This is a genomic window from Acidovorax bellezanensis, assembly GCF_025421555.1.
Lineage (GTDB): Bacteria > Pseudomonadota > Gammaproteobacteria > Burkholderiales > Burkholderiaceae_C > Comamonas > Comamonas bellezanensis.
The window spans coordinates 55,647-169,572 of record NZ_JAODYH010000005.1 but is presented as its reverse complement, the minus strand read 5'-3'; the positions used below and the strand labels follow the sequence as shown (position 1 = coordinate 169,572).

The window sequence follows — 113,926 nt, the reverse complement described above, 5'->3', positions numbered from 1 at the left end:
GCGTGGAGTCTTCGCCGAAATAGCCCAGCAGGCGCTGGCGGCGGCAATCGGTGGCTTCGGCCAGCGCGAGCAGCGCGTCGAGCTTGCCGCGCATCACCTGCTTGAAGGTTTCCTCGGCCGGGCTTTCGTCGATCATGCGCCGCTGGTTGACCACGTCGTTGAGGCCGTAGGCCATCCAGGCGTGGGCTGGCAGACCGTCGCGGCCCGCGCGGCCGGTTTCCTGGTAGTAGCCTTCGATGTTCTTGGGCATGTCGACATGGGCCACGAAGCGCACGTCGGGCTTGTCTATGCCCATGCCGAAAGCGATGGTCGCGCACATCACGATGCCTTCCTCGCGCAGGAAGCGGTCCTGGTGGCGCTGGCGCGTTTCCACGGGCAGGCCTGCGTGGTAGGGCAGGGCCGAGAGGCCGGCGTTCTGCAGCGTCTGGGCCAGCTCCTCGACGCGCTTGCGCGACTGGCAATAGACCACGCCCGCGTCGCCCTGGTGCTCGGTCTGGATGAAGCGCTGCAGCTGGGCCGTGGCGTCTTTCTTCTCGACGATGGTGTAGCGGATGTTGGGGCGGTCGAAGCTGCTGACGAACTGGCCGGCTTCTTCCAGTTGCAGGCGCTCGACGATGTCGGCGCGCGTGAGCGCATCGGCCGTGGCCGTGAGGGCGATGCGCGGCACGCCGGCATAGCGTTCGTGCAGCACCGTGAGCGCACGGTATTCGGGCCGGAAATCATGGCCCCACTGGCTCACGCAATGCGCTTCGTCGATGGCGAACATCGACAGCTGGCCGGCTTCGTACAGGCCATCGAGCAGGCCCAGAAAACGCGGCGTGTTGAGCCGCTCGGGCGCGGCGTACAGCAAGGTGATGTCGCCGGTCTGCATGCGCAGCTCGACTTCCTGCGTCTGCTCGTACGACAGCGTGGAGTTGAGAAAAGCCGCGTCCACGCCGGCTTCGTGCAGCGCACCCACCTGGTCGTGCATCAGCGCGATCAGTGGCGAGACCACGATGGTCACGCCCAGCCCCTGCTGCTGGCGCACGATGGCCGGCACCTGGTAGCACAGGCTCTTGCCCCCGCCCGTGGGCATCAGCACCAGCGCGTCGCCGCCGGCAATCACATGGCTGACGATCGCCGCCTGCGGGCCACGGAACTGGTCGTAGCCAAAAACTTCTTGCAATACGGACTGCGCGGTGGACAAGCGAAAACTCTCGAAAAGATGGCTGAAAGCGACCATCCATCCTGGTTCAAACGCATGCGTGCAACCGGAGATGGCAGGGGCCAGGGAAGTGCTTATTGTGCGCTCCCCTCAATACACCAGGGGTTGGCGCGGGCCTTCCTACAATGCTCTCTTACGTCTGTTGCTGCTGGACCCATGTCCCCACCCTCTTCTGCTCCCCTGGCCGACGGCCTGCGGCTGTTCGGTCCGGCCGACGATCCGCCCATCCCGCTGGACGCTGGCGCGTTGCTGCTGCCCGGCTGGGCCGCGGCCGAGGCCACGCGCTGGGTGCAGTGCGTGCAGGCCGTGGTGGCCCAGGCGCCGTGGCGCGTGATGCGCACGCCCGGCGGCGCCAGCATGTCGGTGGCCACCAGCAATTGCGGCGACTGGGGCTGGGTGTCGGATGCCAGCGGCTACGCCTACCGCGCCACCGATCCGCTCAGCGGCCAGCCCTGGCCGGCCATGCCCGGCTGGCTCAGCGACCAGGCCGGTGCGGCGGCCGCCGCCGCGGGCTACCCGGGCTTTGTGCCCGATGCCTGCCTGATCAACCGCTACGCGCCCGGCGCCAGGATGTCGCTGCACCGCGACGCGGACGAGCGCGACGCCAGCGCGCCCATCGTCTCCATCTCGCTGGGCCTGCCGGCGACTTTCCTCTGGGGCGGCCTGCAGCGCAGCGACCGCGTGCGCCGCATGCAGCTCGAACATGGCGACGTGCTGGTCTGGGGCGGCGCGTCGCGCATGACCTTCCACGGTGTCAGTCCGCTCAAGGACGGTCTCCACCCACTGCTCGGTTCCGAGCGCTGGAACCTCACGTTTCGCATGGCGCGAGCGCTGTACATGGCCCCCACGCTTGCTCGCTTCGCGTAGCCGCTGCCCCCCGAGGGGGGCCGTCCGCCGCCTTGGGGCGGCCCGGCGGCGGCGGATTCGCCTCGGCGGTTGAGGGAAAGCCGCGGCCAGCGACGGGACAGCATCCAATTTCCTACAATCGGCGGCATGAGCCTGCCCCACTACACCCGCGCCAAAGACCTGCCCGCCACCCTTGCCCGCCGCATCGCCATCCTCGATGGCGCCATGGGCACCATGATCCAGCGTTTCAAGCTGGGCGAAGCGCAGTACCGTGGCGCAGGCTATACGGGGCCCGATGCCGTGGGCGACCGCTTTGCGGATCTGCCGCGCGACGTCAAGGGCAACAATGAATTGCTGAGCCTGACCCGCCCCGACGTGATCCGCGACATCCACGAACGCTACCTGGCCGCGGGCGCCGACCTGATCGAAACCAATACCTTTGGCGCCACCACCGTGGCCCAGGACGACTACCTGCTGGGCCATCTGGCGCGCGAAATGAACCTGCGCTCGGCCCAACTGGCGCGCGCGGCCTGCGACAAGTACAGCACGCCCGACCATCCGCGCTATGTGGCCGGTGCCCTGGGCCCCACGCCCAAGACGGCCAGCATCAGCCCCGACGTCAACGACCCGGGTGCACGCAACGTCGACTTCGAGACGCTGCGCCGCGCCTACCTCGAGCAGACGCTGGCGCTGATCGAAGGCGGCGCCGACGTGATCCTGGTCGAAACCATTTTCGACACGCTCAACGCCAAGGCCGCGCTGTTCGCCGTGGACGAAGCGTTCGAGCAGAGCGGCGAATGCCTGCCCATCCTGATCAGCGGCACGGTCACCGACGCCTCGGGCCGCATCCTGAGCGGCCAGACCGTGACGGCTTTCTGGCACAGCGTGCGCCACGCGAACCCGCTGGCCATCGGCCTGAACTGCGCGCTGGGCGCGGCGCTGATGCGCCCCTACATCCAGGAGCTGCACAAGGCCGCGCCCGACACCTTCATCAGCTGCTACCCCAATGCTGGCCTGCCCAACCCGATGAGCGACACCGGCTTTGACGAAACGCCCGAAGTCACCAGCCGCCTGGTGCACGAGTTCGCGGCCGAAGGCCTGGTCAACATCCTCGGCGGCTGCTGTGGCACGACGCCCGAGCACATCGGCGCGATTGCCCAGGCCGTGCGGACCACGCCTACGCGGCCGTTGTTCTACCCGGCCCAGGCTTGAAATGGAGCACCCCCTGAGCGGCTGCGCCGCTTCCCCCTCTCAACCTGCGGTGGAGGGGGACGGCAGCCTCGGTGCGGGGCGGCCCTTCCTCGCTGCCTCTGAGCTGGGCCACGCCAGTTTCATGGGCCGTGGGTGGTGCAAGCGCCATGGATAACTGCAGCGCTGGGCCATGAATTTGCCCTTGCCGCCGGCTGGGGGGCCGTCTACCGTATCCCCTGTGTTGCCCGCAGCCGCAGCGGCGCCCGTGGCGGCGGCGCCGGCAGTGGTCCCCGCGCTGCCGGTCACGCCTGCGTTGAGCCTGTCGGCCCAGGCGCAGCAGGCCTTGCGCTTGCAGGTTTTCCAGACGCTGATCGCCCAGCTCGTGACCCAGGTCCAGTCGGGTCCGCAGGCGGCCGCGCCCCAGTGGCCGACCGCAGGCGTGGCCCCGGCCTTGCGGGCCATGCTCGCGGCCCTGCTGGAGCAGGCCACGGCCAGCTTGCCGCGGCCCCAGCAACTGGTGTCGGTGCAGGCCTGGCCCAAGGCCTTGCTGAATGTGCTGTTGACCAACCCGGCCACGGCCGCAGCCCCCTTGGCGGGTACGGGCACAGGTGCCGCAGCCGTTGGGGCCGAGGCCGCGCCGCGTCCGATCTTGCCGCCGTTGCAGAACTGGCTGGTGCAGCAAGGCGTGGTGCAGACGCCGCAAGGCGAGCGCAGTTTTTCATTGAGTTTGCAGGTGCCCCAGGCCTGGGCCCAGCTGCAGGCCGCCACGGCCCTGCCGGCCGCGCCTTTCACCCCGGGGGCCGGCGCGGGCTTGGCACGGCTGCAACTGCCGTTTGCGGCGTCGCCGCAGCAGCTCGAATCGGGCACGCTGGCGCTGGTGATGCAGGGCACAGGCCCGGCGGGAGAGAAGCTGTTGACCAGCGCGCTGCTGCGCCTGGACTTCCAGCCCTTGCCTTCCGCGGTGCAGAGCGCGCAGACGGCCTGGACGGGCTTGTTGCCCGGCGGTGCAGCAGTCGCTCAGGCCGCGCAGGCGGCCCAGCAGGGCCAGGCGGCGCTGCAGGCCAAGAACGATCCCTGGCTGCAGATGGCGGCCTTGCAGGCCAGCGGGCAGCAGCCGCGCGAAGACCAGCGCCTGCCCGAACGCCGCACCGGCCTGTGCACGCAACTGGGTTGCCCTTACCGTGGCAAGGCCAGCTGTGCCCAGCCGTTCTGTGCCGAAATGAACCGCGTCTGGGCGTCCGTGCGCATAGGTCCGACGGGGACCTGATTGCGCGCGCCACCGCGGCGCGGATTTAGCTGTGTTCCACCTGCGGGGTGCCGACCGTGACGACCGGATCGGCATTGAAATTGGACGAGTCGCCGAAGTCGGTGGCTGGCGGCGCGTCGGGGGTGTTCGCGAGAGTGCTCTCGACCTGATTTGCCGGCACATCGGCGGTGTCCACTTCGGTTTCCCGCGGCAATGGGGAAGTGGTGTGCAGCACCAGCGTATCCGAGGGGGGCACTTGTGGAAGGTCGCCCGGCGATGCGACAAGCTTGGTGTCGGCGGACGTTGGCGTATCGGTGCCAGTCGTTGGAAGGGCCTTGAATTGCGGTTGATCGTTGCACATGCCTTGTGCTCCGTCCTCGGTTTCCTGTGGCTGCTGAGCCTGTTGTTTTTCGTTGTAGCGCTTCGCTACCCGGCCTACTTCGGCGTTGATCTTTTGCTTGATAGAAGCTTTGAACTCGTTGTAGCCGTGCAGTGCGGTGATCTTGTTGATGAATTTTTTCATGGTGTTCAAAAGTGGAATAGTTTGAAAAGACATAATAGTTATATGCTATCGATGTCATTGAGTCTATAGGATTACTTCCTTTCGAACTGACAGTGAAAAAACTACGACTGCTATTTCTCCGCCCCCGCATCTGCCTGAAGACGCTGCGCCAGCACAGGAGTTCTGCCGCGCAAAAAAATCGGGCCCGCGGTTCGGTATGAACCACGGGCCCGTGGGCATCAGCCCCCTGCGGCGCAGCGCAAGGGGAGCACGCAGATTAAGGGTACAAACCGCGCATTTCGCGCGCATGCAGGATGCGCTGGCAGGCGATGATGAAGGTCGCGGTGCGCAGGCTGACCTTGTGGTCCTGGGCCACCTGCCAGACGCCGGCAAAAGCGTCCTGCATGATGCGCACCAGGCGGGCATTGATTTCGTCTTCGCTCCAGAAGAAGCTGGAGAAATCCTGCACCCATTCGAAGTAGCTCACGGTGACGCCGCCGGCATTGGCGATCACGTCGGGCAGCACCAGCACGCCGTTGTTGTGCAGGATGTCGTCGGCTTCGGGCGTGGTCGGGCCGTTGGCGCCTTCGATGACCATCTTGGCCTTGATCTGGCCGGCGTTGGCCAGGTGGATCTGGCCTTCGAGCGCGGCGGGGATCAGGATGTCGCAATTGACGCCCCAGAACTCGTCCTTGGCCATCACGTCGGCACCGGCGAAACCGCCCACGCCGCCGCTGAGCTGCACGTGGCGCAGCAGCGCCGGCACATCGATACCCAGATCGTTGTGGATGGTGCCGCTGTGGTCCTGCACGGCCACCAGCTTGGCGCCGGCTTCGCAGAACAGCTTGGCGGCGGTGCCGCCGACATTGCCGAAGCCTTGCACGGCCAGGCGCGCGCCTTCAATGCGCAAGCCGGTGTGGCGTGCCGCTTCGACGCCGACGGTGAACACGCCGCGGCCCGTGGCTTCGCGCCGGCCCAGCGAGCCGCCCAGGTCCACGGGCTTGCCCGTGACCACACCCGTGGCCGTGGAGCCGGTGTTCATGGAGTAGGTGTCCATCATCCAGGCCATGATCTGCTCGTTCGTGTTGACGTCGGGAGCAGGGATGTCCTTGTTGGGGCCGATGATGATGCCGATTTCGCTGGTGTAGCGTCGTGTGAGGCGTTCGAGTTCACCCTTGGACAGCGTCTTGGGATCGACGCGGACGCCACCCTTGGCACCGCCGTAGGGCACGTTCACGGCCGCGTTCTTGATCGACATCCAGGCCGACAAGGCCATCACTTCGGACAGCGTCACGTCCTGGTGAAAACGCACGCCGCCCTTGCCTGGGCCGCGGCTGGTGTTGTGCTGTACGCGGTAGCCTTCGAAGTGGGCGATGGTGCCGTTGTCCAGTTCGATGGGTACGTCAACGATCAGCGCGCGTTTGGGGCGCTTGAGCGTTTCGACCCAGCGGGCCAGGTGGCCCAGATAGGGCGTGACGCGGTCGATTTGCTGCAGGTAAATGCCCCAGGGGCCGAGCTTGTCGGCTTGCAGGTAGGAGGGCAGGGCATGGACCGGCAGAGGGCTGGTCGAAGGGGATGCAGGAGTGTTTTGCATGGAATATTCCAAAGCGTTTGAAGCGGTGGTCAACAAATGGATGACCGTTTTTCAGCTTATTCCTGCCGGCGCAGCTTGTCCAACGCCGCTTGCTTTGCTTGCTATGTTTTTTACGCATAACCATGCTTCTTCCTGCGGGATGGCCTGCGCCAGGGTGCATTTTTCTGCGCAAAATGCTGCATCTCGTTGCATTTTTTCTGCCAAGGAAGTCCATGTCCGTACAAGCTGTTTCCGCAACCCTGGTGCAGGCGCGCCAGCAGGCCCGCCTGGCCGATGCCCTGCCACTGGCCACGAGTCTGGCCAGTCCTGGCGAAGCCTATGCCGTGCAGCAGGCCGTGGCCCGGCAACTGGGCTGGTTTGCGGATGCCGCGCCCCGGGCCTGGAAGTCGGGCGGGGCGGCGCGCGGCGCGGTGCTGACCCATGCGCCGCTGCCGCCGGCCGGCGTCTGGCCCAGCCCGGCGAACGCGGGTGCCTGGCCTTTGCATACCCGCGGCATCGAGGCTGAAATCGCGCTGCGCCTGGGCCAGGACGTCACGTCCGAGCAGGCGCAGCAGTTGGTCGCGGGCGAGGCCGCGCACCTGGTCGACGCCATGGCCGTGAGCATCGAAGTGGTGGAGTCGCGCTGGCTGCAGCAGTTCGCGGCCCCGCCGCTGCTGACCATGGCCGACCAGCTGTGCCATGGCGCGCTGGTGGTGGGTGAATGGCAGGCCTGCGATCTGTCGCGCTCCGCGCCCGACTGGCGCCAGCAGGTCTGCCGTCTGCGCATGGGCGCAGGCGAGACCAGTGTGCATACCGGCACCCATTCGCTGGGCGACCCGGCCTGGCTGCTGGCCGACTGGCTGCGCCATGCGACGGCGCAATGGGGCACGGTGCCCGCGGGAACCCTGGTCACCACGGGCAGCTGGGCGGGACTGGCCCGGGCCCAGGCCGGCGAGCTGGTGCATGTCAGCTTCGACGGCATTGGCGAGGTCTGGCTGCAGCTGTAAGACCTTGGCTCGGCGTCGAAAGACCGGCCAATTTATGATCGAAGGCTGACCAGATCAGGGCACGGCTATCTGCTGTGCCATGGATTGCACAAACAGCTGCGCACCCAGGCCCATGGGGCGCTGCTTGGACCAGACCACATCGACCCACAGGCGCACGCCGTTGCTGAGGTTGGAAAACGGCATTTCCACCAGCGTACCCGCTTGAATCCGCGGCTCGACCAACGAGCGCGGCTGCCAGCCCCAGCCCAGTCCGGCTTCGATCAAGCCCAGCGCGGCCAAGTGGTTGTCGGTACGCCAGATGTGGCGCGCATAAACGAAGCGCGCATCGGTCTGGCCCAGGTCGCGGCTCGCGACCACGATCTGGCGTGTTGTTTTCAAATGTTCTTCGCTCAACGACAGGGCGGGCAAAGCCTGGCCGGTCGGCTGCTGCGTGGCCGCCTGCGCCCGCGCGGCTTCGAGCACGGGGTGGCTGGGCGCCATGACGGCGATCAGCGTGTCGCTGCCGACTTCCTGAAAGCCTTCGCGGCCGTCGAGGCTGGGGCGCTCGAATACCAGTGCCAGCTGCGCGCGGCCGGTGTGCAGCATGGCCAGCGCGTCCTCCTGGGGCGCGGCCAGCACTTCGACTTCCAGCAATGGATGGGCCTGGGCCAGGGCGGCCAGCGCGGCCGTCCAACGCGAAGCCAATAGCTCGGGCGCGATGGCGATGCTCAGCCGTTGCTCCAGCCCCTGGGTCAGTGCCAGCGCCTGGCCGTTGAGCTGCTGCAGCTGAGCGGCGAGCAGGCGGGCCTGGGGCTCCAGCGCACGCGCGCTGGCCGTGGGTTGCGGCTCGCGCCCCGTGCGGTCGAAAAGATGGAGTTGCAGCTCAGCCTCGAGGTGGGCGATGGCCATGCTGACGGCCGAAGGCACGCGCGACAGCGCGCGTGCCGCAGCAGAGAAAGAACCGTGATCGAGCACGGCAAGGAATACGTGAACGTTGTCGGAGGAAAAAGCCATGGCTTGATCTATCAAAAAAACTGAAATAACTTAAATCTAAATATCAAATAAATATAAATGAACTCTATGCCTTTGACGATTTCTTCTTCCAAATTGCGGCTCCAAGGGCCATGGCGCCGCGTGGTCTATGTCTCGCTGTACGAACTGTTTGCCGTGATGGCGACTTCCTTCGGCCTCTCGGCCATGACGGGCGAGAGCGCGGCCCACTCCAGCCTCATCGCCATGGTGACGGCGGCCATCGCCGTGGCCTGGAACGTGATCTGGAACCACTTGTTCGAGCGCTGGGAAGCACGCCAGGCCCAGCGCGGGCGCAGCGTGTGGCGGCGCATCGCCCATGCACTGGGCATGGAAGGCGGCCTGGTGCTGATCCTCGTGCCCTTGTTCGCCTGGTGGTTCGAAGTCAGCCTGTGGCAGGCCTTCATCATGGACCTGTGGCTGCTGCTGTTCTTCCTGGGCTATACCTTCGTCTTCAACTGGACTTTTGACCGCATTTTCGGCCTGCCGGCATCGGCCCAGCTGCAAGCGGTGCAGGTCACGGCCTGAGCAAGCTATCTGTCAGTAAAACTGAAACAACCTAACTTTTAGTGTCAGATAAATCCATATACATTCGCAGCATGTCTACGATTGTTTCCTCTTCCAAATTCCAGCTGCAAGGGCCTTGGCGCCGCGTGGTCTATGTCGGTCTCTTCGAGCTGCTGGCCATTGTGGCGACCTCTTTCGGCCTCGCGGCCATGACGGGCGAAAGCGCCGCCCATTCGAGCTTCATCGCCGTCGTGACTTCGGCCATCGCCGTGGGCTGGAACGTGGTCTGGAACGGCCTGTTCGAGCGCTGGGAAGCGCGCCAGGCCCAGCGCGGGCGCAGCGTGTGGCGACGCATCGCCCATGCGCTGGGCATGGAGGGCGGCCTGGTGGTGATGCTGGTGCCGCTGTTCGCCTGGTGGTTCAAGGTGAGTCTGTGGCAGGCCTTCCTCATGGATGTGGGGCTGCTGCTGTTCTTCCTGGTCTACACCTTCGTCTTCAACTGGGCGTTCGACCAGATCTTCGGCCTGCCGGCCTCGGCGCAAGTGGTCAGAGACACCCCCTGAGCGGCTTACGCCGCTCCCCCCTCTCATCCTTCGGTGGAGGGGGGCGGCAGCCTCGCTGCGCGACGGCGCTTGCTCGCTGCCCCCTTGCTGGGCCGCGCCAGTTGCATGGGGTGCGGCCGGCGCGAGCGCCATCCACTGACCGGACGAACCCATTCAGGGTACAAAACGGTAGCCAATGCCGGCTTCGGTGACCAGGTGTCGCGGCATGGACGGGTTGTGCTCGATCTTCTTGCGCAGGTTGGCCATGTGCACGCGCACGTAGTGCGTGTCTTCGGCGTGGCCCGGTCCCCACACGGTCTTGAGCAATTGCTGGTGGGTGATCACGCGATCGGGCTGTGAGGCCAGATGGGTCAGCAGCTTGTATTCGATGGGCGTCAGGTGCAAGGCCTGGCCCGCGCGCTCCACGTTGCGGCGCACCAGGTCTATGCACACTTCCCCGAACAGAATCTGCGGCACGCCGCCTTCGCCCTGTTGCAAATGCCGGCGCAGCTGGGCGCGCACGCGCGCCATCAATTCCCCCGCGCCAAACGGCTTGACCAGGTAGTCGTCGGCGCCTGCATCGAGGGCCGCGATCTTGTCGGCTTCGGCGCTGCGCGCCGACAGCACGATCACCGGCATCGAGGACCATTGGCGCAGGTCGCGGATCAGGTCCACGCCATCGCCATCCGGCAGGCCCAGGTCCAGCACCACCAGGTCGGGGCGGCGCGTGCCGGCTTCTATCAGCCCGCGCTGCAGCGTGTCGGCCTCATGCACGGTGTGGCCTTCGGCGCTGAGCGTCAGGCGGACAAAGCGGCGGATATCCGCCTCGTCTTCCACGATGAGGATGTGTCGGCCAGGAGCATTCATGCGGGTTCTCGGGGTTCGGTGCCGTCGTCAGTGGGCGGCTCGCCGCGCGGCAGCACCATGGCAAAGCGTGCGCCGCAGGTCTGACCGTCCTGGATCCGATTTTCGCCGTAAATACGCCCGCCATGGGCCAGCACAATGGCGCGACAGATGGCCAGTCCCAGGCCTACACCCGGGGTGGCGCTTTCGCGCTGGCCGCGCTCGAATTTCTCGAAAATCCGCTCTTCGCGTCCGTTGGGCAGACCGGGGCCGTGGTCGTCCACGGTGATCAGCACGTCGTTGCTGCGCGCTTGCGCGCCGATGACGATGGCGCTGCCCGGGGGCGTGAATTTCGCGGCATTTTCCAGCAGGTTGACCAGCACCCGCTCCATCAGCACGGCATCGAGGTGCAGCAGCGGCAGGTCATGCGGCAGGGCCGTGCGGATGTCGCGCCCCGCGAGCGACGGTGCGCAGGCGGCCAGCGCGCTGCCCACGACTTCTTCCAGCGGCTGCCAGGCGCGGTGCAACTGCACCACGCCCGATTGCAGCCGCGCCATGTCCAGCAGCTTGTTCACCAGGGCATTCATGCGCAGGGCCGAGGCCTTGATGGCTTCGGTCACTTCGCGCTGCGCGTCACTGAGCGCGGGCGGGGTCAGGTCCAGCGTTTCGGCCAGGCCGACCAGCGAGGCCAGCGGCGTGCGCAGATCGTGGGAAATGGTCGACAGCAGGGAGTTGCGCAGGCGCTCGGATTCGATCTGCACCGTGCTGACCCGCGCGACGTCGATGTAGTGGATGCGCTCCAGCGAGATCGCCAGCAGGGAGGCGCAGGTGTCGAGCAGGCGGCGCTGCTCGGGGCCCCAGGGCCGGGTGTCGCTGGGCTGCAGCGCCAGCACGCCGCGCAGGCGCATGGGGGCCTTGAGCGGCACCACCAGGCAGGGGCTCGAGGGCAGGGTATGGGTGCCATGGCCGGCCGCTTCGCCGCGGTCGTAAGCCCATTGCGCCACGCCCATGTCCACCGCCGCGCGCCCGCCGGGCAGGGCTTGCAGGTGGTCGTTGTCGTCGGCCGCCAGCAGCGTGGACTGCGCGCCGAATTCGGCCAGCAGAAAGCGTGCGCCTATGGCGGCCACCTGCTCGGGCAGCAGGGCGGCAGAAAGGTCGCGTGACATGTCGTAGAGGCTGCGCACCCGGTGCTCGCGCTGGGTGGCGGCTTCGGCCTGCACTTTGAGACCCGCCGTCAGCTGGCCCACGACCAGGGCCACGACCAGCATCACGCTGAACGTCAGCAGGTATTGCACATCGCTGACGGCGAAGGAAAAGCGCGGCACGACGAAGTAGAAATCAAACAGCCCGACGCCTAGAAATGCCGCGAGCACGGCCGGGCCGCGCCCGAAATACAGTCCCACGCCGACCACCACCAGCAGGTACAGCAGGACGATGTTGCTCAGCTCCAGCAGCTCGTTGAGCGGTGCGGCCAGAACGGTCATGGCCAAGCAGGCCAGTACGGCGGCGGCATAGCCCTGCCAGGGCCACGTTGGCGTCTGTCCGGCATGGGGCGGGGGCGTGGGTGCCGCGGCGCGCGTGGCGGCCGGCAGCGCCACCTGCAGCACGTCCAGGTCGTCGGCGGCGTGCGCGATGCGTTCGGTCAGCGACTGCTGCCAGAACCAGCGCGGGCGGGCGCGCCGGCCCAGCACCAGTCGCGCCAGGTTGTTTTCGCGCGCATAGCGCACCAGGGCCGTCGCCGCATCGGGCGCGGACAGCGTGGCCGTGGTCGCGCCCAGTTCCTGGGCCAGCTTGAGCACGCGCAAGGCGTGGTCGTAGCGCGCGGCGGGAAGCTGCAGCGTCGCCGGCGTTTCCACATGCACCGCATGCCAGGGCACGCTCAGCTGGGCCGCGAGCCGCGCGCAGGTGCGCACCACTTTTTCGGCGTGCGCACCCGGGCCTATGCAGGCCAGCAGGGCTTCGCGATTGGCCCAGATCGGCTGGATGGCGCCGGCCCGGCGGTAGGCGCGCATTTCGTCGTCCACGCGGTCGGCGGTGCGGCGCAAGGCAAGCTCGCGCAGTGCCAGCAGATTGCCTTTGCGGAAGAAATGACCGGCCGCGCGCTCGGCCTGTGGGCGCAGATAGACCTTGCCTTCCTTGAGGCGCGTGAGCAGTTCGTCGGGCGGCAGGTCCACGACCACCACTTCGTCGGCGTTGTCGAACAGGTGATCGGGAACGGTCTCCCAGACCCGTATGCCGGTGATGCCGCTGACGATGTCGTTGAGGCTTTCGAGGTGCTGGACGTTCATGGTCGTCCAGACATCCAGGCCGGTGTCCAGCAGCTCCTCGACATCCTGCCAGCGCTTGGGGTGGCGCGAGCCGGCGACGTTGCTGTGCGCCAGCTCGTCCACCAGTATCAGCGCGCCAGGATGCTGGGCGCCGAAGGCCAGCGCGGCGTCGAGGTCGAACTCGGGCAGCATGCGGTCCTTGTAGGGCAGCATGCGCGGCGGCAGTTGCGCCAGTTCGCGCGCCATGGCTTCGGTGTCCGCGCGGCCGTGGGTCTCGACCACGCCCACGATCAGCGCCGTGCCCTGCTCCTGGGCGGCTTGCGCCGCCATCAGCATGGCGCAGGTCTTGCCCACGCCGGCCGAAGCGCCAAAGAAAATCTTCAAGCGCCCGCGCCGCGCCTGGGCTTCCTGCGCGCGCATGCGCGCCAGCAGCGCGTCGGGGTCGGGGCGCACGGAATCGCCGGGAATCAACATGGGGCTCGCCCTTTTCGCGGAGGTGTCAAGACTGGATTATCACGGCCGGGTGGCGGGCTGGGCCAGCTGGTCCAGCGCGAGGTTGAGCGGCAACACATGCACCCGTGGCTCGCCCAGAAAACCCATCCAGGGCGTTTCGGTATGGCGTTCGACCAGGGCCTGGACCTGTGCCTGCGGCAGGCCGCGGGCGCGGGCCACGCGGGCCACCTGGTAGTCGGCGCCCGCGCGGCTGATGTCGGGGTCCAGCCCGCTGCTCGAGGCCGTGACCAGGTCCACGGGCACGGGCGCGGTATTGCCCGGATCGGCCGCGCGCAGGGCCGCGATCCGCGCCTGCACCGCGTCGGCCAGCGCCGGGTGGGACGGACCCAGGTTGGAGCCGCCCGAGGCCGCGGCGTTGTAGGCCATGGGGGCGGTGGCCGAAGGCCGGCCCCAGAAGTGCTTGGGATCGGTGAACGACTGGCCGATCAGCGTCGAGCCCATGACCTGGCCGCCACGGACCACCAGGCTGCCCTGGGCCTCGTGCGGAAACACCGCCTGGGCCAGGCCGGTGACGGCCAGGGGGTAGAGCAGGCCGCAGGCCAGCGAGAGCACGGCGAACAGCGTCAGCGCCGGGCGCAGGATGCTGCCTGTGGGCGCTGGCGTGGCCGGCTGGGGAGAGGAAGAAGAATTCACCATGGGATGCTCCGATTGCAGTGGGACTTCAGGCCAGGCCGAGCGCGGCGATGGCCATGTCGATGAGCTTGATGCCGATGAAGGGGACGATCACGCCGCCCAGGCCGTAGAGGGCCAGGTTGCGGCGCAGCAGCGCGGCGGCGCCGACGGCGCGGTAGCGCACGCCCTTGAGCGCCAGCGGGATCAGGAAGACGATGATCAGCGCGTTGAAGACCACCGCCGAGAGGATGGCCGAGGCCGGGCTGGTCAGCTGCATCACGTTGAGCGCGGACAGCTGGGGGTAGGTGCTGACGAAGGCCGCGGGCACGATGGCGAAATACTTGGCCAGGTCGTTGGCGATGCTGAACGTGGTGAGAGACCCGCGCGTCATCAGCATCTGCTTGCCGGTTTCCACGATCTCGATGAGCTTGGTCGGGTTGCTGTCCAGGTCCACCATGTTGCCGGCCTCCTTGGCGGCCTGGGTGCCGGAGTTCATGGCCACGGCCACGTCGGCCTGGGCCAGCGCGGGAGCGTCGTTGGTGCCGTCGCCCGTCATGGCCACCAGCCGGCCCGCGGCCTGGTGGGAGCGGATCAGCGCGAGCTTGTCCTCGGGCGTGGCTTCGGCCAGGAAGTCGTCGACCCCGGCTTCGGCGGCGATGGCGGCGGCCGTGAGGCGGTTGTCCCCGGTCACCATCACGGTCTTGATGCCCATGCGGCGCAGCTCGGCAAAGCGCTCCTTGATGCCGCCCTTGACCACGTCCTTGAGCTCGACCACGCCCAGCACGCGCACACCGTCCGCGACCACCAGCGGCGTGCTGCCGCGGCGCGCGACTTCTTCGACAGACTTTTGCAGGGCTGAAGGAAAGCTGCCGCCCAGGGCCGCGACATGCTTGCGGATGGCATCCGCCGCGCCCTTGCGCAACTGGCGTCCGCCGTCCAGGTCCACGCCGCTCATGCGGGTCTGGGCCGTGAAGTGCACGAACTGCGCGCCCAGGGCGGCGACGTCGCGTTCGCGCAGATTGAACAACTGCTTGGCCAGCACCACGATGCTGCGGCCTTCGGGCGTTTCGTCGGCCAGCGAGGCCAGTTGCGCGGCGTCGGCCAGCTCGGCCTGCGTCACGCCGGGCGCGGGAATGAAGGCGCTGGCCTGGCGGTTGCCCAGCGTGATGGTGCCGGTCTTGTCCAGCAGCAGCACGTCCACGTCGCCCGCGGCTTCCACCGCGCGGCCCGAGGTGGCGATCACGTTGGCCTGCATCATGCGGCTCATGCCGGCCACGCCGATGGCGCTGAGCAGGCCGGCGATGGTGGTCGGGATCAGGCACACCAGCAGCGCGACCAGCACCACCAGGCCCACGGGCTCGCCGCTGCCATTGGCCGCGACGCTGAACACCGAGAACGGCAGCAGCGTCACCACCACGCCCAGGAACACCAGGGTCAGTGCCACCAGCAGGATGGTCAGCGCGATCTCGTTGGGCGTTTTCTGCCGTTTGGCGTTCTCGACCATGGCAATCATGCGGTCGACAAACGTCTCGCCGGGATTGACCGAAACGCGCGCCACCAGCCAGTCGGACAGCACGCGGGTGCCGCCGGTGATGGCCGAGAAATCGCCGCCGGATTCGCGGATCACGGGCGCCGATTCGCCGGTGATGGCGCTCTCGTCGACCGAGGCCACGCCGTCGATGACTTCAGCGTCGGCCGGCACGATGTCGCCGGCCTCGATCAGCACCACATCGCCCTTGCGCAGCAGGTCGGCTTCCAGGGGCAGCCAGGCCAGCGGGTCCTGCGACGAGTTGCGCTCATAGCTGCCGCGCAGCTTCTTGGCCCAGGTCTGCTTCTTGAGGCTGCGCAGCGCCGCGGCCTGCGCCTGGCTGCGGCCTTCGGCCAGGGCTTCGGCGAAGTTGGCGAACAGCACGGTGAACCACAGCCACAGGGTCACGGCCGCCGTGAATTCCTGGGGCTGGGCAATGGCCAGCGCCGTGGTGAACAGGCTGCCCACGTAGACGACGAACATCACGGGGTTGCGCCATTGCACGCGCGGGTCGAGTTTGGCGAAGGCCGCGATCAGGGCGGGCTTGACCAGCGCCGGATCGAAGAGGTGGAGGGTGGGGCGGCTCATGGCAGGCTCCTGGTGGACTGCCACAGCAGCAAATGTTCGGAAATCGGGCCCAGGGCCAGCGCGGGCACGTAGTTCAGCAGGCCGACCAGCAGCACCGTGCCCATCAGCAGCGCGACAAACAGCGGGCCGTGCGTGGGCAGCGTGCCCTCGGTGACCGCCAGGCGTTTCTTGGCCGCGAGCGCACCGGCCAGGGCCAGCACCGGAACGATGACGCCGAAGCGTCCGAACCACATGGACAGGCCCAGCAGCGTGTTGTAGAAGGGCGTGTTGGCCGACAGGCCGGCGAAGGCGCTGCCGTTGTTGTTGGCCGCCGAGGTCAGTGCGTACAGCACTTCGGAGAAGCCGTGCGGACCCGGGTTCAGAATGCCGGCGCGGCCGGCTTCGCTCATCACGGCCGTGGCCGTGCCCAGCAGCACCAGCAGCGGCGTGACCAGGATGGCGATCGCCACCAGCTTCATCTCGCGGGCCTCGATCTTCTTGCCCAGGTACTCGGGCGTGCGGCCTATCATCAGGCCGGCGATGAACACCGCCAGCAGGGCGAACACCAGCATCGAGTACAGGCCCGTGCCTACGCCGCCGAAGACCACTTCGCCCAGCTGCATCAGCACCAGCGGCACCATGCCGCCCAGCGGCGTATAGCTGTCGTGCATGCTGTTGACGGCGCCGCAGCTGGCCGCCGTGGTCACAACGGCAAACAGCGTGCTGGCGTTGATGCCGAAACGTGCCTCCTTGCCTTCCATGTTGCCGCCGGATTGCGTGCTGCTGGCGATCTGGTCCACACCCAGCGCGGTGAGCGCCGGGTTGCCCTGTTGCTCGGCCAGTGTGGCCGGTATGGCGAAGGCCACGAACAGCAGCGTCATGGCCGCCAGAATCGCCAAGCCCTGGCGCGCGTCACCGACCTGTCGGCCGAACACGAAGCACAGCGCCGCGGGGATCAGAAAGATCGCCAGCATCTGCAGGAAGTTGCTCAGCGGCGTCGGGTTTTCGTAGGGGTGGGACGAGTTGGCATTGAAGAAGCCGCCGCCATTCGTGCCCAGCAGCTTGATGGCCTGCTGCGAGGCGACCGGCCCCATGGCCAGGGTCTGGGTGGCGCTGCTGGCCTGCTCCATCAGGGGCTGGCCCGTGGCGTCGAGCAGCGGCTGGCCTTGCGGATCCAGACGGGGCGCCTGCCATTGCTGGGACTCCAGCGTCTGCGCTTGCACATAGGGCGACAGGTTCTGGATCACGCCCTGGCTGGCAAACGCCAGCGCGAACACCAGCGACAAGGGCAGCAGCACCCACAGCGTGACCCGCGTGAGGTCGACCCAGACATTGCCTATGACCTTGGAGGAGTGGCGCGCAAAGCCGCGCACCAGTGCCAGCAGGACCACGATGCCCGTGGCCGCCGACAGGAAGTTCTGCACCGTGAGCGCCAGCATCTGCACCAGATAGCCCATGGTGGATTCGCCGCCATAGCCCTGCCAGTTGGTGTTGGCGACAAAGCTGATGGCGGTGTTGAACGCCGAGTCCGGCGAGACCGCGCCAAAGCCCTGGGGGTTGAGCGGCAGGGCGCTCTGCAGCCGCTGCAGTGCGTAGACCGCGATCAGCCCCAGGCCGTTGAAGACCAGCAGGCCCAGGGTGTAGCGCAGCCAGCCGGTTTCCTCCTCGGGGCGCACGCCAGCCAGCCGCCACAGCGGGGCTTCCAGTCGCCGGCCCAGCGCGAAGCGGCCATCGACCACGGCCTCCATCGCACGCGCCAATGGCCAGGCCAGGCCCAGCAGCACGACCAGGAAGGCCGTCAGTTGTATCCATGCGCCGTTGGTCATGAAAAGTCCTCCGGGTGCAGCAGCACTGCTACGAGGTAGACCAGCAGGCCCGCGGCCAGGATGGCGGCCAGAATGCTCCAGCCGCTCATGATTGGGCCTCTGGAGCCAGCAGGCGCGCGCACGCTTGCGCCAGCCCATACGCGACGAGCCAGATCAGCCCGCCGAGCGCGATAAAAACGAAGTCCATGGATTCCTCCCGTTGACATGGCCCCATGCTAGGCAGGGGGGTATCAAGTCATCGACAAGAAGGACCCGGCAGGTATCAAGAAAGCATCAAGACGGAGCCGATTTCAGGGCGTGTCGGCCGCGGGCGCTTCGTAGGCCAGCTCCAGCCGGTAGGCCAGGCCGAGGAACAGCGACTGGGCCAGCGCCAGCGTGCTGGTCAGCGAGCGAAAGCCGAAAGTGGCGCCGTCCTGCGCGACCAGCACCACGCTGGCCTGGGCTGCCAGCGGGCTCAGCTGGCTGTCGGTGATGGCCAGCAGCTTCGCGCCCCGGGCCACGGCCGCCTGGGCCAGATCCAGCGTTTCCTGGGCATAGGGCGCGAACGAAATCGCCAGCATCACATCGCCCGGGCGCAGCGCGCGCAGCTCCAGCTGCTGCATCGCGCCCAGGCCGTTGAGCCAGTGCACGGCCTTGCCCGTGTGCTGCAGTGCGTAGGCCAGATAGGCGCCGACCGGGAACGCGCGCCGGGACGCCGCCAGCCAGATCGCGGGCGCCTGCACCATCAGGTCCACGCCGGCTTCGAAGCGGTCGTCTGGCAGCTGGCGCTGCAAGGCCTGCAGGCTGTCCACGCTGCGCGCGATCACTTCGCGCGCCAGCTGGCCCGCGGCCAGGGTCTGGGCGCCGGGCACGATCAGGTCGCGGATGCGCTCCTGGTAGCCGCGATTGGGCGCGAGCTGGCGTTCGGCGTCGGCGCGGAACAGCGCCTGCAACTCGGAGTAGCCCGAAAAGCCGAAATGCTTGGCAAAGCGCACCACGGCCGACGGCTGCACGCCACAGGCTTCGGCCGTGGTCTGCACGCCGTCGAGCACCAGCCGGTCGCGGTGCATTTCCACATGGCGTGCAATGGCCTTGAGCTGGCGGCTCAGACCGTCGAACTGCGCTTGCACTTCCACCAGAAAGGCCTGGGTATCCACAAACCCCGCAGGGGATGCAGGAACCGCTGGTTCTTCCTGTGGCTTTATTCTATTTTTCATAAATTTAGAAAATATTTTCTATATCGGATTATCATCCGTTCGCGAAGATTATCCGGTGGGGCCTGCGCGCTGCCGGTGTGACCAACAAGGAAACCATGAGCACGCTGTCTTTCCCCGCCGACCGTCCTTTCGATGTGGCCTGCCTCGGCCGCCTGGCCGTCGACCTCTACGCCCAGCAAATCGGCTGCAGCCTCGAGGCGGCGAGCAGTTTTTCCAAGTACCTCGGCGGATCGTCCGCGAACATCGCTTTCGGCACGGCCCGCCTGGGCATGCGATCGGCCATGATCTCGCGCGTGGGCAACGAGCAGAACGGCCGCTTCCTCCGCACCACGCTGCAGCGCGAAGGCTGTGACGTGAGCCAGGTGAAGGTCGACGCCGAACGCCTCACGGCCATGGTGCTGCTGGGCATCAAGGACCAGGATACGTTCCCGCTGCTGTTTGCGCGCGAGAACTGCGCCGACATGGCGCTTTGCGCCGACGACATCCACGAAGACTTCCTGGCCCAGTGTCGCAGCCTGGTGATCACCGGCACCCATCTGAGCACGCCTGGCGTGCTCGCCGCGAGCCGCAAGGCGCTGGAAATCGGCGGCCGCCACGGCCTGGTGCGCGTGCTCGACATCGACTACCGCCCCGTGCTGTGGGGCCTCACGGGCAAGGGCGACGGCGAGACCCGCTATATCGGCAACGACCAGGTCAGCGCGCACCTGCAGCAGCAGCTGGGCCTGTTCGAGCTGATCATAGGCACGGAAGAGGAATGGATGATCGCGGGCGGCGCCGAAGGCGACCTGATGGCCAGCCTGCGGCGCGCCCGCGAATGCACGGCGGCGGTGTTCGTCGTCAAGCGCGGCCCGCTGGGCTGCTCGATCATCGACGGCGCGATTCCCGCGGCCATAGACGACGCGCTGACCGTGCTGGGTGAACGTATCGAAGTGCTCAACGTGCTGGGCGCGGGCGACGCGTTCGCCTCGGGCCTGATGGCCGGTCTGCTGCGCGGCAAGTCGTTCGCCGATTCCGCGGCCATGGCCAACGCCTGCGGCGCCATCGTGGTCTCGCGCCACGGCTGCGCGCCCGCCATGCCCACGCCGGCCGAACTCGCGCACTGGTTCTCGGGCCGGCGTCATGTGCGTCCCGACCAGGACCCGCAACTGGCCCATCTGCACCGCGTGACGGCCGCGCGCCCGGCCTGGCCCGAGCTGTGCGTGCTGGCCTATGACCACCGCTCGCAATTCGAGGACCTGGCCGACCAGGCCGGCGTCGACCGCGCGCGCCTGCCCGGCCTCAAGCGCCTGATCAACCGCGTTGTCGAGGACGTCGAGAACGACCCGGGCTGCAAGGGCCGCATGGGCGTGCTGATCGACGGTCGCATCGGCGAAGCCGCGCTGCACGACGCCACCGGCCGTGGCTGGTGGGTGGGCCGGCCCATCGAGCGTCCGGGCTCGCGCCCGCTGCGTTTCGACGGCACGCATTCGCTGGCTTCGCAGCTGCAGCACTGGCCGCGCGAGCAGACCGTCAAATGCCTGGTGTTCTACCACCCGCAGGACTCGGCCGCGCTGCGCGCCGAGCAGGAAGAGTGGCTGCAGCAGGTCTGGGAAGCGACGCGCGCCAGCGGCCATGAGCTGCTGCTGGAAGTGATTCCGCCCAAGGAGCAGATCGCGGCCGGCGACAGCGGCGAATGCGTGGTGCAGACCATTGAACGTTTCTACGACCTGGGCTTCAAGCCCGAGTGGTGGAAGGTCGGCGCGATGTCGCGCGCCCAGTGGCTGGCGCTGGAAGCGCTGGTGCAGGAGCGCGATCCCTACTGCCGCGGCGCGGTGATCCTCGGGCTGTCGCAGCCCGTGGACCAACTGATCGCGGCATTCGCCCAGGCACCGGCTTCGCTGGTCAAGGGTTTCATGATCGGCCGCAGCGTCTGGTCGGCGCCGGCCCTGGCCTGGCTGCGCGGCGAGATCGACGACGCAGGCCTGCATGCCCAGGTCGCGGCCAATTTCCGCGCGCTGATCGCGGGCTGGCGCGCGAGCCGCACGCCGGCCGGCGCGGAACAAGGCGCAGTGCGCGCAGGAGCCATGGCATGAGTCTTCTCGTCAAGGCCCAGCCGGGCCGCATCGTCACCGACATCACGCCCGCGTCGGCGGGCTGGCGCCACATCAGTTTCAAGGTGCTGCGCCTGCGGGCCGGCGAGGAAGAGGCGCTGCACACCGGCGGGCTCGAGCTGTGCCTCACGGTGCTCGCGGGCAGCGTCGATGTACGCGTGGGCGGCGTGCTGTACAGCGCGCTGGGCAACCGCGCCTCGGTGTTCGAGGAGCGCGCGCCCGCGGCGCTGTACGTGCCGCCGGGCCGCGGCGTGCACATCAGCGCCTCGGCCGAGGCCGAAGTCGCGCTGAGCCTTGCGCCCGCCAAGGGCCTGCTGCCCGAGCGCGTGATCGCGCCCGAACAGATGAAGCGCAGCGTGCGCGGCAAGGGCAGCAACACGCGCTTTGTCTGCGACATCCTGCCGGAATCCGAGCCCGCCGAAAGCCTGCTCGTGGTCGAAGTGATCACGCCCGCGGGCAACTCGTCGAGCTATCCCCCGCACAAGCACGACAGCAGCGATCCGGCCCAGCCGAACGCCGAGACCGTGCTCGAGGAAACCTACTACCACCAGATCAATCCGCAGCAGGGCTTTGCCTTCCAGCGCGTCTACACCGACGACCGCTCGCTGGACGAAACCATGGCCGTCGAGCACCGCGACACGGTGATGGTGCCGCGCGGCTACCACCCCTGCGTGGCGCCGCACGGCTACGACCTGTACTACCTCAACACCATGGCCGGACCGGAGCGCCGCTGGGCATTCCGCAACGATCCTGCGCATGAATGGATGCTAGGAATGTGAAGCACCCCCTGAGCCGCTGCGCGGCATGGGCCGCCCCGTCTTCCCCCTCTCATCCTTCGGTGGAGGGGGGCGCCCGGCTAGGGGCGGCAGCGTCGCTGCGGGGCGGCCCTTGCTCGCTGCCCCTACGCTGGGGCATGCCAATTCGATAGACGGATAGCTGGACCAACCCGCAGGGGCGGGAAAAAAACATAAACCAAGGAGACAAGACATGCAAAAACGGCAATTCATCGCAGTACTCGGCGCGGCCCTGATGACCACGGGCATGGCGCAGGCCCAGACGGCTTTTCCGGCCCAGCAGGCCGTCAAATGGGTCGTGCCCTATGCCCCGGGCGGCACCACCGACGTGATCGCGCGCAACCTCGCGATCGGCATGTCCAAGGAGCTGGGCCAGACCGTGGTGGTGGAGAACAAGCCCGGCGCGGCGACCATCATCGGCGCCACGCAAATCGTGCGCTCGCCCGCCGATGGCTATACCGTGGGTACGGCCGATTCGGGCACGCTGGCCTTCAACCCGGCCATGTACCGCAGCCTCAGCTACGACGCGCAAAAGGACTTCAGCTTCATCGGCGGCCTGGGCCGCATGCCGCTGGTGCTGGCCGTGCACCCCGACTTTCCGGCAAAGAACATGCGCGAGTTCCTGGCCCATGTGCGCAGCCATCCGGGCCAGGTGACTTCGGGCTCGTCGGGCCCGGGCTCGCCGCTGCATGTGGCGCTGGAGCTGTTCAAGCAGCGCACCGGCAGCAACCTGCTGCACGTGCCCTACAAGGGCTCGGCGCCCGCGCTGCAGGACTTGATGGCCGGCCAGGTGCAGACCATGTTCGTCGATCTGCCGCCCAGCCTGTCGATGATCAAGGCCGGCAAGCTGCGCGTGCTGGCCGTGGCCACGCCGCTGCGCATGGCCATCCTGCCCGATGTGCCGACCATGGCCGAGGCCGGCGTGCCCGGCTTCGAGGCCTATGCCTGGCAGGGCTTCGTCGGCCCGGCCAAGCTGCCCGCGCCCGTGGTGCAGCGGCTCAACAAGGATTTGAACGCGGCCCTGGCCCAGCCTGCGCTGCGCGCCAAGTTCGAGGAGATCGGCATCCAGCCCATGGCCATGACGCCGCGTGAGTTCGGCGACTTCGTGCGCAGCGAGCAAAAGCTGTGGAGCGAAGTCATCCGCTCGGCCGGCATCCAGCTGGACTGACGCGCTGCCGAGAAGAAGAGGAAAGAGACATGACCCATTCCATGCACCGCCGCGGCTTCGGCCGCCATCTGGCCGCCCTGGCTGCCGCTTCCAGCCTGCCCGCCTGGGCGCAAACCGCGTCCTATCCCCAGCGCCCCGTCGAACTGATCGTGCCGTTTGCGGCCGGAGGCGGCACCGACGTGCTGGCACGCGCCATGGGCGAAACCATGCGCAAGCATTTTCCGCAGAGCGTGATCGTGATGAACCGCGCGGGGGCGAGCGGCGCCGTCGGCTGGTCCGAGCTCGCGGCCGCCAAGCCCGATGGCTACAAGCTGGCCATCATCACCGTGGAAATGACCATGATTCCGCACATGGGCGTGACCAAGATCACTTCGGACGACGTGCAGCCGATTGCGCGCCTGAACGCCGACCCGGCAGCGATTGCCGTGCGCGCGGATTCGCCGTTCAAGACCGTGGAAGATTTTCTCGCCGCGGCGAAGAAGAACCCGGGCGGCGTGCGCATAGGCAATGCCGGCCCGGGCTCGCTGGGCCATCTGGCGGCGGCGGCGCTCGAAGACAAGGCCGGCGTGCAATTCAACCACCTGCCTTACCGCGGCGCCAATCCGGCCGTGCTGGATCTGCTGGGCGGCCACATCGAAGCCGTGGCGGTGACGCCGGTGGAAGTCGCGACCTACGTGGCCGCGGGCAAGATCCGGGCCCTGGCCATCATGGGCGACAAGCGCATCCAGGCGGGCTGGGAGCAGGTGCCCACGCTCAAGGAGCGCGGCATCGACCTGGTGATCGGCGGCTGGCGCGGTCTGGCGGCGCCGAAGAACACGCCGCCCGAAATCATCCAGCAGCTGCGCACCGTCATGGCGCGCACGCTGCAGGAGCCCGAGCTGCGCGCCACCATGGCCAAGCAGAACATGGGCGAAGGCTATCTGGACCAGCCGGCCTTCCTCGAAGTGATTGCGCGCGACAACGCAACGTTCAAGCAGCTGGTGAACAAGCTGGGTATCAAAGCCTGAACATGTAGGCACCCCCTGAGCCGCTTCCGCGGCTTCCCCCTCGAGGGGGACGGCACCTTCGCTGCGGGGCGGCCCTTGCTCGGTGCCCCTGAGTTGGGGCACGCCAGTTTCAAAGGCTGTTTGAGGTGGGTGCGCCTGGCGCAAATCCCTTTGCGAACTCCGCGCGCAGCCACTCCACGAACACCGCCACGGCGCGCGGCACATGGGCTGAATAGGGGCGCATGGCGTAGATCGTCGGGCTGAACGCGCCCACGGGGCGCCACTGCGGCAGCACCTGCACCAGCTGGCCCGAGGCGAGCGCCGCCTGGGCGCTGAAATCGGGCACCAGCGCAATCCCCAGGCCGGCGATGGCCGCGTCGCGCAGGGCTTCGCTGTTGTTGGCCACCAACGGGCCGCTGACGGGCACGGTGGTGCTGGCGCGTGCGCCCCGGCCCAGGCGTTGCAAGGTCCAGGCCGCGGCTTCGTGGCCGCGTGGGTAGTGCAGGCAGCGGTGCTGGCGCAGGTCCTCGGGGGTGCTGGGCGTGGGGCCGTGGCGCTCCAGGTAGGCCTGGCTCGCGACCAGCAATGAATGGCTGCTGCACAGCGCCCAGGCCACATGGTTGTCGGGCGGCGTGCTGGTGTGGCGTATGGCCAGGTCCAGGCCGTCCTGCGACAGCGGGCGCAACTGGTCGGACAGATCGAGTTCGAGCTGGATGTCGGGGTAGCGGTCGAGAAAATCCGGCAGCCGCGGCACCAGGTGCTGGCGCGCCAGCGCCACGGGCGCCGTGACGCGCAGGCTGCCGCGTGGCGCATCGGCCAGGTCGCGCACCTGGGAAAAGCTGCCGGCAATCTGGGCAAAGGCGTCGCGCGTGTCCTGCACCAGGTGGCGGCCCGCGTCGGTCAGCAGCATGGAGCGCGTGGTGCGCCGCACCAGCGGCACGCCGGCCGCGCGCTCCAGCCCCGCGATGTGCTGGCTCACCGCAGCCTTGCTCACGCCCAGGCGCGCGGCCGCGGCCGTGAAGCTGCCCTGCTGCTCCAGCACCACCAGCCACCAGAGGTGCGACCAGAGCTGTTCGGTTTTCAGTGCATCGTTGGAATTCATGGCGCCATTGTTCACTAATTTAAACAATCAATTCATCCCAGAGGACTGGGCAGCGCGCAGGGCCTTGCCTACACTTTGGCCATTGTTCACCGACGACCCAAGGATTCCTTCCATGAACGCAGCCATCTCCACGGCCTCCATCGCCCACTTCATCCACGGCCAGCGCGTGGCCGGCAACAGCCTGCGCACGCAGCCTGTGACCAACCCCGCAACCGGTGCCGTGACCGGTGCCGTGGCGCTGGCCAACCGCGCTGATGTGGATGCCGCCGTGGCCTCGGCCGCTGCCGCCTTTCCCGCCTGGGCCGATACGCCGCCGATCCGCCGGGCCCGCGTGATGTTCAAGTTCCTGGAGCTGGTCAACCAGCACAAGGACGAACTCGCGCACGCCATCACCGCCGAGCACGGCAAGGTGTTCACCGACGCCCAGGGCGAAGTCGCACGCGGCATCGACATCATCGAATTCGCCTGCGGCATTCCCCAGCTGCTCAAGGGTGACTTCACCGAACAGGTGTCGACGGGCATGGACAACTGGACGCTGCGCCAGCCCCTGGGCGTCGTGGCCGGCATCACGCCGTTCAACTTCCCGGTGATGGTGCCGATGTGGATGTTCCCGGTGGCGATCGCCGCGGGCAATACTTTCGTGCTCAAGCCCAGCCCCACCGACCCGACCGCGTCGCTGATGATGGCCGAGCTGCTGAAGAAGGCCGGCCTGCCCGACGGCGTGTTCAACGTGGTCCAGGGCGACAAGGAAGCCGTGGACGCGCTGATCGAGCACCCCGACGTCAAGGCTGTGAGCTTCGTCGGCTCCACGCCCATCGCCAACTACATCTACGAAACCGGCGCCCGTCTGGGCAAGCGCGTGCAGGCCCTGGGCGGTGCCAAGAACCACATGGTGGTCATGCCCGATGCCGACATCGACCAGGTGGTCGACGCGCTGATCGGCGCGGGCTACGGCTCGGCCGGCGAGCGCTGCATGGCGATCAGCGTGGCCGTGCTGGTCGGCGACGTGGCCGACAAGGTCGTGGCCAAGCTGGTCGAGCGCACGAAGACGCTCAAGGTGCTCGATGGCGAGAACCTGGACGCCGAAATGGGCCCCATCGTGTCGCGTGCGGCGCTGGAACGCATTGCCGGCTACATCGCTTCCGGCGAGCAGGAAGGCGCGCACCTGCTGGTCGACGGCCGGGGCTTCGACGGTGCCAAGGCGGGCGCGGGCTGCGACCAGGGCTTCTGGCTGGGCGGCACGCTGTTCGACCATGTGACGCCCGAGATGCGCATCTACAAGGAAGAGATCTTCGGTCCGGTGCTGGCCTGCGTGCGCGTGCCCGACTTCGTCCAGGCCGTGGACCTGGTCAACGCCCATGAGTTCGGCAACGGCGTGGCCTGTTTCACACGCGACGGCAACGTGGCGCGCGAGTTCGGCCGCCGCATCCAGGTGGGCATGGTCGGCATCAACGTGCCGATTCCCGTGCCCATGGCCTGGCAGGGTTTTGGCGGCTGGAAGAAGAGCCTGTTCGGCGACATGCATGCCTACGGCGAGGAAGGCGTGCGCTTCTACACCAAGCAAAAGAGCATCATGCAGCGCTGGCCCGAAAGCATAGGCAAGGGCGCTGAATTCGTCATGCCGACAGCGAAGTAAAACACCTGCGCAAGGGGCATGGGTGCAAGCGGCGCGCGGCACCGTTAAAATGCCCGCCTGACCCCAAGGAGCGTTGCAGCGACGGGGCCGGCCCTTGGGCCGGTCTTGTCGTCAGGCTTGGTGTCCTCTTTCCCGCAACGACGCTCACCTGATTGCCCTAGTTTTGAGCAGGTGAGCTGTATGTCGTCTGAAGTTTCTCTTCCCCCCATGCGTCTGTCGGGCCTCGAGCCCGTGTTTGTCGGAGAGGACACGCTGTTCGTCAATATCGGCGAGCGCACCAATGTCACCGGCTCCAAGGCCTTTGCGCGCCTGATCCTCAACGGCCAGTTCGAGGATGCGCTGGCCGTCGCGCGCCAGCAGGTGGAAAACGGCGCCCAGGTGATCGACGTCAACATGGACGAAGCCATGCTCGACAGCCAGGCGGCGATGGTGCGTTTCCTGAACCTGATCGCCTCCGAGCCCGACATCGCCCGCGTGCCCATCATGGTCGACTCGTCCAAGTGGGCCGTGATCGAAGCCGGCCTGCGCTGCATCCAGGGCAAGGGCATCGTCAACTCCATCTCGATGAAAGAGGGCGTGGAGCAGTTCAAGCAGCAGGCCAAGCTGGTCAAGCGCTACGGCGCCGCCGCCGTGGTCATGGCGTTTGACGAAAAAGGCCAGGCCGATACCTTCGCGCGCAAGACCGAGATCTGCGAGCGCGCCTACCGCATCCTGGTCGACGAAGTCGGTTTCCCGCCCGAAGACATCATTTTCGATCCCAACATCTTTGCCGTGGCGACCGGCATCGAAGAGCACAACAACTACGCCGTCGACTTCATCGAAGCCGTGCGCTGGATCAAGCAGAACCTGCCCGGTGCCAAGGTCTCGGGCGGCGTGTCCAACGTGTCCTTCTCCTTCCGCGGCAACGATCCGGTGCGCGAAGCCATACACACCGTGTTCCTGTACCACGCCATCCAGGCGGGCATGGACATGGGCATCGTCAACGCCGGCATGGTCGGCGTCTATGACGACATCGAGCCCATCCTGCGCGAGCGCGTCGAGGACGTGGTGCTCAACCGTCGCCCCGACGCCGGCGAGCGCCTGGTGGAGATCGCCGAAACCGCGCGCAGCGGCGCCAAGGACGAAAGCAAGCGCCTCGAATGGCGCGGCACGCCCGACCACCCCGTGACCGTGGCCCAGCGCCTGGCGCATTCGCTGGTGCACGGCATCACCGACTTCATCACCGTCGACACCGAAGAGGCCTACCAGGAAGTGCTGGCGCGCGGCGGCCGTCCGCTGCACGTGATCGAAGGCCCGCTGATGGCCGGCATGAACGTGGTCGGCGACCTGTTCGGCGCGGGCAAGATGTTCCTGCCCCAGGTGGTCAAGTCGGCGCGCGTGATGAAGCAGGCCGTGGCCCACCTCGTGCCCTACATCGAGGAAGAGAAACGCCAGCAGCAGGCCGCGGGCCAGGACGTTCGCTCCAAGGGCAAGATCGTCATCGCCACCGTCAAGGGCGACGTGCACGACATCGGCAAGAACATCGTCACCGTGGTCTTGCAGTGCAACAACTTCGAAGTGGTCAACATGGGCGTGATGGTGCCCTGCCATGAAATCCTGGCCAAGGCCAAGGAAGAGGGCGCGGACATCATCGGCCTGTCGGGCCTGATCACGCCCAGCCTCGAGGAGATGCAGTACGTGGCCGGCGAAATGCAGAAGGACCCGTACTTCCGCGACCGCCAGATGCCGCTGCTGATCGGCGGCGCGACCTGCTCGCGCGTGCACACGGCGGTGAAGATCGCGCCCAAGTACGACGGCCCGGTGATCTACGTGCCCGACGCTTCGCGCAGCGTGGGCGTGGCGCAAAGCCTGCTGGGCGACGGTCTGCAGGAGTACCTGGACACGCTGCAAGCCGACTACGACAAGGTGCGCCAGCAGCATGCCAACCGCAAGCAGGTGCCGATGTGGCCGCTGGCCAAGGTGCGCGCCAATGCCGCCAAGCTCGATTTCACGCGCGTGCCGGCTGCGCCCCGGGCGCTGGGCCGGCGCGTGTTCAGGAACTTCGATCTGAACGAGATCGCGCGTTTCATTGACTGGGGCCCGTTCTTCCAGACCTGGGATCTGGCCGGCCCCTATCCGGCGATTCTCAACGACGCCATCGTCGGCGAGGAAGCGCGCAAGGTCATGGCCGACGGCCAGGCCATGCTGCAGAAGATCATCAGCGGACGCTGGCTCTCGGCCAACGGCGTGATCGGCTTGTACCCGGCCAACAGCGTAGGCGACGACATCGAGTTCTACACCGACGACAGCCGCAGCGAAGTGCTGCTGACCTGGTATGGCATGCGCCAGCAGACCGAAAAGCAGGCCGTGGACGGCGTGATGCGCCCCAGCCGCTGCCTGTCGGACTTCGTCGCGCCCAAGGACAGCGGCATCAAGGATTACGCGGGTCTGTTCGCCGTCACGGCGGGCCTGGGCATGGAGAAGAAGGAGCAGGAGTTCATCGACCAGCTCGACGACTACTCGGGCATTTTGTTCAAGTCACTGGCCGACCGACTGGCCGAGGCTTTTGCCGAGTGCCTGCACCTGCGCGTGCGCACCGACCTCTGGGGCTATGCGCCGGGTGAAGCCTTGAGCAACGCCGAGCTGATCAAGGAAAAGTACCTGGGCATACGCCCCGCGCCAGGCTACCCGGCCTGCCCCGACCACAGCGCCAAGATCGCGCTGTTCGAGACGCTGCAGTGTCCCGACATCGGCATGACCCTGACCGAAAGCCTGGCGATGATGCCCGCATCCAGCGTCAGCGGCTTCTACCTGGGCCACCCCGATGCGGCCTACTTCAACGTGGGCCAGATCGGCGACGATCAGTTGATCGACATGGCCAAGCGCCGGGGTATGGACGAAGCCGAGTTGCGCAGTCTGCTGGCGCCGAATCTGGCCTGATCCGGCCGCGCTCTGCGCCAAGCCCCGCCTATGGCTTGGCGTAGCACGCCTTCAGGCCCTGAAAATCGTAGAAAGACTGGGTTCCGCTCAGCTTGGCCCGGTCGCATTCCGTCTTGAAATCCGCCTCTTTCTCGTTGAAGAGCAACTTCACGATCAGGCGACCGGCGCTGTTTTGATAAACATCCCATTGCATGTTTGACGCCATGGGACTCACCACTTCTCCGCGCCAGGAATTGCCGGCATAGCTGTAGAGCGTGGAGAGCGGCTGCTGATCGGACATGCCTTTGAGTTGCAGCAGTGAAACCAGGGGGATGACCGTCTCCGCATGGGCGAAACGCAATTTCGCCGCATGACGGTAGTCGCCCTTGGCAATCGCATCCACTTCCGCGAAGAAGTCATCGGCCAGCAGCTGCGCCATGGCGAAGGTGACTTTCCCTTTCTCGGCGATACCCGGACCTTTCTTGTAGAAATTCACTGCGTCGTTCAGTCCGGCAAACACGGCGGCCTGGCTCGCAGGCATGTACGGGATGAAATCCACGGCGATCTCATTGCGCAAGGCCGGCGCGATGGCGTACAGGTCGTAGATGGCGTGCGCCGCGTCGACCGCACTTTCTATGCTGGCCTTCTGGTTGCCAGTCAATGTGGACGTGAATGCGCCGTCATCACTGGAAAAGGTCAGAGTGCCGGAGTTGGTGAAGCTATAGCCATGGCGCTCCAGTCTGTCGACGAATTCATCCTTGAACAATCGGCGGAGCACCACGCGCGCTGCCGCCTTGATTTCCGGCGCTTGCTTCAACTGCGCGAGCGCAGCGCGCAGTTCAGCATCTTTCTTGAGGTAGTGCCGGTAGCCCTGGCTGTCGCTGAGAACCTGGGCGCGACCCGGGGCGTTCGTCGGATCGGAGCTGGCATCCAGCTTGTGGAAATACAGGGCAAATCGATCTACCTCGGCGACGGGAGAGTTCAGTGCCGAGACCAGCCCAGGGCGTGCGGTTTTGATCCCCTCCACAAAGAAACCTGCGCTGTCCACTGCCCGCCCCTTGCCGGAAGACGCCACGACGATCTTCCGGCTTCCTTGCTTTTCGACGGCCTGCCAATGCGTAGTCAGGCGTTGCAGCATCCTTGACGCCAACTGCCGGTGTTCACGCATCCCCACCTGGGTTTCGTTGCCGTAGCCAGGTTTGGTGATGCCTGGGATGCCGTACCCCAGCAGGAAGTGGGCCTTCATGTATTTCAGGAGGTCTGGTCCCAGCTGCTCTCCGAGCGGCGTCAGCCCGCCGTCGGCCTGTGCCTGCAGCCACATGTTGTAAACCGCCAGGTCGGACTTCATGCTGGAGAGCCCCCGGGACCCGTGGCGTGCCACAAGCTGTGTGTACACCGGTTCATACCCGGCAGGAGGGGCCTCGTGCGCCTTCCAATCTCCCTGCGGCCGGTACATGGTCTTGGTCTGGTAGTGACGGTCGACCCGTGCGGCTTCATTCACGGCCGCGATGATTTCAGCGCTTGAACGGATGCCTGCCAACGCCCGCTTGATGCGCGCCAGGCCGTCTTCCGCGGCGCGTGCCAGTTCCGTGCGGACTTCCTCATCGCCGGACTGATTGAACTCGCGCGACAAGTCGCGAGGCTGCACGCCGAGCGTGGCTGCGACCTGCTGCCGGGCTGCGGCGAAATCGACGCCTTGCGTCTCCATGACCGCCTTGATCGAGGTGGAATGAAAGCTGATGACGCCAGGCTCCTGCCACGGAGCCCTTAGCACGACAGAGGGCGTTGCCGCCGCAGGCAACGGGGATTTCGGCGCGGTTGCCGAGATCTCCAGCAACAGATCAGCCTGGGGGCCTTGAAGGGAAAACTCTCCCGATTCGCTCGCCAGGGTACTCGGTTCGCCCTGGTCGCAACGACCGTTCGCGTTGGTATCCAGACAAACGCGCTGACCGCTGGCGCTGATGCCAAGCACCTGTCCATTGACCTTGAGGACATGCACGTCCTCGCCTCCACCACATGCCGCGATGGACGTCGCAGCCGCGAGTGTGATCATGAGCCGTATTGCAGGCAACCGGGCCTGAGCAAACAGACCCAAAATGGTAGGCGGGAGTGTGTGAGGATGATGCATCTCGTGTGAGTAACGGACGGACGCCAGCGGTTCCAATGGCTGGACTGCCCGGCAAGCCCGTGGCTGTCGATGTGCGAGCGCGCCAGTAGGACATTCATCCGGGTTAATGTCCTCAGGTCTGAGCCACTTCCTGGAAAAGAACCGTACGCATGAAAACCGCCGTCTTCAGCACCCGCCGCTATGACAAATCCCTGCTGGCGCAGGCCAACAGCGAAGCCGGCCATGAGCTGGTCTTCCTGCAGGACCGCCTGACGCGCGACACCGCGGCGCTGGCCGCCGGCTGCGCCGCGGTGTGCGTGTTCGTCAACGACAACGTCGACGCCGAAGTGCTGTCCCTGCTGGCCGCACAGGGCACGCGCCTGGTCGCGACGCGCTCCACCGGCTACAACCATGTGGATGCGGGCGCCGCGGCACGCCTGGGCATAGAAGTGGTGCGCGTGACCGACTATTCCCCGCATTCGGTGGCGGAGTTCGCCGTGGGCCTGCTGCTGGCGGTCAACCGCAAGATCGCCCGGGCCAGCGTGCGCACGCGCGAAGGCAATTTCGAGCTCGATGGCCTGATGGGTTTCGACCTGCATGGCAAGACGGTGGGCGTGGTCGGCACCGGCAAGATAGGCACCATCTTCGCGCGCATCATGCGCGGCTTTGGCTGTACGGTGCTGGGCCATGATCCCTATCCCAACCCGGTTTTCGCGGCCATAGGCGGCCGTTATGTGGCCGCGGAGGAGCTGATGGCCCGCAGCGATGTGATCTCGCTGCACTGCCCGCTGACCGAGGACACGCGCCACATCGTGAACGCGCAGACCCTGGCGGGCGCCAAGCGCGGCGCCATCCTGGTCAATACCAGCCGCGGCGGACTGGTCGACACCGAGGCCGCGATCCAGGCCTTGAAGACGGCCCAGCTGGGCGGCCTGGCAATCGATGTCTATGAGCAGGAAGCCAGCCTGTTCTTCCAGGATCTGTCCTCCACCATCATCACGGACGACGTGATCCAGCGACTGGTATCGTTCCCGAACGTGATCGTCACCGGCCATCAGGCCTTCTTCACGGAGGAGGCGATAGGCCAGATCATGCAGACCACCATTGCCAGCATCAGCGCTTTCGAGCAGGGCGCGGCGCTGGTTCACCGCATTCCTGCGGCTGAGCCGACGCGGCAACCCCAACCTGGACATGAAAAATGACTGTCGATCCATCAAGTCCCAGGCACTGGGAGAGGATACTGGAGAGCATCGATCTGGAAATGGCTCAGATGGCAATCATCTGTCGCATCCGCCTGCTCGACCCCGGCGTGATCGAGCGGGTGATCGATCGCAACGACATCGTCTGCGGGCACAAGAACCCGCATGCGTTCGAGAAGCTGCGCGCGCTGCTGATCATGCATTTCACGGCGCGCCAGAGCGCCGTTCAGGAGCTGGGCGAAGAGCAGGCCGGCGCCATCACCGCCCATATCCGCGCGCACCTGAACGCGCGCTTGGGCGATCAGTTCGGCACGCCGCCCTGAAGCCCGGTTGCGGGGCTCAGAGCGCCGCCGACCAGGGCACTTCCGCCTTGGGCCTGCCGGTCGCAAAGAAATGGTGCAGGTTCTCCAGCACCAGATCGCCCATCGCGCGGCGGGTCTCGTGCGTGCCGCTGGCCATGTGCGGCGCGAGCACCACGTTGTCGAGTTCCATCAACGCGGGCAGGGGGCGGGGCTCGTCCTCGAAGACATCCAGGCCTGCGCCCGCGATGCGGCCTTGCTGCAGGGCCTGCACCAGCGCCGCTTCGTCGACCACGCTGCCGCGCGCGACGTTGACCAGAAAGCCCTGCGGGCCCAGCGCGTCCAGCACCTGGGCATTGACCAGATGGCGCGTCGCGGCGCCGCCCGCGGCGACGACCACGAGGTAGTCGGCCCATTCGGCCAGGGCCAGCAACGAGTCCTTGTAGGCATGGGGCGAGCCGACTACGGGGCGGCGATTGTGATAGCTGACTTCCATGTCGAAGCCCGAGGCGCGGCGGGCGATGGTCGAGCCTATGCGGCCCATGCCGAAAATGCCCAGGCGCTTGCCCGCGGCCCGGGTCTGCAGCGCGAAACGGCCGCGGGTCCAGTCGCCGCGGCGCACGAACCGGTCGGCCGCACTGACGCCGCGCGAGACGTCGAGCAACAGCGCGAAGGCCAGATCGGCCACGCAATCGTTGAGTACATCGGGCGTGTAGCCGACGCGCACCTTCTGCGCGACCAGCGAATCTTCGTCGAGTGCGTCATAGCCCACGCCAAAGCTGCTCACGACCTGCAGATTGGGCAGCGCGCGTACCAGCTCGGCCTTGGCGCCCGTGCCGGCCGCGGTCACCAGGCCGACGAACTCGGCGCCATGCGCGGCGAGAAAGCCCGCGCGGTCGGTCTCGCGGTCGAGACGGTGGATATCGAACTGTTCGGCCAGATCGTGGTCCAGCGAGGCCAGCGGCATGGCGCCGTATTGCAGGAGACGGGGAGGTTGGGACATGGGAAAACTTTCAATGCGCCGCAGCGCCGGGGCTCAGACCTGTCGTTGAAAAAAATGCAGACACGGCTATTTTCATCGCGTTCGCGCACAAAAAAACACAGCCGCGCCTAGGGCTGCTCTTCCTGGGAATAGGCCAGCAGGCTCAAGCTGCTGCGCAAGGTCTGCAAGCCGTCGACGCCCAGCAATGCCTCGTATTCCTGCTCTATGGATTTGATGGCGGCATGGATTTTCAGCAGGTAGTTGACGCCGTTTTCGGTGAAACGCACCAGCTGCGCCCGGCCGTCGGTCTGGTCTTCCGTGCGCGTGACCAGGCCGGCTTCTTCCAGCTCCTTGAGCACCTTGGCCACGGCCTGCTTGGAGATGCCGGCGCGCTTGGCCAGCTCGGTGCTGCGCGTGCCTTCGAGGTCAAGAAACGGCAGCAGGGAGCCGCCCGGGATACGCCCGTCGGGATGCTTGTCCGCCATTTTTTGCGCCAGGCGGTTCGCGAAGTCGCGCCGCGCGAGGAGAAACAGCCGGCCTATGCCAAAGGGGCGCGTTTCGCGCAGCTGAGTCAACTTTTTCGAACTGATCATGTGCAATCTACTTTTATTGGTAAACCATGTTGACTAATTTAGCGCTGAGATGGATCATTGCTTTCGCGCCAGGAAAAAAAAGCAATGAAGCGCTTGAGCGGAACAATCAAAGGAGACAACTGATGATGATTTTGCATGCGATAGCCGCCGTGGCCGCGCTGGCCTGTGGGGTGTCGACGAGCGCTTCGGCGGCGGACTACCCGCAAAAACCCATACGCATGGTGGTCTCCTATCCGGCCGGAGGCAGCACGGACATGATTGCACGCCTTTACGCGGAGAAACTGGGGCAGGAGCTCAAGCAGTCGGTGGTCGTGGACAACCGCCCCGGCGCCGGGACCAACATCGGCGCGGATGCGGTGGCCAAGGCCAGGCCCGACGGCTATACGGTGCTGTTTGGCGGCGGCACGCCCAGCATCAATTCGATCTTCGGCCCACAGCCGCCGTTCGATCCCATCAAGGCCTTCGAGCCGGTCAGCATGATTGCACGCGTGCCGTTTGTGATTGCGGCCCACTCCAAGGCGCCGTTCTCCAATCTGCAGGAAATGCTGGCCAAAGCCAAGCAGGCCCCTGGCAAGTACACGGTCTCCAGCGCGCAGTTGCACCTGTACGTGGAAATGCTCAAAAGCCGGGCATCCGCCCCGTTCATGCACGTGCCCTACAAGGGCGGCGCCCAGGCGACGACGGACGCCATTGGCGGGCAGGTGGATTCCGTGTTTGCGCTGGTGCCGGTGCTGCTGCCCCATATCCAGTCCGGCCATCTCAAGGCGCTGGGCATTTCCTCGGCGCAGCGCATCGCGGCCCTGCCCGCGGTGCCCACATTCGAGGAGAGCGGCGTGCGTTACGACATCGGCATCTGGTTCGGACTGCTGGCGCCGGCCGCGACGCCGGAGCCCATCGTGCGTCAGCTCACCGAAGCCACGCAGCGCATCGTGGCGCAGGAAGATTTCTCCAAGAAGCTGGAGCAGATCGGCGCACAGGCCACGGCCACCACGCCGGCCGCGCTGCGCAGCTTCATGGTCGAGGAAATGCAGACCTGGAAGGGTCTCGCCAAGTCCATGCCCGAGTTGCAAAAAGCAGTGGAACTGCGTTAACCACCATAGGTAGCCATGATGTTTGAAGCCGCAATCAGCCAACACGAAGAACGCCTGCAAAAAGCCCTCGCCATGGGGGGCGTCGAGAAGCTGCAGGAACGCGCGCAGCAGGGTGTGCTCAATGCCCGCGAGCGCATAAATCACCTGGTGGACGCGCACAGTTTCCATGAGATGGGGCTGTTCGCGACCAGCATCCGCCCCGAGATGCGCGAGCGCTCGCCAGCGGATGGCAAGGTGGCGGGATTCGGCAAGATCCAGGGCCGTGAGGTGGCGGTGGTTTCCAATGATTTCACCGTGATGGGGGCGTCGAGCAGCTCGGTCAATTCGGCCAAGATCGGCCATGTGAAGCGCATCGCCACGCAGCGCGGCCTGCCCATGGTGTTCCTGGGCGAGTCCACGGGCGCGCGCATGCCGGACGTGATGGGCGCTGCCGCCATAGGCGCGGGCGACCGGCCCACGCAGTACCGGCGCATGCGCGAAACGCCCTGGGTGTCGGCGGTGCTGGGCCACTGCTATGGCTCGTCGTCCTGGTATGCGGCGCTGGCCGATTTCGTGGTGATGCGCAAGGGCGCGATCACCGCGGTCTCCAGCGTACGGCTCACCTCGCGCGCCATCAACGAGGCAGTGGACCCCGAAGCCCTGGGCGGCTGGAAGCTGCACACCGAAGTCACGGGCATGGTCGACCTGGCCGTGGACACCGATGAGCAGGCGCTCGAAGCCGTGCAGCAGTTCCTGTCCTATCTGCCCAGCCACCACAACGAAGCGCCGCCGGTGCACGCCGTGACCGCCGGTTCGGGCGAGGATGCCGAGCGGATTCTGGGCGTTCTGCCGCAGTCGCGCACCCAGGTCTATGACGTGCGCAAGATCCTCTCGCTGATCTACGACAAGGACTCGGTGTTCGAGCTCAAGCCGCGCTTCGGCCGCTCCGTGGTGACCGCGCTGGCGCGGCTCAACGGCCGCTCGGTGGGCATCGTGGCGAGCAATCCGATCTACAAGGGCGGGGCCATCGATCCGCAGTCCTGCGAGAAGGTGGTGAGCTTTCTGGTGCTCTGCGACTCCTTCAATATTCCGCTGGTGTTCATGGCCGATCAGCCCGGTTTCCTGATCGGCGTGGAAGGCGAACGCCAGGGCGCGATCGGCCGCGTGATGAACTGGATGAATGCGCTGTCGCTGGTCACCGTGCCGAAGATTTCGGTGGTCATGCGCAAGTCCTATGGGCAGGCGGTGCTGAACATGGGCGGCGGCGGCAATTCCGATGAAGTCATCCACTGGCTCACGGCCGAAGTGAACTTCATGGACCCGCGCTCGGCGGTGTCCATCGTGCATGGCGTCGAGCCCCAGGAAGAGCCCGAGCGCTACGCGCAATTGCTCGAGGAGATGAGCCGTGGCACGACAGCCTACGACGCCGCGGCAGCCTACACCGCGCATGCCGTGATCCACCCGGCGCAGACCCGCGCCCACCTGATCCGCAGCCTCGAAGTCCACCAGATGCGCCTGTCGGGCGGCGTGGGCGAGCACCTGATGCGGACCTGGCCTACGAGCTACTGAGTTTCTGCAGCGGTCCCTGGGAATGCGCCTTGTCCGTCAAGGCGCAGGGGGAAAGCTGCGCGCCGAATTCGAGAAATGGGAGAAAAGAATGTTCCACAAGGTCCTGATTGCCAACCGTGCGGCGATTGCGGCGCGCGTGCTGCGCGCGCTGCGTTCCATGGGCATACGCTCGGTCGCGGTGTACTCCGAAGCCGATGCGCAACTGCCCTATCTGGCGCTGGCCGATGAAAGCTATTGCATAGGCCCGGCCGAGCCCGGCAAGAGCTATCTCAACCAGGATGCGATCCTGCAGGTGCTGCGCGACAGCGGCGCCGACGCGCTGCATCCGGGCTATGGCTTCCTGTCGGAGAACGCGGAATTCGCGCGCCGCGTGCAGGCCCAGGGCGCGGTGTTCATAGGCCCCAGCCCCGAGTGGATAGACGCCATGGGGCACAAGACACGGGCGCGCGAACTGATGCGCCAGCACGGCCTGCGGATGGCGCCCAGCTCGGGCCTGCTCAGCGGCGAGCCCGAACAGGACAGGCGCATGGCACAGGAGATCGGCTACCCGGTTTTGGTCAAGCCCGCGACCGGCGGCGGAGGCATTGGCATGATGGCGGCGCGCAACGACGAAGAGCTGGCCAAGGCTGTGGAGCAGGCCGGCTCGCTGTCGCGGCGCAGCTTCGGCAGCGCCGAGCTGTACCTCGAGCGCCTGCTGGAAAAGCCGCGCCATATCGAGTTCCAGATCCTCGCCGACCGTGCGGGCAATGTCTGCCATCTGTTCGAGCGCGACTGCTCGGTGCAGCGGCGCCACCAGAAAGTGATAGAGGAATCGCCCGCGCCGCGCCTGCCGCGCGAGATGGTGGCTGCGGCCGGCGACGAGATCGTGGGCGTGCTGGCCAAGATGCGCTACGACGTGATCGGCACGGTGGAGACGCTGCACGCGCCGGGCGGCGGCTTCCAGTTTCTCGAGACCAATACGCGGCTGCAGGTGGAACATGCGGTGACCGAGGAAATCACCGGCATCGACCTGGTGGTGGCGCAGATCCGTCTGGCCGCGGGCGAGCCTTTGAGTGCCGTCATTGCGCAGCCGGTGACCGTGCGCGGCCATGCGATCGAAGCGCGCATCTACGCCGAGGACCCGGTGCGCTTCTTCCCCTCGCCGGGCACGCTCAAGGTGCTGGAATTCCCCGTCGGCCCGGGCATTCGCGTGGAAACCGGCTTTGCCCAGGGCTGCGCCGTCACCCCGTATTACGACCCGATGATCGCCAAGCTCATCGTGCATGCCGAGACGCGCGCCCTGGCCATAGAGCGCCTGCAGCAGGCGCTGGCGGCGACCCGCATCGAAGGCGTCAAGCACAACATTCCTTTCATCCAGCGCGTGCTGCAAAGCGACGCTTTCCGCAGCGGCGATGTGCACACCGGCCTCGCGGCCCAGGTGCTGGCTGCTTGAGCCGCCTTTTCTGTTTCCTTCATTTCATACCAGGAGAAATCACCATGTCCACAGTTGCCCTGACAGCGGAAGTCACCGGAAAAGTCTGGAAAGTATTGGTCGAAGTCGGCGGCTTGGTCTCGCCCGACGAACCGGTGCTGATCGTCGAGTCCATGAAGATGGAAATCCCCGTGATGAGCAGCGAGCCCGGCCGGCTGCTGGAGCTGCATGTGAAGGAAGGCGATTCGGTCGAGGACGGCCAGATCGTCGGCCAGGTCGGCTGACCTGCCCCGCAGCCGCGCCCGGGCGCAGGCCCGGCTCTCGCTTTTTGCTCTGAAGGAGGAATGCCATGCAGCGCAGACATTTTCCGGCGGCCGTGGCCGCGCTGGCCGGCTGGGGGACCGCGGGGGCGGCCGCCTGGGCGCCGAACAACCGCGTCGAATACGTGATTCCGGCCGCGGCCGGCGGGGCCGTGGACATCTACGGCCGGGTGATGAAGAAGATCATCGACGCCAGTGGCGCGCTCGGCGGCCAGAGCTTCGTGATCAGCAACCGCCCCGGCGGCAGCGGCATGATTGCCGCGGCGCCGCTGCTGCAGCGCCCCGGTGATGCCCACATCTTCTCCATGCTGTCCACGGGCTTCATGCTGGGCCAGGTGCTGGGCCAGTTCAAGCACGACCTGCTGCGCGACTTCACCGTGGGGCCGATCTTCTTCGAGGAGGCGCTGGCTGTGGCGGTGCGCGCGGATTCGCCGTTCAAGTCCGGCGCCGATCTCGTCGCGCAGCTGCGGCGCGATCCGGGCAGCGTGCGCATCGCCGTGGCGCCGAATCTGCTCAATCACATCCATATCGGCCTGCTCAAGCCGCTGGCCGCGGCCGGCGTGGACATGGGCAGCCTCACGGTGGCCGCGTTCCGCGCGTCCAGCGAGTCCGTGGTGGCGCTGATGGGCGGCCATGTGGACGTGGTCTCGTCCAGCGCCGCGAACGTGGTGGAAGGCGTGCGCAACGGCAGCCTGCGCGCGCTGGCGGTGTCGTCGGAGCAGCGGCTCAAGGGCACGCTGGCCCAGGTGCCGACCTGGAAGGAGCAGGGCGTCAACGCGGCCTTCACTTCGGTGCAGGGCGTGTACTTCCCCAAGGACCTGGGTGCCGCGCAGATCGCGTTCTGGGACACGCAGTTCCAGCGCATGGCGGCCTCGCCCGAATGGCTCAACACGCTGGCGCAGTACGAAGTCACTCCGCGCTTCATGAACCACACGCAGGCAAGCGCCTATGTCCAGAACGAAATCAAGACTTCGACGGCCTTGCTGCGCGACCTGAAATTGCTCAAATGACTGCAACTACCCCCACTCCCCCGAACGACGCCGGGCCGCTGGCCGGCATACGCGTGGTCGAGATCTGCACCACCATCGCCGGCCCGGCCTGCGGCCGGCTGCTGGCCGATTTCGGCGCCGACGTGATCAAGGTCGAGCCGCCCGACGGCGACCCCGTGCGCCAGATGGGCAACCATGTGGGCGCGGTCTCGCTCTACAGCGCGTCCATTCTGCGCGGCAAGCGCTCCATCGTCATCGACTTGAAGACCGAGGAAGGTCGCGCGCTGGCCCAGTCGCTGATGGAGCGCGCCGACGTGGTGCTGGAGAACAACCGCCCCGGCGTGCTCGAGCGCCTGGGCCTGGGCTACGAGACGCTGGCCCGGGCCAAGCCCGACATCATCTACGCGCGCATCAGCGGCTACGGCCAGGACGGGCCCAGCGCCCACCTGCCGGGCTATGGCGCGATCTGCGAAGCCTTTGGCGGCGTGCGCCACATGACCGGCGACCCCGACCGCCCGCCCTCGCGCGTGGCCCTGGCCACGACCGACTACCTGACGTCTGTGTACACGGCCTTCGGCATCCTGGCGGCGCTGCGCCACCGCGACCGAACCGGCGAAGGCCAGGTGGTGGACGTGGCGCTGTACGAAGCCGCGTTCTCGCAGATGGAGTCGGTGGTGCCGACCTTCGACAAGCTGGGCCAGGTGCCCATGCGCCAGGGGCCCAACCTGCCGTCGATGGCGCCCAACAGCCTCTACCCCACGGCCGAAGGCGGCTATGTGCTGATCGCGGCCAACAGCAATGCGACTTTCGAGCGGCTGGCCCAGGCGATGCAGCAGCCGGAGTTGCTGACCGACCCGCGCTTCTCGACCATCCGTTCGCGCGGGCTGCCGGGCAATATGCAGGCCGTCGATGCCATCGTCGCCGACTGGACGCGCAGCCGCCAGGGCATGGAAGTCGAAGCGCAGCTGCAGCAGGCCGGCGTGCCGGTGTCGCGCGTGCTGACCGTGGAGGACATCTTCGACGATCCGCATTACCGGGCGCGCGACATGATCGCCACGGTGGAACACCCGCAGCTGGGCAGCACGCGCCAGGTGGGCGTGGTGCCCAAGCTGTCGCGCTCGCCCGGGCGCATACGCCATACGGGGCCTGAGCTCGGCGGCGACAGCGCCAGCGTGCTGGCCAGCGAACTGGGTCTGGACCCGCAGGCCATCGCTGCCTTGATCGCATCCGGCATCGTGCGCGGCAGTGCGCAGAAGGAGTATTGAATGCAAAGCACAGAATGGGGCACCTCGCTGGACGAGCTGGCGCAGCGCAAGGCGTATGCCATGGCCATGGGCGGCGAAGCCGCTGTGGCCAAGGCCAAGGCCGCGGGCAAGCTCACGGCGCGCGAGCGCATCACGGCCCTGGTCGATGCCGACTCGTTTCGCGAGCTGGGCATGCTGGCCGGCAAGGGGGCGTATTCCGCACAGGGCGAACTCGAGAAAGTCACACCGTCGACCCAGGTCATGGGCCTGGCGCGCATAGCAGGGCGCCGCACGGTGGTGGTGTCCGACGACGCGACGATACGCGGCGGATCTTCCGAAGCCGCGGTCGCGGAGAAGTGGATTTACGCCGATCGCTATGCCTACGAGTACCGCCTGCCGCTGGTGCGCATGGTCGATACCGCGGGCGGCAGCGTCAAGCTGCTCAAGCAGATGGGGCACACCAAGATCCCGGGCTATTCCTTTCTGCCCGGCGCGCAGTTGCTGGGCCTGGTGCCGGTGGTGGGCATCGCCCTGGGCGCCTGCGCGGGTCTGGGTGCGATCCGCGCCACGTCGGCGCACTTCTCCATCATGGTCAAGGGGCGCAGCCAGGTGTTCGCCGGCGGGCCGCCCGTGGTCAAGCAGGCGCTGGGCTATGACATCGACAAGGAGGATCTGGGCGGGCATCTGGTGCACAAGCTCAGTGGCGTGGTGCACAACGCCGTGGACACCGAGGAGGAGGCCTGTGCGCTGGCGCGGCGCTTTCTGTCCTATCTGCCGCAAAGCGTCTGGCAGGCGCCGCCGCGAGTGCCCTGCGAGGACGCGCCCGCGAGGGCCGATGCCTGGCTCAACGACGCCATTCCGGCCGATCGCCGCAAGATCTTCGCGCCGCGCAAGATCCTGGCCGCCATCTTCGACCAGGGCTCGGTGTTCGAGATGGCGCCGCAGTTCGGCGCTTCGCTGCTGACCTGTTTCGCCCGGCTCAACGGCCATGCCGTGGGCGTGATGATCAACAACCCCATGGTCATGGGCGGTGCGCTCACGCGGGCCGCTTCGGTGAAGATGGAGCGCTTTGTCGACCTGTGCGACACCTTCCATCTGCCCATCGTCAATCTGGTGGACCAGCCCGGCACCATGACCGGGCTGGAAGCCGAGCGCGACGGCACCATGTACGCCACCCTGCGCGCGGGCGCAGCCATAGAGCAGTCGTCCGTGCCCTGGTGCGCCATCGTCATCCGCCGCTGCTTCGGCCTGGCCGGCGCCATGCTGAGCCCCAAGTTCGGCGTCAGCGGAACGGCGATTGCGCACCGCTTTGCCTGGCCATCGGCCACCTGGGGCTCCATCCCCATCGAAGGCGGCGTGGCGGCTGCGTACCGCCAGGAGCTGGCGCAGGCCGAAGACCCCGAGGCCTTGCGCCTGCAGTTGGAGCAGGACTACCACCGCATCGGTTCGCCGTTTCGCACGGCGGAAAAGTTCGGCGTGGTCGACATCATCGAGCCGTCCCAGACGCGCGCCCTGCTGTGTGACTGGGTGGAGGATGCCTACCACCGCTGCGCGCTGGCGCTGGGCCCCAAGGGGCGCACCATGCGCTGATCCGGGCGGGCCTTTCACCCCCTGTCGCGCATTTTTGACAGCGCGATGGCGCGACATGGGTCAAGATGAGGCCATGCCTCCTTTGCTTGATGCCTTCTTGCGCCGCGCGCGTGTAGTCCTGCGCCCCCTGCAGCCTCTGGTCGATGCGTTTCAGCTGTGGCTGGGAGCCGATGGGCTGCGCATGAGCGCTGCCATGTCGTTCTACGGCATATTGAGCCTGGCGCCGCTGCTCCTGCTGCTGGTCGGCCTGGTGGGCTGGTGGGTGGACCGCGCCTATGTCGAGCAGACCCTGCTGGGCCAGATACAGGGGGTGATAGGCGAGCGCGGAGCCCAGGTGGTGCGGGCGGCGCTGACCAGCGCGCAAAAGCCCGATGAAGGGCGGCTGGCGTCGCTGTTCGGCTCCGTGCTGCTGCTGTCGGGCGCGACGGGCGTGTTTGTCGAGTTGCAGACGGCGCTGGAAAAGCTCTGGCTCACGGGCATGAAAGAGCTGCCGGCGGCCAAGCCCGCCTGGTGGCGCATGGCCGCGCTGCGCTTGCGCGGCCTGACCTATGTGCTGGCCCTGGGCTTCTTGCTGCTGGTCTCCATGGTGTTGTCCACGGCCGTGCACATGGCCACGACCTGGGCCGGCAGCAAGCTGCCGATTTTTTCGCTGGCCCCGCTGGTGGGCATCATCAATGAAAGCGTGGCCTTTGCCATCGCCGTGGCGCTGTTCGTCGGGCTGATGCGCATTGGCAGCGGACCCAAGCCGCCGCTGCGCTTCCTGGTGTTTGGCGCCGTCGTCGGGGCCACGCTGTTCACGCTGGGCAAGCAGGGCCTGGCCTGGTACTTGTCGACGGCCGCCGTGGTCTCGGCCTATGGCGCGGCCGGCTCCATCATCGTGTTGCTGATGTGGATCTACTTTTCTTCGGCCATCTTGCTGTTTGCCGCGGCCAGCGCCAAGGCGGTTGCGGATGCCCACAGGCCCTGAATTTTTGCCAGAACTGAAATAATCCAGGCCTGGCAGACCGGGCTCTGCAGCTTGAAAGGGAGAATCAATGGACCGCTTGCTGACCATGCGGGTGTTTCAGGCGGTGGCCGACGAGGGCGGGTTTTCCGCCGCGGCGCGGCGCCTGGAGCTGTCGGTGTCGACCGTGACCCGGCTGGTCGCCGACCTGGAGCAATACCTGGGCGTGCGGCTGCTGCAGCGCACCACGCGCCATGTGGCGCTGACCGATGCCGGTGAAGTCTATTTGCAGCGGGTACGCGGCATCCTGGACGAGGTCGAGGAGGCTTTCGGCATGGCCCAGGCCCAGACCGGCAATCTGTCGGGCGCGGTGCGCATCCTGGTCTCGCCGGTGTTCGCCGAGCACCTGCTGGCGCCTTTGCTGCTGGCCTTTCGCGCGCGCCATCCGAAGATCGTATTGGACGTGTTTGTCGACGCGCTGCGCGAAGCCCGCGAGGCCGAGGCCATGGCCCGCGATTACGACATCCTGCTGATGGGCGCGCGGCAAGGTTATGACGCCAACGTGGTGGCCCGGCCCCTGGTCACCACCGATGGCGTACTGTGCGCCTCTGCGGCCTATTTGGAGGCCCATGGCGTGCCGCGGCAGCCCCAGGACCTGGCGCAGCACCATTGCCTGATGCGCCGCACGTCCGATGGGCGCAGCGGCGTGGCCCGCCTCTACCTGCCGCAGGAGCCGCTGGTCGACCCAGTCGACGTGGCCGTCGTGTCGGCGTTCACCGTCAACCACACGGGCACGCTGCTGCGCGCCACGCTCGAAGGCGCGGGCATCAGCGCCCTGCCTTTGAGCCTGGTGGCCGAGCACCTGGCCGACGGCCGGCTGCAGCGCGTGCTGGCCCCCTGGATCACCGGGCGCTTCACGCTGTACGCCGTCCTGCCCAGCCGCAAGTTCATGCCGGCGCGGGTGCGGGCCTTTCTGGATTTCCTCAGCGAATACACGCAAGGCCCCCAGGGCTGAGCGCCGGCCCGCGCGGACTTACTTCTCGACGAAGGCGCGCTCGACCACGAAGTCGCCGGGCGTGGTGGTGTTGCCTTCCTTGAAACCACGTGCTTCGAGCATGTGCTTCAAGTCCACCAGCATGGCGGGGCTGCCGCAGAGCATGACCCGGTCGGTTTCGGGGTTGAGCTCGGGCAGGCCGACGTCGGCGGCGAACTTGCCGCTGGCGATCAGGTCGGTGATACGGCCCTGGTTGCGGAAGGGCTCGCGCGTGACCGTGGGGTAGTAGATCAGCTTGTCCCGGACGATGTCGCCGAGGAACTCGTGCTCGAACAGGTCTTTTTCGAACATCTGCTGGTAGGCCAGTTCCTCGATGTGGCGCACGCCGTGCACCACCACGGCCTTTTCGAACTTCTCGTAGGTCTCGGGGTCGCGGGCCACGGCCAGCCAGGGCGCGAGGCCCGTGCCGGTACCGATCATGTACAGGTTCTTGCCGGGCAGCAGGTAATCGATCAGCAGCGTGCCCGTGGGCTTCTTGCCGACGATGATGGTGTCACCGACCTGGATATGCTGCAGCTTGGAAGTCAGCGGGCCGTTTTCCACCTTGATCGACAGGAATTCGAGGTGTTCCTCGTAATTCGGGCTGGCGATGGAATAGGCGCGCAGCAGGTTCTTGCCGTCGACCTTGAGGCCGATCATGGTGAAGTGGCCGTTGGAAAACCGCAGCGACATGTCGCGGGTGGTGGTGAAAGAGAAAAGGCGGTCGGTCCAGTGGTGGACGGACAGTACGCGTTCTTCGTTGAATGCACTCATGGCGAGAATGGGGGGTGAAGTCGTAAAGCGGGGACCCAGCGGCGACGGGACGTGGCTGGCTGGCAAAACACCCCAGGGCGTTCGCGTGGCGGCCGCCTGTCAAGCGGGCAAACCTGCACATTGTCGGGCATATAGGTTCTCAGGGGTACATTTCACTCCCTCAACAAAGGAAATCGCATGACAAGGCAAGCGTGGACGATGGCCGCGGTTCTGGCCCTGGCGGCCGGCCAGGCAGGGGCGCAAGGCGTGATCAAGATTGGCGAGATCAACAGCTACAAGGCCATGCCGGCCTTTCTGGAGCCCTACAAGAAAGGCATGGAGCTGGCCGTCGAGCAGATCAACGCCGGCGGCGGCATTGCCGGCAAGAAGCTGGAACTGGTCATCCGCGACGATAACGGCAACCCCGGCGATGCCGTGCGCGCGGCCGATGAGTTGTATGCCCGCGAGAAGATCGACGTGCTCACCGGCAGCTTTCTGTCGCACGTAGGCCTGGCGCTGACCGACTATGCGCAGCAGAAAAAGCGCTTCTTCCTGGCCTCCGAGCCCCTGACCGACAAGATGGTCTGGGCCCAGGGCAACCGCTACACCTACCGCCTGCGCGGCTCGACCTACATGCAGGTCGCGATGCTGGTGCCCGAAGCGGCGAAGCTGAAGAAGAAGCGCTGGGCCATCGTCTACCCCAACTACGAATACGGCCAGTCGGCCGTGGCGACGTTCAAGAAGCTGCTCAAGCAGGCCCAGCCCGATGTGGAGTTCGTCGGCGAGCAGGCGCCGGCCCTGGGCAAGATCGACGCCGGCAGCGTGGTCCAGGCGCTGGCCGACGCCAAGCCCGATGCCATCTTCAACGTGCTGTTCGCGGCCGACCTGGGCAAGTTCGTGCGCGAAGGCAATACGCGCGGCCTGTTCAAGGGCCGTGAAGTGGTGGGCCTGCTGACCGGCGAGCCCGAATACCTCGATCCGCTGAAAAAGGAAGCACCCCTGGGCTGGATCGTGACCGGCTACCCCTGGTATGCGATCAACACGCCAGAGCACCAGGCTTTCCTCAAGGCCTACCAGGCCAAGTACCAGGAGCCTCCGCGCCTGGGCACCATCGTCGGCTATGGCGCGATCCAGTCGCTGGCCGCGGGCCTGCGCAAGACCGGCGGCAGCGCCGACCCGGAAAAGCTGATCGCCGCGTTCAAGGGCCTGGAAGTGGACATCCCCTTCGGCCGCATCACCTACCGCCCCGAGGACCACCAGTCGACCATGGGCGCCTATGTGGGCAAGACCGCGTATGACGCCAAGCTGCAGCACGGCGTGATGGTCGACTTCCACTACGCCGACGGCAAGGACTACCAGCCTTCGGCGGCTGAAGTGCGCCAGCTGCGCCCCGCGCGCTGAGCGGCGTGCGCTCTGCCCCTGGCCGCGTTGCGCCGGGGGCGGTCCTTTGCGAGATGAATCCCATGCCCACTTTTCAAGCCGCCGAGGACTTGCGATGAGCCTGTCCGGACTGCTGGTGCAACTGCTCAATGGCCTGGCCAGCGCTTCGTCGCTGTTCCTGGTGTCGGTCGGGCTGTCGCTGATTTTCGGCGTCACGCGCACCATCAATTTCGCCCACGGCTCGTTCTACATGCTGGGCATTTATGTCGCCTATTCGCTGGTCGGGCACTGGGGCGACAGCATTGGTTTCTGGCCCGCGCTGCTGCTCGCGCCCGTGGTCACCGCGGCCCTGGGCGCGCTGGTGGAAATCCTGCTGCTGCGGCGCATCTACAAGGCGCCGGAGCTGTTCCAGCTGCTGGCGACGTTTGCGCTGGTGCTGGTGATCAAGGACGCGGCGCTGTGGCTGTGGGGTCCGGAAGAGCTGTTCGGCCCGCGGGCGCCGGGGCTCGAAGGCGCGGTCGACATCCTGGGGCGGCAGTTCCCGGTCTATGACCTGCTGGTGATGGCCGTGGGCCCGCTGGTGCTGGGCCTGCTGACGCTGCTGCTGACCCGCACCCGCTGGGGCACGCTGGTGCGCGCGGCCACGCAGGACCGCGAAATGGTCGGCGCCCTGGGCGTCAACCAGGCCTGGCTGTTCACGGCCGTGTTCGCGCTGGGTACGCTGCTGGCCGGCCTGGGCGGCGCGCTGCAGCTGCCGCGCGAGTCGGCCCATCTGGACATGGATTTGCTGACCATAGGCGCGGCCTTCGTGGTGGTGGTGGTCGGCGGCATGGGATCCATCCCGGGTGCGTTTGTCGCGGCGCTGCTGATCGCCGAACTCAAGGCGATCTGCATCTGGCTGGGGCTGGTGGAAATCGGCGGCGTGGAGATTTCGCTCTCCAAGCTGACGCTGGTGGTCGAGTTCGTGGTCATGGCCGTGGTGCTGATCTGGCGCCCCTGGGGCCTGATGGGGCGGCCGCAGGCGGCGGTGCGCGTGCTGGGCGAGGCCGAGGCGCCGCTGCGCCGTGCGGGCCGGGGCGGCCAGGCGGCGACCCTGGCCGGACTGGCGCTGCTGGCGGCCCTGCCGCTGCTGGCCGGAGAAGGCAGCTATGCACTGGTGCTGCTCACCGATATTTTCATCATGGCCTTGTTCGCGGCCAGCCTGCACGCCCTGCTGGGGCCGGGCGGCATGCACTCCTTCGGCCACGCGGCCTATTTCGGCCTGGGCGCCTATGCGGCGGCCCTGCTGGTGCGCAGCAGCGGCCTGCCCATGGAAGCCGCGCTGCTGCTGGCGCCGCTGGCCGCGGCCTGCGGCGCCTTGTTGTTCGGCTGGTTCTGCGTGCGGCTGTCGGGGGTCTACCTGACCATGCTGACGCTGGCGTTCGCGCAAATCACCTGGGCCATCTGCTACCAGTGGGATGCGTTCACGGGCGGCAGCAACGGCCTCACGGGCGTCTGGCCCAGCGACTGGGCGGCGCAGGGCGCGGCCTATTACTGGCTCACGCTGGCCGTGGTGGCCGCGGCCGTCTACCTGCTGCGGCGCATGCTGTTCGCGCCCCTGGGCTATGCCTTGCGGGCCACGCGCGACTCGGCGCTGCGGGCCGATGCCATAGGCATCGACGTGCGGCGCGTGCAGTGGGCGGGCTTTGTCGTGGCCGGCCTGTGGGCCGGGCTGGCCGGGGCCTTGTTCGTGTTTTCCAAGGGCAGCATTTCGCCCGACAGCCTGTCAATCACCAAGTCGGTGGACGCGCTGGTGATGGTGCTGCTCGGCGGCGTGCAGACGCTGGCCGGGCCGCTGGTCGGTGCCGGCGTATTCACCTGGCTCAACGATACGGTTGCGCGCCAGACCGATTACTGGCGGGCCCTGCTGGGCGGCATCATCTTGCTGCTGGTGCTGCTGTTCCCGCAAGGGCTGGCCGGCTTTGCACGCCAGCTGCAGGACGCCTGGCGGCGGCGGGAGGGCAGGACATGATGTTGCAAGTGACGGGTCTGCACAAAGCCTTTGGCGGCGTGCGCGCCGTGGACGACGTGAGCTTCTCGCTGGAAAAAGGCGAGCTGCTGGCGCTGATCGGCCCGAACGGCGCGGGCAAGTCGACCACCTTCAACCTGGTCGGAGGCCAGCTCGCGCCCGACAGCGGATCGGTGCGTCTGGCCGGGCGCGAAATGGCCGGCCTGACGCCGCGCGCTGTCTGGCGCCTGGGCGTGGGCCGCACCTTCCAGATCGCCGCCACCTTCGCCTCGCTGAGCGTGCTGGAGAACGTGCAGATGGCCCTGCTGTCGGCCGATGGCCGGGTGTTTTCCTTCTGGCGCCGGGCGGCGGACCATCGCCGCGCGGATGCGCTGGCGCTGCTGGAGAGCGTGGGCATGGCCGCCCAGGCCGAGCGGCCCTGCAGCGCGCTGGCCTATGGCGACGTCAAGCGCGTCGAACTGGCCATGGCGCTGGCCCATGCGCCCCAGCTGCTGCTGATGGACGAGCCCACGGCGGGCATGGCCCCGGCCGAGCGCGTGGCGTTGATGACGCTGACCAAGCAACTGGCCCGCGAGCGGCAAATGGGCGTGCTGTTCACCGAGCACAGCATGGACGTGGTGTTCGGCCAGGCCGACCGGGTGCTGGTGCTGGTGCGCGGCAGGCTGCTGGCCGAAGGCCGGCCCGAAGACATACAGCGCAATGCGCGCGTGCAGCAGGCCTATCTGGGCAGCGGCCGGATTCTGGGAAAGCACCCCGCATGAATTTCTCGACAACTTCCCCGGCCGCGCAGCCGCTGCTGCAGGTCACGGGCCTGAATGCCTGGTACGGCGCGGCCCATATCCTGCACGACGTGGCGCTCAGCGTGGCGCCTGGCGAAGTGGTGGCGCTGATGGGCCGCAACGGCGCGGGCAAATCGACCACGCTCAAGGCCATCGCCGGGCTGCTGGCGCGCAGCCAAGGGCAGTTGCGCTGCATGGGCCTGGACATCGCGGGCTGGCCGGCCTATCGCATTGCCCGGCTGGGCCTGGGCTACGTGCCCGAGGACCGGCGCATCTTCACCGACTTGACGGTGCGCGAAAACCTCGAAGTCGGCCGGCAGGCGCCACGCCGCTGGCCCGACGGCAGCGCCGCGCCGCACTGGACGCCCGAGCGGCTGTTCACGCTGTTTCCCAATCTGGGCGAAATGCCCGATCGCCTGGGCGGGCGCATGAGCGGCGGCGAGCAGCAGATGTTGTCGGTGGCGCGCACGCTCATGGGGCAGCCGCTGCTGGTGCTGCTCGACGAGCCTTCGGAAGGCGTGGCGCCGCTGATCGTCGAACAGATGGCACAGACCATTGCGACGCTCAAGGAACAGGGCATGGGCATCTTGCTGTCGGAGCAGAACCTGCCGTTTTGCGAAGCCGTGGCCGACCGCGCCTACGTGCTGGAAAAGGGCCAGATCCGCTACAGCTCCAGCATGCAGGAACTGCAAAGCAATCTGGCCGTGCGCCAGGCCTACCTCGGGGTGTAGACCGGACTGCGGCTGGCCCAGGCGCACAGCACGCCCAGCGCCATCATGGCCGCGGCCACGGCAAACAGCGGCTGGTATACGCCGGTGTGACTGTAAAGCCAGGCCATGGCCGTGCCCGACAGCGCCTGGGTGCAGGCAAACGCGGCCGTGGCATAGCCCCACATGCGCTTGTGCTGCATCGGCCCGACCAGCTGCAGCAGGCGTCCTGAAGTGAGCGCGGCCATGCCTGGCGACAGCGCGCCGACCAGGAAGGACGACAGGCCATAGGCCAGGGCCTGGAAGGCCACGGAAGGCCACCACAGCAGTACGGCGGGCAGGACTGTCGGGATGAGCACGGCGAAGGCCTTGAGGCTGATGCCGCCGACCACGGCGCGGTGCCAGTCCCAGCGCGACGCGCACCAGGCAGCCGCGATCGGCCCGAGCAGGGCGCCCAGGCCGAACACCGCCCATTGCGTGGCACCGTAGGCGGCGCCCAAATGCTGCTCGCGCGCCAGATAGTCGACCCAGAACACGGTGTTGGGCACAAAGCCCGCGGCATCGCAGGCATAGGCGCCCATCAGCCACAGCACGGGCCACAGCCACAGCGCGCGCGGGCCGTCGTCCGGGCGTGGGGCCAGCGGGGCCGATGCAGGGGGGGCGTACTGCTGCGCCAGCTGTACGGCCGCCAGGGGCAGACGCAGGCAGTTGCGCCAGCCCCAGAGGCCGCTGAGCGCCGATGCCAGCGCCAGTGCGGCCCAGGCCCAGGGCAGGCCCAGGCGGGCCAGTGCGGGCACCAGCGTGGCCGACAGCAGGGCGCCGACGCCCACGCCGGCAAACATCAGCGGGCCGAGGGCGGCGCGCCGCGCTGGCGGTGCGGCCGACATGGCGACCGAAGGGCCGACCACCATCAGCACCGCGCCGGCCACGCCGGCCACGCAGCGCCAGGCAAAAAACCAGGCGAACGGCTGGGGCAGGACCGACAGCGCAAAGCTCAGCGCCACTGCCGCAAAGCTGCACAGCAGCACCCGGGAGGCACCCCAATGCTCGGTCAGGCGGTGGGCGGCGAGCGCGCCGATCAGATAGCCCAGCAGATTGGCCGCGCCCAGGTAGGCGGCTTCGTCGGCGCTGAACCATTGCGCCTGCACCAGGGCTGGCATCAGCGCGGTATAGGCAAAGCGGCTCAGGCCTATGCCGCACAGCGTGGTCATCAGACCGGTGAGCAGCAGGGGGCGTTCGTGGCGGTGGATCAAGGGATGGGGAGGGTTGGGCTGTGCAGCCCGCAGCTTGCCCCGTACCCGGCGGCCTGGCAAGCCCTGGCTGTCGCCTGCGGGGCGGTGTCTGCGCTGCGCACAAGTGTTGGCGGCAGCCCGTGCTTTACATACCAGGAACACTAAAATGTAAAGCGTAGGCGACGATATGCAGCTGTTTTAGCTATAGTGGACCGTCTGCTCCTCGAATCATTATAAATACTGACGTAACAAATGAGGGTGAAGCCATGGGAAAAATATCCAGCTTGAGACCGACAGGCCTGCGCGGCGGGGAGCCTTCCCGGCACATGTCTTTGCGCTGTAGCCCACGGCATTTTCCCACCCGCCCCTCGGACCTCTTTTTTCCTTCCGCACCATGAGCCTGCCATCTTCCGACCCTGGTGAACGCAGCACCGGACGCTACCGCCAAAAGCGGGAGGCCATCCTCAACGCCGCCGCCAAACTGTTTGACGAGAACGGCATCAAAGGCACGATGCTGTCGGAAGTCGCGAGCCAGGTGGGGCTCAGCACCAACAGCATCACCTACTACTTCAAGAAGAAGGAAGACCTGGTGTTCGAGTGCCTGATGCACACCGTCACCACCATCGAGACCATCACCAAGGCGGCAGCGCAGGAAGCCACGCCCCGGGAGCGGGTGATACGCTTCAACCGGGAGTTCATGCAGATGCTGGCCGAGTGCGCCCAAGGCCGCTACCCGGGCCTGATGACGTTCCGCGATGTGGGCGAGCTGGACGCGTCCTACACCAAGGTGATTTTCACGGCCTACAGCGACATGTTCCGGCGCGTGCGGGCCCTGCTGGCCGACGGCCCCATACAGACCGAAAACCGCATGGCCTTGACCGTGCGCACGCACCTGCTGCTGACCCTGGTGCAATGGGCGCGCACCTGGCTGGCCAGCTTCAGCGTGGCCAGCTACGAGCGCATGGCCGAGTACTTCAGCGACATCCTGCTCAACGGCCTGGCCGCCCCGGACGCGCACTGGGAGCCGAATGCGCTCGACCAGCAACTCGCCAGCGTCGAGGTGCCGGAGTCGACCAACCACGGCTTTCTGGCGGCCGCCATCGGCCTGGTCAACGAGGTGGGCTACAGCGGCGCGTCGATCGACCGCATCTCGGCCCGCCTGAGCGTGACCAAGGGCTCGTTCTACCACCACATTCCGCGCAAGGAAGACCTGTTCGCCGAATGCATACGCCACACGCTGGTGGTCGTCGAAGGCATGCAGAACACGGCCTTGCAGGCGCAGGGCACGGGCCTGGAGAAACTGGGCGCGCTGCTGCGTGCGCTGGTGGCGTTTCACTTCTCGCCGCAAGGCCCGCTGCTGCGCATTTCGGCCTGGAACGAACTCTCCAACTACACCCAGTTCCACGACCGCGTGCAGCCGCTGCGCGAGCTCACGCAGACGGTGACGGAGTTCCTCGCCACCGGCATGATGGACGGCACCATCCGCCCCACCCACCAGACGGTGGCGGCGCTGATGGTGGTGGGCATGATCACCGGCGCCACGACCCTGGACAAGTGGGTCCCCGGCGCCGAGAACATCGATGTGGAGGCGCTGTACCTGCAGCCGTTTTTCTACGGCATCTGCGGGGAGATCGGCTGAGGCGTTGGCGCCAGTCGCAGCCCGTAAAACTGGCGCGTCTCAGGGAGTGCTTTATGCGCTCGCGAAATCAGGCAGTCGCGTGAACCGCGTCCGGTGAAAGTCCGTGTTGCCCAGCGTGGTTTCAATGGCCGTGAGGCGCTTGAAATAGTGGGCAATCGACATCTCGTTGGTCATGCCCATGCCGCCATGCATTTGAATCGCCTGCTGGCCGATGAACTGCATGGCCTTGCCGACACGCACCTTGGCGGCGGACACCAGCTTGCGGCGCTCGTTGGCCGGCGCGCGGTGCGCCTTGACGGTCGCCAGGATGGTGATGGATTTGGCCAGTTCGGCGTGCATGCTCATGTCGGCCATGCGGTGTTGCAGCACCTGGAAGGTGCCGATCGGCACGCCGAACTGCTGGCGCGTCTTGAGGTAGTCCAGCGTCAGCGCGTTGGCGGCCTCCATCGCCCCGACGGCTTCCGCGCACAGCAGGACGACGCCGAAATCGGTGGCCGCTTCGAGGATCTCCCAGCCTTTGCCGGCCTGCCCGATCAAGGCCGTGGCGGGCAGGCGCGCCTGGTCGAACGTCACGCTCGCGGCGCGCTGGCCGTCGTAGGTGCGGTACTCGGTGATGGTCATTCCCGGCGTGTCGCGGGGCACGTACAGCAGGCTGATGCCGTCCTGGTCGCGCGGGGCGCCACTGGTGCGCACCGAGACCACCAGGGCGTCGGCCTGGGCGCCGTGGATGACAGCGCATTTGCTGCCCTGGACCACATAGGCATCGCCGTCGGCGCGGGCCGTGACCGCGATGTTGAACAGCTCGTGGCCGGCTTCCTTTTCGTTGAGCGCGCAGGCCAGCTGCAGGGTGCCCGCGGCCACCTGTTCCAGCACGGCGGTGTGGCCGCCACGGCGCAGAAAGTCCGCCGCCAGAACGGTGGCGAAGTAGGGCTCGATGACCAGGCCGCGGCCGATTTCCTTCATCACGATCATCAGGTCTTCGGGGCTGCCGCCCAGGCCGCCGGCCTCCTCGGGCACGGCCAGCGCGAGCGCGCCGAGTTCGGTCAGGGCTGCATAGGCCGGGTCGGAAACGCCGGGCGCGGAGGCGACGATTTTCTGGCGCGCTTCGAAGCTGTAGTCGCGCGCTATCCAGCGCTGCAGCGAGTCCGCGAATTGCTGCTGCTCTTCGGAAAGACGAAAGTCCATGGTGGTCTCCTTACAGGCCCAGAATCATTTTGGAAATCACGTTGCGCTGCACTTCGTTCGAGCCGCCGAAGATGGTGATCTTGCGCAGGTTGAAGTAGTGCGGTGCCAGCGGCGCCAGCTCGTCATCGCCGGAGGCGGCGTGGGTCTTGTGGCCGGCCAGGTACTCGGGGTCGAAGGCCAGACCGGCGGGGCCGGCGGCTTCCAGCAGCAGCTCGCTGATGGCCTGCGAGATTTCCGTGCCCTTGACCTTGAGCAGGGAGGCTTCGGGGCCGATCTTGTTGCTGGCGCCGTCGGCCACCAGGCTCAGCGCGGTCATTTCCAGCGCCATGAGTTCGATCTCGACATCGGCGACGCGGGCGGCGAAAGTGGGGGCGTGCAGCAGCGGCGCGCCATCGACCTGCTTGCGCAGCGCCAGGCGCTTGAGCACCTTGAGCTCGCGCTTGGAGTTGCCGATGGCGGCGATGCCGGTGCGCTCGTGTCCCAGCAGGTATTTTGCGTAGGTCCAGCCCTTGTTTTCCTCGCCGATCAGGTTGGCCACGGGCACTTTCACGTTGTCGAAGAAGACTTCATTGACTTCGTGGGTCTCGTCCAGCGTGATGATGGGGCGCACGGAAATGCCCGGCGTCTTCATGTCGATGAGCAGAAAGGAAATGCCGGTCTGCTTGGCGCCGTCGGTGCTGGTGCGCACCAGGCAGAAGATCCAGTCGGCGTGCTGGCCCAGCGTGGTCCAGGTCTTCTGGCCGTTGACGATGTAGAAGTCGCCTTCGCGCTCGGCGCGGGTCTTGAGCGACGCCAGATCGGAGCCGGCGCCGGGCTCGGAATAGCCCTGGCACCACCAGTCCTCGGCGTGGTAGATGCGCGGCAGGTAGTGCTGCTTCTGCTCTTCGCTGGCAAAGCCCAGCAGCACCGGGGCCAGCAGGTTCAGGCCGAAGGACAGGGTCGGCGGGGCATAGGCCAGCGCGTATTCCTCGGCCCAGATATGGCGCTCCATGCTGCTCCAGCCCGTGCCGCCGTATTTCACCGGCCAGCCCGGCGCGATCCAGCCCTTCTTGGCCAGGATCTTGTGCCAGCGCACGGCATCTTCGCGCTGGATGCGGCGCCGGGTGCGCACTTTCTCGCTCAGCTCCGGCGGCAGGTGCTCGCGAAAGAATTGCCGGACTTCCTCGCGAAAACGCAGGTCTTCTTCTTTGTACTCGAGATCCATGGGTTGCTCCTTGGGTGAAAACAGGCCGCAGCAGTGCTCCGGGGTGGCGTGCAGGCCACCCCGTGGTCCACGGGCTGAGGGGGATGAGGGTTTAGCCGGCGGGTTGCAGATCGCTGAAGGTGCGGCCGCTGGCGACCAGTTCCTGCAGCAGCTTCGCGGGCTTGAACTGCGGGCCCCAGCGGGCTTCGAATTCCTGCATCTTGGCCAGCACCTTGGGCAGGCCTATGCGCTCGCCGTAGAACATCGGGCCGCCGTGGTAGACCGGCCAGCCATAGCCGTTGACCCACACCACGTCGATGTCGGAAGCGCGCAGTGCCATACCCTCTTCGAGGATCTTGGCGCCTTCATTGATCATGGGATAAATGCAGCGTTCGAGGATTTCCTCGTCGCTGACTTCGCGCGCCTGGACGCCGCGTTGGCGGGCGAAGTCCTGGATGGCTTTCTCCACCAGCGGCGACGGAATGGCCGTGCGTTTTTCGTCGTAGTCGTAAAAGCCCGCGCCGGTCTTCTGCCCGCGGCGATCCATTTCGCACAGCACTTCGCGCAGCGTCGATGACGAGGATTTCTCCTTGTTCCAGCCCAGGTCCAGGCCGGCGAGATCGCTCATGGCGAAGGGCCCCATGGGGAAGCCGAAGTCGTAGAGCACGCGGTCCACGGCCCAGGGCATGGCGCCTTCGAGAATCAGCTGGTTGGCTTCGCGCTGGCGCTGCGCCAGGATGCGGTTGCCGACAAAGCCCGGGCACACGCCGACCAGCACCGCGACCTTGCCTATCTTCCTGGCCAGCTGCATGGCGGTGGCGATCACGGCGTCGGAGGTCCTGGCGCCGCGCACCACTTCCAGCAGCTTCATCACATTGGCGGGGGAGAAGAAGTGCAGCCCGATCACCGATTCGGGCCGCGCCGTGGCGGATGCGATCTCGTTGAGGTCCAGCGCCGAGGTGTTGGAGGCCAGGATGGCCGCGGGTTTGCAGATGCCGTCCAGGCGCGCGAACAGTTCCTTTTTCACGGCCATGTTCTCGAACACGGCTTCGATCACCAGATCCACCTGGGCCAGGTCCTGCAGGTCCAGCGAGCTGCTCAGCAAGGCCATGCGCTGCTCTATGGCCTGGGGCGTGATGCGCCCTTTCCTGGCGGTGTTCTCGTAGTTGCTGCGTATGGTGCGCAGGCCGCGGTCCAGCGCTTCCTGGCCGGTCTCCACCAGGTGCACGGGCAGGCCGGCGTTGAGGAAGTTCATGGCGATGCCCGCGCCCATGGTGCCGGCGCCGATGATGCCCACGGTCTGCACGGGCAGGGTGGCTGCATCCTGGGCCAGGCCGGGGATATTCCAGGCCTGGCGCGAGGCGAAGAAGTGGTTGCGCTGGGCGGCCGATTGCTGGCCTTGCACCAGGCCCGTGAAGAGCTGGCGCTCGCGTTGCAGGCCCTCGTCGAAGGGCAGGTTCACCGCGGCTTCAACGCACTGGATGATTTTTTCGGGCGCATCGAAGCCGCGAAATTGCTTGGCATGGCTTTGGCGAAAGCGCGTGAAGAGTTCGGGCTGGCCGCGCGCGGCCTGCACCTTGTCGTTTTGTTCGCGGATCTTGCGCAGCGGGCGCTTTTCGGCCACCACCTGTTGCGCGAAGGCGATCGCTGTCGCGCGCAGCTGGCCTTCGGGCGCCAAGGCATCGAGCAGGCCGTTGTGCAGCGCTTCGGCGGCCGGCATATGCACACCGCTGGTCATCATCTGCAAGGCCGCTTCCGGGCCCACGATGCGCGGCAGGCGCTGCGTGCCGCCGGCGCCGGGCAGCAGGCCCAGATGCACTTCGGGCAGGCCCAGCCGGGCGCTGGGTACGGCGATGCGGTAGTGGCAGACCAGGGCCACTTCCAGGCCGCCGCCCAGGGCCGTGCCGTGGATCGCGGCCACCACCGGCTTGGGCGAATCTTCCAGCACGCGCTGCACTTCGGGCAGGCTCACGCCGGTCGGTGGCTTGCCGAAAGCGGCGATGTCGGCGCCGGCGATGAAGGTGCGGCCTTCGCACAGCAGCACGATGGCATGCGCGGCGGGGTCGGCGATGGCCGCCAGGGCGGCGGCGTGGATGCCGTCGCGCACGGCGGCCGACAGCGCATTGACCGGCGGGGAGTTGAGCGTGATCACGCCCACGCCGTCGATGTTGGAATAGCTCGTCACTGGGTTGATGGTCAGCATGGCAGATACCTGGAGGGTCGGAAAACGGGGAACGCAGCCGTGTCAGACGGGCAGCGGCACGGACATGTCCTTGGCGATGGCCAGGAAGCGGTCGAGGTTGTCGCGCACGGCTTTCTTGTTGTATTTGCCGACGCTGGTCTTGGGGATGTCGCTGGTGATGGCGATCAGCTTGGGCAGCATCCACTTGGTGATTTTTCCGGTCTTCACGCCGTGTTCCTCGAGGAAATCCATGATGTCTTCCTCGGTGGCCGGCATGCCGGGGCGCAGGCTGACGACGGCCATGGGCTTTTCGCCCCACACCGGGTCGGGGACGCCGACCACCAGGGCTTCGAGCACGCAGTCCGCCATGGCGATCAGGTTCTCCAGCAGCAGCGTGGGAATCATCTCCGAGCCGCTGCGGATCACGTCCTTGAGCCGGTCGGCAATGACCACGAAGCCTTCTTCGTCGACCTTGGCGATGTCGCCGGTGTGGAACCAGCCGTCGTACCAGACTTCGGCGGTCTTGTCGGGCGCGCGGTAGTACTCCTGGGTGACCCAGGGGCCGCGGATGGCGATCTCGCCCACGGTCTGGTTGTCCCAGGGGACGGGCCGGCCCGTGCCATCCACGACTTCGACTTCCAGGCCCAGCACGGGCAGGCCGGTCTTGACCATGACTTCGTCAATGGCCGTGCGGCTCCAGTCCACCATGTGCTTCTTGACGAATGCGCCTATGGCCGCGGGCGCCGTCTCGGTCATGCCGTAGCCCGAGCCGGCGCGGAAATTCGGCAGCATCTTCTCCAGCTTGGTCTTCAGGCCCAGGGGCAGGGCGCCGCCGCCCACGCCCACATTGACCAGGCTGCTGAGGTCGTATTTGTCGAAATCCTTGAACTCCAGCAGCATGGCCGCGATGGTCGGGACGATGCCCACGGAGGTGACTTTTTCGCGGTCCACCAGTTCGCAGAACCCGCGCACGGTGAAGGTGCCGGGCAGCACGATCTTCTGCGCGCTGAACACGGTGCTGAACGGCGCGCCCCAGCCGTGGATGTGGAACAGCGGCGTGTTGAGCATGGGCACGGCGTTCTCGCCCAGGCGGTCGGCGTCGACGAAGGCCGGCGTGTTGACGATGCTCTGGCGCGCCATGCCGTGCAGCGTCATCAGGTAGAGCTGGCGGTGGGTGAAGGTCGCGCCCTTGGGCTGGCCGGTGGTGCCGGTGGTGTAGCACAGGGTGGCGGTGGTGTCCTCGTGCAGGTAGGGCCAGTCGAAGTCCTTGGGCTCGGTCGCGATCAGGGTTTCGTAGGCGATCAGGCCGGGCAGCTTGCTCTGCGGCAGCCCGGGCTGGTCCGACATGTAGACGAAGTGCTTGACCGTGTCCTTGATGCGGTCGTAGATGTTTTCCAGCAGCGGCAGCACCGTGTCATCGACAAAGATCACGCTGTCCTGGGCGTGGTTGATGGTGTAGGCGATGTGCTCCTCGGACAGCCGGATGTTGATCGGGTGCAGCGTGGCGCCCAGGCAGGGCGCGGCGTAGTACAGCTCCAGGTGGCGGTGGGTGTTGTAGGACATGGTTCCCACGCGGTCGCCGAGCTGGCCGGGCTTGCCCGGCTGGATGTGCAACTGGTTCTGCAGGGCGTTGGCCAGCTGGCAGACGCGCTGGTACCACTGGCGCCAGGTGAAGCGCTGGTAGTCGCCAGTGACGTGGTTGCGGTAGACCACGCCGATCTGGTCCGGGTAGTAGCGCACCGGGCGCTTCATGAAGGTGGTCAGCAACAGCGGGTAGTTGGTGCTGAACTCGGGGTAGGTCGTGACATCCATGGGAATCTCCTCGAGGGGGCCGTGGCGTGGTTCAGGCGTAGAGGTGGCAGGCCACGGCATGGCCGCCGCCGTGCTCGCTCATCACCGGGTCCTGGGTCTTGCACTGCGCCATGGCGGACGGGCAGCGGGTGTGGAAGCGGCAGCCAGAAGGCACGCGCAGCGGGCTGGGGATTTCGCCCTGGAGCACGATGCGTTGCTTCTTGTTTTCGGCATCGACGTCGGCTTCGGGCACGGCCGACAGCAGGGCCTGGGTATAGGGGTGCCTGGGGTTTTGGTAGAGGTCGTCGCGCGAGGCGATTTCCACCACCCGGCCCAGGTACATGACGGCGATGCGGTCGCTGATGTGGCGCACCACGGCCAGGTCGTGGGCGATGAAGACATAGGTCAGGCCCAGGCGCTTTTGCAGGCTCTTGAAGATGTTGATGACCTGCGCCTGGATGGACACGTCCAGCGCCGAGACCGGCTCGTCGCAGATGATCAGGCTGGGCTCCAGCGCCAGGGCGCGTGCAATGCCAATGCGCTGGCGCTGGCCGCCAGAGAACTCGTGGGCATAGCGCTCGGCCATGTCCGGCAGCAGGCCCACCATGCGCAGCAGCTCGGCGACGCGCTGGTCGTATTGCTGGCGGTTCTTGGCCAGGCCGTGCACTTCCAGCGGCTCGCCGATGATGTTCTTGACCTTCATGCGCGGGTTCAGCGAGCCGTAGGGGTCCTGGTAGACCATTTGCACGCGGCGGCGGAACTGCTTGACCTGGGCGCGGCTGTAGCCGGCCAGGTCCTGGCCTTCGAACAGGATGCGGCCGCTGGTGGCTTGCAGCATGTGCATCAGGGCCAGACCGGTGGTGGACTTGCCGCAGCCGCTTTCCCCCACCACGCCCAGCGTCTCGCCGCGCTTGACCGAAAACGACACGCCGTCCACGGCTTTGACGGTGGCCACCGGCTTCTTGAAGATCAGGCCTTGCATGACGGGGAAGTGGATCTTCAGGTTCTCGACGGTGAGGATGTCTTCCATGGGGCGTACTCGAAGTTGGGTTGGCGCGGTGGTCAGGCGAGGAAGCAGGCCTTGGCGTGGTCGGCACTGGTGGCGGTCAGCGCGGGTCGGCTGCTTTCGCAGCGGTGGCTCACCTTGGGGCAGCGCGGCGCGAAGGCGCAGCCCGGGGGCAGTGCCGAGAGGTCGGGCGGCATGCCTTCGATGGCCGGCAGCGGCGCGTCGGGGTCGCTGTCGATGCGCGGGATCGAGGCCAGCAGGCCCTGGGTGTAGGGGTGCTGGGGCCGCTGGAAAATCTCGCGCACGGGGCCTTGCTCGATGATGCGGCCGCCATACATCACGGCCACGCGGTCGGCGTAGCGCGCCACCACGCCCATGTCGTGGGTGATCAGAATCATGGCGGTCCGGGCCTTGTGCGTCAGATCCTTGAGCAGGTCCAGGATCTGGGCCTGCACCGTCACGTCCAGCGCCGTGGTCGGCTCGTCGGCGATGATCAGCCGGGGCTCGCAGGCCAGGGCCATGGCGATCATCGCGCGCTGGCGCATGCCGCCCGAGAACTGGTGCGGGTAGGCGGACAGCCGGCTTTGCGCATCCGGGATCTGCACCATGCTCAGCAAGTCGCGCGCCTTGTCGTAGGCCTCGTCCCAGCTGGCACCGCGGTGCAGCTGGATAGGCTCGGCGATCTGCTTGCCTATGGTCAGCGACGGGTTGAGCGAGGCCATCGAGTCCTGGAAGATCATCGCGATGCGGTTGCCGCGGATCTTGCGCATCTGCGCGTCGTCGAGCTGCAGCAGGTCCTGGCCGTCGAACAGGATTTCACCTTGCTCTATGCGCCCGGGCGGCGTGGGAATGAGGCGCAGGATGGACATCGCCGTCACGCTCTTGCCCGAGCCCGACTCGCCGACGATGGCCAGCGTCTCGCCGGCGTGGACGTCGAAGCAAACGTCGTCGACGGCGGTGACCACGCCGCGCTCGGTCTTGAAGCGCGTCGTCAGGTTTCTGACTTGAAGCACAGGTTCTGCCATGGCTTGTCCTCCCGGGCTGGGTCAAGGGTTGCAAGTCGAGCCAGCGGCTTGCGCCGCCGGACTCAATTGCCCATCTTCTTCTTCAGGTCCTGGTCTATCCAGAGCTGGGCGTGGATGGGTGCGAAGCGACCGGCGCCCACGTACATCTCGCCGCCGTAGTTCTTCACCCACGGCCACCAGGCGGTGTAGCGGTAGGCCGCGGGCAGCCAGATGGCCGACGCCTGGTCCAGTGCCTGGCTGGTCAGCCCGCGCAGCATCTGCTGGCGCTTGGTCTCGTCACGCTCGGAGTTGGCTTCGGCCACGGCGGCGTCGAACTTGGGGTCGTCCGCCATGGGCGCGTTGTAGACCTGGCCCTTGCCGAAGTTGATGCGCAAGGAGGTGGTGGGATTGACGTCGGGAATGGCGGTCACATAGCCCGCGCCATTGGTGTGGCTGGTCATGGCCGACAGGTGGGCGCCGTATTCCATGGGCACGATTTCCATCTTCACGCCCACGCCTTCGAGGTAGGCCGCCACCAGGGGCATGAGCTCCATCTGCTCGGGGCTGCAGGTGCAGACCTGGACCTTGAACGCCAGGCCGTTCGGGTAGCCGGCCTCGGCCAGCAGCTTCTTGGCCTTGGCCGGGTCGAACTTGAACAGCTCCTGCACCGAGGCCGGCTGCTCCTTGAGCGGCTGGTGGTAGCCGATGTAGTCGGGGTGCATGGGGAAGGTGAACAGCTCGGCATCGCCGCCGTAGAACTTGTCGACGATTTCCTGCTTGTTCACCGCCAGGTTGAGCGCACGGCGCACGCGCAGGTCGTTGAACGGCTTGTTGTCCATGCGCAAGGCCACGCGGGTGGCGGCGGGGGTCAGCCAGCGGTTCCATTTCAGCTGGGGCGAGGTCTTTTTCAGCTCCCTGGCCGCTTCCCACGAAATGGAGGACAGGATGTCGAGCTTGCCGGTGCGCAGCGCCGCCTGCTGCGTGGATTCATCCTTGATGACGCGGTGCACCACCTGGTCCACGAAGGGCAGCTGGTAGTCCTTGCCGGCCAGCGTCAGCTTGTCCCAGTAGATGGGGTTCTTGCTGAACGTCAGCGCATTGCCCTGGGCCACGTTGGTCAGCATGAACGGGCCCGTGCCGTTGGCGTTCTTCCAGTTGCCGGGGCCGGCCGTGACCACTTCCTTGGGCATGATGCCGGAGAAGAATCCGTTGCCGAAGCGGTAGTCCCAGTCGGCGATGAACTTGTTGAAGTTGAAGACGACGGTCTGCTTGTCCTTGGCTTCGACCTTGTCGATATGGTCGTAATAGTTCTGCGTGCGCTTGGCGCTGGCGTTCATGCGGTTGAAGTGGAAGACCACGTCCTCGGCCACCAGTTCGCGCTCCGCCATCACGCCGGTCTTGGCCGGGAATTTCACGCCCTTGCGCAGCTTGACTTCCAGCGTCAGCGGCGTGGTCCAGGCCCAGCTTTCGGCCAGCTCGCCGCGCATGGCGTCGGTGGGCTGCCAGCCGCTGATGGTGAACGGGTACTTGCCGCCGCGGCTCTTGGCCTTGGAGAGATCGACAGAGAAAAGCTGCTCGTAGAACTGGCCGGTGTCACGCGTTTGCAGCGTCGCCTGCCAGTCGGCCAGATCCCATGACAGCGTGGTCACGGCCGTGCTGGCGGTGGCCACGTTGAGGGTGCCGCCGTACTTGGGCGCCTCGGCCTGGGCCAGGGCGCTGGCGGCCATGCCTCCCAGGGCGATGCCAACGGTCCAGCGGGTCAAAGTCCTCTGCATGTCATGTCTCCTCTTGTGGTTTTAAGGGGGATGCACCGGCCTCAGCGTGCGCCGCGCATCCGGGGATCGAGCATGTCGCGCAAGGCATCGCCGAAGACGTTGATGGCGTACACCACCAGCGTCAGGCAGATGCCCGGGGCCAGGGCCAGCCAGGGGCCTTGCAGCATGTAGGTGCGGCCGTTGCCGGACAGCATCCCGCCCCAGGTGGGGGTCGGTGGCGGCACGCCAAGGCCCAGGAAGGACAGTCCCGACTCGGCCAGGATGGCCGTGCCCACGCTGGAGGAGAACAGCACGATCAGCGGCGGCAGCACGTTGGGCAGCACATGGCGCCAGAGGATTCGCGGCGCGGAGGCGCCTATGGATTTGGCCGCATGGATGTACATGTCCTCGCGCACCGAGACCACGGCGCTGCGCACGATGCGCGAGCCGCCGATGCCAATCAGCAGGCCCAGGGTGATGATGATCTGGGTGATGCCGGCGCCGAAGACCGAGGCGACCACGATTAGCACCACCAGGCCGGGGAAGCTCATCCAGGCATCGACGAAGCGCTGGGTCAGCATGTCGACCTTGCCGCCGAAGTAGCCGGAAATGATGCCGATCAGCGCCGAAATCAGCGTGGCGATGGTGGCCACCGACAGCCCGATGATCACCGAGATCTGCGCGCCGTAGATGCAGCGCGACAGCAGGTCGCGGCCCAGGTTGTCGGTGCCGAAAGGGTGGCTCCAGGACGGTGACTGCAGCCGGGCGCCCATGTCGACTTCGTTCATGCCGTAGGGGGCGAGCAGGCCGGCGAAGATGCCGACGAACAGGAACAGCAGGGCCACGACCGCGCCCATGGCGCCCAGGCGCTTTTCCCGGAACAGCTTGCGGATGAAGCGGCTGGCGGGTGAAGGCAGGGCAGGGGCCGGATTGCGGGTGGCCGCCGGGAGGGGCATCGCTTGGGATTTCATTACCGCTGCCTCACTTTGGGATCGATCAAGCCGTAGCTCAGATCGACGACGAGGTTGATGAGCATCACCGCCAGGCCGACGACAAAGAACACGCCGGTCACCACGGGGTAGTCGCGCTGGTTGACGGCATCGAGCAGCAGCAGGCCCATGCCCGGCAGCACGAAGATCTGCTCCAGGATCACCGCGCCGCCGATCAGGATGGGCGCCTGGCTGCCGATCAAGGTGATCACCGGAATCAAGGCGTTGCGCACGGCATGCCGGGTGAGGATGAGCATTTCGCCCAGCCCCTTGGCGCGGGCCGTGCGGATGTAGTCCTGGCGCAGCACTTCCAGCATCATGGTGCGGGTCATGCGCATGGTGATGGCCGACAGCGCCAGGCCCAGGATGATGGCCGGAATGAGCATCTGCTGCAGGTTCTGCAGCGGGTCTTGCAGGAAGGGCGTGAACTGGATTTCCGGCGACCAGCCCCACCAGATGGAGGGGAAGACGGTGATCATCGTGCCCACCCAGAAGCTGGGCACGGCCAGCATCAGCAGCGAGAAGGAGCGCGCGATGTAGTCGCCGGCCGTGTCCTGCTTGACGGCGGAGTAGACCCCGATTGGAATGGCCACGGTCAGCGCAATCACCATCGCCAGCAGGCCCAGCTCGAACGTCACCGGCAGGCGGGCCGCGATCATGTGTACCACAGCCTCGTTCTGCCACAGGGACTGGCCCAGGTCACCGCGGAAAAGCAGGCCGCTGATCCAGATGCCGTATTGCTCCCAGATGGGTTTGTCCAGGCCCAGGGTGGCCAGCAGTTGCTCACGTGTCAGCTGGTTGGAGCCGGCATCGTTCTGGCTCAGCATCAGGTCGACCACATCACCGGGCACCATGCGCACGATGACGAAAACGATGATGCTGGCAATGAGCAGCGTGGGCAGCAGGGCCAGCAGGCGTCGCAGGATGTAGGTTTGCATCAGCGCACCTCGATGGCCCCAAGGCCCTGGACCTGCGACCCACGGCAGCGAGAGCGCCAGCCAGCCCCGGGCCTTGTCGGCCCCGTCTTGGTTGAAGGTGTCACCGTTCGTCTCCTGTACTTGGTTTTCGAAACGCTGCTGCCCAGGGTCGCACCGGCGACAAGGCCCGTCGGCCTCGGCCACGAGCCCGCCGCGAAGCGCCAAGGCTTTGCGGGACCGGTTGAAATTAATCATACCGAGACCACTAAATTGGTCAAACGAAACCTTGGCCGCAGAGGCTTTTCCTAGGGTTACCTCCTGTGTTTTCAAGGATTTGTGCAGTGCACAAACGGATTTCTGAGTGTTTCTCAGTGCTTGCCGCAATGCATTTTTACAAACCGTAATCCACTAAAAATTCCGCTGCTGAATGATGCCCTATGAGAGGGGAAGCCAGCTGCGGTGGCAGCCTGCCGAAAGCATGGCGATGAGCGCGTGGCAGGCGGGTGCGCTGGCACTGGATTCGGACGTGGAACCGGACCTCGGCCCCGCGAATTTTGTAAGCGCTTGTGCTAGCATCACAAAACATACTTCTTAAACTAATTTAAGAAAAGTACGCTGGTTTCTTGCAAGACTTCAGGTGCAAGCCATTGATTTTGCTGGGTTTTAAAAAATGGAAAACAGCTGACGTAAAAGCCTTGGCATACCTGGAACTTTGATTTGCCGGGTTCTGGCTGGAACGCAGAGGAGATCTCATGTCGCGCATCGAAGAAATTGCCGCACACCCGCCAGTGCCACCGGACGAGGCGGCTTTGCATGCATTCCCTGGAGCCAGGCCGCCCGCGCGCCAGGGCTTTGTCGACGCGCACGGCGTGCGCCTGGCCACCTACGAATGGGGCCAGGCCGACGCCCCGCCCGTGCTGCTGGTGCATGGCGCATTGGATTTCGCGCGCACTTTCGACGTCTTCGCTCCGCTGATCGCCGATGCGGGCTTTCGCGTCGTCGCCTACGACCAGCGCGGCCACGGCAACTCCGCGGCCGCGGCCCTTTACGGCTGGGTTGCGGATGAACGCGACATGCTGTGCGTGGCCGACGCCGTTTCCCCCTTGCCCTTTCCCGTCATCGGCCACAGCAAGGGCGGCTCCCTGCTGATCCATGCGGCCGAAGCCCTGCCCCATCGCTTTACGCGCTTCGCCTGCATAGACGGCATGCCGTTTCGCAGCCCGCACCCGGAATCGGCCACGCGCGCGCGCCGCTCCATGTCGCCCAAGGTCATTACCGACTGGCTGAACCACCGGCACACGGCCGCCACGGCCGAACGCCGGCCCGGCCCCCTGCAGGAGCTGGCCCGGCGCCGCGCCCGCATGAACCCGCGGCTGAGCCACGAATGGCTTTGCTATCTCGTCAGCCAGGGCGCTTCGGTGGATGCCGACGGCTGGCGCTGGAAGCTAGACCCGGCCATCCGGCCCGGCGGCTTCGGCGCCATGCGCTCGCGCTGGATGACCGACCGCCTGCCGGGCTTCCCCATCCCTTTGCTGGCCTTGTTCAGCACCATCGAGGAGCCCATGGGCTGGGACTGCAAGATGGAAGACCTGCTGCCTTACCTGCCGGCCTCGGCCCGCGCGCTGGCCATGCCCGACACCGGCCACTTCATCCACATCGAACGCCCCCGGGAAACCGCGGACCTCGTCATCGACTTCCTGCGCCAAGCCTGACCTGCTGCCTGCCGTCCGCCCTCACGACACCCACCGACCGGTATTCACGCCCATGACCGAATTCCTCCAGCACGGCCGGATCCGCCTGGCCCTGCACCGGCTGCAGGACGCCAGCGCCCCGCAGTCCCATCCCCTGCTGCTGCTGCACGGCCTGGGCGAGTCCTCCCTGTCCCATGCGCGCAGCACCTATGCGGACTGGCCCGGCGCGGTCTACGCCCTGGACTTCACGGGCCACGGCCAATCCTCCATTCCCGCCGGGGGCGGTTACAGCTGCGAAGCGCTGATGGGCGATGTCGATATCGCCCTGGCGCAGCTGGGGCCGACCACCGTCTGCGGCCGAGGCCTGGGCGCTTACGTCGCCCTGCTGATCGCGGGCGCGCGCCCCGAGCGCGTGCTGGGCGCGGTGCTGCTCGACGGCCCGGGCCTGGCGGGCACCTGCGCCTCCTCCTCGCCCTACATCCCCCATGTCGATGTCTCGCGCCCCGCGCCGCCCGATCCTTTCGCCCTGGCCGAGCTGTCCACCGACGCCCGCCCGCCCGAATACGCAGTCCACTTCGCCATGCTGTGCGCGCAGGCCAGCCACCTGCCGCATCCCATCAGCCTTTGCACGCGCGAGCAGCCGCCGTGGCTGCAGGCGGTGCGCGAAGCCCTTCCCTGCGACGCTGCCACGCCCGCCAGCGCCTGCCTGTCCTACGCCAGCGCCCAGCCTGCTCCCAGCAGTCCATGAACCAGCGCCTGCAGTCTGCAGCCCATTGCGCCGAGGAGCTGTCCGTGGCGGAGCGGGCCTACCACTGTCAGGTGCAGCGCGATCTGCCGCGCAACTTCGGCGCCCATCTGGCGCACGGCATGCTGGGGCTGACGGGGTTTCGTCTGATGCATGCGCCGACCTTCGTGCCCGCCTATGTGTTCGCGCTCTCGGAGTCGAAGATGGCGGTGGGCCTGGCGCTGGGCGCGCAGTTCCTGGGCATGGCCCTGTCCTCGATCTGGGGCGCGACGCTCATCGAGCACCGCGACCGCGTGATGCGCGTGGTGTATTCCGTGGGCTGGCTCATGCGCCTGCAGATCTTTTGCCTGGCCATCAGCGCCTTCGTGCTTTCGGGGCAGTGGGCGCTGATCGCCGCCTGCATTTTCCTGGCGCTGTTCGGCTTCTTTGGCGGCATGCAGGGCGTGGTCTTCAACGTCCTGATGTCCAAGGTGATTCCGGTCACCCAGCGCGGCCGGCTGATAGGGTTGCGCAACTTCCTGGGCGGGCTCATCGCCTCGGGCGTGGCCTATCTGGGCGGTGAATACCTGGTCGGCACCAATGCTTTCGGCAACGGCTATGCCTCGACCTTCATGCTGGCCTTCATCCTCACCAGCATAGGCATCAGCGCCCTGAGTTTTGTGCGCGAACCGCAGGCGCTCAAGGTGCGGGCCAAGCCTTCGCGCTTCATGCAGCGCCTGGCCGACATTCCCGCCATGCTGCGCGTCGATCCCGATTACCGGCGCTTTTTCTATGCCCGGGCGCTGGCGGCCCTGGGCACGTCGGCCGTGCCTTTCTACATCCTCTATGCCGGCAAGTACGTGAGCCTGTCGGGCGCGACGCTGGGCTACTTCTCGCTGGCCTTCTTGCTGTCGCAGACCGTCAGCAACCTGGTCTGGGGAAAGATCGCCGACACCAGCGGCTATCGACGCGTTTTCCTGCTGAGCGTGGGCCTGTGGTGCACCGCCACCGCGCTGCTGATCGCCGGCGCTTCCCTGCCCGTGTTTCTCGTCGCGTTCTGCGGCCTGGGCGCGGGGTTTGGCGGCTACCAGGTGGCTTCGCAGAATTTCGTGCTGGAGTTCGGCAAGCCCGACGAGCTGCCCATGCTGATCGCCGTGTCCGACACCGCCTCGCACCTGATGATGGCCCTGGGCCCGCTGCTGGGCGGCCTGATCGCCACGCACTACGACTACCGCCACATCTTCTGGCTGGCCCTGGTCTTCAAGCTGCTGGCCGTGGCCATGGTCTGGCGCATCGAGGATCCCCGGCGGCGCCAGGGCTTGCGCCGCGCGCGCTGAGCCGGCCTTACTGCCTGCCCAGCAGCGCCCGCCGGTACTGCACGGCTTCGGCCACATGCGGGGTTTCGGTGGTGCTGCTGCCGGCGAGGTCGGCGATGGTGCGCGCCACCTTGAGCACGCGGTGCAGGCTGCGGCCTGACCAGCCCAGGCGCGCGGCCGCGGTCTGGGCGAAGCCGCGGGCCGCGGGGGCCAGTTGCAGGTGCTGGTCCAGCGCCTGGCCTTGCAGTCCCTGGTTGGGCTGGCCCTGGCGCGACAGCGCCGCGGCATGGGCCTGCACGACACGCGCGCGGATCTGCGCCGTGGTCTCGCCTGCGCCGACCCGCAGCAATTGCGCGGGCGGCAGGGCCGGCACTTCGATGTGCAGGTCGATGCGGTCGAGCAGCGGTCCGCTGAGCTTGCCCTGGTAGCGCGCCACCTGGTCGGGCGTGCAGCGGCAGGGCTGCAGCGTCGAGCCCCAGAAGCCGCAAGGGCAGGGGTTCATGGCGGCGACCAGCTGAAAGCGCGCGGGGAATTGCGCGCGGTGCGCGGCCCGGGCGATGGTGATGTGGCCGGTCTCCAGCGGCTCGCGCAGCGCTTCGAGCGCGGCGCGGCTGAATTCGGGAATTTAGCTTTCTCGCCAAAATACAACATGTTGTTGTCAATTTTGGCGGATTCTTCGGTGACGTAACTCATGCAAACGTCAAGGTATTCGGCCTGTACAAAGCCTCCGACAACACCATCGACACAGCTTGGTGGATGCATTCAAGCGCCCAGGTAAACGCGGCACCGTATGCACGTTTGGTGGCAGGTGGTGGAGTCGCATGCACGAGTGGTGCCGCAGAGTCGATTTAGCCAAACAGTAGGCCTCAAAACCAGCTCAGTGGCGGTTGCTGCATGAGTCTGTTGGTGGCGTCGATTTGTGCACAAAAGCCGGTTCGAACCTTCCCGTAACTACGAGCAGTTTCTTAGCTTTTCTCGAAGTTCGTCCTGAACGTGGGGGCATGACAATCCCGTCGTGCCGTTGCAAGCGATCAGGTTCTGCCGAAGTTGTTCGGGCCAGTCGGCGACGTCGTCATCCAATGCTAACCAAGCACGGGGCAAGCGACGCTCGACGTCAGCCAGTATTTGCCGCCATCGCGGTGTAGCGCGAAACGCTTCCAAAATCCAGGGGTCCGCCCCGTGGTGCCGACGATGAAATGTTCCCCCAACGAACCTCGCGCGCAAGGTAGCAGGAAGCCATTGGAGTGACTGGCTGTATCCCGGCTTCACACACCAGGTGCTACTAAGGACTAACTGGACGTTTGGAAACTCCTCGAGCATGTGCTCAAGAATGTGAGCCCACTCGAATAGTGATCGCCCGGGCGCCTCTAGGGGGTTCATGTAGATGCCCCGTTTGTGATGCCACATTGCTGCTTGGTGATGCAAGACACCGTCGAAATCTATGTAAAGAGCAACATCGGTGTGACGCAATGCCATGGCCGGAAAATACGGGGCGGAGAGGTTCGCAGTCATCTTTACTACGGGGACACGCCATTCAGGCGGCGCCTTAGTTCTACGCAGGCTGCGGCGTCCAGGCCGGTCCGTTTGTTTAGCACCAAGAGGTTCTTGCTAAATGGCCGGAAGAGCCACGGGCTATCGTCCACTGCGAGCCAAAGCGTCCATGGTGCTGCGTTGGCGCGCAGCCAAGCGCGGCACTCGGCTTCGCGCTCATAGCCAACCAAGCTGGGGGGGACATCGGAAAGAGAACGAAAAGGAGGACAACATCCCACGATCCTCTTGGCGACGTCCTGTGAAAAGCGCTCCCGCAGTTGCTCAAGCGACCGGGACAGCCTCCAAGTCGATGAAACCACGATCTGGAGGTCGTTGATTGAGCGAACCGACTGCTCAAACAGTTCGAGGTTACTGAAATGCCGGGATTCGTGACAATGAAGGGGGTGTAGCACACCGTCGAAGTCGAGAAACAGCACCAAGCTCATTGAAGGCCACCGTCGGGATTGGCCTTCGATAACGATGTCGCGTTGACGCTCGATCCGGAGCCATCTCTTGCCGAATGGTGCAAAACGATGGCTTTCATCGCAGCTTCTATGTAGCTTGCTCCTGATGTTTTGATGTCATCAATCTGGCATTCTGCGACTCCATTGGTCGCGTGAAATGACGCATGAAGTTCCTTGGCCATTTCAAGAACGTCCGAAGCAGCTTCTTCGGTAAACGACCTGTAGGCCACGCGTTTGGGGTCGCCAAACACGGCAATGCTCTGGTCGTTCATGTAAATAGCGAAAGGCCCGTTTTCTGTCCCGATCATGTCGCAGTCGAGGAGCCGCGCGCATAGATATTCCAGCCGGATTCCGGTCAGGGGCGTTAAGTCTGCCATCACACAGTGTCCATAGCTTCAAAGTGATTGTCGGTAGTCTAAAACAGACTATTCTAATTTTGACTATACCAAAAAAGACTTCAAGCTGCCGACGTTTAAGGCCTGCACCACCGATGGAAAAGTCCCTGCACAGCAACGAGTACATGACATTTGTGAGTGTGTTAAGGCAAGTCCGTCAGGACTTAGGAGTTACACAAGAAGGCTTGGCGATGACGCTCGAAGCTACACAGACGTTTGTGAGCAAATGCGAACGAGGGGAGCGCAGACTTGATGTGATCGAGTTGCGGCAGTGGTGTGCGGCGCTTGGAATTGAGCTTGAGGACTTTGCAAAGCAATTGAACCGGGCTCTTGAAAAGTCAAAACAGCGCGTACTCCTGAAGTAGTTGAATGTGGTGCACGCTTCGGCTGCCTGCTGCAAAAAATCTCCATGCTAAATCAGTCAATTCGGGTGTCTATGAGCGGCGACTACCTTTGCGTCTCCATCCCGAAACTTGGCTCACCTGACTTTCTAGTTGTACCTGTCCAATGCCCCCAGCACAAACTTTCGATCACCCTATAGAGCCGCTTCTGTACTCCAGCAAAAAGGCGGCCGAGAGCGCTGGTGCAGAACTGGCAGTAGTCGCTTCTGAGGACCGATGGAATGACTTCGGATTCTCCATCTTGGCTCACTTCGGATTCCGTTTAGGGCTCTCTGAACGAATGCTCTGGCTCGATGGGAAGCTCGCGGTGCGAGGTGAGAGCAACCTCAGACGCCTTGCCGCAAAGCTTCTCGAAGGGGGAAAAACTAGCGCTCCGCTGAAGGATGCTCATGAGCCGTATGCAGCGCTGCTGACTGACCTCAAGTCTTACTCAGCACTGCGCATGGAACTTGGGCTCGATCTTGCTCGACAGCGGCTTGCGGCGCTGCACGATGTAGCGATGCTCAGAGACGTGGGACAACCTGTACCGAACTGGACGGATTTCTTTTCCAGCAAGGTGTATGTCCATTCAATGATTCGCTCCAGCGAGGCATATCTCGCGGCAAAGGATGGGGCAGGAGTACTCGTGAGGAACGGGAGATCAGAGGTCGACGTACGAGTTCCATTTGAGGCTAGGCTGACAGGCCTTCCGCCAAGGCTTAGCTTCTCGTTCCGATTTGAGCGGAGGGCACTACGAGGCCGTATCGCGGTCTTGGTCGGTAAGAACGGCCTCGGTAAAACTACTTCGCTGGCTAAGCTGGCACAGGCTCTGGTGGACCGAGACTACCGGCATGCACGGATCGACCCACGGCCAGACGTGAATCAAGTTCTGGCTTTCGCGCACTCGACCTCTCTGTCGCAGTTTGTGCGGCGCTCGAATGCAAGTTCCGCTCGAGTGCGTGCGTTCTCCTTGGACTCTCGGAAGAGGAGCCGCAAGGTCGCCGAACTACTCACAGCGATGTTGCCAGAAATCGCCAGAGGCTTTGACGAGCGCGGGAGTCGGCTGCACTCACTTAGTCAGATTCTCGAGGCGGAGTTCCCGTGGCTAGTCCTTGCTGTGCCGGTCAATGATGGTGGACGAATCGAAATCGCTGGCAAGGGCCGCTTCGATGACCTGCATGTGTGGTCTGACAACATTGGCGAGCAGACTCGATTGGATGCAATTCTTCGGCTCGACATGAATCGAGAGATCGAATTTGTTGACTCTCAACACAAGTCTCGAAAGTTAAGCCTCGGTCAGTATGCGTTTGTACGATTCGTTTTGATTGCATTGGCCAATGCAGGTCCGGGCTCCGTCATCGTGGTCGATGAGCCGGAGAACTTCCTCCATCCAAATTTGATTTCAAGATTCATGCGAGTGCTTAATCATGTTCTTAACGATGCACGCTCCATAGCAATCGTCGCGACGCATTCGCCTTTCGTTGTTCGAGAAGTGCAAGCTGAACAGGTTCACATCCTCGCAAATTCGGGAGAAGGGGTTGTTGTCACCTCGCCCCGAATGCAGACGCTGGGCGCTAACGTTGCCTCCATCTCCGATGAAGTTTTTGGTGATGACCTGCATGAGCACCTGTATGAGGAGCTCCTGAATTCCGAGGATTTCAGGGGCGCGAGCATATCCGAGCTGGTCGAACATTACGCAGGCGAGTTGAGCGTAGAAGCATTGATGCTGCTGCGCAGCAAGCTGGAGAAGGCGGGATGAGGAAACTGAATGCGCCCGCTGTAGACGATCACCAGGCACTGACGCTGCTCCCCAAGCGTGGAAAGCACAGGCTGGCTGTCGCTGCCCGACGAGCTGATATTGGACTGCAGTACAGGGAATACCTTCAGGCTGAAGGTAACCCTTGGCTGCTCCCACCCACAAAAGTTTTTGATGACATCAAGCCGTCCTTGCATGCACTCTACAGGTCGCCTCCCGGCCCTTTCGCCTATATCGACGTGCTACGGCATGCGACACGAGGCTCTTGCCCAGTCTGCGGGGGAGGCGCTGCGGCCACCTTGGACCATCACCTGCCGAAGGAGGTTTTTCCGCAGTTCTCGCTTTATTCGCTGAACCTCGTTCCTGCTTGTCATCGTTGCAATCACGCGAAGGGTGAGAACTACCAAGGAGGAGTCCTTGGGCAACGCGGGGTTCACCCGTATTTTGATGACTTTGTCGGAGGTCGAGCTTTGACGGCTCGATTTGAACCGCCTTGGAATGCCCCTAAGGTGTCTATCATTCCATTCAACGTGACGGGCGATGCCTTGCTTGCGGTGCAGTGGCAGATTGAGAACGTTATTTTGCGTGCTGGTATTGAGAACACGCTTCGAGGTCTCTGGGGGCAGCTGGTTGTTAATCCGAGAAAATCGCTCCGTCTGAAACAGGGTCTTACGGATGTTGCGACAGTCCAAGCACTTTTTATCGAGTTGGCGGGGTGGGCGGCACACATGCAGATGTCGGAGAACGACTGGCAGGCGGTCTTCTATCACGGTGTCGCGAATAGTCCAGGCGCAGATGCCTATGTGGTAAGTCTCCTTTAAAAGTGAGCGTGAAATAGATGGTGAATGCCAAAAATAGTTACGTGCTTTTTTCTGGCGTCGCTGGTGATGCGGTCATTTCTTTTGTTCTGCGGTAAATGATATCCAACATAGGGGGGATATGCTCTTCGTTTTTGGAGGCAATGGCTAGGTGGATAACGGGATGTTCTTTTAGCACTTCTTTGTTATTGAGAAAAATGCCGAGGTTGGATTTTTGCGCTTTATTAAGGTAGTGGTGAACTGAGTTTGCTAATATGTCCGCCATTATCGTAAGAGAAGAGTATTCGCATTCAATGTCAAATTGAATTTCTTCGAATATTGGCATGCCATCGCTCTTAATCGATAAGATGGCATGCTCTTTCTTGAATTTTCCAGGCTCGTCATCGGGTACGTATCGGAAAATATCACGATCTCTTCCAAGAATAATGCCTAAAGTTTCCACTCCTACCTGCTTGAATATCTTTAGTATCCCTTTGTCGATACGATCTGTTTTTACCGTTAGATTTATTTTCTTGATGCCAATTAGGTTTGCCATGCTCAAACCCATGATGAACATATGCTGGAAAAGCTTCACATGCAGGGATTCATTGCCGTTCTCATCTCCGCCTCGTCCTTTGGAAAACTCCGACTGATGGAAGCCTTCGGCATACACGGCCTGATAGAACCAACGGAACTTATATCTTTCCATGAAATGAAAAATTTCATCTCTTAGATTGGCCTGAGATTTTTTGTCCAGGTCCGTGATATGAAATTTTTTTCCAGAATCATTTCTGTAGCGGTTTAAGACATTGTCAAGATAAATCTCGGTGTTTCTTATTTCAGATTCCGTGTACAGGAATCCAGCCATAACGCCAATTTCGCCTTCATATCTTTCTCTGGTTTTTGCGTACCCTTTTGCGCCAGATTCATCAAGCACCAACACCATTTTTTTCATAAGTTTCTTAGCCCCTTAACCCATTTTCCGGACAAGCTGGACCTGCAGGGTCTTCAATAATTAATGCCTGCTGACCTGAAAAAGTGCCCGCAGAAAATTAAACCGTTAAAAATAATTCAACCGAGAAGATGGCGTGGCGCATTTGGATGCAACGCAGACAACCGACGAGCCTGTCACAATCAAAGCAACTTTTGAGCGTCGATTCGAGGAGGAGGAAGTCAATGAACCATGAACCAATTATGCGCCCAGCTCGCCAAGCCTCTCAACCCGATGAGCACGACGAAGCATCTGGGACGCTACGTGCGTTCTTCAGCAATGGACGCGCGCCATCTTATGGGGCCGATGTTGCTGCGGAGAGCCAGGTTGCACCGTTCCATAACGTCAGCATCGAGACCGAACGTGACATGACCTTTTCTACCGTGCAAGCAGGAGCCAGCACTCGTCGAGTAAATACGGCATTATTTTCTTCATGAATACAGTAGTGAACCTTCGTAAGCTTCTGCGCCCTGCCGTGGGCAACATGAAGGACGCATGCACCAACGGCACAATGCGGGAGTTTTGTACATCGATTGGTCTGCCTGTCCCGGCAGATGGCAGTGACAAGCGTGGGCGACTCCATGCCGCCTTTGACGCTCTTCCGGATGTTGACCTGCCAGACTTTGCACAAAGGTTGATTGAGCAGCGCACCATCGGTGGTGAATTACGAGATCAGGTACAAGAAATCCTCTGGTCTCACCTGCCATTTATCGAGATTTCAAAGCGTAGCCGCCGCGACATTGCACGCATGCTGAACAGCGTCAAGTTGTTTGCGCATTGGGACCATTTCGCACAAGCCCTTCAGGACGTGTTCGTTATTCCAGAAGACCTAAGATTCATATTCACTGGTCAGAGAAATGGTGTGCTGGAGTTTGCTCACAAACATTTCGTACGGAACTCAGAAGATGCGGATGTTGAACGTCTATTTGAGGAGCTGCGTGCGTTCGATCTTCCGCATCGCAGGTTTGGGTTACTGCTGGAAAAACTTGTGTCGGCGGACGTGCAAGTTGATGCGGAAGCTCAGGATGTTTTTGTTAGGGCGATTAATCCAATTCTGCAGTCTATTGGGGCCGAGCTACGGCAAACATCGATGGACGGCGGTTATCCAGTCTTCACCGTCACTTCGCTCAGGTCACCGCGGGGGCGAGCTAAGAACCTCATCTTTGCGTCGTCGGCTAAGCCCGACATCCGGTTTATTGATGCAATTAATAATGATATCGAGATTGTGTCGAATCAGGACGCCGTCCTTGTCTATGACAGGCCCATAAGTACTGATGGGCTGCGGTGGAGCGAACTACAACTGTGGTGGAGCGAACTTACGACAGAATCAGATGCTGCCAAAGCTCGGCAAGCTCTTTTTTTACGACTCCAGGCATGCCTGCCGGAGTCGTCTCCACCGCAACGGTTGTTGTTTCGAACGTTTTTCAAGACGTTTCGCGAATCCGTCCATCGGTTGCCAGCGCTGCTTCCAGAGGTCTGGCTGCATTGGGACCCCAAGACGGTGGCAAGCCGAGGGCCTGCCGCCTTACTAACTCACCGGATGGACTTTCTAATGCTCTTGCCTGGAGGGGCGAGGGTCGTAATAGAGGTCGACGGAGCGCAACACTACGCTGATGTATCCGGCCGTGCCGAGCCTCAGAAATACGCGCGAATGGCCGCTGGAGACCGGGCGCTCCGGCTTGCTGGTTATGAGGTCTATCGGTTTGGAGGGGCAGAGCTGCAAGGACCTGAACCTTCCAAGCTTGTCTATGAGTTTTTCCGGTCGCTGTTTGAGCGACACGGAATCCCCAGCACTTGAGAGCTGGTTGGCGCTGGTCAGCTGTGGAGCTGACTTTCCTGCGGTTAGCTATGACAGAAGTATGCGTCAGCCCGGTCAATAGTAGGCACGCGGGGCGTGGCGCAGCAGGTCAAGCAGTGCCTCTGACCACTCGTAGCTATGATGCTTCAAGTTGTTTCTGAATTTGCTTTTATTGCAGGCTCATCTACCGGCCGGTGGCAGTCAGCTTAGAGGCGGCTAGGACATACAGCTTGAAGCACATAGGAGGCTCTAAATGACTCGATTCGCCGAGTGGTGCACTCAAGCAGAAATACCTGCGGCAAACCACAAATTGCAGGCTCTAAACGCAGACCCACAGAAGCTGGGTGAAGCCGTGGGGATAGTCGCAGAGATGATTCCGGACCACTACGTGATGCCGGGCCGTCTCGCGCAACTGCTCAACCGTCTCGGGCGGAGCGCTGTCGCTGCATACGTAGCGGAGAAGCTGCCCACCTCGCTACCCCTCAAGTCCGGTGACTTGGGCGAAATCCTGTGCACGACCTTCGTGCATGAGGGCACTTCGTTCAAACTCGGTATCAAGCGTCTCCGCTGGAAAGACCATCGAAATATGGCTATGCGGGGGGACGATGTGCTGGCGTTCAGCCTTGGCGAGGGGGCGACTGGACTCAAAGTTCTCAAGGCAGAGGCCAAAAGCCGCGCCAGGATGCCAGCCTCCGTCATCGCTGCTGCTCGCGGTGCACTCTCTGCCTATGGAGAGCTTCCATCTCCTCATGCTATGAGTTTCGTAGCGGACCGACTGGATGAAGCAAGTGACAAACCTCTCCGCGACGCGTTGGACGACGCGCAACTCAAGCGCAGCCTGAAGCCCTCGCAAGTCACCCACATGCTGTTTGCATTTTCTGGCAACGACGCTTCAACGCTGCTGGCTACCAACCTGAATACATACGCTGGCGAGGCAGCACAACACTATGTTGGCCTTCGGGTGGAAAATCACAAGGACTTCATCAATGCCGTGTTCGCGGCGGTGGAGGGCTGATGGCCACCACTCTAGAAGAACTGCGCGCCAATATTGAAGCGGCTGTGGCACCGGGGTATCGACAGCAGTTGCTGGCGAGAGGGCAGGCCCGAGGAATGATTTGGCGCGCTGGGCTTTTGCCCATTGATGCACCTAACTTCAGTCCGGAGCTGTCGGGCGACCTCCTATCCTTCGGGTACTCGCTTCTGCTTCATGGACTGAGATACTTGGACCTAGGAGGGGATTTCGGGCTCGCCAGGGTGGCATTCGAGGTCGCTGCAGAGTCCATCGAAGCGGTAGTAGCCCGAGGTGAGGTCGACGAGAACCGCGACTTCCACCGCTTGGTTGCGGGCGCAGCCTATCACCTAGGCCGCTACTCGGCTCGAGCCTATTCGTTACTGTATGAAGGCCTCGGAGAGGCAAATCTTTCGGTTGTCGAACTCTGTTTGGCCAAGCTGATGCTCCGAGACCTTGAGGGGGTCAATGCAGCTGTTTCCGGGTGGTTTGCATCGGATGTCGGTTCGGACGGCAGCTTGATAGCTGTTTTTGAGACGGTTGCCGAGACTGATGGCACCGAGGACGAAGGTAGCTCCGACGGGGGCGGCGTTATCGAGGCGATGACGCGCGCACTTGAGGGGAACTTCCTTTCCGCAATGTTTCAGACATTGCTTGCCCTGGAACGCGGAGAAAAACTGTTGATTGAGCAAGCCCAAGCGCGTCTGCGGGAGGGACTGTCGGTCGCTGGAGAATTGAATCTTGTCAGTCAATGGTGGGCCCATCGGCTGGCCGTTCACATTGTCGACGGGCTTTGGGGAAGCAGCTTCCATGTGCTGCTTCCGAGCCAAGGGCCCGCGGGCGTCGATGTGGGCAACTGGGTGCAGCTGAGAAAGCTGTTTATCGCGTCGCTGATGCGCCGTCGCCGTGCAGAAATTGAACTCTGGCCATCGCAACTGGAAGCGGCGCAGCGCGTGCTCGACGTAGATTCCAACTTGGTGTTGTCGTTGCCGACTAGTGCGGGCAAGACACGTATTGCTGAACTTTGCATTCTGGCCTGTCTCGCACGCGGTAAGCGGGTGGTCTTTGTAACGCCGTTGCGAGCCCTGTCTGCGCAGACCGAGGTAACGCTTCGGCGCACCTTCGGACCTCTCGGGAAGACCGTTTCAAGTTTGTACGGCAGCATCGGCGCAAGTGGTGCAGATGTAGACGCCCTCCGGTCTCTGGATATCGTCGTTTCGACTCCAGAGAAGCTGGACTTTGCACTCCGAAGCGACCCTGAACTGTTGGACAGTATTGGACTGGTAGTCTTGGACGAGGGCCACATGATTGGTTTGGGGGAGCGTGAAGTTCGGTACGAGGCCCAAATTCAGCGGCTATTAAGACGTTCGGACGCAGCCACTAGGCGGATTGTCTGCCTCTCAGCAATCCTACCTGAGGGCGAGCAACTCGCGGATTTCACGGCTTGGCTTACCTTTGACCGACCTGACGGACTCATCAAGAACGACTGGCGCCCGACGCGCTTGCGATTTGGCGAGGTAGATTGGGACCCAAACACCAGCCTTGCTCAATTAAAAATCGTTGTTGGTGACGAGCATCCCTTTGTCCAGAAGTTTGTAGTTGGCAAGACCTTGACGACGCGAAAGAACGCGAAGGTTTACCCCTCCTCGCAGACTGACCTGTGCATTTTTAGCGCTTGGCGATTGATGGAGGATGGGCAATCGGTACTGGTCTTCTGCCCCCTGCGAGTGTCTGTCATCCCTTTCGCAAAGCGCATCATCAAGTTGCATCAGGATGGGCTGATTTCTTCCGTGCTGGCCCAACCGACCTTAGTTCTGGCCTCCGCGCTTGCGGTTGGGGCCGAATGGTTCGGCCCCAACCATGAGATTCTTCAGTGCCTTCGCCTAGGCATTGCCGTGCATCATGGGGAACTGCCGACTCCGTTCAGGAAAGAAGTGGAAAAGCTGCTCCGGGAGGGCGCGCTCAGACTGACCATTTCTTCGCCGACGCTCGCACAAGGTCTGAATCTTTCAGCGTCGAGTCTGGTGTTCCATGGTCATGCACGAGACGGCGAAACGATCGCCGAATCAGAGTTCCGAAACGTTGTGGGCCGTGCAGGTCGTGCATATGTCGACATTGAAGGATTAGTGCTGTATCCGATGTTCGGCGACCACGACAAGCGACGTAGCGCGTGGACACAACTGATTAGTAGCGACAAAGGGCGGGAGATGGAGAGTGGCATCCTGCGGCTTTTGATGTCTTTGCTCGTGCGGATGGTGAAGAAGCTTGGGACGAACGATGTGTCCACTTTGCTCGAGTACGTCGCGGGGCAAGGTGGGTGGGACTTCCCAGTATTTAGCGGTGAAAGGAAGCGGCTTGCGGCTGAGGCTGCTGTGGACTGGCCGCGGCATTTGACGAGCCTCGATACCGCCATCTTTAGCTTGCTCGGGGACACTCAAATTGCGGATGATGAGGTAGCGGCGAAGCTCGACGAAGTGTTGACATCATCGTTGTTCATGCGTCGGCTTTCGCGGCGAAGCGAGGGAGTACGTGCAGCCTTAATCGGTGGATTAAAGGCACGCGCCAAGCTCATCTGGGCAGGCTCCACGCCCTCCCAGCGCCGCGGCTACTTTCTTGCCGGCGTGGGGCTTGCTACGGGGCAGGTTCTCGACAATAAGGCGGAGGAGCTCGAGCATCTGCTCCTCCAAGCGAACCTTGCGGTGGATGCCGGTGAGCCTGATCGAGCCGTAGAAGCCATCATAGGCTTCGCAGAAATTGCGCTGGAAATTCCGCCCTTCACGCCGAAGAAGCTGCCGGATAACTGGAGGCAGATTCTTGGATTGTGGCTTCGAGGATTGCCTGTGCCGCAAATCGGCATCGACGACCCTGATGACGCGGTGTCCCTTATTGAGCATGCTTTCGTCTATAACCTCCCATGGGCCATGGAGGCCGTGCGGGTAAGAGCTGAAGCTCACCAAGACTTGTTCTCGGATGACCTCACGGTGGCCAATTACGGGAGCGGGCACGCCGTAGCGGCAGTCGAAACAGGTACCTTGTCGGTCGCGGCCTCCCTCCTCATCAAGGCTGGTTTCGCATCGCGGCTTGGAGCGATCCAGGCCGTGGCCGCCACGGGGGCAGATTTTGACGCAATGGCCGGTATGCGGAATTGGCTAGCTTCTCCGAAGATTCAGGTGTTGAAAGACAACCTCGGTTGGCCTACCGTGGAATCGCACGAACTCTGGGTTGATTTCACTGCGCCGCACGGGGCCGGCTATACCGCTCCTTGGACGGCAACTACTTACACTGGACCCGTCACGTGGTTTGGTGTGCCAATGCCTCCTGATGCTCCGCTGCGCCTTGGTGGGGGCCCGGGCAAGGAAGACTTGATCTACACAGCGGATTTCCGGAAGGTTGGCAAGATTGGGTATGCGTTCAATCAGAATGCTATTGGGCTTACTATCGCGACGGCTACCGGGGCTGTCGAAAATATTAATTTTGAGTATGTCGGCCCCAACGACCTGATAGGCCATAGCTGATGTTCTGCTTGACGGCAGACAACTACACGATAGTCATCAACCTTCCGACGATGCGCGTCGGTGCTATTTCTGCTATTTATCCGTTGCAGTTGAGGAAGTTGCAGCCAGAGTGGAAGCAAGGGCGCGCAACCGGGCGGGGTCGACTATGAGCGTGCCGTTCTCCGCTTCAATTGCCATGTCACGCAATGCGTCTTGTACGCCCTCAAGTTCGCGTCGGGTGATCAATTTACCGATGGAGGCCCGAATATGACTGATCTCTTCGAAGGCTAAGTCTACATAATGGTCGAGTGAGGCCATATTTCGATGGCCACTCCATTCCATCAGCTTTTGCTTCAATGCAGTCCCGCTCATCAAAAGTTTTCTTAGATCATCCTTATGCTCTATATTGTGCTGTTCTATTAGTTGAATAAATATCTTGGTGATATACCGGTGGCGAAACATATGAGCGCAAGTAACAGAAATTAGCTCTGCAGCTTTCGCAAGCAGGGAAATTTCTTGAGTGATGGTATTTGCGTTGAGTGGCATGCCAGTGACGGAGTTCACAAAGACATAGCCATGGTCGTTCTCACTCTTTATCGTCCGACGAATGATTGCTCTTCGATTTACCCGGATGAAGTTGACGAGAAAGTTGATGTCTGCAGCGGATACTGGAACAAAACGATGGTCTTCTTTTCCGCCGCGCCTTTTTACTGTAAGAAGGCGAAGGTCTCCAGATTTTTCCCGAGCAGCGGACAGAACATCTTCGACTCTAAGCGAAACAACCTCTACACGTCGTCCGCCCGTGACCTCAAGAGTTGTGAGCATCGCAAGCCGACGAACCCTTTGATGAACTGAAGAGCTGCACCTAACGGCAGCTACGCGTAACTTTTCTATTGCTTCGGATGAAATTGGCAAACGCCGATGGTAGGGGTCTGGCAGCGGGATGGATGCGTGATGCCAGTACCAAGACTTCCTAGCACCTCTCCCTCCAGGTCTCGAGTCGTGCCAAGGTGATTCCCTCCTTTCAGCTCGAATCCTACCGTTTACACCGATAAAATCTGGATCACGTCTAAACTGACCTAGCCAATTCAAAAACTCCAGGCAGAGACTACATATAGCGCGCACGGTGTTGTCATCGCGTCGACGTTGCCCTACTGGCTCCAATAGTTTACCTCGCAGTCCCAGCGTGAAGCGATGAATAGCCGCGTCGTTGAGTTCGTGAAAATCTACTCGACCTCGGTAGCAAAAGCGTAATAAATGGGTGAGATAACCTGCATATGTTCCGAGCGTTCCACCTCTCGTTCGGCGAGAAAGCCCTCGAATCCAAAGCTCCTGCATGAATAGATTTGCTGGAAGGCACCAAGAACCGTTTGGCCAGTGAAGCATAGGAATGTTGTCCGCAGGGACAGTTTCGACATGCCTTGATCGGTAGTCGGAGGCGATGGGTAGTTTGAAGTCGAGCTTCGTCAGGCTGGTAAGCTGATTTTCCATTGACTTAGACCAATCGCAGCCTAGGCAGCAATGCTCGCTGCAGACTCATCATGTCAAAAATCTCTCTCTGCTCCCTGCGGCAGCGCTCTATCACACTCTGGTCGTGAGACTGCTCCGCGTAGCGCTGACCCTGGCGCAAAGCTAACTCCAGCATCCGAGTTAACAACATTAAATCCTGCTCTAAGTCTGAACGTTGCGACGTCAGAGCGTCAACTTTATCCTTCAACGCGGCCCGTGTTGTCTTGCGACGTTGTGATTGCTCGCGTTGCGTTACTTGAATCTGTTCAATGGCTAGCTGTCTTAATCCGTCGAAGCCTTGGAAGCCCCCTGGGAGCGCTCGGGCCGTTCGCTTGAACGTGTTCAAAGAAGACCCGGTGATGCCGCGAGTTGTGTCACTGAATGCAGCAAGAGCACCTTGGCTTCGGAGTGCCTTCGTAACGGGGGCATCGAGAAAGTCAGAGGGCGAGGCAATGAGCTCTTGTAATAGAGCTGCCAAGCACTCTGAAGACGAAGTCCTATCAGTCATGGAATAATTATTGAGCATTATCGCTAACACATATCAACACTTCGTAAGTTGTTCCTCCTGTTCCTCGCATGAAGTGCGGCTCTACGGTGACGCTACCATTGGCAAGCAATTCTTCGATAAACTCACCCAATTCATCTGAATCAAGAAGTAAAACTTCTCGTGTTCCAAAATGGTTTTCGATGAAATCAAGGAGCGGCAGTGTTTGCGGATCGTGCGCTTTCGCATGCTCCACCACAAAATCAGCCTTTACTCCACGCAATACATGGCCAGGCGTGCTCTCAGAAATGTAGTGGTACAAGTGTTCTGCATCAGAGTGGCCCATAAACCAGCGAAGTACATCTAGTCCAGAGAAAGAGTTTCCCCAGAAAAAAAGCATGGCAAAGAAGCGACGCAACTGGTGCTGTCTTAAGTAGAAGCGCCGCCCATTCTTGTCGATTTCTGTTTGAAAGAAATCGCAAAACCTATCCAACATAAAATTGAATGAGCTCTGACCTGCCTTTAATAATCCAGAATTCACTTCCTTCGGGAACATCAATGCATTACTAGTCTCGGAGAGTACACCTCCGGCCACAAGCCTCTCCTGAAAGTTTTCTAAAAGACGAAGCAGTTCAGATGCAAACGCAGGAATAGGTCGTTCCAATGTTTGGCGCATGTCTCCAGTGCCGCTCTTGCGGGCCTTAAAGCGAAGATGGGAGCCACTGCTATTCAACATTGATCCGACTTTCAGATCAATGAGTTCACCCTGTCGACGAGCCATCAAGGTGCCGAGGATGACCAAGTAACATCCCCCTAGTACCATAAGCAGGTCCCAGAGTCCTCTATGTTCTCGAAGATTCGAAAAATATTGAGTGTCGAACTCGTCTCGGTTCACGCCTAATTCTCTCGTGTTTAACCCCTGCCTTGCCGTTCTGCCGATGCTCCAAGTATTAACTCCAATAGTAGTAAGCTTCGGCCCAAGGAACTGAGAAATTGATTCTTTCTCTAAAAATTGGGGGATACTGACGCCCGTAGCCTGTGCAGTCTTGGCGCAGAAAACGTATGCGTCAAGGAGCTCCTCTGCGTACTCAAGTGCAAACTCCACAGCACTCCGGAAAGAGCGCAGCACAAGTTCAGAGGGAACTGTTCGATAGCGACCAGGCGGGTGCAGCGAGAGATTTTTAATGAATGCTACATTTTTTGAAGATTCCGCGAGTGCGTTGGATGTGGGAAGACCGACGCTCTCAAGAAGGTGAAAGGACTCCAATGCACGCAGGTAGAAGCGAGGGGCCGACTCCGATCGCTCCTCTCCGCGAACTGGGACGCCTGGAAACTCGCGGTAAGCCACCGGTGCTTTTGTGATCGACAGCTCTTCGTAGAACGGCTTAATCCAGGAGCTCTTCAAAGTCCCACAGGGATAGAGTAAGGTCGAAAGGCGAGATGTACTGGGTATATGGCAAAATCCCGCTGGAGTGGACCCGTGCTGGTAGAAGCTATTCCGCCATAACCATGCGCGGCATTTAATGAGTGTGCTATCTGGAATTTTAAGAGGTCGGTCTTTCGTAGGGATAGCCAGTAGGGTGGGCGTACTTTCAATAATATGTTGAAATTCTCTTTCTTCGAGTTCCGCGGCTTTAGCTATAAGAAAGTTTCGCAATCTATATGACCAATCATAGACCCCTTCCGCGACCTCTTGGCTACAAATGGATTTGATTAGCATCAGGGATTGAGATTCGGAAATTGCTCGTATTCCGTATTCGGCAAGTCCAAATTCAGCGGACCTAAGTAATAAGTATTCACATATGTGAATGGCGCTTAAGAGTCGCGCATTCTGAGTGGCCGACGAGTAAACTCTACCGCTAGTATGGTCTGGATGAGTCTGAAAGATTAGGAAGTACTTCAACGAGTGCAGTAGTTGTTCATGACGCCTGTCAGTCAACAAAGCCCCATCTTCGAGCTTTATCCTGAAATCGATTGTCGAACTCCGCGTCTTCCAAATTTCCGCGTAAAAATTGCTCTTAAGCCATGGGGCAGTTTCATAGCCAGGCTTACATATTTTGAGAATGGCCAGCGCTTGCTCAAGGAGCGCCTCCTGAGTGGGCCTATTCATACGCGATGTTTTCAACAAGCGATGCAGACGCATTTTTTTTCGCAGAAGATAGAAATTCTCGAATGTCAGTGCGGTGATTCGATGCGCTCTGTATATAGGGGACGAGTGCATTCGTCATTTCTGCCCAATACCTTGCATGTGGCGACAGAGTGCGGGCCGGTTGCTCAGCTGCCAACGATATGCTAAGCATTAAAGTGAGAACTTCTTCGTTCAGCGAGAAGACTACCTCGCGTCTTTTTTTAATATCTCCGATTGACCAAGCATCTTCAGTGGGTTCGTCCGAAATATCTCGATCTATCAAAGGTATATGGAGCGCATGCTTCCCCAAAAAAAGATCCACTTCTCGCATTGATGAAAATCCACTGGCCTTAAGCAAATGTTTGCTCTCCTGCAGTGCTTGGACGATGATCCCCGTCTGGAAGATGCGAATCCATCGCTCCTGGAAAAAATCGCGCAAAACCTTGGGCAAATAACGATCCAGTAGGGCCGGTTCGTATTTTGCGTGTCCGAGTGCCTTAGCCATCTTTTCAACACTCTTGGTTTCTATGAAAACCAGTGTTCCCGCGCTTGCACGAAGCGTTGCTAGGGAGAATCTATCTGAAAATCGCTCTGCTTCGACCTCATTCATTCCTGCTCGCCTCGCACTGGTCTTCAAGCGCAAAAGGCTCGCCGGTGTGCTTGATAGTGAGGCAATTCTGTTGACTCGCCTTGGGTACGCAAAACCTTTCCCGGCTGTGAGCAGGAGGTACCGCCAGTTGTCGTCGCCTTTCATGCGAAGATAGTCTCGAAGCGGTGTCGTTAGAATGATGATTTGCTTTAGCGCGAATGCAGACCTTTCGTTTAATGTAATCCGCTGTTCGGCAAGCTCCGCACCTCGGCGTCTTTTGTCTCCAACTAAGATTTCACCTCCGTCAGTCTGCACGAGCCCGCTCAGCTTATGCTCTTTGTTGTAGAGCTGATGCTCCTCAAAAAAAGCTGGCGTGATTTGTGGATGCTCACCGACGATAACTGCACAATGCGGGAGTAGCGCGCCGGTAGCAGGAATTGCAAGTTCCTCTACCCATCGCGAAGCCGGCCTTGGAAACAGCAGATGTAGGGCGTGGATATCGAGTGAGCATGGATATCCATGACTTTCGTACGTCGCCGCAGCATTCTTAAGGTGGTCCGCATGTTCCCAGCTTGTCGGGCTCTTTTCAGTATGTCTTCCTGCTGACTCAATGGTGCGCACCTTGCCTTGTTTGGCGAGGATTTTTCGTCTTTCCGAAATATGTGCAACACGAACTACTTCATTCCATGCCCATTCTTTAGCAGCATCGAGGTCGCTTTTGATCTGAGTAAAGATCAGATGCATCGCTTCCTCATCGCTGACTGTGAGTGGAACCGGCGTGAGGAGTTTTTCGTGGATTTCCCCATCCGGACTGGATCGAATGTGAGTGGGCTCGTGCTTCCGATTGACCGGGGCCGGCATGGGAAATGTGCCTTTGGGTTTTGCAATCAAGCCGGTAGCAAAAACGTAATCATAGAAAAAAGTCTTTACTCCGCACCTCCAAAGATTTATCACCCTTCCAATGTCGCCGCTGTCGCCATCCTTGTATGCGCTGCGCAGATAGTGCTCATAAATCTGTTTAAAGAGCTCAGTTGTCTGAATCTCATCGGCAAGAGACTCGATTGTGAAAGAGTGATTGGTCTCGGCTATGAATTCGGAAAATGCGTGTGCGCCAGTGAGCCTAGTGCGGTGCCTTGCTCCAAAATAGGCTTTACACGCCTCGTAAAACATTTCCGTAAATTCAGCACCGAAACTGGTATGAAGCGGCAGCAGCTTCACGGATGTCATCGCCCCCGACTTTGATCTGCAGGGCCACCCCTGCCAAATGACCACGCTTCCAGGGTTGAGAGGCATTGTTTCGAAGAGTCGCGTCAAGGGTTCAGTTTTTTCAGGAAATTTCGAAAACTCGCTCGCATCCCATGTCAGTAGAGCTCCAACTTCCGCGGCCATTTTCCGACGCATCGACAACAAGATGGACATTTGCGCAACTCGCGCACTGGGTTTAGCGCAATAGAACTTCTCGGAGCAAATTGCACCGAGCAATTGCTTGAAATAGCGGTCCCAAACACGAAATGATGATGCATCGAACGTCTCGGGGGCACGCTGATCCGAAATTTGCAGGAAGCACTCCAAGAATTGTGTGAGGTTGCTGCACTTCCGCTGGCCGTTCAAGGCGAGCGTCATCGCGCATTTGTTCCAAACTTCAAAAAAAGCTTGGCTCAACACCTTGTACGGGTGACTACGGACGGCACACCAGTTGTTGATAATTGCTAAGTCCAAAAGATGTGCATTCATCTTCGTAACCTATTGAATTTACGAGCCAATTTCATTTTGGACAATATTGGCTAAAAAGTCAAAATGGTAATTCATCGAGGAACAGCACGCCGTGGTGGGCCTGGGAGATTTCGCCGGGACGCGGCGGTGAGCCGCCACCGACCAGGGCCACGGCGCTGGCCGTATGGTGCGGGCTGGCCGTGGGGCGCTGGGCCCAGTGCTGGACGCAAAAGCGCCCGGCCAGGCTGGCCAGGGCGGCGGTCTGCAGGGCTTCGTCCACGGACATGGGCGGCAGCAGGTCGGCGAAGCGCTGGGCCAGCATGGACTTGCCCGCGCCCGGCGGGCCGACCAGCAGCAGGCTGTGGCCGCCGGCGGCGGCGATTTCCAGCGCCCGCTTGGCCTGGACCTGGCCTTTGACGTCGGCCATTTCGGCACGGGTGACGGGCGCCTCCAGCGGCTGGCCCCGCACCTGCTGCCAGCCGGGATGGGGCAGCGCCTCGCCTTCGGCGCGGGGCAGGAAAGCGCGCACCACATCGAGCAGGTGGCGCGCGCAAAACACCTGGGCCTCGGGCACCCAGGCCGCCTCCTCGGCACTGCCGGGCGGCAGCACTTGCAGCACCTGTTCGCGTTGCTGGTGCAGCGCCAGGCTGGTGGCCAGTGCGCCGCGCACCGGGCGCAGCTCGCCCGACAGCGACAGCTCGCCGGCGAACTCCCAGCCGGCCAGCCGGCCTGCATCGATCTGCCCGCTGGCGGCGAGGATGCCGACGGCGATGGGCAGGTCAAAGCGCCCCGAATCCTTGGGCAGGTCGGCCGGCGCCAGGTTGACCGTGATGCGCTTGTTGCCCGGGAACTCGAGCCCGGCGTTGACCAGGGCGCTGCGCACCCGCTCGCGGGCCTCCTTGACTTCGACATCGGCCAGGCCGACCAGCGTGAAGCTGGGCAGGCCGTTGGCCAGATGCACTTCCACCGTGACCTGGGGCGCATGCAGTCCAAGCAGGGCGCGGCTTTGAACAAGGGCGAGGCTCATGGGTGTGCATCCAGGCGGAACAACTCGCCACAGTGTGCCAGTGATGGTCCTGCGAAATTGCAACAAATAGCGTTATGAATCATGGGCTTGGCGCGGTCCGGGGCGGCGGCTGGCCAGGGCGATGCCCCTGGCCCGGGCGTCGCTCCAGGGTTCATTCGGCGGTGATGCCCTTGTCGGCGATGAGCTGGGCGTAGGTCGCGTGGTCGGACTGGATCATCGCGGCAAACTGTGCCGGCGTGGTGGTCCGGGCGACAGCGCCCTGCTCGTTGAGCTTCTGGGCGATCTCGGGCTGGGCCACGGTGTCGCGGATGGCCAGGGCCAGCCGGTCAATGGCGATCCGCGGCGTCTTGGCCGGCGCCAGAATGCCCACCCAGGAAATGGACTTGAAGCCGGGCACGGTCTCGGCCACCGTGGGCACGTCGGGCAGGACGGGGACGCGCTGTGCGCCGGTCACGGCCAGGGCGCGCAGCTTGCCTGACTTGATGTGGCCCATGCTTTCCAGCACGGTGGCAAACGACATCTGTACATGGCCGGCGAGCAGGTCGGCGATGGCCGGGCCGCCACCACGGTAGGGCACGTGCTGGATATCGGTCTGGGTGGCGCTCTTGAACATTTCGCCAGCCAGGTGCATGGAGCTGCCGGCACCGGAGGTGCTGTAGCTGAGCTTGCCCGGCTGGGCCTTGAGCAGGGCGATCAGCGCGGGCACGTCCTTGGCCGCAACGCCGGGATGGACCAGCAGCACCTGGGGCAGTTCGGCGATCAGGCTGACCGGCGCGAAGGCGGTCTTGGCGTCGTAGGGCAGCTTCTTGTAGAGGATGGGGTTGATCGACTGGGTGCCGATGTTGCCCAGCAGCACCGTGCTGCCGTCGGGGTGGGCGCGGGCCACCTGGTCGGCGCCGATCACGCCGGCGGCTCCCGGCTTGTTCTCGATGATCACGGTCTGGCCCAGATGGGTGGCCAGGGCATTGCTGATCAGGCGGGCGCTGGTGTCGCTGCCGCCGCCGGGCGCGAACGGCACGATCAGCGTCAGGGGCTTGGCGGACTGCGCCATGGCGAGGCTGGAGAGTCCGGCCAGGGCCAGAGTGGCAAGAACACGGTGGGAAGGGAATCGCATGCGGTCTCCGTTGTCGTTATGCCGCCGCAGGGCCGCGTGGACGGCAGGCACTGCCTTCCACGCTGGTTCGCGCGGCCCTGTGGCAAAAAAGCCGGCACGCGCTCAGCGCGCACCAGCGACAGCCGCCGTGGACCGGCGGTTTTCTGGGGGAGGCGGGATCCACTGCATCCAGCGCTCTGATTCCTTGTTGTCGGTTGTCGTACAACATCTGCAGGATTGTGGTCTGCAAGAACAGGCATGGACTCCGGTGTTTTCCCTGGCAGCATGGCCCCGCCAGTCGCCATGACGACATGGGGACAGACCTTTGTCCCGCGCCCAGCCCTGTCCTGGGGCGGGGGGGCACGGGAATTTACGGACTTGGTGCAAGGCCCGTTTTGGTGCATCGTCAGCGCGGGTGCATTCCGGCTGACGCGCACCAGATTGGTGCGTTGTCGGGGATTGCCCGGGCGCTTGCGCCATGGCGTCGCAGCGCTGGCCCGCTTGTTTCTGGTTGGCACGCTTCCTGCTTTTCAGTGTTTGTCGAAAACTTTTACAACTGGAGAGCGCCATGTCCCGTATTTGGATGAAAACCGTCGGTGTCGCGTTTGTCGCCGCCTTGCCTTTGCTGGCCAGCGCCGAGTTGACTGCCAATGTCAGCCTGACCAGCAATTACAAGTTCCGGGGACAGGACCAGGACGCCAGCCGCAGCAAGGCCGTTAAGCCTGCGCTGCAAGGCGGTTTTGATTACAGCTTCGGCGACACGGGCTGGTATGTGGGCAACTGGAACTCCAGCGTGGATTGGGTGCCGGGCAACTCGCTGGAAACCGATTTCTACGGCGGCTACAAGTTCCAGGGCGCCGGCCTTGACTGGGATCTGGGCGCGCTGACCTATGTCTACTCGGGCGGCAGCGCGGCCAACACGACGGAGCTGTACGCCGCGACGACCTACGGTCCGCTGACGGCCAAGTATTCGCACACCGTCTCGAAGAAGTACTTCGGCGCCGTGGGCGGCCGCAACACCGGCTATTTCAACCTGGCGTTCGCCAAGGAAGTGGCACCCAGCGTGACGCTCAAGGCTTCCGTGGGCTATACCCGCTTTGCCAGCGACGTCCAGGGCGTGCCGAACTACATGGACTACAGCGTCGGCGGTGCCTATGACTTCGGCAGCGGTCTGTCGCTGGGCGCGGCCGTGGTCGGCGCGAACAAGAAAAATTTCTTTGGTGACGTCAACAAAAACCGCGTTGTGGTTACGCTGACCAAGGCCCTGTAATCGAGAGGGCGCCTGGTGCGCCCCGCTTTTCGGAGGAACAAGACATGAAAATGGTGACCGCCATCATCAAACCCTTCAAGCTCGACGAAGTGCGTGAAGCACTTTCCGACATCGGCGTGCAGGGCATTACCGTGACTGAAGTCAAAGGCTTCGGTCGGCAAAAAGGCCATACCGAGCTGTACCGCGGCGCGGAGTACGTGGTGGACTTTCTGCCCAAGCTCAAGATCGAAGCGGCCATTGCCGACGACATGGTCGACCGTGCGCTGGAAGCCATCGAGACCGCGGCCCGCACCGGCAAGATCGGCGACGGCAAGATTTTTGTCTCCCACCTCGAACAGGTGGTGCGCATCCGCACTGGCGAGACCGGCCAGGAAGCCCTTTGAGGCCTGCGTTCGTACGATCAGAAAGATTGCCATGAAAAAATTGCTTGCATCTCTATGCCTGGGCGTCAGTCTCCTGTCCGGCGGCCTGGCCCTGGCGCAAACCCCTGCCGCTGAAGCGCCTGCCGCCGCGGCCGTGGTCGAAGTCGTCAAGGAAACCGCAGCTGCTCCCGCCGTCGCTGTCGCGGCGGTGGTGGCCGAGGCCGCAGCCCCCGCGGCAGCCGCCCCCCAACTCAACTCCGGCGACACCGCCTGGATGCTGACGTCGACCGTGCTGGTGATCCTGATGATCATCCCCGGCCTGGCGCTGTTCTATGGCGGCCTGGGCCGCTCCAAGAACATGCTGTCGGTGCTGATGCAGGTCTTCGTGATCTTCTCGCTGATCACCGTGCTGTGGGCCATCTACGGCTACTCGCTGGCTTTCGGTGGCGCGGGCAAGTTCTTCGGCGGCTTCGACAAGCTGTTCCTCAAGGGCATCACTCCCGACACGCTGTCGAGCGCGCTGGTGACGATTCCTGAATACGTGTTCGTGTCCTTCCAGGCCACGTTCGCGGCCATCACCGTGGCGCTGATCGTGGGCTCGTTTGCCGAGCGCATCAAGTTCGCGGCCGTGCTGGTGTTTGCCGTGCTGTGGTTCACCTTCAGCTACATCCCCATGGCCCACATGGTCTGGGGCGGTGGCCTGCTGGCGGAAGACGGCGCGCTGGACTTCGCCGGCGGCACCGTGGTGCACATCAATGCCGGTATCGCCGGTCTGGTCGGTGCCTACGTGCTGGGCAAGCGCCTGGGCTTCGGCAAGGAATCCATGGCCCCGCACAGCCTGACGCTGAGCATGGTCGGTGCTTCCCTGCTGTGGGTGGGCTGGTTCGGCTTCAACGCCGGCTCGGCCGGTGCGGCCAACGGCGTGGCCGGTCTGGCTTTCGTCAACACCATCCTGGCGACCGGTGCCGCGACCCTGTCGTGGTTGGCGGGCGAAGCGCTGCACAAGGGCAAGGCTTCGATGCTGGGTGCGATTTCGGGTGCCGTGGCCGGTCTGGTGGCGGTGACGCCGGCCGCTGGCTTCGTCGGTCCCATGGGTGCCATCGTGATGGGCCTGATCGCCGGCCCCCTGTGCCTGTGGGGCGTGGGTGGTCTCAAGCGCATGCTCAAGGCTGACGATGCGTTCGATGTGTTCGGCGTGCACGGTGTCGGCGGTATCGTCGGCGCCATCCTGACCGGCGTGTTCTGCGCGGCCAGCCTGGGCGGTATCGAGCCGGCCAACTACTCCATGGGCCATCAGGTCTGGGTGCAGGTCAAGAGCGTGCTCGTGACCGTGGTCTGGTCGGGTGCGGTGGCCTTTGTGTCCTACAAGGTGGCGGATCTTCTGGTGGGCCTGCGGGTCAGCGAAGAAGAAGAGCGCCAAGGCCTGGACATCAGCTCCCACGGCGAAACGGCTTACGTACGATAAGACAGCCGCCGGGCCGCCCCAAGGCTGCGACGGCCCCCAGGGGGGCAGCGGCTACGCGAAGCGAGCAAGCGTGGGGGCGTTAACCCAGCCCGGCGCGGGCGGCCCTGTCTGGTGGCAGGGCGCCCGGCCAAAATCTTTGCGAATCCTCCAAGTTCAGCATCGCTGGAATTTCAGCCCACCCCTCGGTGGGCTTTTTTTTTGTCGCCGGGCCGCCCCAAGGCAAAAAGACGCCCCCGTGGGGGGGCAGCGGCTACGCGTAGCGAGCAAGCGTGGGGGCTTTTTTATCGTGTCACGTGCAAAAAATTCACGCGCCCGCGACAGCCGCGGGACAGGTGCAGCCGCTACGATGGCCGCATGGATTCAGCCCTTCGCCAGATCACCGAGCGCGTACGCGCCGCCCTTGCCGACCAGACTCCGCTGCGCTTGCGCGGTGGTGGCAGCAAGGACTTTCATGCACCGGCCCTGGCCGGTGAGCTTCTCGACACCCGGCCTTTGCTCGGCGTGGTCAGCTACGAGCCCAGCGAACTGGTGGTGACCGCACGCGCGGGCACTTCGCTGGCCGAATTGCAGGCCTTGCTGGCCGAGCACGGCCAGTGCCTGCCGTTTGATCCGCCGCATTTTTCGACAGGCGTAGCGGACGGCGCCACGGTGGGCGGCGCGGTCGCTGCGGGCTTGAGCGGCCCGGCGCGTGCCAGCGTGGGCGCGGTGCGCGACTACGTGCTGGGCGTGGAAATCCTCAACGGCCGGGCCGAGCTGCTGCGCTTTGGCGGCCAGGTGATGAAGAACGTCGCGGGCTACGACGTCTCGCGTCTCATGGCCGGCTCCTGGGGCACGCTGGGGCTGATCACTGAAATGAGTCTCAAGGTGCTGCCCGTGGCGCCGGGCGAGGCCACGCTGCGCTTCGACTGCACGCAGGCGCAGGCACTGCAATGGCTCAACACCTGGGGCGGACAGCCGCTGCCGCTCAACGCCAGTTGCTGGCTCGAGGATGCGGGCCGGGGCAGCCTGTTCTTGCGCCTGCGCGGCGCCAAGGCGGCCGTGGAATCGGCCTGCCTGCGACTGGGCGGCGAGCGCCAGGACAACGCCCGGGCCGGGGCCGACTGGGACGCCTGCCGCGACCAGCAACTGCCCTGGTTCACGGACCGACTGGCCAGACCAGAGCTCGCGCTGTGGCGGCTGTCCGTGCCGGCCCAGGCGCCGGCGCTCGTTCTGCCCGAAGGTGCACGCGGCCCGCTGGTCGAGTGGCATGGCGCGCTGCGCTGGGTCCAGGCCCCGCGCAGCCTGGGCGGCGCGCTGCAGGCCCTGGCCGCCGGAGTCGGTGGCACGGCCCGGATGTTCTGCGCCGAGCGCGACGCGCCTGCCGCTGCCGCCGCGGTCGACGTCGCGGTGCAGCCCGCGCTGGCCGCCTTGCAGGCCCGCCTGCAGCAGGCGTTTGATCCGGCCGGCATCTTCAATCCCGGACGCCTGCAGCCCCTGGCCTAATTTTCGGACCTCCGCCATGCAAACCCAACTTGCCCCCGCTTACCAAGGCACGCCCGATGGCGCCGAAGCCGAAGCCATCCTGCGCAAATGCGTGCACTGCGGCTTTTGCACTGCCACCTGTCCGACCTACCAGCTGCTGGGTGACGAGCTCGACGGCCCGCGCGGTCGGATCTACCTGATCAAGCAGGTGCTCGAAGGCCAGACGCCCACGCGCGCCACCCAGCTGCACCTGGACCGCTGCCTGACCTGCCGCAACTGCGAAAGCACCTGCCCCAGCGGCGTGCAGTACGGCCACCTGGTCGACATCGGCCGCAAGGTGGTCGACGCCCAGGTGGAGCGGCCGCTGGGCGAGCGGCTCACGCGCTGGGCGCTGAAGGAAGGTCTGTCCTCGCCGCTGTTCGCGCCGGCCATGAAGCTGGGCCAGGCCGTGCGCCCGCTGCTGCCAGCAGCCCTCAAGGCCAAGGTCACCACGCCGCGTGCCGCGGGTGACTGGCCCACGCGCCAGCACGCACGCAAGGTGCTGCTGCTCGCGGGCTGCGTGCAGCCCGCGATGTTGCCGCGCATCAACTACGCCACGGCGCGCGTGCTCGACGCGGCCGGGATCCAGACGGTGATTGCGCCCAAGGCCGGCTGCTGCGGCGCCGTGAAGTTCCACCTCAACGACCAGGACGGCGCGATGGTGCAGATGCGCGCCAACATCGATGCCTGGTGGCCTGAAGTGGACAGCGGCGCGGTGGAAGCCATCGTGATGAATGCTTCGGGCTGCGGCGCCACCGTCAAGGATTACGGCCATGTGCTGCGCAACGACCCGGCCTATGCGGCCAAGGCCGCGCGCATCAGTGCGCTCACGCGCGACCTGAGCGAGCTGCTGCCGCAATTGCTGCCCGAGCTGGCCCAGCGCCTGCAAGGCCGGATCCAGGCCCCGGCCGGCGTCATGGCCTACCATCCGCCGTGCACGCTGCAGCATGGCCAGCAGCTGCGCGGTGGCGTGGAAACGCATCTGGCCCAATTGGGCTTTCAGCTGCGCGTGGCGCGCACCGAGTCGCATCTGTGCTGCGGCTCGGCGGGCACTTACTCGGTGCTGCAGCCGGCCCTTGCCGGCCAGCTGCGCGAGCGCAAGCTGGATGCCCTGGGCGATGCCTGCGGTGAAGCGCCTCCCGTCGCCATCCTTTCGGCCAACATCGGCTGCATCACCCATTTGCAAAGCGGCACCGAGGTGCCGGTGCGCCACTGGGTGGAAGTGCTGGATGAAGCCTTGTTTGAGACCCCCTGAGCCGCTTGCGCCGGATGGCCGGCCCCGGCTTCCCCCTGGAGGGGGACGGCAGCCTCGCTGCGCGGCGGCGCTTGCTCGCTGCCCCTGAGTTGGGCCGCGCCAGTTTCGTGGGCTCTGCGTGTTGTTGCGGACGACGGATTTGAGCGCTTGCGGGCCTCCGCAGAGACAACGCCGCTGTGCGGCGATTGCCAATGCTGGCATGATGCAGGGTTTTCTTTTATTCCATTGAGCTGCGCTACGCCATGACTGATCCCGTGTCTGAACCACAAGAACAGAATACTGCGACCCCGGCCACCGGGGTCACCCCCGCTGTGATCGCCTCGCAGGCTGACACCGGCGCTGATGTTTCAGCAGCGGCTGATTCTTCCCGCAAACCCCGTCGCCGAGGCGGCCGCGGTCGCCGTGCGACACCTGCTGGTGCGGCACCCGCCGCTGAACGTTCCGCCCCAGCGGCCGAGCGCTCGGCCCAGGGCCAGGGCGCTCGCGCGCCCCGCAGCCAGCATCCCATGCTGTTGCAACTGGCCGATTTCTACCCCCAGCTGTTCGGTGAAACGCCGCTGCCCATGAAGCGCGGTATTTTCCAGGACCTGCTGGACGCCCAGCCCGAAGCCTTTGACCGTGACGGTCTGAAGGTGGCGCTGTCCATCCATACCCGCTCGTCGCGCTATCTCACGGCCGTGGCCGCGGGCCAGCCGCGCCATGATTTGCAAGGCCAGCCGGTCGAAGCCATGGCTGCCGAACATGTGCACCATGCGCTGCTCGAAGTCTTCCGCCGTCGCCAACAGCGCTCGGCCGAAGACCTGCGTCCCAAGCTGCTGGGCCGCATCATCCAGGCGTTCGAAGCGTCGGGCCTGAGCCGCGAAGCCTATGCCGAGCGCGTGCAAAGCCGCGATGACGCCGCCAACGCACTGGTCGACGAAGCCCTGGCGGAAGCCGCGGCGCGCGCCGCCAAGGACGAAGCCCTGCTGCGTGCCTTCGAAGCCAGCGGCCAGGACATGGCGGCGTTTGCCGACATGTACGGCATGGTCGCGCGCAGCGTGGCCCAGACCGTGGAACGCGCACGCCGCCGCAAGGCCCAGGCCGCGGCTGCGGCCGAACAAGCTGCTGCGGCGCCCGCCGCGGGATCGCCCGCCGCGGGATCGCCCGTCGAGGCGGCCGACCAGACCTGATGCACGGGGCGGCCGCGAGGCTGCCGTGCAATGGACCAAAGCCCTGTGCGCGCGAGCGCCCGGGGCTTTTTTGCGTCTGCTGCGTGCAGCGGCGCCGCGCCAGTGCCATTCCAGGAGTGTGACAACCCAGCGCTCTCGCATGCTGGCGAGCAACGGAACGTATCGATCTTCGATGTTACTTAGTCCCTGGCTGGCTGCGTGTCATCGGCATCTGTGCGCCACGGTCGTAAACCTCAGCCTGGCTGGTTTTGCAATCCATGTTCAAAAGGGTTCAGTATGTCGATCATGAAATTCACGGCAACACCGTCTCGGTGGGCAGAGATATTGAAAAATGATGAGGCCATCCAAACCAGTTTGGGAGTGCTGGAAAAACAGCCCGAGGAACAGGTGGGCGAGGTGTTGATACAGCGGTGGGATCAAGGGACCATGGCCAACCACGGAGCATCCAAAACCCCGTACCGCGGCATGTATGCTTCCGTGGACCAGCTCGAAGAAATGAACGCGGCCACGCTGATCGGTGCGCATTGCGCCGACGACACCTGCCTGGCATGAGGCCGAAGCGGCCTCAGGGCCGCGCTGTCACCCGAGGGCGGCGGCAATGTCCTTGGCCAGCTTGGCGGGCGCATCCTGCGGTGCGTAGCGGCGTATCACCTGGCCGTCGCGGCCGACGAGAAACTTGGTGAAATTCCATTTGATGGACTTGCTGCCCAGCAGCCCCGGCGCCTGGGCCGTGAGCCAGCGGTACAGCGGGTGGGCGCCGTCGCCGTTGACTTCGATCTTGGCCATCAAGGGAAACTGCACGCCGAAGTTGCGCTCGCAGAAGGTGGCGATTTCGTCGGCGCTGCCTTTTTCCTGCTGGCCGAACTGATTGCAGGGAAAGCCCAGCACCGTCAGCCCCTGGTCGGCGTATTGCGCATGCAGCGCCTGCAGGCCCGCGTATTGCGGCGTGAAGCCGCAGGCGCTGGCGGTGTTGACGATCAGCAGCACCTGGCCCTGGTAGCGCGACAGTGGCACCTCCTGGCCGCGGATGTCGGTGGCGGTGAATTCGTAAATGGAGGCGGCGTCGGTCATGGGCGGTCCTTGGCAGTGCGGAACTGCCAGCTTATACCGTTGGACAGGCCGGCGGCTGTGCGTGGATACGCTAGCTCTGCGTGCGCCGCCGCGCCGTGGCCGCCATCAGGGCCGCCAGGATGATCAGCGCGCCGCCGGCCAGGGTGCGCGGCGCCAGTTCGGCCGAGCCCAGCCAGACGGCGGACACGCTGGCGAACAGCACTTCGGACAGCATGACCACCGATGTCACGCTGGTCGGCAGGCGGGTCGCGCCATACTGCAGCGCCCAGTTGCTCAGCAGCATCAGCAGCGCCATGGCCGCGGCCAGCAGCAGCCAGCCGGGCTGGGGCGCGGGCAGGCCCGGGGCAATGCCCAGCGTCCAGGCCAGGACGGCGGCGGCCAGCCCCATGGCCGTGCAGCCGGCGAACATGGCCAGCATGCGGGCCTGGCCGGGCAGGGCGTGCATGCGGCGCAGGCTGACGTTGGTCAGCGCGAACATGAAGCCGCCCAGCACGGCCAGGCCGTCGGCCAGGGACAGTCCGGTGAACAGGCCCGTGCGCGCGCCGTCGGCCGGCAGCAGCACCAGCACCACGCCCGCGAAAGCCAGCACCAGCCGGAGCATCGCCATCGGCGTGGGGCGCTCGCCCAGCAGCTTCCAGGCCAGCAGCACGGCCCAGGCGGGCATCAGATAGAACAGCAGGATTACGCGCACCACGTCGCCCACGGTCACGGCCCAGTTGAACGCCACATTGGTCAGGCCCGAGCTCAAGGCCAGCAGCAGCAACACCGGGTGGGCCAGGGCGAGGCGCCAACTGCGCGGGCGCAGCAGCAGCAGGGCGCACAGCGCCGCGCCATACATCAGCGCCGTGGCCCACAGCGGGTGCAGGCCGGCGGCATGCAGGTGGCGCAGCGGCCACCACGACAGGCCCCAGATCAGGGCATTGAGCAGCAGGGCCAGAACGGGCAGGGAAGAGCGCATGGGAAGCAAACGAAAAAAAGCCAGACAGCGGCCGCAGGGGCTGCTGTCTGGCCGATAGAGAAAATCAGTGGCTGTCGTCCTGGCGGGCGATCTTGCGCAGCCGGGCCACTTCGCGCGGGTAGTGACGGCAGTTGTAGACATGCCAGCGGCCTATGCACCACATGATGCTGGCGACGGCCAGGCCAAACAGGGTGATGGCGCCAAACGCCGACAGTCCGAGCTTGGTGGACAGGCTGTAGAACGCGCCCAGCAGCAGGATGCAGGCCTGCTCGTTGAAGTTCTGCACGGCGATGGAGCGGCCCGCGCCCATCAGGTTGTGGCCGCGGTGCTGCAGCAGGGCGTTCATGGGCACGACCAGGAAGCCGCCCAGCCCGCCCAGCAGGATCAGAAAGGGCACGGCGATCCAGATGCTGTCGATGAAGTTCATGCAGATAACCAGCACGCCCATGGCGATGCCCAGCGGGATCACGCGCGTGGCCGTCTCCAGCTTCATGTAGCTCGAAGCCGCGACGGCGCCGACGGCCGTGCCTATGGCCACCACGCCCACCAGCGAAGAGGCTTGCGTGGTGCTGTAGCCCAGTGCCGCGGCGCTCCAGGCCAGCACGATGTAGCGCAGATTGCCCGACACGCCCCAGAACAGCGTGGTGGTGGACAGCGAAATCTGGCCGAGCTTGTCGCTCCACAGGCGCTGGCTGCAGGTCCAGAAGTCGGGCAGCAGGGCCAGGGTGTTGTTCATCAGGCTCTTGTTGGGGTCCTGGCGCAGCGGGCGCATGACTACGCCGGTGTGCGGAATGCACATGTTGAACCAGGCGGCCAGCGCGTAGATCAGCACCAGCACGGCGATCGACGCTTCGGCGGCGTTGTCCACGCCGGGCAATCCCAGGGCCAGCAGATGGGGCGAGAACAGGGGGCCCACCAGTTGCCCGCCCAGCAGCACGCCCAGAATGATGGAGGTGATGGTCAGGCCTTCGATCCAGCCATTGGCCTTGACCAGCTGGGACGAGGGCAGCAGTTCGGTGAGGATGCCGTACTTGGCCGGGGAGTAGGCGGCAGCGCCCAGGCCGACCACGGCGTAGGCCAGCAAGGGATGGTGGCCTTGCATCATCATCAGGCAGCCGATCACCTTGATGGCATTGCTGACGAACATCACGCGGCCCTTGGGAAAGGCGTCCGCGAAAGCGCCGACAAACGGCGCCAGGATGACGTAGAACAGCGCGAACATGGGCACCAGAGCTGCGCGCTGCCACTCGGGTGCGCCGCCCGTGCGCAACAGCTCCACGGCGGCAACGAACAAGGCGTTGTCTGCCAGCGAGCTGAAAAACTGCGCTGACATGATGGTGTAAAAACCGCGCTTCATGGAATAGCTGGAACGGGCATGAGCGAAGCCTTTGCCGGAGTGATAGTGTGAACAGGCCTTAGTCGGCTAGTAACTGTTGGTTATAACACGCAGCCCAGGCCCAGGAGTGCCAGAATTCCCCCCTACAGATTGCTTCAGAACCATGCCGCGTCCCATTCTTGCCACCATCCATCCCGACGCTTTGCGCCATAACCTTGAGCGTGTGCGCCAAGCCGTACCTGATGCCAAATTGTGGGCAGTCATCAAAGCCAACGCCTACGGGCACGGTATTGAGCGGGTGTTTGACGCCCTGCGCGGCGCCGACGGATTTGCGCTGCTCGACCTGGCCGAGGCCGAGCGCGTGCGCCAGCTGGGCTGGCGCGGTCCCATCCTGCTGATCGAAGGCGCGTTCGAAGCGCGCGACCTGGAGCTGTGCTCGCGTCTGGGTCTGTGGCACGTAGTGCATTGCGACGAACAGATCGACTGGCTGGCCGCGCACAAGACCCAGGTCGGCCACCGGGTGTTCCTGAAAATGAATTCAGGCATGAACCGCCTGGGCTTTGCGCCCGGCAGCTACCGCTCGGCCTGGGCCCGGCTCAACGCCCTGACCCAGGTCGATGAAATCTCCTTCATCAGCCATTTCAGCGACGCCGACGGCCCGCGCGGCATCGCCCACCAGTTGAGCGTTTTCCATACCGCCACGCAAGACCTGCCCGGCGAGCGCAGCCTGTGCAACAGCGCCGCGACCCTGGCCCTGGCGCAGGATTCCCAGGTGCGCTGCGATTGGGTGCGCCCGGGCATCGTGCTCTACGGCAGCGCGCCCGACTACCCGCTGCACACGGCCCAGGATTGGGCGCTGCAGCCCGCGATGACGCTGTCCACCCGGGTGATCGCCGTGCAGCATCTGCAGGCCGGCGAGACCGTGGGCTACGGCTCGACGTTCACCGCCGAAGCTCCCATGACCATAGGCGTGGTCGCCTGTGGCTATGCCGACGGCTACCCGCGCTCCTGCGGCACGGGCACGCCGGTGCTGGTCAATGGCCAGCGCACGCGCGTGCTGGGCCGGGTCAGCATGGACATGCTCACCGTCGACCTGACGCCTGTGGAGGGCGCGGGCATGGGCAGCGAAGTCACGCTGTGGGGCCGGGCGTCGAATGGCGCGCTGCTGTCCATCGACGAGGTGGCGCAGGCGGGCGGGACGCTGGGCTATGAATTGATGTGCGCGGTGGCGCCGAGGGTGACGATGGTCGTCGCGGACTGAGGCGCCGTCCACCCCTCGCCCCTGCCGAAGGGTCGAAGGGCGCGTGTGGATGGGGCGGGGCCCTGTTTATTCGTTCAGGTTGTCCATCAGCCGCATCAGCAGGGCCTGCAACTGCTGTTCTTCTTCCTGCGCAACGCCTTGCAGCATCTGCTGGGTGACGCTGCGCCGGCTTGTGCGCATGGCTTCGCAGACGGCCTGGCCGGCGGGGCTCAGGGCGAGGCAGCGGCTGCGCTTGTCCTGGGGGTGGGGCACGCGCTCCAGCAGGCCGCGCTCCTCCAGCATATTGAGCATGCGCGCGATCTGGGCCTTGTCCGCGCCGCTGTGCTCGACCAGATCGCTTTGCGTGCGCATGGGGTGGCGGCCTACGAACAGCAGGGCCCGCACTTCGTTGTGCGTGAGATCGGGCTGTATGGCATGGACGGCGGCGCGCATGCGCCGGCGGTAGGCGTGCATCAGGTCGTGCATGGCCTCAAAGACGTCGGCAGGGGTTTGGGCGGTCATGGGAATGTATTTATGGTTGACTTAATCAACGAATAAGAGGATATTTCGTTGATTAAGTCAACATTTTACGCCCAAGGCCAACATGAACACCACTGCTTCTGAGACCCTCGAGACCACTCCACTGCGCGTGGAGCGCGTGCGCCACGCTTTTGCCGCGCGCCATCTGCAACTGCAGGCGCGCGAAATCGTCAGCCCCGGCTTTGTGCGCGTGACCCTGGCCGGACCGGAACTCGCGGGCTTTGCCAGCGCCGGCTTCGACGACCACCTGAAATTCATCCTGCCCCAGGCCGGCCAGCAGCGGCCCAACCTGCCCATCATCCAGGACGGCCGTCCGATGTTCGAGGGCGAGCGCCCGGTCACCCGCGACTACACGCCCGTGCGCTGGGACACCGCCCGTGGCGACCTGGTGCTGGAGTTCGCGCTGCACAACACCGGCCCGGCCGCGGAATGGGCGGTCAACGCGCCCTTGGGCCAGTGGGTGGGTGTGGCCGGCCCGCGCGGCAGCCTGGTGGTTCCCAAGGAATTCGAATGGCACTGGCTGCTGGGCGACGAAAGCGCGCTGCCGGCGATCGAGCGGCGCCTGGCCGAACTGCCGGCCACGGCCTGCGCCACGGTGCGCATCCGCGTGGTCGATGCGCGCGACCAGCGCCCGCTTTCCAGCGCCGCCCGGCTCGATCTGCAATGGGTGGATTCGCTCACGGCCGCGGCCGAGCAGCTGGCGCTGCCCGCGGGCGATGGCTTCATCTGGGCCGCGGGCGAGCACAACGACATGGCCGCGCTGCGCCGCATCGTGCTGGCCAAGCCCGGCGTCGATGCCAAGCGCATGCGCATCGCCGCCTACTGGAAGCGCGGCGAGATCGCGCACCATGCAGAGTTGGCCAGCACCCCCTGAGCCGGGCCATGCCATTTTTATGAAGCTGTGGGTGTAGCCAGTACTACGGGTAACCAAGAGGTTGCCAGGGCCGGCGGCCGCGGGGCGATATGCTCGCCCCATGGCCAAAGAGAAAACCCAATATGTATGCAATGCCTGCGGCGCGACCAGTCCGCGCTGGCTGGGCAAGTGCCCTTCCTGCGGTGCCTGGAACTCGCTGATCGAATCGGTGTCCGAGTCGGCCAGCGGTGGCAAGAACCGTCTGAGCGCACCCCAGGGCTATGCGGGCCTGGCCAATGCCCAGCCGGTGATTCCCCTGTCGGCCATCGAGGCCACCGACGTGGCGCGCACGCCCAGCGGCATTGATGAACTCGACCGCGTGCTCGGCGGCGGCATCGTCGAAGGCGGGGTGGTGCTGATCGGCGGCGACCCGGGCATAGGCAAGTCGACGCTGCTGCTGCAGGCGCTCGACGCCTTGCACCGCAAGGGCCTGCCCACGCTGTATGTCACGGGCGAGGAAAGCGGCGCCCAGATTGCGCTGCGTTCGCGCCGCCTCGGCCTGGACAACAGCCAGGTGCAGGTGCTGGCCGAGATCCAGCTGGAGAAAATCCTCGCCACGCTCGAAGCCAACCAGCCCGCGGTGGTGGTGATCGACTCCATCCAGACGGTTTATTCCGACCAGCTGTCGTCGGCGCCAGGCTCGGTGGCCCAGGTGCGCGAATGCGCGGCCCACCTCACGCGCGCGGCCAAGACCACGGGCATCTGCGTGGTGCTGATCGGCCATGTGACCAAGGAAGGCGCGCTGGCCGGCCCGCGCGTGCTCGAGCACATGGTCGACACGGTGCTGTACTTCGAAGGCGACACGCACAGCAGCTTCCGCCTGGTGCGGGCCATCAAGAACCGCTTCGGCGCCGTCAACGAGATCGGCGTGTTCGCGATGACGGAAAAAGGCCTCAAGGGCGTGACCAACCCCAGCGCCATCTTTCTGAGCCAGCACACCGAGCCCGTGCCCGGCAGCTGCGTGCTGGTCACGCTCGAAGGCACGCGCCCCATGCTGGTCGAAATCCAGGCACTGGTGGACCAGGGCGGCCCCAGCCCGCGCCGGCTGTCGGTGGGCCTGGACAAGGACCGCCTGGCCATGCTGCTGGCGGTGCTCAACCGCCATGCGGGCGTGGCCTGCGCCGACCAGGATGTGTTCGTCAACGCCGTGGGTGGCGTGCGCATCACCGAGCCTGCAGCGGACTTGGCGGTGATGTTGGCGATCACTTCCAGTCTGCGCGGCAAGGCGCTGCCGCGGGGCTTTTTCGCATTTGGCGAAGTCGGCCTGGCCGGCGAAGTGCGTCCCGCGCCGCGCGGCCAGGAGCGGCTCAAGGAAGCCGCCAAGCTGGGTTTCACCGTGGCCGTGGTGCCCAAGGCGAATGCGCCGAAAAAACCCATTGCCGGCCTGACTATTCATGCGGTCGAACGCGTGGATGAGGCCATGAATGTGGTGCGAGGGATGAACTGATCCCCCTGTGCGGCCGGCGCCGCCTCCCCCGGGGGGCGACATCCTCGCTTTGGGCCGCGCCAGTGGCATGGGCTGCGAACGGAGGCCGAAGTCGGAGGCTGGCAAAAGGTTATACGCACTCCCCACAACCCGGAAGTCCGGCGTCCATATGACAATCGGGACCATGAATTTGCGCAAAATCTGGGTGCCCGTCGGGCTGGCAGTGCTATTGATCGCTGCCCATCAAACTTATGGCTGGCTGGGCGTGGCAGGCGTCGGCGGCGGTATTGTGATGTGGCTGCTGCTGCATTTCAACCGGCTGCTGGCGGTGATGCGCAAGGCCGCGAATCGGCCCATAGGCTATGTCGACAGCGCCGTCATGCTCAACGCCAAGCTGCGTCCCGGCGTGAACATGCTGCATGTCGTGGCCATGACGCGGGCGCTGGGCAAGCAGCTGTCCAAGGAAGGCGAGCAGCCTGAAATCTTCCGCTGGACCGACGGTTCGCAGTCGCACGTGACCTGCACTTTCAACCACGGCCGCCTGGCATCCTGGGAGCTGTACCGTCCCACGCAGGAAGATGCCCCCGCAGCTGCCATAGAACACACTCCCGCGCCGTAGAATCTCCTTTTTGCGATCTTGCACAAAGGATGTCTATGAGCTCCGCAGTTCCCTCGATGGCAGACCGTGACGGCAAAATCTGGATGGATGGCCAACTGGTCGAGTGGCGTGACGCCAAAGTCCATGTGCTGACGCATACGCTGCACTATGGCTGCGGAGCCTTCGAAGGGGTGCGGGCCTATGCCACCGAGCAAGGCACGGCCATCTTCCGCCTGGAAGACCACACCAAGCGCCTGTTCAACAGCGCCAAGATCCTGCGCATGAACATCCCGTTCACCCAGGAGCAGGCCAACCAGGCGCAGATCGACGTGGTGCGCGCCAATCAGCTGGAGTCCTGCTATCTGCGTCCGCTGACCTGGATCGGCGACAAGAAGCTGGGCGTTTCGCCCAAGGGCAACGACATCCACCTGATGGTCGCGGCCTGGGCCTGGGGCGCCTACCTCGGTGAAGAAGGCATGGCACGCGGCATCCGCGTCAAGACCAGCAGCTACACGCGCCACCATGTGAACATCACCATGAGCCAGGCCAAGGCGGTGAGCAACTACACCAACTCCATCCTGGCCAACACCGAAGCCCTGGACGACGGCTACGACGAAGCCCTGCTGCTGGACGCGGCCGGTTTCGTCTCCGAAGGTTCGGGCGAGAACATTTTCATCATCAAGGACGGCGTGGTCTGCACGCCCGACCTGTCGGCCGGCGCGCTCAACGGCATCACGCGCAACACCGTGTTCCACATCTGCAAGGATCTGGGCCTGGAAGTGCAGCAGCGCCGCATCACGCGCGACGAGGTCTACATCAGCGACGAAGCCTTCTTCACCGGCACGGCCGCTGAAGTCACGCCCATCCGCGAACTCGACCGCATCGCCATCGGCTGCGGCAGCCGCGGCCCGATCACCGAAAAAATCCAGGCGGCGTTCTTTGACATCGTCAATGGCCGCAACCCCAAGTACGCGCACTGGCTGACCAAGGTCTGAGCGTTTTTTCCAGCCCCAAGACAAGAGATATATCGATGACCCAAGCCGTCGTAGAACTGGCCGCCAAGGACCTCAACGCCAATGGCGGCGTGTATTGCCCCAGCCCCCGTGCTGACATGAAGCTGTGGAACAGCCACCCCAAGGTGTACCTGGATGTGGCCCATGGCGGTGAAGCCAAGTGCCCGTATTGCGGTACGGTGTACCGCCTGAAGCCGGGCGAAGTCGTGGACCACGGGCACTGACTGAAGCACCCCCTGAGCCGCTGCGCGGCTTCCCCCTCTCATCCTTCGGTGGAGGGGGACGACACCATCGCTGCGGGGCGGCCCTTGCTCGGTGTCCCTTTGCTGGGCTGCGCCAGTTTCAGAGGCCTGTTAGCTGGGTGTGGGGCGCAGCAGCTATTGGATAGCTGAGTTGCACAAAAATGGGGCCGTCGGCCCCTTTTTTCATCTGATCGCCCTGAACCTGTCGAAGGGTGAACGTCCAGTTTTATAGGGAATAACAGCGTGCGCGTACTGCATTTTGTGACCGGTGGATTTTCCGGAGCGACCCAGGTCGCGGTCGACCTGTGCCTGGCCGCGCAGCGCAGCCAGTCCATGCAGGTGCTGCTGGTGCTGCGCGCCAAGCGCAACACCGATGCGGCGCGCGTGCAGGCGCTGCGCGACCAGGGGCTGGACGTGCGCGTCGTGCCCGGCTGGTCGCATGCAGCCACCATCTGGTCGCTGCGCCGGATCGCGCGCGACTGGCAGCCCGACATCCTCGCGGCCCATGGTTTCAGCGACCACCTCTGGGGCCGCTTCGCGGGCCTGCTGGCCGGCGTGCCCCAACTGGTGCATGTGGAACACAACTCGCGCGAGCGCTACACCTGGTGGCGGCTCAAGCAGGCGCTGTGGCTGGATAGACGCAGCGCGGCCAGCGTGGGCGTGTCGCGGGGCGTGCGCGACCGGCTGCTCGAACTGGGTTTTGCGCGCGAGCGCTGCGTTGCCATTCCCAACGGCATCGATCTGGCGCGCTTTCCCGCGGACCAGTTGCAGCCCTGGGCGCAGCGCGCGCCTGCCATCGTCATGGCGTCGCGCTTTGCGCGCCAGAAAGACCATTCCACCTTGATCGAGGCGCTGGCGCTGCTGGGCCAGCAGGGCCTGCGCCCCAAGCTGTACCTGGCCGGCGGCGGCAAGGCGCGGCTGCGCGACCAGGCCCGGGCGCTGGTCGCCCAGCGGGGTCTGGGTGAGCAGGTCGAGTTCATGGGCCAGGTGGCGCAGCTGCCGCGGTTTCTGATGGGCCAGCAGCTGTTCGTGCTGTCCACCCACTACGAAGGCATGCCTCTGGCGCTGACCGAAGCCATGGCCGCGGGCTGCGCCTGCATAGGCAGCGACGTGGTCGGGGTGCGCGAAGTGATCGATGCGGGCCGCACCGGCCTGCTGGTGCCCGAAGGCGATGCCGCTGCGCTGGCGCAGGCCCTGAAGGAACTGCTGACTCGGCCCGAATATGCCCAGTCCCTGGCCCAGGCGGCCCGGGCCGAGGCCGAGGCGGCGTTCGACGTGTCGGTCATGCAGGCCGGTTATGAAGCGTTGCTGCACCGCGTTCATGCCGGTGAGGCCGTGCAGCCGGCCTAGTTACAAGTCCGGCTGCTGGCGCCGGTGGCGGGCGTTGCCCAGGCTGAGCTTGCATTTCATGGCGAACTTGCGCAGCTTCTGCCACAGCGGCACGCGTGGCGGCGTGGCCCAGATCGAGCTCACGAAGCTGGTCTCGTCGAGGATCAGCAGCGAAGGCACGGTGCCCAGGATGCGCAAATCGTTCTCCCACCAGAAACGCAGGTCCACGTCGATGGGCCGGCCAAAAGGCACGCGCGTGGCCAGCAGCTTGGCGGCGCCCGCGCGGCTGATCACGTAGCCGGCGGTCATGCTGGGCACGCGCTGGTATTGCACCAGCGCCACGTCCGGCAGCAGGGCGCGCTGGCTGCGCACTTTCTCGTGCTCGCGGCCCAGCAGCTTGACCATGTCCCAGGGGATGTCGAGTGCGGCAATCGCCGCGATGCCATCGGCCAGGCGGTCGTCGAGGCGCACATCGTCTTCCAGCACCACCATGGCCGGCGCGTCGCTGGCCAGCAGCTGGCGCCAGGCCTGGATGTGGCTGGCGTAGCAGCCCTTTTCGCCATTGACCAGCGGCTTGTAGTACTGGTTTTGGTTGAGCTGCGGGCTGTAGAGCGCGTCCTGCTCGGCGGGCGGCAGGTCGGCCCACCAGACGGCGTGCAGGCGCTCACCTTGCAGGTTCAGCCGCGCGAGTTCGGCTTCCAGCCGCTCACGCCGCTCGGCGTCCCTGTCGAGGTTGACGAAGACCAGCGGCAGGGATGCCGGGGCGTTGTCGGGCATGGGCATCACTTCCACAGGCGCTTCCACCAGGAGCGGCGGCGTGGGGGCTGGCCGCTTTCCGCGGCTTGCAGCTGTTCGACGATTTCGAGGTAGTGGCGGAAGTTCAGCGGCTTGTCGGCCAGCACGTCATCGGCCACGGCGTGAAAGATCGCTTCGTAGGCGGGCTTGCGCGATTCGAACAGGTGGAAGAAGTCGTTCTTGCCGTAGAACGTGCCGATGCCGAACACGCCCTCGTTGCCCAGCGACCATTTGGGCAGCAGGCAGGCGCTCACGGCCGGCATGACCACGGGGATGCCGGCTTCGCGGGCCAGCACCGACATGATTTCGGCCGCGTCGTTGACTTTGCTCGAACGCATGGTCGGGGAACCCAGTTGCATCCACATACTTTTGCGGAACGCCATGAACATCGGACCCGCATACACTTGCGTGCCTTGCTTGTGGTTGGAGAACTGTGCGAGCCCGAACAGCGCGCCTTCCTGCGCGTGCTGCACGGCCGCCAGGTAGGCGGCGTGGCTCAGCGGGAACGCGTCGATGTCGCAGATCACCACGATGTCCTCGGGCGCCAGGCGCTCCAGGACTTCGTTCATCCACAGACCATGGGGCTGCTGGTCCGCGCGTTCCTGCTGCAGAGGAATGTCGAGGTGGGCGAAGACTTCGCGTTGCTTTGACAGGATGCTGCTGGGGATGTTGTCCCAGTACATGGCGTGAACGGTTGGAATTTTCATGTCGTAAGTGTTACTTAAGGCGGCTGCTGAAAAGGCATTCAGCCCCATGGCGATAGCGCCATTAAAAACCGATTTCGGATACCTACGTATTTTCTTCGCATGACATTTGACGTCCGCCGAGTTCAGGCATTTTGTGAGTCCGCTGCCCTGGCATGCTTGGTGGTGGGGTTTTTCGCGTTTCCAGTGGCGATGGCCCTGGCCTATCTGGCGATGGCGCTGGCGCTGTTGTTCGGTCTGCTCAGTGGCCGCCTCGGGCAGCGCTGGTCGATTGTGCGCCGTGCGCCCGTGGTCTGGGCCGCGCTGGGCCTGTATGGGCTGATGCTGCTGGGCGTGCTCTACACGCCCGCCGGTTGGGATGACATCGGCCTGCACCTGTCCAAGTACGGCAAGCTGCTGCTGGTGCCGGTGTATATCGCCTTGCTCGCCGAAGCGCCCTGGCGCAAGCGTTGCATGGATGCCTTTGTGCTGGCCATGCTGTTCATCCTGGCCTCGGCCTACGGCAACATTTTCTGGGATCTGCCCTGGTCGCGCACCCACAACCTGGGCTGGGGCGAGGACCATACCGTGATCGGCGACTACATCACGCAAAACGTGATGATGACGTTCTTTGTCGTGCTGGCCCTGGACCGCGGGCTGCGTGCCGAGTCGGTCTGGTGGCGCGGCGGCTGGTGGCTGATCGCGGCACTGGGCGTGCTGAGCATCACCCATTTGTCCAGCGGACGCACCGGTTATCTGCTGCTGACGGTGGCGCTGGGCACCTTTTTCATGTTGGCCACGAGAGGCGCAAGGCGCTGGCTGGCGCTGGGCGTGCTGGCGCTGGGCCTGCTGACGGTGGGCGCCACTTCGACGGAAGTGCAGGAGCGGGTGAAGAAGGGGGTCACGGAAGCCCTCAACAGCCAGAGCATGGAAATCACCAGCATTGGCGGGCGCATCAATTTCTGGAAGAACACCTGGGCGCTGGTCGAGAAAAAGCCTTTGACCGGCTGGGGTACGGGCAGCTACCACGACACCTGGTGCGAGCAGGTCACGGCCGATGGCTGGTGTGCGTTCGGCCGCTGGCATCCGCACAACCAGTACCTGTTCTTCTGGATGGAAAACGGCATCGCGGGCCTGCTCGCGTTCCTGGTGCTGGTGGGGGCGCCGGTCTGGGCCGCGCGCCAGGCCCAGCCCCACCAGCGCCGGCTGCTGGTGAGCTTCGCGGTGATCCTAGGCGTCAACAGCCTGATCAACGCCTCGCTGTGGAGCTCGCGCGAGAGCCATTTCTTCGTGATGCTGCTGATCTTGCTGAGCGCCGATGCCTTGTACAGCCGGGACACGGGCCCGGCGGCGCAGCCGATCCGCTGAAGCACCTGCCGTTCAGGCCTGCTCCAGCGGCAGGCTCAGCACAAAGCGGGCGCCACCGCCTTCGCGGCCTTCGCAGCGCACGCTGCCGCCGTGGCGCTCGGCAATCGAGCGCACCAGGGCCAGGCCCAGGCCGACCCCACCCGAGCGCTCGCTGGCGCCCGGCATGCGGTAGAACTTCTCGAAAATGCGTTCGCGCTGGTCTATCGGTACGCCCGGCCCCCGGTCGCAGACCCGGATTTCCGCGGTCTGACCGGCGCCGGCCAGCTCCAGCGTGATCTCGCCGTGGCTGTAGCGGCGTGCGTTTTCCAGCAGGTTGCGCACGGCGCGGCGCAGCAGTTTGGCCACGCCGCGCACTTCCAGCGCGGACAGGCCTTGCAGTTGCAGCTCGGCGTCAATGCGCGCGCACTCTTCGGCGCACAGGCCTATCAGGTCCACCGATTCTTCCGTGCCCACGTCCACTTCGCGCGAGTCGAGCCGGCTGGCCAGCAGGATTTCATCGACCAGTTGGTCGAGCTCGTCGACGTTGCGCAGGATTTCCGCGCGTGAAGTGGGCGAGGGCTGGGTGCCCGTCATCAGCTCCATGCCCATGCGGATGCGCGTCAACGGCGAACGCAGCTCGTGCGAGGCATTCGCCAGCAGCGATTTCTGCGAAGCCATCAGTGCCTCGATGCGCTCGGCCGCCGCATTGAACTGGCGCGACAGGTCGGCGAGTTCGTCATTGCCTTGCACGGGGACGCGCGTGGCCAGGTCGCCTTCGCCAAAGCGCTGCACGCTGCGCTGCAGGTTTTCCAGCCGCTTGAGCAGCCGGCGGATGATGGGAAACACGCCCAGGGCGACGGCCACGCCGACCAGGGCCAGCATCCACAGAAAGCCGAACGGCGGGCGCAGCCAGAAGGCGGCCGCGCCATGTGGCGGCGGACGGTCGCCGCGCGGCTTGCGCGGCGCCATCTGCATGGAGTAGCTCTGGCCGTCGGGGCCGGTGATGTCGTAGCGTTGCCCTTCGGACGGATCGAAGGGCTGGCGCACGCCCAGGCCTTCGACCAGGGTCCGGCCGCTGCTGTCGCGGATGACGATTTCACGCGCGGGCGGTGGGCTGTTCTGCTGGGCGTTCTGTTCGGCCGCCGTCTGCCAGGCCCAGGCCACGAGCAGGGTCAGCACGGCCACGCCGCCGACCACGGCCAGCCAGATGCGCAGGTACAGGCGGCGGGAGAAAAGGCGCAGCAGGAACATGGCGTCAGTCCTGCTGCTTGGCAAACACATAGCCCACGCCGCGCACCGTCAGAATGCGCTTGGGGGTCTTGGGGTCGACTTCGATGGCCGCGCGGATGCGGCCCATGTGCACGTCGATGGAGCGGTCGAAGGCTTCGAGCTCGCGGCCGCGCACGGCTTCCATGATCTGTTCGCGCGACAGCACGCGCCCGGCGCGCTCGGCCAGCGCCACCAGCAGGTCGAACTGGTAGGAGGTCAGCTCGCAGGGCTGGCCGGACACGGTCACGGTGCGCGCATCGCGGTCGATTTCCAGCGAGCCGAAGCGCAGGGCCTGGCTCGCGGCAGCGGCGGGCGCGCCCTGGCCCTGGCGGCGCAGGATGGCGCGGATGCGCGCCAGCAGCTCGCGCGGCTCGAAAGGCTTGGGCAGGTAGTCGTCGGCGCCGATTTCCAGGCCGATGACGCGGTCCATGGGGTCGCCCTTGGCGGTGAGCATCAGCACCGGCACCTGTGCGGCCAGGCCGGGCAGGGCGCGGATGCGGCGGCAGACTTCCAGTCCGTCGATGTCGGGCAGCATCAAGTCCAGGATCACCAGGTCCGGCAGCGCCTGCGGGTCGGGCTCCTGCAAGGCGGCCAGCCCGCTGAGACCGTCGCCGCAGTGGCTGAGCTTGAGGCCGTTCTGGCCCAGGTACTCGCCCACCATCTGAGCGAGGCGGGCGTCATCTTCAATCATCAACAGGTGGTGCGCGCTCATGGGGAGGGTCTCGTGGGGTGGGAAAGAAGGCAGGGCCATGCCCTTGATGGTGGCTTCGGGCTGTCTCGCCCGCTTGAAGCCTGGGTAAAGCTGGGGTAAACCAATGCGTTCAATCGTGTGCCTGCAGCTTGACCTTGGAGGCGGCCCAGACCAGCAGCAGCACGGGCAGGCCCAGCATGGCCGTGGCAATGAAGAAGCTGGCGTAGCCGTGGGCATCCACGTAGACGCCGGAGAAGCCCGCGATCCATTTGGGCGCGAGCAGCATCATGGAGCTGAACAGCGCGTACTGGGTGGCGGAATACTGCACATTGGTCAGCGCCGAGAGGTAGGCGATGAAGGCCGCGGAAGCGATGCCACCGGCCAGGTTGTCGGCCGAAACCACCAGCACCAGGCCGGTGAGATCGTGGCCGCGCGTGGCCAGCAGCGCAAACAGCAGATTGCTCGCGGCCGACAGCACGGCGCCCAGCATCAGCACCCGCATCACGCCCCAGCGCATGGACATGGCGCCGCCGAGAAACGCACCGGCCAGGGTCATGACCACGCCGAAGACCTTGGTCACGGCCGCGACTTCGTCCTTGGTAAAGCCCATGTCCACATAGAAAGGGTTGGCCATGATGCCCATCACCACATCGCTGATGCGGTAGACGGCGATCAGCGCCAGGATCAACACGGCCTGCCAGCGGTAGCGGCGGATGAAATCGGCAAAGGGGTCGACCACGGCGTGGCGCAACCACTCGGCCGCATTGCGCGCGGCCGGCAGGGCGCGGGGAGCGGGTTCACGCGACAGCAGCACCGTGAGCACGCCCAGCAGCATGCTGGCCGCCATGGCGCAGTAAGCCACCTGCCAGGCGTTGTGCAGGTAGCCGGTCGCGTCGCCCTGGGTGCGCGCGGCAATCCACAGCACGCCCGCGCCGGCCCAGATCATGGCCAGGCGGTAGCCCGTCTGGTAGGTGGCGGCGAGCGCGGCCTGGCGGTCGGCGTCGGCCGATTCGATGCGAAAGGCGTCGAGCGCGATGTCCTGCGTGGCCGAGCCAA

The 113,926-nt window shown here is 64.5% G+C and carries 96 protein-coding genes, 2 pseudogenes and 1 riboswitch (2 of these 99 only partly in view); of the genes and pseudogenes, 53 read left to right on the top strand and 45 right to left on the bottom strand.

Features of this window, described 5'->3' with window-relative positions; genetic code table 11:
- Window positions 1-1,186, bottom strand: the 5' portion of a protein-coding gene (gene recQ / locus N0K08_RS12265) for a DNA helicase RecQ (protein WP_261500639.1). The gene continues 674 nt to the left of window position 1, outside the view; the window shows 1,186 of its 1,860 coding nt (coding positions 1-1,186); it begins with the start codon at window positions 1,184-1,186; its stop codon lies off the left edge, out of view.
- A gap of 174 nt (window positions 1,187-1,360) precedes the next feature.
- Here recQ and alkB point away from each other — a divergent pair, with 174 nt between their 5' ends.
- The 3 genes from alkB (at window position 1,361) to N0K08_RS12250 (ending at window position 4,508) form a co-directional block, all read left to right on the top strand.
- On the top strand, window positions 1,361-2,071 hold the full coding sequence (gene alkB / locus N0K08_RS12260; protein WP_261500638.1) for a DNA oxidative demethylase AlkB: 711 nt from the start codon (window positions 1,361-1,363) through the stop codon (window positions 2,069-2,071).
- Window positions 2,072-2,197: 126 nt separating this feature from the next.
- Window positions 2,198-3,262, top strand: coding sequence for a homocysteine S-methyltransferase family protein (locus N0K08_RS12255; protein WP_261500637.1), 1,065 nt, complete (start codon window positions 2,198-2,200; stop codon window positions 3,260-3,262).
- A 169-nt stretch (window positions 3,263-3,431) separates the two neighbouring features.
- Window positions 3,432-4,508 (top strand): Fe-S oxidoreductase, encoded by a 1,077-nt coding sequence (locus N0K08_RS12250; RefSeq protein ID WP_261500636.1) that lies wholly within the window; start codon window positions 3,432-3,434, stop codon window positions 4,506-4,508.
- Window positions 4,509-4,533: 25 nt separating this feature from the next.
- On the opposite strand, the gene N0K08_RS12245 is transcribed toward N0K08_RS12250, so the two are convergent.
- Both N0K08_RS12245 and N0K08_RS12240 read right to left on the bottom strand, forming a co-directional pair.
- Window positions 4,534-5,010: a hypothetical protein gene (locus N0K08_RS12245; protein WP_261500635.1), complete on the bottom strand. Its 477-nt coding sequence runs from the start codon at window positions 5,008-5,010 to the stop codon at window positions 4,534-4,536.
- A 256-nt stretch (window positions 5,011-5,266) separates the two neighbouring features.
- Window positions 5,267-6,583, bottom strand: coding sequence for a Glu/Leu/Phe/Val family dehydrogenase (locus N0K08_RS12240; RefSeq protein ID WP_261500634.1), 1,317 nt, complete (start codon window positions 6,581-6,583; stop codon window positions 5,267-5,269).
- 212 nt (window positions 6,584-6,795) lie between these two features.
- Between N0K08_RS12240 and N0K08_RS12235 the strand changes: the two genes are divergently transcribed.
- Window positions 6,796-7,569: a fumarylacetoacetate hydrolase family protein gene (locus N0K08_RS12235; protein WP_261500633.1), complete on the top strand. Its 774-nt coding sequence runs from the start codon at window positions 6,796-6,798 to the stop codon at window positions 7,567-7,569.
- Window positions 7,570-7,623: 54 nt separating this feature from the next.
- On the opposite strand, the gene N0K08_RS12230 is transcribed toward N0K08_RS12235, so the two are convergent.
- Window positions 7,624-8,562, bottom strand: a complete 939-nt coding sequence (locus tag N0K08_RS12230; RefSeq protein ID WP_261500632.1) for a LysR family transcriptional regulator — start codon at window positions 8,560-8,562, stop codon at window positions 7,624-7,626.
- A 66-nt stretch (window positions 8,563-8,628) separates the two neighbouring features.
- Here N0K08_RS12230 and N0K08_RS12225 point away from each other — a divergent pair, with 66 nt between their 5' ends.
- Both N0K08_RS12225 and N0K08_RS12220 read left to right on the top strand, forming a co-directional pair.
- Entirely contained in the window at window positions 8,629-9,105 is a 477-nt protein-coding gene (locus N0K08_RS12225; protein ID WP_261500631.1) for a PACE efflux transporter, read from the top strand.
- A 104-nt stretch (window positions 9,106-9,209) separates the two neighbouring features.
- The gene (locus tag N0K08_RS12220) at window positions 9,210-9,647 is read left to right on the top strand and encodes a PACE efflux transporter (protein WP_261500890.1); all 438 of its coding nucleotides are present in this window, start codon (window positions 9,210-9,212) and stop codon (window positions 9,645-9,647) included.
- Window positions 9,648-9,800: 153 nt separating this feature from the next.
- On the opposite strand, the gene kdpE is transcribed toward N0K08_RS12220, so the two are convergent.
- The 7 genes from kdpE to N0K08_RS12185 form a co-directional block, all read right to left on the bottom strand.
- Window positions 9,801-10,493: a two-component system response regulator KdpE gene (gene kdpE, locus N0K08_RS12215; protein WP_261500630.1), complete on the bottom strand. Its 693-nt coding sequence runs from the start codon at window positions 10,491-10,493 to the stop codon at window positions 9,801-9,803.
- Entirely contained in the window at window positions 10,490-13,210 is a 2,721-nt protein-coding gene (locus N0K08_RS12210; RefSeq protein ID WP_261500629.1) for a DUF4118 domain-containing protein, read from the bottom strand. The genes kdpE and N0K08_RS12210 overlap by 4 nt, the downstream gene beginning before the upstream one ends.
- A 39-nt stretch (window positions 13,211-13,249) precedes the next feature.
- Complete coding sequence (kdpC, locus tag N0K08_RS12205) at window positions 13,250-13,885, bottom strand: potassium-transporting ATPase subunit KdpC (RefSeq protein ID WP_261500628.1); 636 nt, start codon at window positions 13,883-13,885, stop codon at window positions 13,250-13,252.
- A 25-nt stretch (window positions 13,886-13,910) separates the two neighbouring features.
- The gene (gene kdpB, locus N0K08_RS12200; RefSeq protein WP_261500627.1) at window positions 13,911-15,977 is read right to left on the bottom strand and encodes a potassium-transporting ATPase subunit KdpB; all 2,067 of its coding nucleotides are present in this window, start codon (window positions 15,975-15,977) and stop codon (window positions 13,911-13,913) included.
- Window positions 15,974-17,782, bottom strand: a complete 1,809-nt coding sequence (gene kdpA, locus N0K08_RS12195) for a potassium-transporting ATPase subunit KdpA (protein WP_261500626.1) — start codon at window positions 17,780-17,782, stop codon at window positions 15,974-15,976. Before kdpA ends, kdpB begins: the two co-directional genes overlap by 4 nt.
- A complete protein-coding gene (gene kdpF / locus N0K08_RS12190) occupies window positions 17,779-17,871 on the bottom strand; it encodes a K(+)-transporting ATPase subunit F (RefSeq protein ID WP_261500625.1) in 93 nt (30 codons plus the stop codon). The genes kdpA and kdpF overlap by 4 nt, the downstream gene beginning before the upstream one ends.
- Window positions 17,872-18,072: 201 nt before the next feature.
- Window positions 18,073-18,978: a MurR/RpiR family transcriptional regulator gene (locus N0K08_RS12185; RefSeq protein WP_261500624.1), complete on the bottom strand. Its 906-nt coding sequence runs from the start codon at window positions 18,976-18,978 to the stop codon at window positions 18,073-18,075.
- 95 nt (window positions 18,979-19,073) lie between these two features.
- On the opposite strand from N0K08_RS12185, the gene N0K08_RS12180 reads away from it, so the two are divergent.
- The 4 genes from N0K08_RS12180 (at window position 19,074) to N0K08_RS12165 (ending at window position 24,037) form a co-directional block, all read left to right on the top strand.
- Window positions 19,074-21,050: a bifunctional 5-dehydro-2-deoxygluconokinase/5-dehydro-2-deoxyphosphogluconate aldolase gene (locus tag N0K08_RS12180; RefSeq protein ID WP_261500623.1), complete on the top strand. Its 1,977-nt coding sequence runs from the start codon at window positions 19,074-19,076 to the stop codon at window positions 21,048-21,050.
- Window positions 21,047-21,847: a 5-deoxy-glucuronate isomerase gene (iolB, locus tag N0K08_RS12175; protein WP_261500622.1), complete on the top strand. Its 801-nt coding sequence runs from the start codon at window positions 21,047-21,049 to the stop codon at window positions 21,845-21,847. The genes N0K08_RS12180 and iolB overlap by 4 nt, the downstream gene beginning before the upstream one ends.
- Before the next feature lie 208 nt (window positions 21,848-22,055).
- Window positions 22,056-23,030, top strand: coding sequence for a Bug family tripartite tricarboxylate transporter substrate binding protein (locus tag N0K08_RS12170; RefSeq protein ID WP_261500621.1), 975 nt, complete (start codon window positions 22,056-22,058; stop codon window positions 23,028-23,030).
- A gap of 29 nt (window positions 23,031-23,059) precedes the next feature.
- Window positions 23,060-24,037: a tripartite tricarboxylate transporter substrate binding protein gene (locus N0K08_RS12165; RefSeq protein ID WP_261500620.1), complete on the top strand. Its 978-nt coding sequence runs from the start codon at window positions 23,060-23,062 to the stop codon at window positions 24,035-24,037.
- A gap of 109 nt (window positions 24,038-24,146) precedes the next feature.
- On the opposite strand, the gene N0K08_RS12160 is transcribed toward N0K08_RS12165, so the two are convergent.
- Window positions 24,147-25,118 (bottom strand): LysR family transcriptional regulator, encoded by a 972-nt coding sequence (locus tag N0K08_RS12160; RefSeq protein WP_261500619.1) that lies wholly within the window; start codon window positions 25,116-25,118, stop codon window positions 24,147-24,149.
- 112 nt (window positions 25,119-25,230) lie between these two features.
- Here N0K08_RS12160 and N0K08_RS12155 point away from each other — a divergent pair, with 112 nt between their 5' ends.
- Entirely contained in the window at window positions 25,231-26,754 is a 1,524-nt protein-coding gene (locus tag N0K08_RS12155; protein WP_261500618.1) for a CoA-acylating methylmalonate-semialdehyde dehydrogenase, read from the top strand.
- 59 nt (window positions 26,755-26,813) lie between these two features.
- A riboswitch (S-adenosyl-L-homocysteine riboswitch) is annotated at window positions 26,814-26,907 on the top strand.
- A 27-nt stretch (window positions 26,908-26,934) separates the two neighbouring features.
- Window positions 26,935-29,673 carry a methionine synthase gene (metH, locus tag N0K08_RS12150; RefSeq protein ID WP_261500617.1) on the top strand — a complete coding sequence of 913 codons (2,739 nt, stop codon included), beginning with the start codon at window positions 26,935-26,937 and terminating at the stop codon, window positions 29,671-29,673.
- 28 nt (window positions 29,674-29,701) lie between these two features.
- Here the strand turns inward: metH and N0K08_RS12145 are convergent, their stop codons facing one another.
- Window positions 29,702-31,705 carry a histidine phosphatase family protein gene (locus N0K08_RS12145; protein WP_261500616.1) on the bottom strand — a complete coding sequence of 668 codons (2,004 nt, stop codon included), beginning with the start codon at window positions 31,703-31,705 and terminating at the stop codon, window positions 29,702-29,704.
- A 224-nt stretch (window positions 31,706-31,929) separates the two neighbouring features.
- On the opposite strand from N0K08_RS12145, the gene N0K08_RS12140 reads away from it, so the two are divergent.
- Window positions 31,930-32,961, top strand: coding sequence for a 2-hydroxyacid dehydrogenase (locus N0K08_RS12140; RefSeq protein ID WP_261500615.1), 1,032 nt, complete (start codon window positions 31,930-31,932; stop codon window positions 32,959-32,961).
- Between the two features lie 68 nt (window positions 32,962-33,029).
- On the top strand, window positions 33,030-33,281 hold the full coding sequence (locus tag N0K08_RS12135; protein ID WP_261500614.1) for a hypothetical protein: 252 nt from the start codon (window positions 33,030-33,032) through the stop codon (window positions 33,279-33,281).
- Window positions 33,282-33,297: 16 nt separating this feature from the next.
- Here N0K08_RS12135 and N0K08_RS12130 read toward each other — a convergent pair whose 3' ends face one another.
- Both N0K08_RS12130 and N0K08_RS12125 read right to left on the bottom strand, forming a co-directional pair.
- A complete protein-coding gene (locus N0K08_RS12130) occupies window positions 33,298-34,260 on the bottom strand; it encodes a 2-hydroxyacid dehydrogenase (RefSeq protein ID WP_261500613.1) in 963 nt (320 codons plus the stop codon).
- Between the two features lie 107 nt (window positions 34,261-34,367).
- Entirely contained in the window at window positions 34,368-34,832 is a 465-nt protein-coding gene (locus tag N0K08_RS12125) for a MarR family transcriptional regulator (protein WP_261500612.1), read from the bottom strand.
- 122 nt (window positions 34,833-34,954) lie between these two features.
- Between N0K08_RS12125 and N0K08_RS12120 the strand changes: the two genes are divergently transcribed.
- The 9 genes from N0K08_RS12120 (at window position 34,955) to N0K08_RS12080 (ending at window position 44,983) form a co-directional block, all read left to right on the top strand.
- Window positions 34,955-35,923, top strand: coding sequence for a Bug family tripartite tricarboxylate transporter substrate binding protein (locus N0K08_RS12120; protein ID WP_261500611.1), 969 nt, complete (start codon window positions 34,955-34,957; stop codon window positions 35,921-35,923).
- A gap of 18 nt (window positions 35,924-35,941) precedes the next feature.
- Complete coding sequence (locus N0K08_RS12115) at window positions 35,942-37,471, top strand: acyl-CoA carboxylase subunit beta (protein ID WP_261500610.1); 1,530 nt, start codon at window positions 35,942-35,944, stop codon at window positions 37,469-37,471.
- Window positions 37,472-37,559: 88 nt separating this feature from the next.
- Window positions 37,560-38,903 carry an acetyl-CoA carboxylase biotin carboxylase subunit gene (locus N0K08_RS12110; protein ID WP_261500609.1) on the top strand — a complete coding sequence of 448 codons (1,344 nt, stop codon included), beginning with the start codon at window positions 37,560-37,562 and terminating at the stop codon, window positions 38,901-38,903.
- A gap of 44 nt (window positions 38,904-38,947) precedes the next feature.
- On the top strand, window positions 38,948-39,166 hold the full coding sequence (locus N0K08_RS12105; protein ID WP_261500608.1) for an acetyl-CoA carboxylase biotin carboxyl carrier protein subunit: 219 nt from the start codon (window positions 38,948-38,950) through the stop codon (window positions 39,164-39,166).
- 65 nt (window positions 39,167-39,231) lie between these two features.
- Window positions 39,232-40,212 (top strand): tripartite tricarboxylate transporter substrate binding protein, encoded by a 981-nt coding sequence (locus N0K08_RS12100; RefSeq protein WP_261500607.1) that lies wholly within the window; start codon window positions 39,232-39,234, stop codon window positions 40,210-40,212.
- A complete protein-coding gene (locus N0K08_RS12095) occupies window positions 40,209-41,456 on the top strand; it encodes a CaiB/BaiF CoA transferase family protein (RefSeq protein WP_261500606.1) in 1,248 nt (415 codons plus the stop codon). The genes N0K08_RS12100 and N0K08_RS12095 overlap by 4 nt, the downstream gene beginning before the upstream one ends.
- Window positions 41,457-43,025, top strand: coding sequence for an acyl-CoA carboxylase subunit beta (locus tag N0K08_RS12090; RefSeq protein WP_261500605.1), 1,569 nt, complete (start codon window positions 41,457-41,459; stop codon window positions 43,023-43,025).
- Window positions 43,026-43,098: 73 nt separating this feature from the next.
- Window positions 43,099-43,992 (top strand): YihY/virulence factor BrkB family protein, encoded by an 894-nt coding sequence (locus N0K08_RS12085; RefSeq protein WP_261500604.1) that lies wholly within the window; start codon window positions 43,099-43,101, stop codon window positions 43,990-43,992.
- Window positions 43,993-44,059: 67 nt separating this feature from the next.
- Complete coding sequence (locus N0K08_RS12080; protein ID WP_261500603.1) at window positions 44,060-44,983, top strand: LysR family transcriptional regulator; 924 nt, start codon at window positions 44,060-44,062, stop codon at window positions 44,981-44,983.
- Window positions 44,984-45,001: 18 nt separating this feature from the next.
- Here the strand turns inward: N0K08_RS12080 and N0K08_RS12075 are convergent, their stop codons facing one another.
- A complete protein-coding gene (locus tag N0K08_RS12075) occupies window positions 45,002-45,775 on the bottom strand; it encodes a ferredoxin--NADP reductase (protein WP_261500602.1) in 774 nt (257 codons plus the stop codon).
- Between the two features lie 177 nt (window positions 45,776-45,952).
- Here N0K08_RS12075 and N0K08_RS12070 point away from each other — a divergent pair, with 177 nt between their 5' ends.
- From N0K08_RS12070 to N0K08_RS12055, 4 genes are all read left to right on the top strand, one after another.
- On the top strand, window positions 45,953-47,155 hold the full coding sequence (locus N0K08_RS12070; protein ID WP_261500601.1) for an ABC transporter substrate-binding protein: 1,203 nt from the start codon (window positions 45,953-45,955) through the stop codon (window positions 47,153-47,155).
- A 94-nt stretch (window positions 47,156-47,249) separates the two neighbouring features.
- Window positions 47,250-49,145 carry an ABC transporter permease gene (locus N0K08_RS12065; protein WP_261500600.1) on the top strand — a complete coding sequence of 632 codons (1,896 nt, stop codon included), beginning with the start codon at window positions 47,250-47,252 and terminating at the stop codon, window positions 49,143-49,145.
- Window positions 49,142-49,903 carry an ABC transporter ATP-binding protein gene (locus N0K08_RS12060; RefSeq protein WP_261500599.1) on the top strand — a complete coding sequence of 254 codons (762 nt, stop codon included), beginning with the start codon at window positions 49,142-49,144 and terminating at the stop codon, window positions 49,901-49,903. The genes N0K08_RS12065 and N0K08_RS12060 overlap by 4 nt, the downstream gene beginning before the upstream one ends.
- On the top strand, window positions 49,900-50,652 hold the full coding sequence (locus tag N0K08_RS12055; protein WP_261500598.1) for an ABC transporter ATP-binding protein: 753 nt from the start codon (window positions 49,900-49,902) through the stop codon (window positions 50,650-50,652). The genes N0K08_RS12060 and N0K08_RS12055 overlap by 4 nt, the downstream gene beginning before the upstream one ends.
- On the opposite strand, the gene N0K08_RS12050 is transcribed toward N0K08_RS12055, so the two are convergent.
- Window positions 50,637-51,881: an MFS transporter gene (locus N0K08_RS12050; RefSeq protein ID WP_261500597.1), complete on the bottom strand. Its 1,245-nt coding sequence runs from the start codon at window positions 51,879-51,881 to the stop codon at window positions 50,637-50,639. The genes N0K08_RS12055 and N0K08_RS12050 overlap by 16 nt on opposite strands.
- A gap of 373 nt (window positions 51,882-52,254) precedes the next feature.
- Between N0K08_RS12050 and N0K08_RS12045 the strand changes: the two genes are divergently transcribed.
- Window positions 52,255-53,499, top strand: coding sequence for a TetR/AcrR family transcriptional regulator (locus N0K08_RS12045; protein WP_261500596.1), 1,245 nt, complete (start codon window positions 52,255-52,257; stop codon window positions 53,497-53,499).
- A 51-nt stretch (window positions 53,500-53,550) separates the two neighbouring features.
- Here N0K08_RS12045 and N0K08_RS12040 read toward each other — a convergent pair whose 3' ends face one another.
- From N0K08_RS12040 to N0K08_RS12000, 9 genes are all read right to left on the bottom strand, one after another.
- Window positions 53,551-54,684 (bottom strand): acyl-CoA dehydrogenase family protein, encoded by a 1,134-nt coding sequence (locus tag N0K08_RS12040; RefSeq protein WP_261500595.1) that lies wholly within the window; start codon window positions 54,682-54,684, stop codon window positions 53,551-53,553.
- Between the two features lie 10 nt (window positions 54,685-54,694).
- On the bottom strand, window positions 54,695-55,888 hold the full coding sequence (locus N0K08_RS12035) for an acyl-CoA dehydrogenase family protein (protein WP_261500594.1): 1,194 nt from the start codon (window positions 55,886-55,888) through the stop codon (window positions 54,695-54,697).
- A 91-nt stretch (window positions 55,889-55,979) separates the two neighbouring features.
- Window positions 55,980-58,070 carry a 3-hydroxyacyl-CoA dehydrogenase NAD-binding domain-containing protein gene (locus tag N0K08_RS12030; RefSeq protein ID WP_261500593.1) on the bottom strand — a complete coding sequence of 697 codons (2,091 nt, stop codon included), beginning with the start codon at window positions 58,068-58,070 and terminating at the stop codon, window positions 55,980-55,982.
- A 42-nt stretch (window positions 58,071-58,112) separates the two neighbouring features.
- Window positions 58,113-59,861 (bottom strand): long-chain-fatty-acid--CoA ligase, encoded by a 1,749-nt coding sequence (locus N0K08_RS12025; protein WP_261500592.1) that lies wholly within the window; start codon window positions 59,859-59,861, stop codon window positions 58,113-58,115.
- A gap of 31 nt (window positions 59,862-59,892) precedes the next feature.
- Window positions 59,893-60,870 (bottom strand): ABC transporter ATP-binding protein, encoded by a 978-nt coding sequence (locus N0K08_RS12020; RefSeq protein ID WP_261500591.1) that lies wholly within the window; start codon window positions 60,868-60,870, stop codon window positions 59,893-59,895.
- Window positions 60,871-60,902: 32 nt separating this feature from the next.
- Entirely contained in the window at window positions 60,903-61,871 is a 969-nt protein-coding gene (locus N0K08_RS12015) for an ABC transporter ATP-binding protein (RefSeq protein WP_261500590.1), read from the bottom strand.
- Window positions 61,872-61,933: 62 nt separating this feature from the next.
- On the bottom strand, window positions 61,934-63,625 hold the full coding sequence (locus tag N0K08_RS12010) for an ABC transporter substrate-binding protein (protein ID WP_261500589.1): 1,692 nt from the start codon (window positions 63,623-63,625) through the stop codon (window positions 61,934-61,936).
- Between the two features lie 41 nt (window positions 63,626-63,666).
- Window positions 63,667-64,575: an ABC transporter permease gene (locus tag N0K08_RS12005; protein WP_408642944.1), complete on the bottom strand. Its 909-nt coding sequence runs from the start codon at window positions 64,573-64,575 to the stop codon at window positions 63,667-63,669.
- A complete protein-coding gene (locus tag N0K08_RS12000) occupies window positions 64,575-65,531 on the bottom strand; it encodes an ABC transporter permease (RefSeq protein WP_261500588.1) in 957 nt (318 codons plus the stop codon). The genes N0K08_RS12005 and N0K08_RS12000 overlap by 1 nt, the downstream gene beginning before the upstream one ends.
- A gap of 731 nt (window positions 65,532-66,262) precedes the next feature.
- Here N0K08_RS12000 and N0K08_RS11995 point away from each other — a divergent pair.
- The 3 genes from N0K08_RS11995 to N0K08_RS11985 are packed head-to-tail and all read left to right on the top strand — an operon-like array spanning window position 66,263 to window position 69,262.
- Complete coding sequence (locus N0K08_RS11995; protein ID WP_261500587.1) at window positions 66,263-67,222, top strand: alpha/beta fold hydrolase; 960 nt, start codon at window positions 66,263-66,265, stop codon at window positions 67,220-67,222.
- A gap of 52 nt (window positions 67,223-67,274) precedes the next feature.
- Window positions 67,275-67,949, top strand: coding sequence for an alpha/beta fold hydrolase (locus N0K08_RS11990; protein ID WP_261500586.1), 675 nt, complete (start codon window positions 67,275-67,277; stop codon window positions 67,947-67,949).
- The gene (locus N0K08_RS11985; RefSeq protein ID WP_261500585.1) at window positions 67,946-69,262 is read left to right on the top strand and encodes an MFS transporter; all 1,317 of its coding nucleotides are present in this window, start codon (window positions 67,946-67,948) and stop codon (window positions 69,260-69,262) included. Before N0K08_RS11990 ends, N0K08_RS11985 begins: the two co-directional genes overlap by 4 nt.
- 7 nt (window positions 69,263-69,269) lie before the next feature.
- Here N0K08_RS11985 and N0K08_RS11980 read toward each other — a convergent pair.
- The 4 genes and pseudogenes from N0K08_RS11980 to N0K08_RS11965 form a co-directional block, all read right to left on the bottom strand.
- A pseudogene (locus tag N0K08_RS11980) lies at window positions 69,270-69,863 on the bottom strand (ATP-binding protein); the annotation flags it as partial.
- Between the two features lie 329 nt (window positions 69,864-70,192).
- Window positions 70,193-70,717, bottom strand: coding sequence for an HAD domain-containing protein (locus N0K08_RS11975; protein WP_261500888.1), 525 nt, complete (start codon window positions 70,715-70,717; stop codon window positions 70,193-70,195).
- 41 nt (window positions 70,718-70,758) lie between these two features.
- Complete coding sequence (locus N0K08_RS11970) at window positions 70,759-71,217, bottom strand: HAD domain-containing protein (RefSeq protein ID WP_261500584.1); 459 nt, start codon at window positions 71,215-71,217, stop codon at window positions 70,759-70,761.
- Entirely contained in the window at window positions 71,214-71,612 is a 399-nt protein-coding gene (locus N0K08_RS11965) for a hypothetical protein (RefSeq protein ID WP_261500583.1), read from the bottom strand. Before N0K08_RS11965 ends, N0K08_RS11970 begins: the two co-directional genes overlap by 4 nt.
- A gap of 113 nt (window positions 71,613-71,725) precedes the next feature.
- Between N0K08_RS11965 and N0K08_RS11960 the strand changes: the two genes are divergently transcribed.
- The 3 genes from N0K08_RS11960 (at window position 71,726) to N0K08_RS11950 (ending at window position 74,587) form a co-directional block, all read left to right on the top strand.
- Complete coding sequence (locus N0K08_RS11960) at window positions 71,726-71,995, top strand: helix-turn-helix domain-containing protein (RefSeq protein WP_261500582.1); 270 nt, start codon at window positions 71,726-71,728, stop codon at window positions 71,993-71,995.
- A 1,033-nt stretch (window positions 71,996-73,028) separates the two neighbouring features.
- Window positions 73,029-73,769, top strand: coding sequence for an ATP-binding protein (locus tag N0K08_RS11955; protein WP_261500581.1), 741 nt, complete (start codon window positions 73,029-73,031; stop codon window positions 73,767-73,769).
- A 296-nt stretch (window positions 73,770-74,065) separates the two neighbouring features.
- Window positions 74,066-74,587: a hypothetical protein gene (locus N0K08_RS11950; protein WP_261500580.1), complete on the top strand. Its 522-nt coding sequence runs from the start codon at window positions 74,066-74,068 to the stop codon at window positions 74,585-74,587.
- 37 nt (window positions 74,588-74,624) lie between these two features.
- On the opposite strand, the gene N0K08_RS11945 is transcribed toward N0K08_RS11950, so the two are convergent.
- Window positions 74,625-75,518 (bottom strand): hypothetical protein, encoded by an 894-nt coding sequence (locus N0K08_RS11945; protein ID WP_261500579.1) that lies wholly within the window; start codon window positions 75,516-75,518, stop codon window positions 74,625-74,627.
- Between the two features lie 221 nt (window positions 75,519-75,739).
- Here N0K08_RS11945 and N0K08_RS11940 point away from each other — a divergent pair, with 221 nt between their 5' ends.
- From N0K08_RS11940 to N0K08_RS11925, 4 genes are all read left to right on the top strand, one after another.
- The gene (locus tag N0K08_RS11940) at window positions 75,740-75,991 is read left to right on the top strand and encodes a hypothetical protein (RefSeq protein WP_261500578.1); all 252 of its coding nucleotides are present in this window, start codon (window positions 75,740-75,742) and stop codon (window positions 75,989-75,991) included.
- Window positions 75,988-77,352 (top strand): AbiJ-related protein, encoded by a 1,365-nt coding sequence (locus N0K08_RS11935; RefSeq protein WP_261500577.1) that lies wholly within the window; start codon window positions 75,988-75,990, stop codon window positions 77,350-77,352. The genes N0K08_RS11940 and N0K08_RS11935 overlap by 4 nt, the downstream gene beginning before the upstream one ends.
- A gap of 253 nt (window positions 77,353-77,605) precedes the next feature.
- Window positions 77,606-78,367, top strand: a complete 762-nt coding sequence (locus N0K08_RS11930) for a DUF1837 domain-containing protein (RefSeq protein ID WP_261500576.1) — start codon at window positions 77,606-77,608, stop codon at window positions 78,365-78,367.
- Complete coding sequence (locus N0K08_RS11925; RefSeq protein WP_261500575.1) at window positions 78,367-81,876, top strand: DEAD/DEAH box helicase; 3,510 nt, start codon at window positions 78,367-78,369, stop codon at window positions 81,874-81,876. Before N0K08_RS11930 ends, N0K08_RS11925 begins: the two co-directional genes overlap by 1 nt.
- Window positions 81,877-81,948: 72 nt before the next feature.
- On the opposite strand, the gene N0K08_RS11920 is transcribed toward N0K08_RS11925, so the two are convergent.
- The 5 genes and pseudogenes from N0K08_RS11920 to N0K08_RS11900 all read right to left on the bottom strand — a co-directional run bounded on the left by N0K08_RS11920 (window position 81,949) and on the right by N0K08_RS11900 (window position 90,419).
- Window positions 81,949-83,193 carry a tyrosine-type recombinase/integrase gene (locus tag N0K08_RS11920; protein WP_261500887.1) on the bottom strand — a complete coding sequence of 415 codons (1,245 nt, stop codon included), beginning with the start codon at window positions 83,191-83,193 and terminating at the stop codon, window positions 81,949-81,951.
- 686 nt (window positions 83,194-83,879) lie between these two features.
- Window positions 83,880-85,253: a type 1 periplasmic-binding domain-containing protein gene (locus N0K08_RS11915; RefSeq protein ID WP_261500574.1), complete on the bottom strand. Its 1,374-nt coding sequence runs from the start codon at window positions 85,251-85,253 to the stop codon at window positions 83,880-83,882.
- Window positions 85,254-85,950: 697 nt separating this feature from the next.
- On the bottom strand, window positions 85,951-88,299 hold the full coding sequence (locus N0K08_RS11910) for a hypothetical protein (RefSeq protein WP_261500573.1): 2,349 nt from the start codon (window positions 88,297-88,299) through the stop codon (window positions 85,951-85,953).
- Between the two features lie 64 nt (window positions 88,300-88,363).
- Window positions 88,364-89,305, bottom strand: a pseudogene (locus tag N0K08_RS11905) (YifB family Mg chelatase-like AAA ATPase); the annotation flags it as partial.
- 151 nt (window positions 89,306-89,456) lie between these two features.
- A complete protein-coding gene (locus N0K08_RS11900; protein WP_261500572.1) occupies window positions 89,457-90,419 on the bottom strand; it encodes a Bug family tripartite tricarboxylate transporter substrate binding protein in 963 nt (320 codons plus the stop codon).
- Between the two features lie 547 nt (window positions 90,420-90,966).
- Between N0K08_RS11900 and N0K08_RS11895 the strand changes: the two genes are divergently transcribed.
- The 7 genes from N0K08_RS11895 (at window position 90,967) to N0K08_RS11865 (ending at window position 97,971) form a co-directional block, all read left to right on the top strand.
- The gene (locus N0K08_RS11895; protein WP_261500571.1) at window positions 90,967-91,668 is read left to right on the top strand and encodes a TorF family putative porin; all 702 of its coding nucleotides are present in this window, start codon (window positions 90,967-90,969) and stop codon (window positions 91,666-91,668) included.
- A 44-nt stretch (window positions 91,669-91,712) separates the two neighbouring features.
- On the top strand, window positions 91,713-92,051 hold the full coding sequence (gene glnK, locus N0K08_RS11890; RefSeq protein WP_261500569.1) for a P-II family nitrogen regulator: 339 nt from the start codon (window positions 91,713-91,715) through the stop codon (window positions 92,049-92,051).
- 31 nt (window positions 92,052-92,082) lie between these two features.
- Window positions 92,083-93,495: an ammonium transporter gene (locus N0K08_RS11885; protein WP_261500568.1), complete on the top strand. Its 1,413-nt coding sequence runs from the start codon at window positions 92,083-92,085 to the stop codon at window positions 93,493-93,495.
- 354 nt (window positions 93,496-93,849) lie between these two features.
- The gene (gene glcE / locus N0K08_RS11880) at window positions 93,850-94,977 is read left to right on the top strand and encodes a glycolate oxidase subunit GlcE (protein ID WP_261500567.1); all 1,128 of its coding nucleotides are present in this window, start codon (window positions 93,850-93,852) and stop codon (window positions 94,975-94,977) included.
- 16 nt (window positions 94,978-94,993) lie between these two features.
- Window positions 94,994-96,250, top strand: coding sequence for a glycolate oxidase subunit GlcF (glcF, locus tag N0K08_RS11875; RefSeq protein WP_261500566.1), 1,257 nt, complete (start codon window positions 94,994-94,996; stop codon window positions 96,248-96,250).
- A 242-nt stretch (window positions 96,251-96,492) separates the two neighbouring features.
- Complete coding sequence (locus tag N0K08_RS11870; RefSeq protein WP_261500565.1) at window positions 96,493-97,419, top strand: ProQ/FINO family protein; 927 nt, start codon at window positions 96,493-96,495, stop codon at window positions 97,417-97,419.
- A gap of 285 nt (window positions 97,420-97,704) precedes the next feature.
- The gene (locus N0K08_RS11865; RefSeq protein WP_261500564.1) at window positions 97,705-97,971 is read left to right on the top strand and encodes a hypothetical protein; all 267 of its coding nucleotides are present in this window, start codon (window positions 97,705-97,707) and stop codon (window positions 97,969-97,971) included.
- Window positions 97,972-97,998: 27 nt separating this feature from the next.
- On the opposite strand, the gene N0K08_RS11860 is transcribed toward N0K08_RS11865, so the two are convergent.
- The 3 genes from N0K08_RS11860 to lplT form a co-directional block, all read right to left on the bottom strand.
- On the bottom strand, window positions 97,999-98,490 hold the full coding sequence (locus tag N0K08_RS11860; RefSeq protein ID WP_261500563.1) for a glutathione peroxidase: 492 nt from the start codon (window positions 98,488-98,490) through the stop codon (window positions 97,999-98,001).
- Window positions 98,491-98,560: 70 nt separating this feature from the next.
- The gene (locus tag N0K08_RS11855) at window positions 98,561-99,448 is read right to left on the bottom strand and encodes a DMT family transporter (RefSeq protein ID WP_261500562.1); all 888 of its coding nucleotides are present in this window, start codon (window positions 99,446-99,448) and stop codon (window positions 98,561-98,563) included.
- A 64-nt stretch (window positions 99,449-99,512) separates the two neighbouring features.
- The gene (gene lplT, locus N0K08_RS11850; protein ID WP_261500561.1) at window positions 99,513-100,805 is read right to left on the bottom strand and encodes a lysophospholipid transporter LplT; all 1,293 of its coding nucleotides are present in this window, start codon (window positions 100,803-100,805) and stop codon (window positions 99,513-99,515) included.
- 142 nt (window positions 100,806-100,947) lie between these two features.
- Between lplT and alr the strand changes: the two genes are divergently transcribed.
- Window positions 100,948-102,045 carry an alanine racemase gene (alr, locus tag N0K08_RS11845; RefSeq protein ID WP_261500560.1) on the top strand — a complete coding sequence of 366 codons (1,098 nt, stop codon included), beginning with the start codon at window positions 100,948-100,950 and terminating at the stop codon, window positions 102,043-102,045.
- 66 nt (window positions 102,046-102,111) lie between these two features.
- On the opposite strand, the gene N0K08_RS11840 is transcribed toward alr, so the two are convergent.
- A complete protein-coding gene (locus N0K08_RS11840) occupies window positions 102,112-102,546 on the bottom strand; it encodes a MarR family winged helix-turn-helix transcriptional regulator (RefSeq protein WP_261500559.1) in 435 nt (144 codons plus the stop codon).
- A gap of 82 nt (window positions 102,547-102,628) precedes the next feature.
- Here N0K08_RS11840 and N0K08_RS11835 point away from each other — a divergent pair, with 82 nt between their 5' ends.
- The 6 genes from N0K08_RS11835 (at window position 102,629) to N0K08_RS11810 (ending at window position 108,106) form a co-directional block, all read left to right on the top strand.
- Window positions 102,629-103,438, top strand: a complete 810-nt coding sequence (locus N0K08_RS11835; protein WP_261500558.1) for a siderophore-interacting protein — start codon at window positions 102,629-102,631, stop codon at window positions 103,436-103,438.
- Between the two features lie 100 nt (window positions 103,439-103,538).
- Entirely contained in the window at window positions 103,539-104,924 is a 1,386-nt protein-coding gene (gene radA, locus N0K08_RS11830) for a DNA repair protein RadA (protein ID WP_261500556.1), read from the top strand.
- 163 nt (window positions 104,925-105,087) lie between these two features.
- The gene (locus N0K08_RS11825) at window positions 105,088-105,522 is read left to right on the top strand and encodes a glycerate kinase (protein ID WP_261500555.1); all 435 of its coding nucleotides are present in this window, start codon (window positions 105,088-105,090) and stop codon (window positions 105,520-105,522) included.
- A gap of 35 nt (window positions 105,523-105,557) precedes the next feature.
- Window positions 105,558-106,496 carry a branched-chain amino acid transaminase gene (locus N0K08_RS11820; RefSeq protein ID WP_261500554.1) on the top strand — a complete coding sequence of 313 codons (939 nt, stop codon included), beginning with the start codon at window positions 105,558-105,560 and terminating at the stop codon, window positions 106,494-106,496.
- Window positions 106,497-106,531: 35 nt separating this feature from the next.
- Window positions 106,532-106,738 carry a zinc-finger domain-containing protein gene (locus tag N0K08_RS11815; protein ID WP_261500553.1) on the top strand — a complete coding sequence of 69 codons (207 nt, stop codon included), beginning with the start codon at window positions 106,532-106,534 and terminating at the stop codon, window positions 106,736-106,738.
- A 261-nt stretch (window positions 106,739-106,999) separates the two neighbouring features.
- Window positions 107,000-108,106: a glycosyltransferase gene (locus N0K08_RS11810; RefSeq protein ID WP_261500552.1), complete on the top strand. Its 1,107-nt coding sequence runs from the start codon at window positions 107,000-107,002 to the stop codon at window positions 108,104-108,106.
- On the opposite strand, the gene N0K08_RS11805 is transcribed toward N0K08_RS11810, so the two are convergent.
- Together N0K08_RS11805 and N0K08_RS11800 are read right to left on the bottom strand one after the other, a co-directional pair.
- Entirely contained in the window at window positions 108,107-108,862 is a 756-nt protein-coding gene (locus N0K08_RS11805) for a glycosyltransferase family 25 protein (RefSeq protein WP_261500551.1), read from the bottom strand.
- A gap of 5 nt (window positions 108,863-108,867) precedes the next feature.
- Complete coding sequence (locus N0K08_RS11800; protein WP_261500550.1) at window positions 108,868-109,587, bottom strand: hypothetical protein; 720 nt, start codon at window positions 109,585-109,587, stop codon at window positions 108,868-108,870.
- Between the two features lie 189 nt (window positions 109,588-109,776).
- On the opposite strand from N0K08_RS11800, the gene N0K08_RS11795 reads away from it, so the two are divergent.
- Window positions 109,777-110,931: an O-antigen ligase family protein gene (locus N0K08_RS11795; RefSeq protein ID WP_261500886.1), complete on the top strand. Its 1,155-nt coding sequence runs from the start codon at window positions 109,777-109,779 to the stop codon at window positions 110,929-110,931.
- A gap of 12 nt (window positions 110,932-110,943) precedes the next feature.
- Here the strand turns inward: N0K08_RS11795 and N0K08_RS11790 are convergent, their stop codons facing one another.
- The 3 genes from N0K08_RS11790 to N0K08_RS11780 form a co-directional block, all read right to left on the bottom strand.
- On the bottom strand, window positions 110,944-112,161 hold the full coding sequence (locus N0K08_RS11790; protein ID WP_261500549.1) for a HAMP domain-containing sensor histidine kinase: 1,218 nt from the start codon (window positions 112,159-112,161) through the stop codon (window positions 110,944-110,946).
- Window positions 112,162-112,165: 4 nt separating this feature from the next.
- Complete coding sequence (locus tag N0K08_RS11785; protein ID WP_261500548.1) at window positions 112,166-112,891, bottom strand: response regulator transcription factor; 726 nt, start codon at window positions 112,889-112,891, stop codon at window positions 112,166-112,168.
- A gap of 109 nt (window positions 112,892-113,000) precedes the next feature.
- Window positions 113,001-113,926, bottom strand: partial view of an AmpG family muropeptide MFS transporter gene (locus N0K08_RS11780; protein ID WP_261500547.1) — the 3' portion only. It continues 436 nt past the right edge of the window; 926 of the gene's 1,362 nt are visible here — the last part of the coding sequence; its start codon lies off the right edge, out of view; its stop codon occupies window positions 113,001-113,003.

Coding starts and splice junctions, on each gene's coding strand:
- N0K08_RS11835 (WP_261500558.1), top strand. CDS start 102,629: ATGAACACCACTGCTTCTGAGACCCTCGAGACCACTCCACTGCGCGTG.
- N0K08_RS12085 (WP_261500604.1), top strand. CDS start 43,099: ATGCCTCCTTTGCTTGATGCCTTCTTGCGCCGCGCGCGTGTAGTCCTG.
- N0K08_RS12180 (WP_261500623.1), top strand. CDS start 19,074: ATGAGCACGCTGTCTTTCCCCGCCGACCGTCCTTTCGATGTGGCCTGC.
- N0K08_RS12170 (WP_261500621.1), top strand. CDS start 22,056: ATGCAAAAACGGCAATTCATCGCAGTACTCGGCGCGGCCCTGATGACC.
- N0K08_RS12225 (WP_261500631.1), top strand. CDS start 8,629: ATGCCTTTGACGATTTCTTCTTCCAAATTGCGGCTCCAAGGGCCATGG.
- N0K08_RS12090 (WP_261500605.1), top strand. CDS start 41,457: ATGCAAAGCACAGAATGGGGCACCTCGCTGGACGAGCTGGCGCAGCGC.
- N0K08_RS12250 (WP_261500636.1), top strand. CDS start 3,432: ATGAATTTGCCCTTGCCGCCGGCTGGGGGGCCGTCTACCGTATCCCCT.
- N0K08_RS12235 (WP_261500633.1), top strand. CDS start 6,796: ATGTCCGTACAAGCTGTTTCCGCAACCCTGGTGCAGGCGCGCCAGCAG.
- N0K08_RS12070 (WP_261500601.1), top strand. CDS start 45,953: ATGACAAGGCAAGCGTGGACGATGGCCGCGGTTCTGGCCCTGGCGGCC.
- N0K08_RS12030 (WP_261500593.1), bottom strand. CDS start 58,070: ATGCTGACCATCAACCCAGTGACGAGCTATTCCAACATCGACGGCGTG.
- N0K08_RS12110 (WP_261500609.1), top strand. CDS start 37,560: ATGTTCCACAAGGTCCTGATTGCCAACCGTGCGGCGATTGCGGCGCGC.
- N0K08_RS11895 (WP_261500571.1), top strand. CDS start 90,967: ATGTCCCGTATTTGGATGAAAACCGTCGGTGTCGCGTTTGTCGCCGCC.
- alkB (WP_261500638.1), top strand. CDS start 1,361: ATGTCCCCACCCTCTTCTGCTCCCCTGGCCGACGGCCTGCGGCTGTTC.
- N0K08_RS12040 (WP_261500595.1), bottom strand. CDS start 54,684: ATGGACTTTCGTCTTTCCGAAGAGCAGCAGCAATTCGCGGACTCGCTG.
- N0K08_RS11885 (WP_261500568.1), top strand. CDS start 92,083: ATGAAAAAATTGCTTGCATCTCTATGCCTGGGCGTCAGTCTCCTGTCC.
- alr (WP_261500560.1), top strand. CDS start 100,948: ATGCCGCGTCCCATTCTTGCCACCATCCATCCCGACGCTTTGCGCCAT.
- kdpE (WP_261500630.1), bottom strand. CDS start 10,493: ATGAATGCTCCTGGCCGACACATCCTCATCGTGGAAGACGAGGCGGAT.
- N0K08_RS12230 (WP_261500632.1), bottom strand. CDS start 8,562: ATGGCTTTTTCCTCCGACAACGTTCACGTATTCCTTGCCGTGCTCGAT.
- N0K08_RS11900 (WP_261500572.1), bottom strand. CDS start 90,419: ATGCGATTCCCTTCCCACCGTGTTCTTGCCACTCTGGCCCTGGCCGGA.
- glcE (WP_261500567.1), top strand. CDS start 93,850: ATGGATTCAGCCCTTCGCCAGATCACCGAGCGCGTACGCGCCGCCCTT.
- N0K08_RS12155 (WP_261500618.1), top strand. CDS start 25,231: ATGAACGCAGCCATCTCCACGGCCTCCATCGCCCACTTCATCCACGGC.
- N0K08_RS11870 (WP_261500565.1), top strand. CDS start 96,493: ATGACTGATCCCGTGTCTGAACCACAAGAACAGAATACTGCGACCCCG.
- N0K08_RS11815 (WP_261500553.1), top strand. CDS start 106,532: ATGACCCAAGCCGTCGTAGAACTGGCCGCCAAGGACCTCAACGCCAAT.
- N0K08_RS12115 (WP_261500610.1), top strand. CDS start 35,942: ATGTTTGAAGCCGCAATCAGCCAACACGAAGAACGCCTGCAAAAAGCC.
- N0K08_RS12130 (WP_261500613.1), bottom strand. CDS start 34,260: ATGTCCCAACCTCCCCGTCTCCTGCAATACGGCGCCATGCCGCTGGCC.
- N0K08_RS11970 (WP_261500584.1), bottom strand. CDS start 71,217: ATGAGCTTGGTGCTGTTTCTCGACTTCGACGGTGTGCTACACCCCCTT.
- N0K08_RS12075 (WP_261500602.1), bottom strand. CDS start 45,775: ATGAGTGCATTCAACGAAGAACGCGTACTGTCCGTCCACCACTGGACC.
- N0K08_RS11865 (WP_261500564.1), top strand. CDS start 97,705: ATGAAATTCACGGCAACACCGTCTCGGTGGGCAGAGATATTGAAAAAT.
- N0K08_RS11910 (WP_261500573.1), bottom strand. CDS start 88,299: ATGAATGCACATCTTTTGGACTTAGCAATTATCAACAACTGGTGTGCC.
- kdpA (WP_261500626.1), bottom strand. CDS start 17,782: ATGACCAACGGCGCATGGATACAACTGACGGCCTTCCTGGTCGTGCTG.
- N0K08_RS12020 (WP_261500591.1), bottom strand. CDS start 60,870: ATGGAAGACATCCTCACCGTCGAGAACCTGAAGATCCACTTCCCCGTC.
- N0K08_RS11995 (WP_261500587.1), top strand. CDS start 66,263: ATGTCGCGCATCGAAGAAATTGCCGCACACCCGCCAGTGCCACCGGAC.
- N0K08_RS11805 (WP_261500551.1), bottom strand. CDS start 108,862: ATGCCCGACAACGCCCCGGCATCCCTGCCGCTGGTCTTCGTCAACCTC.
- N0K08_RS12000 (WP_261500588.1), bottom strand. CDS start 65,531: ATGCAAACCTACATCCTGCGACGCCTGCTGGCCCTGCTGCCCACGCTG.
- N0K08_RS12185 (WP_261500624.1), bottom strand. CDS start 18,978: ATGAAAAATAGAATAAAGCCACAGGAAGAACCAGCGGTTCCTGCATCC.
- N0K08_RS12145 (WP_261500616.1), bottom strand. CDS start 31,705: ATGATCACACTCGCGGCTGCGACGTCCATCGCGGCATGTGGTGGAGGC.
- N0K08_RS11785 (WP_261500548.1), bottom strand. CDS start 112,891: ATGAGCGCGCACCACCTGTTGATGATTGAAGATGACGCCCGCCTCGCT.
- N0K08_RS12210 (WP_261500629.1), bottom strand. CDS start 13,210: ATGTTGATTCCCGGCGATTCCGTGCGCCCCGACCCCGACGCGCTGCTG.
- N0K08_RS11985 (WP_261500585.1), top strand. CDS start 67,946: ATGAACCAGCGCCTGCAGTCTGCAGCCCATTGCGCCGAGGAGCTGTCC.
- radA (WP_261500556.1), top strand. CDS start 103,539: ATGGCCAAAGAGAAAACCCAATATGTATGCAATGCCTGCGGCGCGACC.
- kdpF (WP_261500625.1), bottom strand. CDS start 17,871: ATGAGCGGCTGGAGCATTCTGGCCGCCATCCTGGCCGCGGGCCTGCTG.
- glcF (WP_261500566.1), top strand. CDS start 94,994: ATGCAAACCCAACTTGCCCCCGCTTACCAAGGCACGCCCGATGGCGCC.
- N0K08_RS12100 (WP_261500607.1), top strand. CDS start 39,232: ATGCAGCGCAGACATTTTCCGGCGGCCGTGGCCGCGCTGGCCGGCTGG.
- N0K08_RS11925 (WP_261500575.1), top strand. CDS start 78,367: ATGGCCACCACTCTAGAAGAACTGCGCGCCAATATTGAAGCGGCTGTG.
- N0K08_RS11820 (WP_261500554.1), top strand. CDS start 105,558: ATGAGCTCCGCAGTTCCCTCGATGGCAGACCGTGACGGCAAAATCTGG.
- N0K08_RS12105 (WP_261500608.1), top strand. CDS start 38,948: ATGTCCACAGTTGCCCTGACAGCGGAAGTCACCGGAAAAGTCTGGAAA.
- N0K08_RS12255 (WP_261500637.1), top strand. CDS start 2,198: ATGAGCCTGCCCCACTACACCCGCGCCAAAGACCTGCCCGCCACCCTT.
- N0K08_RS12005 (WP_408642944.1), bottom strand. CDS start 64,575: ATGAAATCCCAAGCGATGCCCCTCCCGGCGGCCACCCGCAATCCGGCC.
- N0K08_RS12055 (WP_261500598.1), top strand. CDS start 49,900: ATGAATTTCTCGACAACTTCCCCGGCCGCGCAGCCGCTGCTGCAGGTC.
- N0K08_RS12165 (WP_261500620.1), top strand. CDS start 23,060: ATGACCCATTCCATGCACCGCCGCGGCTTCGGCCGCCATCTGGCCGCC.
- N0K08_RS11960 (WP_261500582.1), top strand. CDS start 71,726: ATGGAAAAGTCCCTGCACAGCAACGAGTACATGACATTTGTGAGTGTG.
- N0K08_RS11840 (WP_261500559.1), bottom strand. CDS start 102,546: ATGACCGCCCAAACCCCTGCCGACGTCTTTGAGGCCATGCACGACCTG.
- glnK (WP_261500569.1), top strand. CDS start 91,713: ATGAAAATGGTGACCGCCATCATCAAACCCTTCAAGCTCGACGAAGTG.
- N0K08_RS11965 (WP_261500583.1), bottom strand. CDS start 71,612: ATGGCAGACTTAACGCCCCTGACCGGAATCCGGCTGGAATATCTATGC.
- lplT (WP_261500561.1), bottom strand. CDS start 100,805: ATGAAGCGCGGTTTTTACACCATCATGTCAGCGCAGTTTTTCAGCTCG.
- iolB (WP_261500622.1), top strand. CDS start 21,047: ATGAGTCTTCTCGTCAAGGCCCAGCCGGGCCGCATCGTCACCGACATC.
- N0K08_RS12140 (WP_261500615.1), top strand. CDS start 31,930: ATGAAAACCGCCGTCTTCAGCACCCGCCGCTATGACAAATCCCTGCTG.
- N0K08_RS11920 (WP_261500887.1), bottom strand. CDS start 83,193: ATGCAGGAGCTTTGGATTCGAGGGCTTTCTCGCCGAACGAGAGGTGGA.
- metH (WP_261500617.1), top strand. CDS start 26,935: ATGTCGTCTGAAGTTTCTCTTCCCCCCATGCGTCTGTCGGGCCTCGAG.
- N0K08_RS11955 (WP_261500581.1), top strand. CDS start 73,029: ATGTTGCCAGAAATCGCCAGAGGCTTTGACGAGCGCGGGAGTCGGCTG.
- N0K08_RS11795 (WP_261500886.1), top strand. CDS start 109,777: ATGGCCCTGGCCTATCTGGCGATGGCGCTGGCGCTGTTGTTCGGTCTG.
- N0K08_RS12240 (WP_261500634.1), bottom strand. CDS start 6,583: ATGCAAAACACTCCTGCATCCCCTTCGACCAGCCCTCTGCCGGTCCAT.
- N0K08_RS12025 (WP_261500592.1), bottom strand. CDS start 59,861: ATGGATGTCACGACCTACCCCGAGTTCAGCACCAACTACCCGCTGTTG.
- N0K08_RS12125 (WP_261500612.1), bottom strand. CDS start 34,832: ATGATCAGTTCGAAAAAGTTGACTCAGCTGCGCGAAACGCGCCCCTTT.
- N0K08_RS12035 (WP_261500594.1), bottom strand. CDS start 55,888: ATGGATCTCGAGTACAAAGAAGAAGACCTGCGTTTTCGCGAGGAAGTC.
- N0K08_RS11790 (WP_261500549.1), bottom strand. CDS start 112,161: ATGTTCCTGCTGCGCCTTTTCTCCCGCCGCCTGTACCTGCGCATCTGG.
- N0K08_RS12060 (WP_261500599.1), top strand. CDS start 49,142: ATGATGTTGCAAGTGACGGGTCTGCACAAAGCCTTTGGCGGCGTGCGC.
- N0K08_RS11860 (WP_261500563.1), bottom strand. CDS start 98,490: ATGACCGACGCCGCCTCCATTTACGAATTCACCGCCACCGACATCCGC.
- N0K08_RS12045 (WP_261500596.1), top strand. CDS start 52,255: ATGAGCCTGCCATCTTCCGACCCTGGTGAACGCAGCACCGGACGCTAC.
- N0K08_RS11935 (WP_261500577.1), top strand. CDS start 75,988: ATGAATACAGTAGTGAACCTTCGTAAGCTTCTGCGCCCTGCCGTGGGC.
- N0K08_RS12245 (WP_261500635.1), bottom strand. CDS start 5,010: ATGAAAAAATTCATCAACAAGATCACCGCACTGCACGGCTACAACGAG.
- N0K08_RS11855 (WP_261500562.1), bottom strand. CDS start 99,448: ATGCGCTCTTCCCTGCCCGTTCTGGCCCTGCTGCTCAATGCCCTGATC.
- kdpC (WP_261500628.1), bottom strand. CDS start 13,885: ATGGTGAATTCTTCTTCCTCTCCCCAGCCGGCCACGCCAGCGCCCACA.
- N0K08_RS12065 (WP_261500600.1), top strand. CDS start 47,250: ATGAGCCTGTCCGGACTGCTGGTGCAACTGCTCAATGGCCTGGCCAGC.
- N0K08_RS11800 (WP_261500550.1), bottom strand. CDS start 109,587: ATGAAAATTCCAACCGTTCACGCCATGTACTGGGACAACATCCCCAGC.
- N0K08_RS11945 (WP_261500579.1), bottom strand. CDS start 75,518: ATGAAAAAAATGGTGTTGGTGCTTGATGAATCTGGCGCAAAAGGGTAC.
- N0K08_RS11930 (WP_261500576.1), top strand. CDS start 77,606: ATGACTCGATTCGCCGAGTGGTGCACTCAAGCAGAAATACCTGCGGCA.
- N0K08_RS12135 (WP_261500614.1), top strand. CDS start 33,030: ATGGCAATCATCTGTCGCATCCGCCTGCTCGACCCCGGCGTGATCGAG.
- kdpB (WP_261500627.1), bottom strand. CDS start 15,977: ATGAGCCGCCCCACCCTCCACCTCTTCGATCCGGCGCTGGTCAAGCCC.
- N0K08_RS12095 (WP_261500606.1), top strand. CDS start 40,209: ATGACTGCAACTACCCCCACTCCCCCGAACGACGCCGGGCCGCTGGCC.
- N0K08_RS12015 (WP_261500590.1), bottom strand. CDS start 61,871: ATGGCAGAACCTGTGCTTCAAGTCAGAAACCTGACGACGCGCTTCAAG.
- N0K08_RS12010 (WP_261500589.1), bottom strand. CDS start 63,625: ATGCAGAGGACTTTGACCCGCTGGACCGTTGGCATCGCCCTGGGAGGC.
- N0K08_RS11975 (WP_261500888.1), bottom strand. CDS start 70,717: ATGGCATTGCGTCACACCGATGTTGCTCTTTACATAGATTTCGACGGT.
- N0K08_RS11990 (WP_261500586.1), top strand. CDS start 67,275: ATGACCGAATTCCTCCAGCACGGCCGGATCCGCCTGGCCCTGCACCGG.
- N0K08_RS12120 (WP_261500611.1), top strand. CDS start 34,955: ATGATGATTTTGCATGCGATAGCCGCCGTGGCCGCGCTGGCCTGTGGG.
- N0K08_RS12080 (WP_261500603.1), top strand. CDS start 44,060: ATGGACCGCTTGCTGACCATGCGGGTGTTTCAGGCGGTGGCCGACGAG.
- N0K08_RS12160 (WP_261500619.1), bottom strand. CDS start 25,118: ATGAATTCCAACGATGCACTGAAAACCGAACAGCTCTGGTCGCACCTC.
- N0K08_RS11825 (WP_261500555.1), top strand. CDS start 105,088: ATGAATTTGCGCAAAATCTGGGTGCCCGTCGGGCTGGCAGTGCTATTG.
- N0K08_RS11940 (WP_261500578.1), top strand. CDS start 75,740: ATGAACCATGAACCAATTATGCGCCCAGCTCGCCAAGCCTCTCAACCC.